Origin of the sequence: Shewanella sp. H8 (assembly GCF_040285065.1) — a bacterium.
GTDB classification, from domain to species: Bacteria; Pseudomonadota; Gammaproteobacteria; order Enterobacterales; family Shewanellaceae; genus Shewanella; species Shewanella polaris.
In genome coordinates this window covers 3,690,970-3,806,312 of the sequence record NZ_CP157213.1, presented here as the reverse complement: position 1 = coordinate 3,806,312, position 115,343 = coordinate 3,690,970, and the positions used below count along the sequence as shown (strand labels likewise).

General features: G+C 41.4%; 122 protein-coding genes, 3 tRNA genes and 1 pseudogene (2 of these 126 only partly in view). 95 read left to right on the top strand and 31 right to left on the bottom strand.

What is annotated here, in order from left to right:
* Positions 1–1,238: the 3' portion of a UDP-N-acetylglucosamine 1-carboxyvinyltransferase gene (gene murA / locus ABIS04_RS16560; RefSeq protein WP_350431774.1), read on the top strand. It extends 22 nt beyond the left edge of the window; the window shows 1,238 of its 1,260 coding nt (coding positions 23–1,260); the start codon falls outside the window, past its left edge; it ends in the stop codon at positions 1,236–1,238.
* 107 nt (positions 1,239–1,345) lie between these two features.
* Here the strand turns inward: murA and degS are convergent, their stop codons facing one another.
* A complete protein-coding gene (gene degS / locus ABIS04_RS16555; RefSeq protein WP_350431773.1) occupies positions 1,346–2,425 on the bottom strand; it encodes an outer membrane-stress sensor serine endopeptidase DegS in 1,080 nt (359 codons plus the stop codon).
* 155 nt (positions 2,426–2,580) lie between these two features.
* Positions 2,581–3,930, bottom strand: a complete 1,350-nt coding sequence (gene degQ, locus ABIS04_RS16550) for a Do family serine endopeptidase DegQ (RefSeq protein WP_140235150.1) — start codon at positions 3,928–3,930, stop codon at positions 2,581–2,583.
* Positions 3,931–4,251: 321 nt separating this feature from the next.
* Between degQ and zapE the strand changes: the two genes are divergently transcribed.
* From zapE to rlmB, 8 genes are all read left to right on the top strand, one after another.
* Positions 4,252–5,364 (top strand): cell division protein ZapE, encoded by a 1,113-nt coding sequence (gene zapE, locus ABIS04_RS16545; protein WP_140235149.1) that lies wholly within the window; start codon positions 4,252–4,254, stop codon positions 5,362–5,364.
* Positions 5,365–5,641: 277 nt separating this feature from the next.
* Positions 5,642–6,070 carry a 50S ribosomal protein L13 gene (rplM, locus tag ABIS04_RS16540; RefSeq protein ID WP_011638797.1) on the top strand — a complete coding sequence of 143 codons (429 nt, stop codon included), beginning with the start codon at positions 5,642–5,644 and terminating at the stop codon, positions 6,068–6,070.
* Positions 6,071–6,087: 17 nt separating this feature from the next.
* A complete protein-coding gene (gene rpsI, locus ABIS04_RS16535; RefSeq protein WP_137225279.1) occupies positions 6,088–6,480 on the top strand; it encodes a 30S ribosomal protein S9 in 393 nt (130 codons plus the stop codon).
* A 272-nt stretch (positions 6,481–6,752) separates the two neighbouring features.
* Positions 6,753–6,941: a DUF2065 domain-containing protein gene (locus ABIS04_RS16530; protein WP_137225281.1), complete on the top strand. Its 189-nt coding sequence runs from the start codon at positions 6,753–6,755 to the stop codon at positions 6,939–6,941.
* Positions 6,942–7,010: 69 nt separating this feature from the next.
* The gene (locus ABIS04_RS16525; protein ID WP_350431772.1) at positions 7,011–8,306 is read left to right on the top strand and encodes an adenylosuccinate synthase; all 1,296 of its coding nucleotides are present in this window, start codon (positions 7,011–7,013) and stop codon (positions 8,304–8,306) included.
* 122 nt (positions 8,307–8,428) lie between these two features.
* Positions 8,429–9,031 carry a tetratricopeptide repeat protein gene (locus ABIS04_RS16520; RefSeq protein WP_137225286.1) on the top strand — a complete coding sequence of 201 codons (603 nt, stop codon included), beginning with the start codon at positions 8,429–8,431 and terminating at the stop codon, positions 9,029–9,031.
* Between the two features lie 50 nt (positions 9,032–9,081).
* Positions 9,082–11,568 carry a ribonuclease R gene (gene rnr / locus ABIS04_RS16515; protein WP_350431771.1) on the top strand — a complete coding sequence of 829 codons (2,487 nt, stop codon included), beginning with the start codon at positions 9,082–9,084 and terminating at the stop codon, positions 11,566–11,568.
* 4 nt (positions 11,569–11,572) lie between these two features.
* Positions 11,573–12,313 (top strand): 23S rRNA (guanosine(2251)-2'-O)-methyltransferase RlmB, encoded by a 741-nt coding sequence (rlmB, locus tag ABIS04_RS16510; protein ID WP_137225290.1) that lies wholly within the window; start codon positions 11,573–11,575, stop codon positions 12,311–12,313.
* Positions 12,314–12,452: 139 nt separating this feature from the next.
* Here the strand turns inward: rlmB and ABIS04_RS16505 are convergent, their stop codons facing one another.
* Positions 12,453–13,889, bottom strand: coding sequence for an MFS transporter (locus tag ABIS04_RS16505; protein WP_137225292.1), 1,437 nt, complete (start codon positions 13,887–13,889; stop codon positions 12,453–12,455).
* Positions 13,890–13,979: 90 nt separating this feature from the next.
* Positions 13,980–14,723, bottom strand: coding sequence for a DUF481 domain-containing protein (locus ABIS04_RS16500; protein ID WP_167496050.1), 744 nt, complete (start codon positions 14,721–14,723; stop codon positions 13,980–13,982).
* Positions 14,724–14,947: 224 nt separating this feature from the next.
* Here ABIS04_RS16500 and rpsF point away from each other — a divergent pair, with 224 nt between their 5' ends.
* Genes rpsF through rplI form a run of 4 tightly spaced genes read left to right on the top strand, consistent with a single transcriptional unit; the run spans position 14,948 to position 16,384 of the window.
* The gene (rpsF, locus tag ABIS04_RS16495; protein ID WP_137225296.1) at positions 14,948–15,340 is read left to right on the top strand and encodes a 30S ribosomal protein S6; all 393 of its coding nucleotides are present in this window, start codon (positions 14,948–14,950) and stop codon (positions 15,338–15,340) included.
* A gap of 6 nt (positions 15,341–15,346) precedes the next feature.
* Positions 15,347–15,649, top strand: a complete 303-nt coding sequence (gene priB, locus ABIS04_RS16490; protein ID WP_137225298.1) for a primosomal replication protein N — start codon at positions 15,347–15,349, stop codon at positions 15,647–15,649.
* A gap of 12 nt (positions 15,650–15,661) precedes the next feature.
* A complete protein-coding gene (gene rpsR / locus ABIS04_RS16485) occupies positions 15,662–15,889 on the top strand; it encodes a 30S ribosomal protein S18 (RefSeq protein WP_137225300.1) in 228 nt (75 codons plus the stop codon).
* Positions 15,890–15,931: 42 nt separating this feature from the next.
* Positions 15,932–16,384 (top strand): 50S ribosomal protein L9, encoded by a 453-nt coding sequence (gene rplI / locus ABIS04_RS16480; protein ID WP_137225302.1) that lies wholly within the window; start codon positions 15,932–15,934, stop codon positions 16,382–16,384.
* A 199-nt stretch (positions 16,385–16,583) separates the two neighbouring features.
* Here the strand turns inward: rplI and ABIS04_RS16475 are convergent, their stop codons facing one another.
* Positions 16,584–18,782 (bottom strand): S46 family peptidase, encoded by a 2,199-nt coding sequence (locus ABIS04_RS16475; protein ID WP_350431770.1) that lies wholly within the window; start codon positions 18,780–18,782, stop codon positions 16,584–16,586.
* A 129-nt stretch (positions 18,783–18,911) separates the two neighbouring features.
* Between ABIS04_RS16475 and dnaB the strand changes: the two genes are divergently transcribed.
* Positions 18,912–20,318, top strand: coding sequence for a replicative DNA helicase (gene dnaB / locus ABIS04_RS16470; protein ID WP_137225306.1), 1,407 nt, complete (start codon positions 18,912–18,914; stop codon positions 20,316–20,318).
* A 134-nt stretch (positions 20,319–20,452) separates the two neighbouring features.
* Entirely contained in the window at positions 20,453–21,571 is a 1,119-nt protein-coding gene (gene alr, locus ABIS04_RS16465; protein ID WP_350431769.1) for an alanine racemase, read from the top strand.
* Positions 21,572–21,621: 50 nt separating this feature from the next.
* Here alr and ABIS04_RS16460 read toward each other — a convergent pair whose 3' ends face one another.
* Together ABIS04_RS16460 and ABIS04_RS16455 are read right to left on the bottom strand one after the other, a co-directional pair.
* Positions 21,622–22,092, bottom strand: coding sequence for a chemotaxis protein CheX (locus tag ABIS04_RS16460; RefSeq protein WP_137225310.1), 471 nt, complete (start codon positions 22,090–22,092; stop codon positions 21,622–21,624).
* A 465-nt stretch (positions 22,093–22,557) separates the two neighbouring features.
* Complete coding sequence (locus ABIS04_RS16455) at positions 22,558–23,481, bottom strand: hypothetical protein (RefSeq protein WP_350431768.1); 924 nt, start codon at positions 23,479–23,481, stop codon at positions 22,558–22,560.
* Positions 23,482–24,851: 1,370 nt separating this feature from the next.
* On the opposite strand from ABIS04_RS16455, the gene ABIS04_RS16450 reads away from it, so the two are divergent.
* Positions 24,852–25,145, top strand: a complete 294-nt coding sequence (locus ABIS04_RS16450) for a hypothetical protein (protein WP_350431767.1) — start codon at positions 24,852–24,854, stop codon at positions 25,143–25,145.
* Between the two features lie 7 nt (positions 25,146–25,152).
* Here ABIS04_RS16450 and ABIS04_RS16445 read toward each other — a convergent pair whose 3' ends face one another.
* The 8 genes from ABIS04_RS16445 to ABIS04_RS16410 form a co-directional block, all read right to left on the bottom strand.
* Positions 25,153–25,449 carry a hypothetical protein gene (locus ABIS04_RS16445; protein ID WP_350431766.1) on the bottom strand — a complete coding sequence of 99 codons (297 nt, stop codon included), beginning with the start codon at positions 25,447–25,449 and terminating at the stop codon, positions 25,153–25,155.
* Between the two features lie 102 nt (positions 25,450–25,551).
* Complete coding sequence (locus ABIS04_RS16440) at positions 25,552–25,812, bottom strand: hypothetical protein (RefSeq protein ID WP_350431765.1); 261 nt, start codon at positions 25,810–25,812, stop codon at positions 25,552–25,554.
* Positions 25,809–26,135 carry a hypothetical protein gene (locus tag ABIS04_RS16435; RefSeq protein WP_350431764.1) on the bottom strand — a complete coding sequence of 109 codons (327 nt, stop codon included), beginning with the start codon at positions 26,133–26,135 and terminating at the stop codon, positions 25,809–25,811. Before ABIS04_RS16435 ends, ABIS04_RS16440 begins: the two co-directional genes overlap by 4 nt.
* 13 nt (positions 26,136–26,148) lie before the next feature.
* Complete coding sequence (locus tag ABIS04_RS16430) at positions 26,149–26,418, bottom strand: hypothetical protein (RefSeq protein WP_350431763.1); 270 nt, start codon at positions 26,416–26,418, stop codon at positions 26,149–26,151.
* Positions 26,419–26,689: 271 nt separating this feature from the next.
* Positions 26,690–27,100: a hypothetical protein gene (locus tag ABIS04_RS16425; protein WP_350431761.1), complete on the bottom strand. Its 411-nt coding sequence runs from the start codon at positions 27,098–27,100 to the stop codon at positions 26,690–26,692.
* Between the two features lie 24 nt (positions 27,101–27,124).
* The gene (locus tag ABIS04_RS16420) at positions 27,125–27,385 is read right to left on the bottom strand and encodes a pyocin activator PrtN family protein (RefSeq protein ID WP_350431760.1); all 261 of its coding nucleotides are present in this window, start codon (positions 27,383–27,385) and stop codon (positions 27,125–27,127) included.
* Entirely contained in the window at positions 27,382–27,549 is a 168-nt protein-coding gene (locus tag ABIS04_RS16415; protein ID WP_350431759.1) for a hypothetical protein, read from the bottom strand. Before ABIS04_RS16415 ends, ABIS04_RS16420 begins: the two co-directional genes overlap by 4 nt.
* Positions 27,546–27,869, bottom strand: a complete 324-nt coding sequence (locus ABIS04_RS16410) for a hypothetical protein (protein WP_350431758.1) — start codon at positions 27,867–27,869, stop codon at positions 27,546–27,548. Before ABIS04_RS16410 ends, ABIS04_RS16415 begins: the two co-directional genes overlap by 4 nt.
* Positions 27,870–28,023: 154 nt before the next feature.
* Between ABIS04_RS16410 and ABIS04_RS16405 the strand changes: the two genes are divergently transcribed.
* Entirely contained in the window at positions 28,024–28,185 is a 162-nt protein-coding gene (locus ABIS04_RS16405) for a zinc ribbon domain-containing protein (protein ID WP_350431757.1), read from the top strand.
* Between the two features lie 61 nt (positions 28,186–28,246).
* On the opposite strand, the gene ABIS04_RS16400 is transcribed toward ABIS04_RS16405, so the two are convergent.
* A complete protein-coding gene (locus ABIS04_RS16400; RefSeq protein WP_350431756.1) occupies positions 28,247–28,939 on the bottom strand; it encodes a helix-turn-helix transcriptional regulator in 693 nt (230 codons plus the stop codon).
* A gap of 117 nt (positions 28,940–29,056) precedes the next feature.
* On the opposite strand from ABIS04_RS16400, the gene ABIS04_RS16395 reads away from it, so the two are divergent.
* From ABIS04_RS16395 to ABIS04_RS16350, 10 genes are all read left to right on the top strand, one after another.
* Positions 29,057–29,242: a Cro/CI family transcriptional regulator gene (locus ABIS04_RS16395; RefSeq protein ID WP_011637116.1), complete on the top strand. Its 186-nt coding sequence runs from the start codon at positions 29,057–29,059 to the stop codon at positions 29,240–29,242.
* Between the two features lie 26 nt (positions 29,243–29,268).
* On the top strand, positions 29,269–29,862 hold the full coding sequence (locus ABIS04_RS16390; protein WP_011637117.1) for a toxin YdaT family protein: 594 nt from the start codon (positions 29,269–29,271) through the stop codon (positions 29,860–29,862).
* A 1-nt stretch (position 29,863) separates the two neighbouring features.
* A complete protein-coding gene (locus ABIS04_RS16385) occupies positions 29,864–30,067 on the top strand; it encodes a hypothetical protein (protein ID WP_350431754.1) in 204 nt (67 codons plus the stop codon).
* 86 nt (positions 30,068–30,153) lie between these two features.
* Entirely contained in the window at positions 30,154–30,354 is a 201-nt protein-coding gene (locus tag ABIS04_RS16380) for a hypothetical protein (protein WP_350431753.1), read from the top strand.
* 60 nt (positions 30,355–30,414) lie between these two features.
* Positions 30,415–31,335, top strand: coding sequence for a replication protein (locus ABIS04_RS16375; protein WP_350431752.1), 921 nt, complete (start codon positions 30,415–30,417; stop codon positions 31,333–31,335).
* Complete coding sequence (locus ABIS04_RS16370) at positions 31,335–32,078, top strand: ATP-binding protein (protein ID WP_350431751.1); 744 nt, start codon at positions 31,335–31,337, stop codon at positions 32,076–32,078. The genes ABIS04_RS16375 and ABIS04_RS16370 overlap by 1 nt, the downstream gene beginning before the upstream one ends.
* Positions 32,068–32,289 (top strand): hypothetical protein, encoded by a 222-nt coding sequence (locus tag ABIS04_RS16365; RefSeq protein WP_350431750.1) that lies wholly within the window; start codon positions 32,068–32,070, stop codon positions 32,287–32,289. The genes ABIS04_RS16370 and ABIS04_RS16365 overlap by 11 nt, the downstream gene beginning before the upstream one ends.
* A 2-nt stretch (positions 32,290–32,291) precedes the next feature.
* Positions 32,292–33,551: a site-specific integrase gene (locus tag ABIS04_RS16360; protein WP_350431749.1), complete on the top strand. Its 1,260-nt coding sequence runs from the start codon at positions 32,292–32,294 to the stop codon at positions 33,549–33,551.
* A gap of 78 nt (positions 33,552–33,629) precedes the next feature.
* The gene (locus ABIS04_RS16355; RefSeq protein ID WP_350431748.1) at positions 33,630–33,824 is read left to right on the top strand and encodes a helix-turn-helix transcriptional regulator; all 195 of its coding nucleotides are present in this window, start codon (positions 33,630–33,632) and stop codon (positions 33,822–33,824) included.
* Positions 33,825–33,861: 37 nt separating this feature from the next.
* Positions 33,862–34,179, top strand: a complete 318-nt coding sequence (locus ABIS04_RS16350; RefSeq protein ID WP_350433464.1) for a hypothetical protein — start codon at positions 33,862–33,864, stop codon at positions 34,177–34,179.
* An 87-nt stretch (positions 34,180–34,266) separates the two neighbouring features.
* On the opposite strand, the gene ABIS04_RS16345 is transcribed toward ABIS04_RS16350, so the two are convergent.
* Positions 34,267–34,917, bottom strand: a complete 651-nt coding sequence (locus tag ABIS04_RS16345; RefSeq protein ID WP_350431747.1) for a DUF6988 family protein — start codon at positions 34,915–34,917, stop codon at positions 34,267–34,269.
* A 472-nt stretch (positions 34,918–35,389) separates the two neighbouring features.
* Between ABIS04_RS16345 and ABIS04_RS16340 the strand changes: the two genes are divergently transcribed.
* The 30 genes from ABIS04_RS16340 to ABIS04_RS16195 all read left to right on the top strand — a co-directional run bounded on the left by ABIS04_RS16340 (position 35,390) and on the right by ABIS04_RS16195 (position 63,201).
* The gene (locus tag ABIS04_RS16340; protein WP_350431745.1) at positions 35,390–35,629 is read left to right on the top strand and encodes a hypothetical protein; all 240 of its coding nucleotides are present in this window, start codon (positions 35,390–35,392) and stop codon (positions 35,627–35,629) included.
* Positions 35,630–36,028: 399 nt separating this feature from the next.
* Positions 36,029–37,054 (top strand): hypothetical protein, encoded by a 1,026-nt coding sequence (locus tag ABIS04_RS16335; protein WP_350431744.1) that lies wholly within the window; start codon positions 36,029–36,031, stop codon positions 37,052–37,054.
* 469 nt (positions 37,055–37,523) lie between these two features.
* A complete protein-coding gene (locus ABIS04_RS16330) occupies positions 37,524–38,123 on the top strand; it encodes a DUF6988 family protein (protein ID WP_350431743.1) in 600 nt (199 codons plus the stop codon).
* A 421-nt stretch (positions 38,124–38,544) separates the two neighbouring features.
* A complete protein-coding gene (locus tag ABIS04_RS16325) occupies positions 38,545–38,772 on the top strand; it encodes a DUF2188 domain-containing protein (protein ID WP_350431742.1) in 228 nt (75 codons plus the stop codon).
* An 11-nt stretch (positions 38,773–38,783) separates the two neighbouring features.
* Complete coding sequence (locus ABIS04_RS16320) at positions 38,784–39,398, top strand: hypothetical protein (protein WP_350431741.1); 615 nt, start codon at positions 38,784–38,786, stop codon at positions 39,396–39,398.
* Positions 39,399–39,632: 234 nt separating this feature from the next.
* The gene (gene tnpA, locus ABIS04_RS16315) at positions 39,633–40,025 is read left to right on the top strand and encodes an IS200/IS605 family transposase (RefSeq protein ID WP_350431740.1); all 393 of its coding nucleotides are present in this window, start codon (positions 39,633–39,635) and stop codon (positions 40,023–40,025) included.
* 368 nt (positions 40,026–40,393) lie between these two features.
* Complete coding sequence (locus ABIS04_RS16310) at positions 40,394–41,137, top strand: toll/interleukin-1 receptor domain-containing protein (protein WP_350431739.1); 744 nt, start codon at positions 40,394–40,396, stop codon at positions 41,135–41,137.
* 302 nt (positions 41,138–41,439) lie between these two features.
* Positions 41,440–41,658 carry a hypothetical protein gene (locus tag ABIS04_RS16305; RefSeq protein WP_350431738.1) on the top strand — a complete coding sequence of 73 codons (219 nt, stop codon included), beginning with the start codon at positions 41,440–41,442 and terminating at the stop codon, positions 41,656–41,658.
* A gap of 393 nt (positions 41,659–42,051) precedes the next feature.
* Entirely contained in the window at positions 42,052–43,047 is a 996-nt protein-coding gene (locus ABIS04_RS16300; protein ID WP_350431737.1) for a DUF4917 family protein, read from the top strand.
* 298 nt (positions 43,048–43,345) lie between these two features.
* On the top strand, positions 43,346–43,813 hold the full coding sequence (locus ABIS04_RS16295) for a lysozyme (RefSeq protein ID WP_350431736.1): 468 nt from the start codon (positions 43,346–43,348) through the stop codon (positions 43,811–43,813).
* Positions 43,813–44,250 carry a hypothetical protein gene (locus ABIS04_RS16290; protein WP_350431735.1) on the top strand — a complete coding sequence of 146 codons (438 nt, stop codon included), beginning with the start codon at positions 43,813–43,815 and terminating at the stop codon, positions 44,248–44,250. The genes ABIS04_RS16295 and ABIS04_RS16290 overlap by 1 nt, the downstream gene beginning before the upstream one ends.
* Entirely contained in the window at positions 44,153–44,404 is a 252-nt protein-coding gene (locus ABIS04_RS16285) for a hypothetical protein (RefSeq protein WP_350431734.1), read from the top strand. Before ABIS04_RS16290 ends, ABIS04_RS16285 begins: the two co-directional genes overlap by 98 nt.
* Positions 44,388–44,672: an HP1 family phage holin gene (locus ABIS04_RS16280; protein WP_350431732.1), complete on the top strand. Its 285-nt coding sequence runs from the start codon at positions 44,388–44,390 to the stop codon at positions 44,670–44,672. Before ABIS04_RS16285 ends, ABIS04_RS16280 begins: the two co-directional genes overlap by 17 nt.
* A 2-nt stretch (positions 44,673–44,674) precedes the next feature.
* Entirely contained in the window at positions 44,675–45,208 is a 534-nt protein-coding gene (locus tag ABIS04_RS16275) for a terminase small subunit (RefSeq protein WP_350431731.1), read from the top strand.
* Positions 45,183–47,192 carry a terminase gpA endonuclease subunit gene (locus ABIS04_RS16270; protein WP_350431730.1) on the top strand — a complete coding sequence of 670 codons (2,010 nt, stop codon included), beginning with the start codon at positions 45,183–45,185 and terminating at the stop codon, positions 47,190–47,192. The genes ABIS04_RS16275 and ABIS04_RS16270 overlap by 26 nt, the downstream gene beginning before the upstream one ends.
* Complete coding sequence (locus ABIS04_RS16265; protein WP_350431729.1) at positions 47,192–47,398, top strand: hypothetical protein; 207 nt, start codon at positions 47,192–47,194, stop codon at positions 47,396–47,398. Before ABIS04_RS16270 ends, ABIS04_RS16265 begins: the two co-directional genes overlap by 1 nt.
* 7 nt (positions 47,399–47,405) lie before the next feature.
* Positions 47,406–48,905: a phage portal protein gene (locus tag ABIS04_RS16260; protein ID WP_350431728.1), complete on the top strand. Its 1,500-nt coding sequence runs from the start codon at positions 47,406–47,408 to the stop codon at positions 48,903–48,905.
* Positions 48,886–50,967 carry a ClpP-like prohead protease/major capsid protein fusion protein gene (locus tag ABIS04_RS16255; RefSeq protein ID WP_350431727.1) on the top strand — a complete coding sequence of 694 codons (2,082 nt, stop codon included), beginning with the start codon at positions 48,886–48,888 and terminating at the stop codon, positions 50,965–50,967. Before ABIS04_RS16260 ends, ABIS04_RS16255 begins: the two co-directional genes overlap by 20 nt.
* A 92-nt stretch (positions 50,968–51,059) precedes the next feature.
* Positions 51,060–51,380, top strand: a complete 321-nt coding sequence (locus ABIS04_RS16250; protein ID WP_350431725.1) for a capsid cement protein — start codon at positions 51,060–51,062, stop codon at positions 51,378–51,380.
* The gene (locus ABIS04_RS16245; protein ID WP_350431724.1) at positions 51,373–51,678 is read left to right on the top strand and encodes a hypothetical protein; all 306 of its coding nucleotides are present in this window, start codon (positions 51,373–51,375) and stop codon (positions 51,676–51,678) included. The genes ABIS04_RS16250 and ABIS04_RS16245 overlap by 8 nt, the downstream gene beginning before the upstream one ends.
* A 9-nt stretch (positions 51,679–51,687) precedes the next feature.
* Positions 51,688–52,239: a hypothetical protein gene (locus ABIS04_RS16240; protein WP_350431723.1), complete on the top strand. Its 552-nt coding sequence runs from the start codon at positions 51,688–51,690 to the stop codon at positions 52,237–52,239.
* Positions 52,240–52,267: 28 nt separating this feature from the next.
* Positions 52,268–52,693, top strand: a complete 426-nt coding sequence (locus ABIS04_RS16235; protein ID WP_350431722.1) for a hypothetical protein — start codon at positions 52,268–52,270, stop codon at positions 52,691–52,693.
* Entirely contained in the window at positions 52,690–53,409 is a 720-nt protein-coding gene (locus ABIS04_RS16230; protein ID WP_350431721.1) for a hypothetical protein, read from the top strand. The genes ABIS04_RS16235 and ABIS04_RS16230 overlap by 4 nt, the downstream gene beginning before the upstream one ends.
* 98 nt (positions 53,410–53,507) lie before the next feature.
* Positions 53,508–56,996 carry a tape measure protein gene (locus tag ABIS04_RS16225; RefSeq protein ID WP_350431720.1) on the top strand — a complete coding sequence of 1,163 codons (3,489 nt, stop codon included), beginning with the start codon at positions 53,508–53,510 and terminating at the stop codon, positions 56,994–56,996.
* A 29-nt stretch (positions 56,997–57,025) separates the two neighbouring features.
* On the top strand, positions 57,026–57,403 hold the full coding sequence (locus tag ABIS04_RS16220) for a hypothetical protein (RefSeq protein WP_350431719.1): 378 nt from the start codon (positions 57,026–57,028) through the stop codon (positions 57,401–57,403).
* Positions 57,404–57,437: 34 nt separating this feature from the next.
* Positions 57,438–59,849 carry a hypothetical protein gene (locus ABIS04_RS16215; protein ID WP_350431718.1) on the top strand — a complete coding sequence of 804 codons (2,412 nt, stop codon included), beginning with the start codon at positions 57,438–57,440 and terminating at the stop codon, positions 59,847–59,849.
* A gap of 30 nt (positions 59,850–59,879) precedes the next feature.
* The gene (locus tag ABIS04_RS16210) at positions 59,880–60,878 is read left to right on the top strand and encodes a hypothetical protein (RefSeq protein ID WP_350431717.1); all 999 of its coding nucleotides are present in this window, start codon (positions 59,880–59,882) and stop codon (positions 60,876–60,878) included.
* The gene (locus ABIS04_RS16205) at positions 60,871–61,155 is read left to right on the top strand and encodes a hypothetical protein (protein ID WP_350431716.1); all 285 of its coding nucleotides are present in this window, start codon (positions 60,871–60,873) and stop codon (positions 61,153–61,155) included. Before ABIS04_RS16210 ends, ABIS04_RS16205 begins: the two co-directional genes overlap by 8 nt.
* A complete protein-coding gene (locus tag ABIS04_RS16200; RefSeq protein WP_350431715.1) occupies positions 61,152–62,933 on the top strand; it encodes a hypothetical protein in 1,782 nt (593 codons plus the stop codon). Before ABIS04_RS16205 ends, ABIS04_RS16200 begins: the two co-directional genes overlap by 4 nt.
* 55 nt (positions 62,934–62,988) lie before the next feature.
* Complete coding sequence (locus tag ABIS04_RS16195; RefSeq protein ID WP_350431714.1) at positions 62,989–63,201, top strand: hypothetical protein; 213 nt, start codon at positions 62,989–62,991, stop codon at positions 63,199–63,201.
* On the opposite strand, the gene ABIS04_RS16190 is transcribed toward ABIS04_RS16195, so the two are convergent.
* Complete coding sequence (locus ABIS04_RS16190) at positions 63,198–64,334, bottom strand: hypothetical protein (RefSeq protein WP_350431713.1); 1,137 nt, start codon at positions 64,332–64,334, stop codon at positions 63,198–63,200. The two genes, ABIS04_RS16195 and ABIS04_RS16190, sit on opposite strands and share 4 nt — an antisense overlap.
* Positions 64,334–65,392, bottom strand: a complete 1,059-nt coding sequence (locus tag ABIS04_RS16185) for a site-specific integrase (protein WP_350431712.1) — start codon at positions 65,390–65,392, stop codon at positions 64,334–64,336. Before ABIS04_RS16185 ends, ABIS04_RS16190 begins: the two co-directional genes overlap by 1 nt.
* Before the next feature lie 98 nt (positions 65,393–65,490).
* Between ABIS04_RS16185 and dusA the strand changes: the two genes are divergently transcribed.
* From dusA to ABIS04_RS16170, 3 genes are all read left to right on the top strand, one after another.
* Positions 65,491–66,525 (top strand): tRNA dihydrouridine(20/20a) synthase DusA, encoded by a 1,035-nt coding sequence (gene dusA / locus ABIS04_RS16180; protein ID WP_350433463.1) that lies wholly within the window; start codon positions 65,491–65,493, stop codon positions 66,523–66,525.
* Between the two features lie 514 nt (positions 66,526–67,039).
* Complete coding sequence (locus ABIS04_RS16175) at positions 67,040–67,345, top strand: hypothetical protein (protein ID WP_140235144.1); 306 nt, start codon at positions 67,040–67,042, stop codon at positions 67,343–67,345.
* Positions 67,346–67,530: 185 nt separating this feature from the next.
* Positions 67,531–67,731: a PspC domain-containing protein gene (locus ABIS04_RS16170; protein WP_350431711.1), complete on the top strand. Its 201-nt coding sequence runs from the start codon at positions 67,531–67,533 to the stop codon at positions 67,729–67,731.
* Between the two features lie 70 nt (positions 67,732–67,801).
* Here ABIS04_RS16170 and ABIS04_RS16165 read toward each other — a convergent pair whose 3' ends face one another.
* Positions 67,802–68,539 carry an enoyl-CoA hydratase-related protein gene (locus ABIS04_RS16165; protein WP_137225421.1) on the bottom strand — a complete coding sequence of 246 codons (738 nt, stop codon included), beginning with the start codon at positions 68,537–68,539 and terminating at the stop codon, positions 67,802–67,804.
* Between the two features lie 35 nt (positions 68,540–68,574).
* Between ABIS04_RS16165 and ABIS04_RS16160 the strand changes: the two genes are divergently transcribed.
* Genes ABIS04_RS16160 through ABIS04_RS16150 form a run of 3 tightly spaced genes read left to right on the top strand, consistent with a single transcriptional unit; the run spans position 68,575 to position 70,784 of the window.
* Positions 68,575–69,063 carry a copper chaperone PCu(A)C gene (locus tag ABIS04_RS16160; protein WP_137225423.1) on the top strand — a complete coding sequence of 163 codons (489 nt, stop codon included), beginning with the start codon at positions 68,575–68,577 and terminating at the stop codon, positions 69,061–69,063.
* Positions 69,064–69,075: 12 nt separating this feature from the next.
* On the top strand, positions 69,076–70,047 hold the full coding sequence (locus ABIS04_RS16155) for a DUF2333 family protein (RefSeq protein WP_137225425.1): 972 nt from the start codon (positions 69,076–69,078) through the stop codon (positions 70,045–70,047).
* 2 nt (positions 70,048–70,049) lie between these two features.
* The gene (locus tag ABIS04_RS16150; protein WP_140235638.1) at positions 70,050–70,784 is read left to right on the top strand and encodes a TIGR04219 family outer membrane beta-barrel protein; all 735 of its coding nucleotides are present in this window, start codon (positions 70,050–70,052) and stop codon (positions 70,782–70,784) included.
* A gap of 61 nt (positions 70,785–70,845) precedes the next feature.
* On the opposite strand, the gene tolC is transcribed toward ABIS04_RS16150, so the two are convergent.
* Positions 70,846–72,150 (bottom strand): outer membrane channel protein TolC, encoded by a 1,305-nt coding sequence (gene tolC / locus ABIS04_RS16145; RefSeq protein WP_350431710.1) that lies wholly within the window; start codon positions 72,148–72,150, stop codon positions 70,846–70,848.
* A gap of 457 nt (positions 72,151–72,607) precedes the next feature.
* Here tolC and nudF point away from each other — a divergent pair, with 457 nt between their 5' ends.
* The 7 genes from nudF to parC all read left to right on the top strand — a co-directional run bounded on the left by nudF (position 72,608) and on the right by parC (position 80,682).
* Positions 72,608–73,234, top strand: a complete 627-nt coding sequence (gene nudF / locus ABIS04_RS16140; RefSeq protein WP_350431709.1) for an ADP-ribose diphosphatase — start codon at positions 72,608–72,610, stop codon at positions 73,232–73,234.
* A gap of 38 nt (positions 73,235–73,272) precedes the next feature.
* Positions 73,273–73,710: a DUF1249 domain-containing protein gene (locus tag ABIS04_RS16135; protein ID WP_350431708.1), complete on the top strand. Its 438-nt coding sequence runs from the start codon at positions 73,273–73,275 to the stop codon at positions 73,708–73,710.
* 35 nt (positions 73,711–73,745) lie between these two features.
* Positions 73,746–74,585, top strand: coding sequence for a 3',5'-cyclic-AMP phosphodiesterase (gene cpdA, locus ABIS04_RS16130; protein WP_137225433.1), 840 nt, complete (start codon positions 73,746–73,748; stop codon positions 74,583–74,585).
* Between the two features lie 63 nt (positions 74,586–74,648).
* Positions 74,649–75,221, top strand: a complete 573-nt coding sequence (locus ABIS04_RS16125; RefSeq protein ID WP_137225435.1) for a YqiA/YcfP family alpha/beta fold hydrolase — start codon at positions 74,649–74,651, stop codon at positions 75,219–75,221.
* A gap of 70 nt (positions 75,222–75,291) precedes the next feature.
* Positions 75,292–77,178: a DNA topoisomerase IV subunit B gene (gene parE, locus ABIS04_RS16120; RefSeq protein WP_137225437.1), complete on the top strand. Its 1,887-nt coding sequence runs from the start codon at positions 75,292–75,294 to the stop codon at positions 77,176–77,178.
* A 106-nt stretch (positions 77,179–77,284) separates the two neighbouring features.
* Complete coding sequence (locus ABIS04_RS16115; RefSeq protein ID WP_254693778.1) at positions 77,285–78,379, top strand: sorbosone dehydrogenase family protein; 1,095 nt, start codon at positions 77,285–77,287, stop codon at positions 78,377–78,379.
* Entirely contained in the window at positions 78,379–80,682 is a 2,304-nt protein-coding gene (gene parC / locus ABIS04_RS16110) for a DNA topoisomerase IV subunit A (RefSeq protein ID WP_140235139.1), read from the top strand. The genes ABIS04_RS16115 and parC overlap by 1 nt, the downstream gene beginning before the upstream one ends.
* A gap of 449 nt (positions 80,683–81,131) precedes the next feature.
* Here the strand turns inward: parC and ABIS04_RS16105 are convergent, their stop codons facing one another.
* The 6 genes and pseudogenes from ABIS04_RS16105 to rsgA all read right to left on the bottom strand — a co-directional run bounded on the left by ABIS04_RS16105 (position 81,132) and on the right by rsgA (position 88,525).
* Complete coding sequence (locus ABIS04_RS16105; protein WP_137225444.1) at positions 81,132–81,323, bottom strand: bacterioferritin-associated ferredoxin; 192 nt, start codon at positions 81,321–81,323, stop codon at positions 81,132–81,134.
* Positions 81,324–81,619: 296 nt separating this feature from the next.
* A complete protein-coding gene (locus ABIS04_RS16100) occupies positions 81,620–82,354 on the bottom strand; it encodes a glycerophosphodiester phosphodiesterase (RefSeq protein WP_137225446.1) in 735 nt (244 codons plus the stop codon).
* A gap of 25 nt (positions 82,355–82,379) precedes the next feature.
* Positions 82,380–85,619 carry a mechanosensitive ion channel domain-containing protein gene (locus ABIS04_RS16095; protein WP_371833608.1) on the bottom strand — a complete coding sequence of 1,080 codons (3,240 nt, stop codon included), beginning with the start codon at positions 85,617–85,619 and terminating at the stop codon, positions 82,380–82,382.
* 18 nt (positions 85,620–85,637) lie between these two features.
* A pseudogene (locus tag ABIS04_RS16090) lies at positions 85,638–86,512 on the bottom strand (DMT family transporter).
* Positions 86,513–86,517: 5 nt separating this feature from the next.
* The gene (asd, locus tag ABIS04_RS16085) at positions 86,518–87,384 is read right to left on the bottom strand and encodes an archaetidylserine decarboxylase (protein ID WP_350431707.1); all 867 of its coding nucleotides are present in this window, start codon (positions 87,382–87,384) and stop codon (positions 86,518–86,520) included.
* A gap of 79 nt (positions 87,385–87,463) precedes the next feature.
* Entirely contained in the window at positions 87,464–88,525 is a 1,062-nt protein-coding gene (rsgA, locus tag ABIS04_RS16080; RefSeq protein ID WP_140235136.1) for a small ribosomal subunit biogenesis GTPase RsgA, read from the bottom strand.
* 112 nt (positions 88,526–88,637) lie between these two features.
* Between rsgA and orn the strand changes: the two genes are divergently transcribed.
* From orn to ABIS04_RS15955, 25 genes are all read left to right on the top strand, one after another.
* Positions 88,638–89,183 carry an oligoribonuclease gene (gene orn / locus ABIS04_RS16075; protein ID WP_140235135.1) on the top strand — a complete coding sequence of 182 codons (546 nt, stop codon included), beginning with the start codon at positions 88,638–88,640 and terminating at the stop codon, positions 89,181–89,183.
* 126 nt (positions 89,184–89,309) lie between these two features.
* A tRNA-Gly gene (locus ABIS04_RS16070) sits at positions 89,310–89,385 on the top strand.
* A 22-nt stretch (positions 89,386–89,407) separates the two neighbouring features.
* Positions 89,408–89,483: transfer RNA gene (locus tag ABIS04_RS16065), tRNA-Gly, on the top strand.
* Positions 89,484–89,505: 22 nt separating this feature from the next.
* Positions 89,506–89,581, top strand: a tRNA-Gly gene (locus tag ABIS04_RS16060).
* 531 nt (positions 89,582–90,112) lie between these two features.
* Positions 90,113–90,568 (top strand): hypothetical protein, encoded by a 456-nt coding sequence (locus ABIS04_RS16055; RefSeq protein WP_137225456.1) that lies wholly within the window; start codon positions 90,113–90,115, stop codon positions 90,566–90,568.
* A 172-nt stretch (positions 90,569–90,740) separates the two neighbouring features.
* A complete protein-coding gene (tsaE, locus tag ABIS04_RS16050) occupies positions 90,741–91,199 on the top strand; it encodes a tRNA (adenosine(37)-N6)-threonylcarbamoyltransferase complex ATPase subunit type 1 TsaE (RefSeq protein WP_137225458.1) in 459 nt (152 codons plus the stop codon).
* A gap of 7 nt (positions 91,200–91,206) precedes the next feature.
* Positions 91,207–92,538 carry an N-acetylmuramoyl-L-alanine amidase gene (locus ABIS04_RS16045; RefSeq protein ID WP_137225460.1) on the top strand — a complete coding sequence of 444 codons (1,332 nt, stop codon included), beginning with the start codon at positions 91,207–91,209 and terminating at the stop codon, positions 92,536–92,538.
* A gap of 1 nt (position 92,539) precedes the next feature.
* Complete coding sequence (mutL, locus tag ABIS04_RS16040; protein ID WP_350431706.1) at positions 92,540–94,387, top strand: DNA mismatch repair endonuclease MutL; 1,848 nt, start codon at positions 92,540–92,542, stop codon at positions 94,385–94,387.
* 1 nt (position 94,388) lies between these two features.
* A complete protein-coding gene (gene miaA, locus ABIS04_RS16035; protein WP_350431704.1) occupies positions 94,389–95,315 on the top strand; it encodes a tRNA (adenosine(37)-N6)-dimethylallyltransferase MiaA in 927 nt (308 codons plus the stop codon).
* A gap of 83 nt (positions 95,316–95,398) precedes the next feature.
* Positions 95,399–95,656 (top strand): RNA chaperone Hfq, encoded by a 258-nt coding sequence (hfq, locus tag ABIS04_RS16030; RefSeq protein ID WP_137225466.1) that lies wholly within the window; start codon positions 95,399–95,401, stop codon positions 95,654–95,656.
* Positions 95,657–95,676: 20 nt separating this feature from the next.
* On the top strand, positions 95,677–96,984 hold the full coding sequence (gene hflX, locus ABIS04_RS16025; protein WP_350431702.1) for a ribosome rescue GTPase HflX: 1,308 nt from the start codon (positions 95,677–95,679) through the stop codon (positions 96,982–96,984).
* A gap of 33 nt (positions 96,985–97,017) precedes the next feature.
* Positions 97,018–98,178: an FtsH protease activity modulator HflK gene (gene hflK, locus ABIS04_RS16020; protein ID WP_137225470.1), complete on the top strand. Its 1,161-nt coding sequence runs from the start codon at positions 97,018–97,020 to the stop codon at positions 98,176–98,178.
* 2 nt (positions 98,179–98,180) lie between these two features.
* Positions 98,181–99,065, top strand: a complete 885-nt coding sequence (gene hflC, locus ABIS04_RS16015; RefSeq protein WP_137225472.1) for a protease modulator HflC — start codon at positions 98,181–98,183, stop codon at positions 99,063–99,065.
* A gap of 411 nt (positions 99,066–99,476) precedes the next feature.
* Complete coding sequence (gene petA, locus ABIS04_RS16010) at positions 99,477–100,067, top strand: ubiquinol-cytochrome c reductase iron-sulfur subunit (RefSeq protein ID WP_137225474.1); 591 nt, start codon at positions 99,477–99,479, stop codon at positions 100,065–100,067.
* Entirely contained in the window at positions 100,067–101,281 is a 1,215-nt protein-coding gene (locus tag ABIS04_RS16005) for a cytochrome bc complex cytochrome b subunit (protein ID WP_137225476.1), read from the top strand. The genes petA and ABIS04_RS16005 overlap by 1 nt, the downstream gene beginning before the upstream one ends.
* Entirely contained in the window at positions 101,281–101,979 is a 699-nt protein-coding gene (locus ABIS04_RS16000) for a cytochrome c1 (RefSeq protein ID WP_140235131.1), read from the top strand. Before ABIS04_RS16005 ends, ABIS04_RS16000 begins: the two co-directional genes overlap by 1 nt.
* Positions 101,980–102,075: 96 nt before the next feature.
* Complete coding sequence (sspA, locus tag ABIS04_RS15995; protein WP_137225480.1) at positions 102,076–102,705, top strand: stringent starvation protein SspA; 630 nt, start codon at positions 102,076–102,078, stop codon at positions 102,703–102,705.
* Positions 102,705–103,175, top strand: a complete 471-nt coding sequence (locus ABIS04_RS15990; RefSeq protein WP_140235130.1) for a ClpXP protease specificity-enhancing factor — start codon at positions 102,705–102,707, stop codon at positions 103,173–103,175. The genes sspA and ABIS04_RS15990 overlap by 1 nt, the downstream gene beginning before the upstream one ends.
* 97 nt (positions 103,176–103,272) lie before the next feature.
* Positions 103,273–103,842: an aminodeoxychorismate/anthranilate synthase component II gene (locus ABIS04_RS15985; RefSeq protein ID WP_137225484.1), complete on the top strand. Its 570-nt coding sequence runs from the start codon at positions 103,273–103,275 to the stop codon at positions 103,840–103,842.
* Between the two features lie 127 nt (positions 103,843–103,969).
* Positions 103,970–106,459: a prolyl oligopeptidase family serine peptidase gene (locus ABIS04_RS15980; protein ID WP_350431700.1), complete on the top strand. Its 2,490-nt coding sequence runs from the start codon at positions 103,970–103,972 to the stop codon at positions 106,457–106,459.
* A gap of 93 nt (positions 106,460–106,552) precedes the next feature.
* Positions 106,553–107,695: an HDOD domain-containing protein gene (locus tag ABIS04_RS15975; RefSeq protein ID WP_350431699.1), complete on the top strand. Its 1,143-nt coding sequence runs from the start codon at positions 106,553–106,555 to the stop codon at positions 107,693–107,695.
* 334 nt (positions 107,696–108,029) lie between these two features.
* Positions 108,030–109,247 (top strand): aspartate aminotransferase family protein, encoded by a 1,218-nt coding sequence (locus ABIS04_RS15970; RefSeq protein WP_350431698.1) that lies wholly within the window; start codon positions 108,030–108,032, stop codon positions 109,245–109,247.
* A 115-nt stretch (positions 109,248–109,362) separates the two neighbouring features.
* Complete coding sequence (gene astA, locus ABIS04_RS15965; protein WP_137225492.1) at positions 109,363–110,382, top strand: arginine N-succinyltransferase; 1,020 nt, start codon at positions 109,363–109,365, stop codon at positions 110,380–110,382.
* Between the two features lie 9 nt (positions 110,383–110,391).
* Positions 110,392–111,852 (top strand): succinylglutamate-semialdehyde dehydrogenase, encoded by a 1,461-nt coding sequence (gene astD / locus ABIS04_RS15960; RefSeq protein ID WP_350431697.1) that lies wholly within the window; start codon positions 110,392–110,394, stop codon positions 111,850–111,852.
* A gap of 68 nt (positions 111,853–111,920) precedes the next feature.
* The gene (locus ABIS04_RS15955; RefSeq protein ID WP_350431696.1) at positions 111,921–112,721 is read left to right on the top strand and encodes a DUF1338 domain-containing protein; all 801 of its coding nucleotides are present in this window, start codon (positions 111,921–111,923) and stop codon (positions 112,719–112,721) included.
* A 70-nt stretch (positions 112,722–112,791) separates the two neighbouring features.
* On the opposite strand, the gene ABIS04_RS15950 is transcribed toward ABIS04_RS15955, so the two are convergent.
* The 4 genes from ABIS04_RS15950 to crp form a co-directional block, all read right to left on the bottom strand.
* Positions 112,792–114,126: an ATP-binding protein gene (locus tag ABIS04_RS15950; RefSeq protein ID WP_137225498.1), complete on the bottom strand. Its 1,335-nt coding sequence runs from the start codon at positions 114,124–114,126 to the stop codon at positions 112,792–112,794.
* On the bottom strand, positions 114,123–114,797 hold the full coding sequence (locus ABIS04_RS15945; protein WP_137225500.1) for a response regulator transcription factor: 675 nt from the start codon (positions 114,795–114,797) through the stop codon (positions 114,123–114,125). The genes ABIS04_RS15950 and ABIS04_RS15945 overlap by 4 nt, the downstream gene beginning before the upstream one ends.
* A complete protein-coding gene (locus tag ABIS04_RS15940; protein WP_350431695.1) occupies positions 114,778–115,134 on the bottom strand; it encodes a hypothetical protein in 357 nt (118 codons plus the stop codon). The genes ABIS04_RS15945 and ABIS04_RS15940 overlap by 20 nt, the downstream gene beginning before the upstream one ends.
* 117 nt (positions 115,135–115,251) lie before the next feature.
* Positions 115,252–115,343: the final stretch of a cAMP-activated global transcriptional regulator CRP gene (gene crp / locus ABIS04_RS15935; protein ID WP_137225504.1), read on the bottom strand. The gene runs 544 nt beyond the window's last position; the window shows 92 of its 636 coding nt (coding positions 545–636); its start codon lies off the right edge, out of view; its stop codon occupies positions 115,252–115,254.

The window sequence follows — 115,343 nt, the reverse complement described above, 5'->3', positions numbered from 1 at the left end:
CCAGTAAGCCTTTAACTGGTGAAGTCGTGATCTCTGGTGCAAAAAACGCAGCATTGCCTATTTTAATGGCTGGCGTACTCGCGGAAACAGATTTTATTGTATCAAATGTACCTAACCTTCGTGACGTGATCACCAGTTGCGAATTACTACGTTGTTTAGGTGCTGAGGTTGAAGATTTAGGTGGGAGCCGTATTCGCATTTCAACCACTAATTTAAATGAATACTGTGCACCTTATGATTTAGTTAAAACAATGCGTGCTTCTATTCTTATTTTAGGGCCTTTGCTTGCTCGTTATGGCACGGCAGATGTTTCATTACCTGGCGGTTGTGCTATTGGTGCACGTCCCGTTAATCTACATTTGCACGGTTTAGAGTTAATGGGCGCTAAGATTGAAGTCAAAGAAGGCTACATTAAAGCCCGTGTTGATGGCCGCCTAAAAGGCGCACATATCTTTATGGATATGGTTAGCGTAGGTGCCACTGAAAACTTGCTTATGGCAGCAGCATTAGCAGACGGCACTACGGTTATTGAAAATGCTGCTCGCGAGCCAGAAGTCACAGATTTAGTCCACTGCCTAATTTCTATGGGGGCAAAAATCACTGGTGTAGGTACAGCAACATTAAAGATTGAAGGTGTAGAGCGTTTAACGGGGTGTGAATATCGTGTGATGCCTGATCGCATCGAAACGGGTTCATTTCTTGTTGCTGCTGCAGTCACTCGTGGCAAAATTCGCTGTGTATCTGCAGATCCAAGTGCATTAGAAGCGGTTTTATCTAAGCTTGAAGATGCCGGCGCGGAGATAACAACGGGTGACGATTGGATTGAACTTGATATGAAAGGTCAACGTCCAAAATCCGTTAACATTAAAACTGCCCCTTACCCAGCATTTCCGACAGATATGCAAGCGCAATTTTGTGTGTTAAATGCACTTGCTGAAGGTACGGGTCGTGTTACTGAAACGATTTTTGAGAATCGTTTTATGCATGTACCTGAGTTAAGCCGTATGGGAGCTAACATAGAACTGGAAGGGAATACTTGCATTATTCATGGGATTGAACGCTTAAATGGCGCACAAGTGATGGCGACAGATTTACGTGCTTCTGCCAGCTTAGTTATTGCTGGCTTAGTAGCGGATGGTATTACAACTGTTGATCGTATTTATCATCTTGATCGTGGTTACGAGCATATAGAAGCTAAGTTCCAAGGCTTGGGTGCTGAAGTCGTTCGAGTCAAATAGTTGTATTAAATTGTTCGAGTGAAATAATCATCACTATTGATTATGACTAAAAAAAGCCATTCAAATGAATGGCTTTTTTGCTTTTTTTGCTATTTTTGAGGAGGCATCTACTCTGGCGTAGTGACTTTTTCAGTAATAATCACTGGCAGTGTTTGTTGTTTACCTTCACGTATAATGGTCATATTCACCTTGGTGCCAGGTGTTGTTTCTGCAATTCTGTCCATTAACATTTCAACACCAGGAACATCTTCATCATTATATTGAGTTATAACATCTCTAGGCATCAAACGTGCGCGAGCAGCCGGTCCGTCAGGATCAATACCTGTTACTAATACCCCTTTCAAATCCGGAAGGTTGAGTATCTGCGCCATTACAGGATTTAATGGCTCGCCTGAAATACCTAACGCACCACGGATAACCCGGCCATGCTTAATCAATTTATCCATAATACTGTGGGCTAGCTTTATTGGGATCGCAAAGCTAATTCCATTACCGCCGTTATCTCCACCTACCTGAAATGCCGCAGTGTTGATACCAATTAATTCACCACCGGTATCGATTAATGCACCACCTGAATTGCCTGCATTAATGGCAGCATCTGTCTGTAAGAAGTCTAAATAGCCTGAACTTAAGCCGCTACGTCCTGTTGCACTGATAATTCCTTGGGTAATAGTTTGGCCAATATTATACGGATTACCAATTGCTAATACGACATCACCTACTTGAGCTGGTTTATCTAGGTTAACGGGTACGATAGGTAAATTGTCACCTTCAATTTTTAATACGGCTAAATCAGTTTCAGGATCGGAACCAACGACTTCAGCAGTAAATTTACGTCCATCTTGCAGCGCAATAACAATTTCATCGGCTTTTTTGATCACATGGTAATTCGTCAGCACATAGCCTTCTTTACTCATAAGTACTCCAGAGCCTAGACCTTGGAGTGAACTGGTATTAAGTGGGTTACGCTGATCAATACTAAGGCTATAAATGTTTGCTACAGCTGGGGCTGCGCGGCGAACCGCCTTTGCAAAAGATAATTCTGAGCCACTATTGCCCACATTTGCTAGGTTATGATTGAACGACGAGTTTTGTGTCAGAGTGGTGATGACGAGAAAAACAGCAGCCATGATGAGACCAAATACCACAGCTTTAATTATATAGATGGACGTGTCTTTTAGGTTCATGGCTTGAATAATTGTTAAAAAAAATGGATGCTATATTAACATAGCTCAAATAAATAAGCACCGACCAAAGGTTGATCGATGCTTGATTCTATAACTGATATCACATTCAATAATATGATGATTATCGTAATGCATACCCTAGTAGATTGACAATATTAGCGTAAAACAAGGTAGAGCAAATTGTTGTCACGCAATATCTTAAGTGCTACTGAGTTTTTATTTTCTTTCAGTAATTCTTTTAATGCTTTAAGGCTCGAGACCTTGGTACGGTTTAGTCCCACAATTAAATCACCTTTTTCTAAGCCGCTCATTGCAGCTGGTGAACCTTGAGCAATTTCAGTAATCTCAATCCCTTTTTTGCTGTCTTCTAATGTGGCACCTTGTAACATAGGATGCACGCTACCCGCTTCAGCTTCGACTTTATCAGCTTCCCCTAAGGTCGCTTTAATGGTCTTTTTATCACCGTCACGAATAATACCAAACTCCACTTCTGCTCCAGCACCCATAGTGGCAACTTTGGCACGTAATTCTTGGAAGGTTTTAATATTACGGCCGTTAAGACTGACAATAATATCACCTGCTTTGAGTCCAGCTTTGTCGGCTGCACTTTTCGGCATAACTTCATTTACAAAGCCACCATGTTGAGTATCTAAACCAAAGGCTTTGGCTAGTTCATTATCAAGATCGCGTCCAGATACTCCTAGTACTCCTCGTCTCACTTCACCATGTTCAATAATTTGCTCAACAAGGTTATGCACCATATTGGCTGGGATAGCGAAACCAATACCAACGTTACCACCATTAGGGGCGACAATTGCGGTGTTTATTCCGATTAGCTCACCTTTTAAATTGACTAATGCACCACCTGAGTTGCCGCTATTTATAGCAGCATCTGTTTGGATAAAGTTTTCCAGCATTTCAATGCCTAAGCCGCTGCGGCCTAATGCACTAACAATCCCCGAGGTCACTGTTTGACCAAGTCCAAATGGGTTACCAATGGCTACTGCAAAATCACCAACACGTATTTCATCTGAATCGGTTTGTTTAATAGCGACTAAATTTTTGGCTTCTATTTGCAGTAATGCGATATCAGATTCTTTATCCGTCCCAATCAGCTTAGCTTTTACTTCGCGGCCGTCATGTAAACCAATTTGAATATCGTCGGCACCATTAATGACATGGTTATTCGTAATGATGTAGCCTTTATCTGCATCAATAATAACGCCTGAGCCTAAACCTCTAAAAGGGCGTTCTTGAACTTGTTCTTGCGGTGCATTGGGGCCAAAGAAATAACGAAATACATCAGGTACTCGTTGCTTTGATACTTGAGTGCCTGATACTGCTACAGACACTACCGCTGGTGTTGTCTGTTCTAACATGGGGGCTAAACTCGGAATTGCTTGACCGTCAACTGCTTGAGGGATTGCCGCCAGCGAGATGGTGGGGGTCATGACTAATGATGCCGTTAATAGTGCAGCAGAAAGTAAGCTTAATTTGGTTTTCATCTATGGATAGCTCCTGTATACATTCAAGCGAGTTAACATAAAATATGTGGCTTGATGGCATGATTTCAAAGTTAAATATCGTTAATCAATTTTACGAATGCACTGTCGAGAGTTTTTTAATGTCGTTCTCTATTGGCAAGCAAGTCGATACAAATATAAGTAAATAATAAGCAAGTTAACGTTAACCAATCAGAGTAATGGGGCTTATGTTAGTTCCATTTTTATTAACAAAGGTTAATTTGCTCCTTTGAAGCCATTACTCGTATTAGTTGTTTAATGTTATTATTAACAGCAATTATTTTATGTAAGAGAGTCGTAATCGTGTCGCAGTTAACCCCTTGGCAGCATTATCAGCAAGACCTTACCCGAGATGATTTTTCACATGATGCCGCACAAGAACAGGCTGTTAAGTCACTACAGCGTGTCTATGATGAATTAATTATCGCCGCGAAACCTGTATCAGGTATGAGTAAATTGTTTGCTTCCTTTGGCGTGAAGTCAACATCAGAACCTGTAAAAGGTTTGTATTTATGGGGTGGGGTCGGGCGCGGGAAAACCTACCTGATGGATATTTTTTTTGATGCTCTACCTGGTGATCGTAAGTTACGGGCTCACTTTCACCGTTTTATGCATCAAATTCATCATGACTTAGGTGAGCTTAAAGGCGTGCAAGATCCACTTTTGACGATGGCAAAGAAAATGGCATCACAATATCAAGTGATCTGCTTTGATGAGTTCTTTGTTTCTGACATTACCGATGCCATGTTGTTGGGTACCTTATTCCAAGCATTATTCAAAGAAGGGGTGACACTGGTCGCGACCTCAAACATCATTCCTGATGAATTGTATAAAAATGGCTTACAACGAGTACGTTTTTTACCTGCAATTGCATTAATTAATCAACATTGTGAAATCTTAAATGTCGATTCAGGGATTGATTATCGCCTACGCACCCTAGAGCAGGCTGAAATTTATCATTACCCACTCGATAAACAAGCTGACATCAATTTATTGCATTACTTTGACCAACTCGCGACAGAATCTGAAAGGCTGGTAGCGCCGATAGAGGTCGATGGCCGTGCAATTACCATTCGCCAACAATCACAAGGTATATTGCTAATAAACTTTAGAGACTTGTGTGATGGGCCTCGTTCACAACGAGATTATATGGAGCTGGCCTGTCTTTATCATACTGTACTGGTGAGTGGTTTAGAGCAAATGGGATCACAGCAAACAGGTGATGATATCGCCAGGCGCTTTTTGGCCATGGTCGATGAATTCTATGAAAGAAATGTCAAACTAATTATTTCAGCCCAAGTGGAATTGGAACAAATTTATACCGATGGTCTGCTAAGTTTTGAATTCAGACGCTGTCGTTCAAGGCTAATTGAAATGCAATCGAAAGAATATCTTGCGCTAGAGCATTTAGCATAGACTGTTAGTGGTATTTTTTAACTGTATTTTTTTAAAAAAGTTAGGCAGATTTTGTTAAACAGATAAAGAGTAGTTTATTTCAAATATTATTAAAAATCAGGTGATCTTTGCTGTGGCTTTGCGTATAATCTGCGACCTGCCCGCGTTAATCCGCCAATTTGGGCGGAAGTTGTAAGCCAATATTCGTGTTCGAAGGGGCAAGAATCGGTAATTTTGTGTTGATTGCAACCTGCAGTCAGCATGTGAGACAGAAAATTAACTTTGGGTTTTTGTAATAATGAAGACTTTTACTGCTACACCAGAAACTGTAACTCGTGACTGGTTTGTTGTTGACGCTGAAGGCAAAACTTTAGGTCGTATCGCAACTGAAATCGCAACTCGCTTACGTGGCAAGCATAAGCCAGAATACACTCCACACGTTGACACTGGTGATTATATCATCGTTATCAATGCTGAAAAAGTGACTGTAACTGGTAATAAAGCAGCCGGTAAGATCTACTACTCTCATTCAGGCTTCATTGGTGGCATTAAGCAAATCAGCTTTGAGAAGCTTCAAGCTCATAAGCCTGAAATGATCATCGAGAAAGCAGTTAAGGGTATGTTACCAAAAGGTCCTTTGGGCCGTGCCATGTTCCGTAAACTTAAAGTTTACGCTGGCACAGAACATAACCACGCTGCACAACAACCACAAGTTCTTGATATCTAAACGGGAGGAGTAAGCAAATGTCTGCAACTCAGTACTACGGCACTGGCCGTCGCAAAACATCTACAGCTCGCGTTTTCGCTAAAGCAGGTAGTGGCAATATCGTTGTAAACCAACGTCCTTTGGATGTATATTTTGGTCGTGAAACTGCTCGTATGGTTGTTCGTCAACCATTAGAATTAGTTGAAATGACTGATAAGTTAGACATCTATGTAACTGTTAAGGGCGGTGGTACTACTGGCCAAGCTGGTGCAATTCGTCACGGTATTACCCGTGCATTATTGCAACTAGATGAAGCTTTACGTCCTGCTCTACGTACCGCTGGTTTTGTTACCCGTGATGCACGTAAAGTTGAACGTAAGAAAGTTGGTCTACGTAAAGCACGTCGTAAGCCACAATTCTCTAAGCGTTAATTCGTTTTTTGGATTCAAAAAACCCAGCGTATGCTGGGTTTTTTATTGCCTAAAATTTATGGTTTATACCAATTTCATTAATGATGTGATCAATCCAAGCCACTGAGATTTTTCAGTTTGAGGCGGATTGTTGAAAGAATGGTTGTTCCTTAATACAACAAGGCAATAAAAAATGGACAACATTGTTCTATATCTAGAACTATGGTGTTCTATAAAACAACAGATTGTAGTGAAACATCGGCTTAACGTGACAATTTAAGAGAAGCTAAAACATGAATATACAACTATTAATGACCGCATTTGGCTTGGTTTTAATACTTGAAGGGCTTGGTCCATTACTTTTCCCTAACAAGTGGCAAAAATATTTATTAGAGCTTTCTGCACAAAAGCAAAATGTTCTCAGACGCTTAGGTGGCAGCTTAGTGACTGCTGGAGTGATTTTATTGATAATTTTTCAATAAAAAACTTGCCTATAACCCCCTAAAATCTGTTAAAATTCCATTTTATACCACAAGATGTTGCAGCTAATAATGGGTAAAAATGTAGTCGTACTCGGCACTCAATGGGGTGACGAAGGTAAAGGTAAAATTGTCGACCTTTTAACAGAACAGGCAAAATACGTAGTTCGTTACCAAGGCGGCCATAATGCTGGTCATACTTTGGTCATTGATGGTGACAAAACCGTTCTTCATCTTATTCCGTCAGGCATTTTACGTGATAACGTAAAATGTATTATCGGTAATGGTGTGGTCGTCGCTCCTGACGCGTTGTTGAAAGAAATCAACATGCTTAAAGAACGCGGTGTACCAGTAGAAGAGCGTTTGCTCATTTCTGAAGCATGTCCACTTATCCTTCCGTTCCATTGTGCATTAGATGTTGCTCGCGAGAAAGCTCGCGGTAATCAAGCCATCGGTACAACTGGACGTGGTATTGGTCCTGCATATGAAGACAAAGTCTCTCGTCGCGGTTTACGCATTGGTGATTTGTTTAATGCAGAACTTTTTGCAATTAAGTTAAAAGAAGTCATGAAATATCATAACTTCATGCTAACTGAGTACTACCATGTAGAAGCTGTCGATTATCAACAAACACTTGATGATGCATTAGCCATTGCTGATTATCTGAAGAGCATGTGTACTGATGTCAGCGAATTGCTTGATGTTGCGCGTAAAGCGGGTGAGCCAATTCTATTTGAAGGTGCTCAAGGTACATTATTGGATATCGACCACGGTACATATCCATTTGTAACTTCATCAAATACTACTGCTGGTGGTGTTGCGACGGGTTCAGGTTTTGGGCCTCGTCATCTAGATTATGTCCTAGGCATCATGAAAGCGTACACAACTCGTGTCGGTGCGGGTCCATTCCCAACAGAGCTTGCCAATGAAATTGGTGATTATCTGGGTGAGAAAGGCCAAGAATTTGGTGCTACAACAGGTCGCAAACGTCGTCCTGGTTGGTTAGATGCTGTGGCAATGCGCCGTGCAGTTCAAATCAATAGTGTTAGTGGTTTTTGCTTAACCAAATTAGATGTTTTAGACGGTCTAAAAGAAGTTAAGATTTGTGTTGGCTATCAATCTCCTGATGGATCGGTTTCAAAGGTGACTCCTTTGGCTGCAGAAGGTTATGATTTAGTTACCCCAATTTATGAAACCATGCCTGGTTGGAGTGAAAATACCTTTGGTGCTACAAGCATCGATCAATTGCCTCCCGCCGCAATTAACTATATCAAACGTCTCGAAGCGCTATTAGAAACGCCTATTGATATTATCTCTACCGGTCCGGACCGAAATGAAACCATGATTTTGGTTAATCCGTTCAAGTAAGATTAAAAGGCCGCAATAAGCGGCCTTTTTAATGAGTGTAATTAACTGCTGTAACTGCTTATCCTCAAGAAATACGCTATACTGCCGATGGATAAGTCATCTAAGTGTCATAGAGAATCCTTATGTTGCGTATCAGTTTATTGTTGTTGAGTGTTGTTTCTGCCAATGTGTTTGCTGTTACAGAAGCTGTCGATATTTATAGCGATCAACAATTGATTTCGCTCATCCGCTCAAATCAATATCTACAACGTGTAAAGGCTGACGATTGCCAGTTGGTTCAAGACATTGAGGCCCGCGCTGAAGTATTACAGCAACCCATGTATCAGTTTTTATGGGGAGAAATGCTCAACCATGGCGTGTGTGTTAAAGCGCATCCTTCTCGCGGTATGGCGCTATTGCAAACCTCCGCAGAACAAGGTAGTGCTGCAGCGATGGTAAAATTGGCAGATTATTATTATCGCGGTAAACTAGTGGTTAAAGACCCCAACCGAGCAGTGCAATATATATTGCCTGCGGCAGCTAATGGGGATTTAACTGCACAAATGATGTTGGTTCGTTTATTTGGTGAAGGCTATGGAAGTCCTGCTGATTATGAACTTGGCTATCATTGGTTATATAACAGTATATTTAACGACGACGCCCAACAGAAAAAGGCTTCGTCTTTATTGCAGATGCTTGCTGCAAAAATGCCTGCCAGCATAGTGGCAAGAGCACAGCGGCCGTAACTGTACCCGTTAAAGGCTCCACGATATGGAGCGAATTATTTGGAAATTGAATGATCAACGATCCTCATTTTGATAGAGAACAAGACAAGTACGACAATCCAATCCCTAGTCGTGAGTATATTTTAGAATACTTGCGAGCGCAAAAGTCACCAGTTAGCCGCGATAAAATTGCCGAAGCATTAAAAATTACTGAAGAAGAGCCATTAGAGGCGCTTCGTCGTCGCTTGCGCGCAATGGAGCGAGATGGCCAATTAGTATTCACTCGTGGCCAAAGCTATGGCTTGCCTGAACGCATGGATTTATTGTCTGGCACCGTTATTGGTCATCGTGATGGCTTTGGCTTTTTTAAGCCAGATGAAGGTGGTGACGACTTATTTATTAACAATCGCGACATGTTGATGTATTTCCATGGCGATAAAGTTTTAGCGCAAAAAGCGGGCACCGATCGTCGTGGCCGTCGTGAAGCACGCATCGTGCGATTAGTTCAACAACGCACTGCAGCTTTAGTCGGACGTTACCATGTCGACGGCGGCATGGGTTTTGTGATTGCTGATGATAGGCGTATTACTCAAGAAATATTAATCGCCAGCGAAGATACACTAGGCGCTCGCGCCGGTGATGTTGTCGTGGTTGAATTAACCCGTCGTCCTGGTCGTTTTGTTAAAGCAGCAGCCAAAGTAACTGAAGTTTTGGGTAAGACGATGGCTCCGGGTATGGAAATTGAAATTGCGTTGCGTAATTACGATTTACCGCACACTTGGTCAGCCATTATAGAGAAAAAACTCAAGCGTATTCCTGATGAAGTACCTGAAGAAGATAAGCTAGGTCGTGTTGATTTGCGTCATTTACCGCTGGTAACTATTGACGGCGAAGATGCCCGTGACTTTGATGATGCTGTCTATGCCGAAGCAAAACCAACTGGTGGCTGGCGTTTATGGGTAGCGATTGCTGACGTGAGCCATTATGTTCGCACTGATTCTGCATTAGATACAGAAGCGCGCGCTCGTGGTAACTCGGTATATTTCCCGTCGCAAGTTATTCCAATGTTGCCTGAGAAAATATCTAACGGTTTATGTTCTTTAAAACCGCATGTTGATCGTTTATGCATGGTGGCCGAGATGACCATTTCTGCTGCGGGTAAGCTCTCTGGCACTAAGTTTTATCCTGCGGTAATGCACTCTCATGCCCGTTTTACTTATACCCAAGTAGCCGCGATGCTGGAAGGCGGACCTATAGCTCCTGAGCATGAAGCGTTATTCCCACATTTATTATGTTTGCAGTCGTTATATCTTATCTTAGATGAACGACGTGCAGAGCGTGGTGCGATTGCTTTTGAAACATTAGAAACGCAGTTTATATTTAATGAGCAGCGTAAAATTGACAAAATCGTCCCAAGAGGCCGTAACCAAGCACATAAAATCATCGAAGAATGCATGATTTTAGCTAACGTGGCTTCGGCAAAGTTTGTCAAAAAACACAAAGGCGAAGTGTTATACCGTGTTCATGAAGCACCATCAGAGCAAAAACTGGCTAATTTTAAAGAGTTTCTTGCCGAACGTGGCTTAAGCATGGATGGCGGACTAGAACCGACACCGACTGATTATCAAAATTTGATGTTGAAAATTGCCGACCGTCCAGACTTTGAGCTGATTCAAGTGATGTTATTGCGCTCAATGCGCCAAGCAATCTATAGCCCAGATAACGAAGGCCACTTTGGTTTGGCATTAGAAGCTTATTCGCATTTCACCTCGCCAATTCGTCGTTACCCTGATTTAGTGTTACATCGAGTGATTAAATATTTGCTCGCAAAAGAACAAGGTGATGTTCACGATAAGTGGACTCAAGATGGCGGTTATCTCTATCAAATTGAAGAATTAGATGCATTAGGTGAAGAGTGTTCAACCACCGAGCGTCGCGCAGATGAAGCAACTCGCGATGTGAGTGACTGGCTTAAATGTGAATATATGCAAGATCATGTCGGCGATACATTCGATGCGGTTATTGCCTCCGTCACCAGCTTTGGATTGTTTGTCAGACTAAATGAGTTATTTATTGATGGACTGGTACACATTTCAAGTCTAGCAAGTGATTACTATCAATTTGATCTTATGCGTCAGCGATTAATTGGTGAAAATACTCGCCAAGTATATCAAGTAGGTGATGCAGTGACGGTTAAAGTTGCCGCGGTCAATCTTGATGATCGTCAAATTGACCTGTTGATGGTGGGTGACAACAGTAAAAGTGCGGGTAAACCTGCACGCAAAGGCAGCAAGTCTTCAACGGCTCGTGAACGAGTGAATGCTGAAGGGGCTAAATCGGCTCGAGGTAAATCGTCTGCAAAGTCTGATAAACCTAAATCTGATAAAGCTAAGTCTGACAAACCTAAGTCAGATAAGCCTAAGCCCAGCAAACGTCGTTCAAGTGGGAAAGCTTCATCTCCAGCGGCCAAACCTGCTGCTGTAGCTCAAAAAACTGATGCTGCAAAACCGGATTCTAGCGTTAAGAAAACCCCTGCCAAGCGCAGCAAGAGAAAGTAATTAAATGAAAAAACAAGATACCATTTTTGGCATTCATGCCGTTCAAGCCTTGTTAGATAACAGCCCTGAACGCGTCATTGAACTTTGGCTATTACAAGGCCGTGATGACGAGCGCTTAACGCCACTGATTAATATAGCATCAAGCTTTGGTACAACATTGCAACGTGCAGCTCGTAAAGTGTTAGATGACAAAGCGGGTAGTTCACAACATCAAGGTATTGTCGCGCGTGTGAAGGCGGTTAAACCTTTGATTGAAAGTGATTTAGATGCATTACTTGATAAAACGGCTGTGCCTTTTTTATTGATTCTAGACGGTGTAACAGATCCACATAACCTCGGCGCATGTTTGCGTAATGCTGATGCTGCAGGGGTGCACGGAGTTATTGTACCAAAAGATAATTCTGTCGGACTTACTTCAACAGTCAGTAAAGTCGCTTGTGGCGCAGCAGAAACGATTCCATTATTTCAAGTTACTAACCTTGCTCGTACTATGCGTCACCTGCAAGACAAAGGTGTTTGGATTGTCGGCACGGCTGGTGAAGCTGATGGCAATGTATATCAGGCCGATCTTAAAGGGCCTTTAGCGATTGCCATGGGTGCCGAAGATAAAGGTTTACGCCGATTATCGCGAGAAGGCTGCGATTCATTGGTGTCAATCCCAATGGCCGGAAGTGTGTCGAGTCTTAACGTGTCGGTTGCGACGGGTGTTTGTTTATTTGAAGCGGTCAGACAGCGTTTAAGTTAACCATTTAACTGTCGGCTAATTGCTATCAATATTAATAAAAAACGGCGATATTTATCGCCGTTTTTTTATATTCAATATTGAGGAGGGACGGGTTAGCAATCTACTCTATTCATAGTAGAGCTTATTTAAATAAATAATATTAGCGTCCACCAATTTCGTTATCGACATCCTCATCATCCAATATCTTATGCTCAACCTGCTCATTACTTACCGTGTTAGCATTAGCTGGGCTAGCATCAGCAGTATCATCTGTTTGTGTATTGCTACTATCTAACTCTTCATTGTCTGAATCTGGAGTGATATCAAATGCATCTTCAGCGGGGTGGATCATTTGCTCATTAACCATGTCAACATCAACACGTGGATCGAATGATGCTGCCAACGGCGAACTGACCATATCACCACCTGCCATCACGTAATCTGCAGTAATAGTCTGTTCAGCTTTTTGACGTAGATTTATCCACATGAGCCTCGCCAATAAGGTAAACGAGCAGATAGCCATAAATCCATACAGCATCTGGTCACCCATAACTTGCATTAAGCCAGATGCGACCAAAGGACCAATACTTGCACCGATCCCGAAAGTCACTAATATGGTGGCTGATAATCCCACTCGTTCATGTTGATCAACGCGTGAATTAGCTAATGCGGTTGCTAATGGGTACAAGGTGAACGCTAAAATACCAAATAAACCAGTTAATATTAACGAATACACTGAGTGAAAGGGGACGATAGAAATAATTAACACGATAAAGCCTAATAGCGTGCAGTTAATTCGAATCAATAAGCTACGAGAGATAATATCTGACAATTTACCCATTGGCCATTGGGCCAACAATCCTGCAAAAATGGTACAAGACATATAGAGTGCAACGTGTTCAGGATCAATACCTATGGCTGTAGCGTAAGAGGGCGCCAAACCATAAAAACAACCTACAATCATACTGCCTAATGCGATCGTCGTCAGTGCTTGAGGTGCTCGTTTCCAATAATGACCCATTTGTAATGGTGCTGGCGTTAACGGCTCTGGGTGAATTCTACGAGTGATTGCTATAGGCACAATACATAATGAAAAACAGATGGCAATTAACAGTAATGGTTCTAAACCTAAATCAGGATATAAACTAATTGCACCTTGACCCGCCATTAACCCTAAGTAAGATACAATCATATAACTGGCAAACACGGTACCACGTTGATTTGTCTCAGCTTGTTCATTCAGCCAGCTTTCTAATACCATATACTGGCACATCATGCCCATACCAACCGCAAGACGCAGTACTATCCACACAGTTAAGTTGTCTATAAGCGCATGGCCAAGAGCCGACGCAGTGACAACCCCAGCACAAGCCACAAAGGCTCGAATATGACCCACTTGTGCAATGAGTTTATGACCCACTTTAGAGCCAAATACAAGGCCAATATAGTAGGCTGACATCATGCCGCCAATCCATATTTGCGGGACTTCCATTGTGGTAAGTCTTAAGCCTAAATAGGTTGTTAGTAAACCTGCTGCAAGCACCATTAAAAAAGTTGTACTGTATAATGATGCAAAACTGCGTAGGGGGCTGTCCATAACTGTGCCTTTATTGGTTCAATCAGTATTGGTTCAAGAAAGCCATTTGGCCTTATTGATTAAGTGTTTCGTTTCATTTTAGGTTAATCATTATTGAAACGTGTATAACAAGTTAAATGTAGTAATGGTATCGGTGTTTTGGCTTCCATCAGGAACGACTTCGGTATACTTGACGTTCATCCCGATTTTAAATGCCCAATCTTGAATAAAAGTATTTTTATAACTCATGTCTAGGGTTAGCGTGTTGTTATCTTGACCCGTTTCAGCAGTAATATCGGCATTCAGACTGGTGTATTCTTGTAATTTAACCGTATATTTAGCGGCAGTACGAAGAATGACATCACGGTTTGCTTCAGGATAAGGCTCTAACGTGCTCTCTTCGGCTAGGTCATAACGATAACCCGGGCCAACTTCAAGGCTTAACTTAGTTTTATTGTTTTTTATTAAGTCGAAACCATAACCTGTTGAAACGGTATAAATTCGAGTGTATGAACCAAATTCATCCCAAGTAAATTCACCACGGCCAAACACATAGCCTCGCTCTAGTTTATAGTTCGACTGTAAAAATACTTGATATTTTTCTGCAGTTGATTCAGTACCGTCAGCAGCATAATAAGCTTTTAGTGTGGCTTCTTGTCTGGTTTTAATTGAATCATAAGTCATGTAAGTGCGGCCGTTGAAGTTTTTAGTTTCATTATTACCACTATTAAGTTGCAGTCCTGCTTCAACCTCGGCATTAAAATTATTTGACGGTTCTTGGTAATCTGGTGGAACCAAAGCCCATGCTGGCGAAGATAGAATAAAGAGGAAGCATGTGGAGACTATTTTTTTCATGATTATCATTAGAGTTTTTTATTCTTTGACGGCGTAAACGCGCTATTTTTGACTGCCGCCATCATACCTGTAATCAAGATTGCTGAAAAGAGTGAGTTAGTGCTTGAGTTTATGACGTGCTTTATGTATCATCGCGCGCTCAAATCAGTCACTTTAATTCGTTCCTTGCCTCTAATTGGTCTGACTGAGCCAAAACGAGGCTACCTAACCGTAAGGAGCAATAAATGCGTCATTATGAAATCGTATTTATGGTTCACCCAGATCAAAGTGAACAAGTCCCAGGTATGATTGAGCGTTGCACCGGTGTTATCACTGCTGCTAATGGTACAGTCCACCGTTTAGAAGATTGGGGCCGCCGTCAATTGGCATATCCAATTCAAGACCTACATAAAGCTCACTATGTTCTTATGAACGTAGAAGCAACTGCAGAGTCTATTGAAGCACTAGAAACAGCTTTCCGTTTCAACGACGCTGTTCTGCGTAATATGGTAATGCGCACTAAAGCTGCCGTTACTGAAGCTTCTCCTATGGCAAAAGCAAGAGACGAACGTGAAACACGTCGTCCATCTTCTGATGACCGTACTGTTGAAGCAAGCGCTGAAGAAAACGCTGAATAATTTTTTGTGAATAACCACTTAACGTTGTCAGGAACGATAATTCGTTCAAGACGATTAGATAGCCCAAGCGGTATTGCCCATGTGGTAATAACGGTAGAGCATAAATCGCAACGACAAGAAGTAGAAATGTTGAGAAACGTCTACTGTTTGATTCAAGTGATATTAAGTGGCCCGCGCTTTAATAGCGTTGCAAATAAATTACAAGCAGGTGTGCAAGTTGATGTGGAAGGGTTTCTTTCATTACAACAAGGGCGAAATGGCCAAAACCGTTTAGTCTTGCATGCTGAAAATGTCGAATTGAAAACTTAGGAGACTGTCAAAATGGCACGTTATTTCCGTCGTCGCAAGTTCTGCCGCTTCACCGCTGAAGGTGTTGTAGAGATTGATTACAAAGATATCGTTACTTTAAAAAACTATATCACTGAAAGCGGCAAGATTGTTCCTAGCCGTATCACTGGTACTAGTGCTAAATACCAACGCCAACTAGCTCGCGCTATCAAGCGTGCTCGTTATCTTTCTCTACTGCCATATACTGATTTACATCAGTAATATTGCGGTATTAATTCCTAACCGAATATAGAGGATTTGATAATGAACGTTATTCTGCTAGATAAAGTTGCAAACTTAGGTGGCTTAGGCGACCAAGTTTCTGTTAAAGCTGGTTATGCTCGTAACTTCCTTTTACCTTATGGTAAAGCAGTTGTAGCAAATGCAGCAAACACTGAAGTATTTGAAGCTCGTCGTGCTGAATTAGAAGCTAAATTAGCTGCTGAATTAGCAACTGCGACAGCTCGTGCTGATACATTAACTGCATTAGAAGCTGTTGTTATTGCTTCTAAAGCGGGTGATGAAGGTAAATTATTCGGATCAATTGGCAACCGTGATATCGCTGATGCAGTTACTGCAGCTGGCGTAGCACTTGCTAAATCTGAAGTTCGTTTACCTTTAGGTGCTTTACGCACTACTGGTGACTTCGAAGTTGAAGTACAAGTACACACTGAAGTTAAAGCTATAGTTAAAATTTCTGTTGTTGCAGAAGCTTAGTTATCTTTAGCTCCATAGAAAACACCGCCCTCGGGCGGTGTTTTTTTATGTCTGCTGTTTAGTAAATCATACATGCTTGAGGTAAGAAGCCTTGCCTAGAGTGATGTATCGAACACACTTATATTGTGATGCAACTTGTGGTCAATAGATAAAAAAATACCCAGCCAACAGAGCTAGGTATTATTCATTAAGGTGTTAATTAGTTTCTAACTAAATCTAACTCTTTGATTAAGTTGTCGGCATGATCAACTTGATCCATCATCCACAAAATATAACGAATATCAACATGCACTGCTCGGGTAATAGTTGGGTTAAAGAACCAATCTTTAGTGATGGCTTCGTAAGTAGAGTCGAAGTTAAGACCCACTAACTCGCCTTTGCCATTAAACACAGGTGAACCTGAGTTACCGCCCGTTGTATCCGCACTTGATAGAAAGTTAACGGGTACAGAGTTAAAGTCGGCAGGCTTGTCTAAGCATGACATCAACTTACACACCCAAGTGCTAGGTTGTTGATATACCGTCGCGACTCTGTGCTTTCCGTAATCATTTGCTTTAATTGCGGCTAATAACTTAGCTGGAGCATTGTATGGTTCTTCACCAGTATTTTTAGCTAAAATGCCTTCTAAGCGCGTAAATGGTTGCTTATATAGAGCATCTTTTGATTGATAGCCATCAACCATGCCATAGGTAATACGCAGAGTGCGGTTTGCATCTGGGTATACTGGCCAATTGTTAGACTTGTAATAGTTAATAATGGCTTTCATGTATTCAGGGCGAACTGATGACAACTTGCCTTCGAGTAACTTTTCACTTTTCTCTAGTGTCATGTTGGTGTCATGAATAGCAACAGCTAAACGAATGAATGGGTCTTCACTGGTTTCAAACTCTTGCGCTGTTTTGTTCATCCAGTCAAGGCGTTTTGCTTGATCGGTTAGCTCTGTTAACGCATACAGACCTTCCACCTTCGCTTCTAACTCTTCAAAACTATGTGCGCTACTTAATGCATTATCAAACACTTCTGTTTTAAGTGGCTGGCTAGCATAGGCTTGTAGGTCTTGTAACCAAAGGATTTTATCAACTGCAGGATCAAAACTTCTATCAATACGTTTTAATGCCGATTTAAACATCTTCATGTCGCGTTGCTGAAAACCTGTTTCTCGTTGTTCATCAGGCTTTTGCTTTTCTTTAGCTAAGCGATATAACTTACTGGCAGCTGTTAATAACACGCTCGATTGTGCATTTTTAAAATAATAATTAGTTTGCACTTGAGTGTGCTGCTCTGCTAATAAGGCCTCTAAGTTATTAATTAATTTAAGATTGGCGTTAGGATCTTTTTTTAACCAAGCCAGAAAGTCATTTTCTCGCTGTTGTTTAATCCCAACGATATCAGTTGCTTTAAAACCATCGAGTAAGCCATTGATCTTTTTCATCCGATTAGCCATTGATGCCATAGTACCGGCATACTTAATCGCGATATCTTTATCCATTTCACCCATTAAGGTTATCGTATCAATTTGTAATTGATACCGTTTAGCATAAGTTGGATAAAGCCAATCGTTGGCAAACTGTAGTTCACTGGTTAAGTTATAACGACTGGTTGAACCAGGAAAACCCGCTACAAAAATACCGTCGCCAGCTTTAACGCCATCGGCATTAATTTTTAGATAGCTTTTTGGGGTATAAGGGACGTTGTCTTCAGAATAGGTGGCGGGTTTACCATCTTTACCAACATAAGCGCGTAAAAAAGTAAAATCACCTGAATGACGTGGGTATTCGTAATTATCAATATCACCACCAAATCCACCAACACTTTCAGGTGGTGCGTAAACTAAGCGAACATCACGAATAATGAGCTGTTTAGTGAGGTAATATTCTAAGCCATGATGAAAACTGTTAACCGAACAACGGTAGTTGTCATCGGCTTCGCAGATTTTTATTAATGCTTTGCTGTTGGTTTCAATGCCTTCAAAGCGCGCCAAGGGGTCATTGCTTAAGTTTGCCATAACTTGATTGGTCACATTAGTAACTTTTTCAGTAATGTATAAGCGTTCGTTTGGCCCTGCCGAAGGTTCTTCTGCTTGGGTGTTTGCTAAAAAGCCATTTTCGAGGTAATTATGCTCTTTTTTGCTGTTATATTGTATGCCGCGATAAGCACAATGATGGTTTGTGACAACTAGGCCTTGGGGGGATACAAAACTGGCGGTACAATAGCCCAAACTGACAACGGCATTCATTGGATATTGTCCTAAATCTGCCAGTTGTGATGCCGGAATATCGATACCTCGTTGGGTGAGTTTATCTGCAATAGATGGCATTTGGTACGGTTGCCATTGGCCTTCATCGGCAAAGGCGAAGCTAGAGGTCAGCACAAGTGCTGCAACAAGTGCGATACGCATGTATTTTCCTTAAATTATTATTTTTGTTCCGTTTGACAAATCGTTATCTCTATTTGTTATAACGGTAAATTAAGCTTGACCACGGTGTTATACCATATTTTATAAAGTCGTTGGAAATTGGGAGTGTTAATGTCACAGCAAGGTGCTTTTAAATCAAGAAACAGGCAAAAAGATGTAGAAGTAAATGCATTAAAATTGCCACCTCATTCTATTGAAGCTGAACAATCCGTGTTAGGTGGATTAATGTTAGATGCTGAAGCGTGGGACCGTGTTTCTGAAGCGGTTGTGTCAGAAGACTTTTATTCTCGTTCTCATCGAATGATTTTCGCCGCAATGCAGCGTTTAATGGAATCGGGTCAACCGCTGGATTTAATCACTGTATCTGAACAACTCGAAATTGAAGATCAACTAGACGATGCTGGCGGCTTTGCTTACCTTGGCGAAATTGCTAAAAACACCCCAAGTGCCGGTAATATTTTATCTTACGCAGATATTGTACGTGAACGTGCCGTAGTGCGTGACATGATTGCCGTTGCCCATGAAATCGCCGATGCGGGTTATAACCCTGAAGGGCGAGATTCAAGTTCTTTATTAGATTTAGCCGAAACCAAAGTATTTAAAATTGCAGAAATGCGAACCAATGCCAATGAAGGCCCTGAAAACATTAAAAGCATTCTTGAAAAAACCGTTGATAGGATTGAACAGCTCTATAATAATCCTCATAACGGGGTTACTGGTGTATCAAGTGGTTTTAATGATTTAGATAAAATGACCGCAGGTTTTCAGTCTGGAGACTTAATTATTGTTGCTGCTCGTCCTTCTATGGGTAAAACCACCTTCGCGATGAACTTGTGTGAACAAGCCGCGATGAATGAAGATAAGCCAGTGCTTATTTTTAGCCTCGAGATGCCCTCTGAACAGATCATGATGCGTATGTTGGCGTCGCTGGGTCGGGTTGACCAAACCAGAATTCGTACTGGTCAGCTAGATGATGAAGATTGGGCGCGCGTTTCATCGACCATGGGCATTATGCTTGAACAAGGTAAAATGTATATTGATGATGGCTCAGGTTTAACCCCAACAGACGTACGTAGTCGAGCCAGACGTATTGCCCGCGAGCATGGCGGGTTATCAATGATCATGATCGATTACTTACAATTAATGCAAGTGCCGGCGCTAAAAGACAATCGTACTTTAGAAATTTCAGAAATCTCTCGCTCATTAAAAGCCTTAGCTAAAGAATTAGAAGTGCCAGTTATTGCGTTGTCGCAGCTTAACCGCTCGCTAGAGCAACGAGCGGATAAACGCCCAATTAACTCTGACTTGCGTGAATCTGGTGCGATTGAGCAAGATGCGGATTTGATCATGTTTATTTATCGTGACGAAGTGTATAACGACACCTCAGAAGATAAAGGCACCGCTGAAATCATTATTGGTAAGCAACGTAACGGGCCTATTGGTCGTATTAGGCTAGTATTCCAAGGTCAATTTTCTCGTTTTGATAATTATGCTGGGCCGCAGTTTGAAGAAGATTAATAATTGATTAGGTTGAATTAATTTATTACTGGATTTCATTTACATTAATGATGCCATTCAATTGATGCTGTCGATTTTGTTAAGAAGCACAACTAATTATACGGTTTATCATATTATTTAATTAAGGCCATTCATTGAAACCTTTTCCTCGCGCAGAAATAAGTCGTTCTGCCTTACAAAGTAATTTAGTGCAATTACGTCTTATTGCTCCTAATAGCAAAGTTATGGCGGTTGTTAAAGCTAATGGTTATGGCCATGGGTTATTGAATGTTGCTGAAAGTGTTGGGTTATTAAATGCCTCTGAAACGGTTGGCATGCACAGTGGTAGCGCCGATGGTTTTGGATTAGCACGGCTTGAAGAGGCATTACAACTTAGAGACGGCGGGGTAAAAGGTAAGCTTTTATTATTAGAGGGGTTCTTCCGTCAGTCGGACTTACCGACACTGGTTAGTCATAATATTGATACTGTAGTTCATCATGAGTCACAACTGCAGATGCTTGAAACCATAAAGCTTGAGAAGCCAGTAACCGTATGGATAAAAATCGATACGGGTATGCATCGTATCGGCTTTACCTTGGATCAGTTTGACAGTATTTATCAGCGTTTATTGGTCTGTCCGCAAGTGGCTAAACCGATTCATTTAATGACCCATTTTGCCTGTGCTGACGAACCCGATAATAGCCTTACTCAAACGCAAATGGACGCCTTTGAGCAACGGATTAAAGGCTTAGAAGGGGATCGCACCTTAGCTAATTCTGCCGGGACATTATTTTGGCCATCAAGCCAAGCTGATTGGATAAGACCCGGTATTGCGCTTTATGGTGTATCTCCGGTTGTAGGTGATAGAGGTGTTAATCACCGATTAATTCCAGCAATGGAGTTAGTGTCTAATTTAATTGCTGTACGTGAGCACAAAGCCGGTGATAGTGTCGGCTACGGCGCTTTCTGGACCGCGAAACAAGACACTCGGTTAGGCGTCGTGGCCATTGGTTATGGTGATGGTTATCCACGCAATGCACCAGAAGGCACCCCCGTGTGGATTAACGGTCGCCGTGTGCCAATAGTGGGTCGAATATCGATGGATATGTTAACGGTCGACTTAGGTGCCAATGCAGCAGACAAAGTAGGGGATAATGTTCAGTTATGGGGTAAAGCTCTCGCAGTAGAAGAAGTAGCCGAATATATTGGCACTATTGCTTATGAGTTAGTGACTAAATTAACCCCTCGTGTGGTGGTTGAGCTGCTTGAGTAACCACCCCACTATTTTTAGTGCTTAATGCCTATTGGACATTTTAGTTTTGGCTATTTTATATCCTCAAAGCAAATTTCAATAAAGGCATTGCCGTATTCATGAGTAAACGGCATCATGATTTTCTTACCTTGTGCCTTATGAGAAATAGTATGATTTTTCCCCGACACCACAGCTGGTGTCGCCATATCAAAATCATAACCTTTTTCGCTTAATAAATTTTTAGCGCCGCCAGTGACCATGTTGGTTATTTCCCCAACTAAATCAGTCACTTCATCGTTGATAAATCCAGGTTCTTCACCCAGCATCTTATTCATAATTTCGAGAATCAATTTTTTTTCAAAGGTAATTGAAAGCGATCCGCGGGTTGTTGGGCCAACCATACCAATTAAACCGGATACGTCACCTTTAGCAAGGTCATGGTTTTTCAACTGTGGTTTACCGGGTTTTAAATCCATTGTTGCCATGGTCGAAATAACATTGATTAAAGAAACAAGGAATGGATTAATGAATTCAACTTTCATAGGTTAAGCGATCCTCTTACATTCAAAAAAGTGGCGATAATTCAACTAGAGCATAAGCTTGCCATCATTCTAGCTAATAAGTGTAAATTGCTACTATATCAGCAATGTCAAATAGAGGTTTAAGCTTAGAACACAAAAATGAAATTGAAACTACTAACAAGGATAAAAATGTTTTTATCCAGTGGTTTAGTATAAACAATATAAAATTAGCCGTCAGTTTACTTTAGTCTATTTAAGCTTAAAAACATGAGTATCAGTCGCTTACATTGTAAATTTATGATGCCAAATATTGTCTTGAACCAATGGGTTACACCTTCAAATAAGCACTCGATGTGAGTGGACATCAACATAGTTGAACATAAAGTCGTCAATATTGATTGTCGTTTTCTTATGCAACACATAGCATATTGAATTGTGGCTCGACGGAAAGTTAAGTCCGTGGGGGGGTAGGCTTTAATGGCTGATTTAAAGATACTGACTACACAAGTTTGAAAAGTCATCTCTTGGGTTGAGAAGAAAATCATTGCCCACGATCGTCGTCATGTCTGATTCTGAAATAAACGGGTTATCGATTTTAAAAATGAGTCTTTGATTCAACTTACTTTTTATCAAATAAGTACAGTGATATTGATAAAATAACTGATCAAACTGACCACTCTCGATAATTCTCTGAAGACCAACTTGTATTCTCTGGGCTAACCTAGGCTTGTCCGGTGACACATAATAATATGTCGCCAACGGAATATTGAGCATAAGATGTTCATCAACAACTAACTCGGGATAATGCTGTTTAAATAGTTCAATTTCTTGAAAAACCTCATTAACACCACGTCCAAAGGTGATAAAACGTTCCTTGGATAACATATTAAATAAACTATTATATTCAGTACTTTCTACAACCTTAAATCCCGCTTTTTGCATGGCAACTTTAGTAGACCATTGGCTACCAGAGCCGGTATTAAGAGAGGTTAACTGCGCTAATGTGGTGATATTGGCTAATGTCGCTGCATTTTCCTGTTTAATAATAAAAATCCTAAACCCCTGAATGCCTTTTCGAATGGGGATTTTTATTGGTATAAGCTGTTCATCCCACTCTAACTTTGAGGCTTCAGCGATAACATTGATAGTGTGGCCATCTTTTAATGCCCTGAATGTACGATTGCGGCTCATTATCATACTGGACACTGTTAAAGATGCTTCGCCAAAATCAACTTTTGTTGCTTCAATCACTAATGCTAAAAGGTCATAGGGATATTGATATCGATTATCCAATTCGGATTCTGAGTTATTAATAATAAATTGATCATTTGCGTAAGCGTTGGAGATGCTAGTTAACACTCCAAATAAAAGAAGGTTGAAAAACAAGAAAAAGCGCTTTAAATCATCCATAAATCAGCTCTTTACAATATAAAAATGTATTTGGAGTGCGCTTATTTTAGCCTGAGGATTTCTGACCAATACTAAAAAAACACCTGTGTGAACATATTTACAATAGTTTGGCTTTATATGAGTATCAACCTTTTAATAGAAGTTCTCTGATCAATGTAACAAAAGGCATACTAAAGCTAGACTCACGAATAGATACACTTGAACGCACTTTTTCATTGTGCCGATGCAGGGGGCGTTTAGTTTATTTAAGTTATTGATTTTAAATTAAATGACTGAGATAAGGATTCTAGCTGACAATTTCACTTTTTGGCTGTGGTTTTGGATAACAGTAAATTGAGAGTAATTGAGCTTAATCGCCATTGTTTGATCTTTCCTTAAATCAGTAGACACTTGTTTCTCAATGACGGGTTAATGATATAATTACTCACTATTTAGGACTGTCCAGTCGTATTAAGCTGATTTATGACTTCTTTACTGGCTCCTTGTGCAACAACGATTACCCAAAATGCACCTAATACGGTGAATCAATACCGCAAATGATGAGTATAAATAATTCAGTGAATACAACGCCAAAGCTAGCTACACCAATAGATACGGTAGATCGCACCTTTTCCATAGCGCCCATGTTGGATAGGTTGGATTTTTATATAAGCTATTGATTTTTATGTTTAGTGCATTTGCTTGGATTCCTATTGGGTTCCTCGTTAATATTTTAGTATTTTTGGATACCTGAATAACCCTCGTAAATATTTCCTTTCATGTAACCTGTGTAATCACTTTCTATACCCTCCAACGATATGCAAAAAGTTTTCACTGAAAATAAAAACACCCCTGATAGATTGTTTTTTGAGCTGTTAAACGCATTTTTTAAATTATTTTCAGTGTTGATGCATATTTCCCCACATTTTTCCTTTTTACAGCCATTTTTGTTTAATAACTCTCAATGTAGTTTAGTCATCTAGAAAAAAAATAAGTACGTAATTTTAGCTATTTAATGTTGTAGAAATACATTAAACCCTATTCAAAAATAATTAGTAACACTGAATCAATTTCAGTGTTACTAATTTACTTTTAAGGTACTTGAAAAGTAAGTTTTTCACTTGTTTATCATTGCAAATGTAAAATTTCACTTATTTATCATTATATTATGTGTTTTAGCTTGGTTGCATATATGATTTTAATAAGTTAAATTGTTTTCACTGAAAACATAATTTGATGAGAAAATATCGAATAAATCTTAACTTCTTGCTAATAGCAAGTTTCAAATTGAAGAGGGGAATAAAAGCTGATTTACTTTGAAAAAACTAAGCCATGATTGCGCTAACAATCATGGCTTGGAAAACAACCTATTTTGAGAGAGGGTATTTTCAATGATTAGTTTAGAACAAATGAAGGGTATTAAGCAAATTGAAGGTTTATTGCCGTTTTTAAAGTTTTACGACAAAGGATTTTGTGCTTGGTGTTTATCAGATGCTAATGACTATCGCAGTGCTGAAAATGTGGGACTGGTGATGGGTGAACGTTATGTTGATGTGGTGCGGAAGCATCCTGAATTTGCGGTGCAGTTGAGTGATATTTTACTTGGGATAAATTTAGAAGAGCCAAATAATTTGGGGTATTTCATCGGATTTTCTCGTTCGATTGACAAGCAAATCCGAGGATGAAAACCATTTAAACCCATTGTTGAGGTTTATGCATTATCGATAATGCGAGTGTTGAGGCTCTGCACTCCCTCAACTCTTGTATATCGTATGCGCTCAATGCATTGTTAGCCGCTTTTTGTCTTAATGTGCGCGCGGCTTTTGATGTTGCTTCTTTGCGTGTTCGAGCAAGTCCTTTTTGTGATAGATATTTTTTTACCTGGTATTGGCTTAAACCAAGTTTCGCAGCAACTTGATCACCACTTAGGTGCTCGTTAGTATAATAGTGTTCGATTAGTTCTGCATTTATATCAATAGCCGCACTCATTAGTTACCTTCCTTAACCAGCTTTTCGGCTAGCGTTTTCATGTATTGTTGGCATGAACCCACCTGATCACGCGGCAGGGCATACCATTGGTGCAGTGCTTGTTTAATTATTTCTGACTGTTTCACGCGGCATACCCTGTAAGCGAAGTTTTGAATCGGCGGTGCAGGCAAATAGCTCTGCATCACCTTGGGTGAAGTTGCTAATTTCAATAGCGTTGCACGTTTTGCACATCCCCCAACCGCTGTAATTGTTGCGCTTATAGGTCACTTCTACTTGTTGCTGGTCATGCATTAGCGTGAAAAACGGCGCTGACAAGGTCACTACACCTTGTTTGGTGCTGAATGTTTTTACTGGTTTGCTCATGCTGCACCTCTGATTATGTCTTCTATGTCGATTTGCGTGCCAGGTTCAGAGTTATCTGGACGGGTTTCAATGCTGCCTTTGATTTCCAGTGGATGACACGGCAAGCGCACCTGGTGAAAACGGTAAGAGTGGGTGATGGTTCGCCTTATGCCTTTTGCAAAATTGGTTAACCCATTACCTAATGCCTGCCAGTAAAGGCAATCTAATGCGCCTAGTATAATAGCCACTTTGATTTGGTCGCTCATGTAGACCGCGAATGACAGCCCATATTTTTGGTGGCGATAGTGGCTTAAGATATGTTTAAACGCTGCTTTATTTTTCATTTATGTCTATTCCTTAACAGTTATCGTATGTTCCATGGACAATGCAGATTTGATGCATTTCAGGTATTGCGCGATAGGTCCACACATCACCGCAATCACGATTAAACTGTTTTATATATTGTTGACCAGGAATAATTTTGAAGCCGTTATTTTTGGCTTTAGCGATAGTTCTAAGCTCTGAAAACGTAAAGTTATAATCACCATAATTATTCATTACCCATTCGCTAGCCATGCAATCGTATTGTTTTCTGGCTATTGGCATTGTTTCGCTGACGACTTCCATTTATGCAACCTCGCTAGGTTCAAACTTATAGCCAAACTTTACCCAATCATATTCTTTGAGAATTCGGCGTTGTGGGCCGCTTCTTCAAGCGTGTTGATTGCCCGTGATAAGTTGCTTTCTTTTACGCCATTGCGTATTGCTGATAGCTTTTCTTTGTGCCCTACAACAAAGTAGACGTTAAGTGCTGCGATTATTTGTGGTGAACTGATTTTGGTGAATCGCAATAGCAGTTACAGACGTTCGGCTGATTCTCCGCCTGGGATTAGGTATTTCATGCCAAATCCTCTAAGCTCAAGCCCAGTTCACGGGCCAGTTTCATATCTTCTGTTTTACGGCGTGCAGCTGCTTTCGCTTTGCCTTGATCACTAATGGCTTTATTAATTGTTTTTCGGTCTTTAAATTCATTACCATCATTAATAACGCCATTAAATGTTCCAGGACCTTTTAACTGTCCGTCCCATTCAATATCGGCTTTGGAAAATTGCTTTGGCTGTTCAATTACTTTTGGCGCTGGTGAGACTGGTTGCGGCTTTTTGTTCATTACTTTTTTTGAAACAAAATCAGGCACATTATTACCTACTGATTCGTGGTATTTAGCGCGGCAACGAGCGAGTATGTATTCACGGTTTTCGCGGTAATACGCTCTTGCTGTAATCTGTTTTGGGGTTAGCTGGTTCATCATCGCTACTCGCTTCGATTGTTAGGCTTAAGCTGCTTTTGTGCTGTGAATGTGGTCTTTTTTGGCTTGGTCGCGTAACTGGTCTAGGTATTCAGCTAGGTCGGTTACGTTTATCATCCAAACCGATTTGTTGCTTTTACCTGTTCGAAAAGCAGGTATGGGCAACTTGCCTGCTTTGGCGTAGTTCTTGGCGACACCCTTTGATAGCCCAAAAAACTCATTACAAATGTCTTCTAGTGGGATGACGGCTTTGTTGAACTGGGCCATGAGTAAAAATGCAGTGTTCATTGGTTTTCCTTGGCATCTTGTTCGATGCGGGCTTGTATTTGTTTTTTTGCGCGTTTCCAGCCGTTAATTATGCGATTAAGCGCAAAAGCTTCATTTGGGTATTCATTCAGCATGGCTTGGTAATCTGCTATTTCACGGTCGCAGTATTCGGTTGCGGCGCTCATATACTTGCCCTTAGCTGAAATACTGTGCCGCTTTGGTGCAGTGGCGTGTTGCGCCATAGGGTGATGTGGCCTGTTTTGTAGTTGTAACGCATTGCTAGTTCACTGCCGATTTCACCTGCTCGGTCTTCAAACTGCTTGATGAATAGCAGGCTTGGGTTGCATGCCATGAGTTGGCGTTCTAGCTTTTCGATGCGCTGTTGTACTCGTGGGCATTCCATTGGGTCTGGTTTGGTGGTGAGTAAACAGGCAAAACGAATGCTAACAAGGTGGAAGTGTTCAGCGCGTTCTTTGTCTGTTTTTGGTGTGTTAGTCAGTATCATTTTGCCGTCCTCGGTTAATTAGCTACGAACCGAATATAACCCTGGTTAATTAATTCGTCAATAACTTTGGTTAATTGTTTTTTTGAAAGTAGGCTTTTTAATGATCTGCATTTGGGATGGTGGTATAAATAACCAATTGAACTAAGGAGGGTTTATGGCGTTAGTAAAGTGTGATGAATGTGGTAAAGAAAAAAGCAGTGCAGCCAAGGTCTGCCCACATTGTGGCAAGAGTCGTGATCATATTTCATCTGGGGTGATTTGGTTTGTAGTTTTGGGATTAGTTGTGTTTTTTGGCGTAATGGCCATGAATGGTTAATAAAAAGCCCAGATTGAATTCTGGGCTTAATTTATAATTCATAAAAATCTATTTCAAGTTATCAGAGAAGTACCGAATACCAAAATACTTTCCCTATTACTGTGATGTGTTTTATATCTTCTGTTTCGTATCGTTCATCTGGCCATTCATCTAAATTGAAGCTGCGCAGCCGTAAACCGCCACCTGGTAGTTTGTATAATGTTTTAATGCGTAACATTCCATCGTGGTTGATTGCGTACATTTTGCCGTCGGTCACATCTGTTTGTGATGTGTCTACCCCCACAGTTGAACCGTTGGGCAAAACTGGTTCCATGCTGTTGCCACTCACACGGACGCAAGCTGCGTTGGTTGGGTCTACGTTTGATTTTCGTAAGGTCGATTTTGCAAAGCGTAATTTAGGCCCGTGAAAATGAGGCATTTCTGGTATGCCGAGTCCTGCGGCTAATTCTACATCCATATAAAACGGTATCTCTACTTCATCATCACTTAATGTGGTTTTGTTATCCCATGTTTCCATTGGGCCAGCCCATTCGGCGTTGGCTTCAACTGAAGCTCTTGTCTTTCCTGTAATTAACTCTTCTGCGGTTGTTCCTAACACATTCGCGATAGCCACTAACTTAGAGGACTCTTTTGCTTTGCCTGAAATAAGTTTATGCACCATTACCTGAGAGATGTTGGCGCGTTCGGCTAATTCCTTCTGTGTTAATCCAGAAGCCTTTAGTTTTTCTTGGAGGTTTTGGGCAAGTGTTTTCATAAGTTAATTGTATTACCTAAGTTATAAACTCGATACTAACTAAAGTTATTTTTATTGGTTGCGGTTAATTAACTTTGGTTATATTATGGGTTTTGTTATTAATTCATTGGAGTTCTTATGAAGACAGCTGATGTTATTGCTCACTTTGGAGGTCAGGGTCGTTTAGCTAAGGTTCTTGATGTTTCACAGCCTGCAATTTCAAAGTGGGGGGATACCGTTCCATTACTTAGAGCTTATCAAATTCAAGTGATTACAAACGGGAAACTTAAAGTTGGTAACCCGCAGATCAAGCAAGCAGTTTAATTTTAATAGTAAGCAGGGAGAAAAGCATGAAACAAAGATCACGTTTAGATTTATTGATGAAAGCCATTAATACGTGGCTTGAATTACCCAAGGTTAGTCGGTCGGCGTTGGCCACTGCGGTAGTGCAGGCGGTTGATGATTTAAAGTTGGCGACTGTATTGGCTAAAGAGGGGATTGCGTTTACCTACTCGGATGATATTTACAACGATGCTCGAGTTAATGCGCAAAAGATTTTCCGTTGGCTTGGGCAGTATGCAGACCAAAACGCGGTACCGGAGCGTTTGTTTTATGTTGAGCAGGCAATATTGGCAGCTATGCCAGTTGAATTGCGCATTGGGTATTTAAACGATGTTTACGGCATGGTTGGCGTGACCGTTGTTGTTGACCATGTGAGTGATGCTATGTCGTTAAGTGCAGATGATATGGCGGCAACGTTAACCAAAGAAAACTGCGATGCACAGGTGGCTGTTATTCGTTTAGGCATTAACCCAAGCCGTCATCAAGTTGAAACTGCTTACCGCGAACTACGTGAATCACGCGGGGTAACATCAATGTCTTTGGATGTACTTGAGCGTAAGTTCCCTTATTTAACCAATAAATCACTTAAGTCGGCTGGTTAGCATGGCTGATAACGTTGATGAAGCTAACAAAATAGCTGAACTGCATTTAGCCAGTGAATTAACCAAGGCGAAACGGATTTTACCGCCATTAACGGGGCGTTGTTTTTATTGCGAGTCACCGACGGTAGAACGCTTTTGTGATGCAGATTGTCGTGATGACTATGAACGCTTACAGCGCAGTGTGCAGATGCGTAAACGAGGTTGATATGTGGTCATTTATGTTGGGTTGGTTAGGTTTTGCAGTGATTTTGACTATTGCGTTTTGTTTTATGTTTAAAGGGGCTAAGTGCAATGACTCAGTTAAGTGATAACAATTTAGTGTTAATTGAAACCGAAGAAGAAAAACAAGAATTTGAGCGTATTGAGCGTGATCAGCAGATTAATGCAATTGCTGCAGTGGTAAGAACATGCCCAACGAATAGTTCAACTGGCATTGCGGATTGTTTGTTTAACGCGGGTTGTCGTGTTGAGTTGTTTAACGTTCAGATATAAGAAACCCCGCTTAAGTTTGGCGACCTGAGCACGGGGTTAATACCTACGAAGAGAGGTTTGATGATGTTACGAAAATATACAGATAACGTCAATGATGTTGAAAATAGCAACATCGTGCCGTTTAAGCCTGTTGATGGTGTAGTTGGTGTCAGTAAACAGGGGGTTATTGTGAAAGCTGATTTAGATGATGGTTATTTAAGGCTGTCTAATACATTGGTGGATTCCCTTTGTTTAACCAAGCTTAGTGATAGAGAAAGCCGTGTGTTGTTTTCTGTCATGCGTCGTACTTATGGCTTTGGTAAGCCTGTTGATTGGATATCGTATAGCCAGATTCAGGAAATGACAGCGATTGATTCAAACAATGTTTCTCGCGTTGTTGGTGCGTTAATTAAGCGCAACATTCTGTTAAAAGAAGGCAAGAAAATCGGCATTAATACTGTTATTTCTGGTTGGTTAGATAAGCCGATAAGCAATAAAACTGTCAGTTTAGACAGCAATCAATCAATGTCTAAACAGACAGTAAAACCTGTCAATTTAGACTGTGAGACTGTCAGTTTAGACAACAAACCATGTCAATCTAGACCCCCACAAAAGAAAGACATTAATACAAAAGAAAGACAAAAAGAAATATGTGCTAAATCTTCATTTAATGCTTTTTTTAAGCAATACCCAAGTCACAGAAAAGGCGGTTCGGATTCAGCAGCCTGGGCAGCATGGAAGTCTGAAAAACTGACTGACCAGGATTGTGAAGCTGCAATCGATTGGTTAGCTCTAGCAGCGCAGCGAGACTCCAACTGGGGCATTAGTGCTAACGGCCAGTTTGTATTGGGTGTAACTAAGTTTATCCGCAACAAAACATGGTTAACCCCATTGCCTACCCCAGCGACCAACAACCAGCGTAAAAGTTTACAAATTCCGGTTTATGACGAGAAGGTAAACGAGTATTCCGACTATGCCGACGATTTTAATATGGAGATTTAATGATGTTAACTATGAACTCTGAATTATCAAAACTGCTATCCCGTTTGAATGCTCCAGTTGGTGTGAACCCTGCAACTCGTGAACATATTGCTGAATTAAAAAGAAAGTCAGAAGAGACTGCTTACAAAGACCATATCGCCCGTAAGAACAAGAAACTTATGAATTTAACTGGATTGAATACACATTTTTTGGCTTGTCGATTCGATAATTATTTTTGTGATCGTAAAGACCAGTTTGATGCGGTTGAAAAGGCCCAAAAATATTGCGAAAAGTTTATTGAATATTCTGCAGTTGCTAAGGGTTTTTTATTTAGTGGCACATCGGGAACGGGTAAGAACCATTTGGCTAGCGCGATAGTGAATGATCTTGTATCAAAGAACCATTTTGTGGTTTTGCTTAGCGTGATGGATTTGCTGGCCAAGGTGCGTGAAAGTTATAAGAATCCGTCGATTTCAGAAGATAAATTAATAAATGATTTTCTAAGACCGGATTTATTGATTATTGACGAGCTTGGGTTGCAGCGTGGCAGTGTTGACGAAGTGTTATGGCTAACTCGAATTATTGATAAAAGATTATATGCCAATAAGCCAACTTCGTTTATCACCAACCTTAAGAAATCAGAATTACAAGAATTGCTAGGTGAACGTGCTTACGGGCGTGTTTTAGAGTCTGTTGGTTTAGGTGTTCTTTTTAGTTGGCCAAGTTATCGCGGTAAGCGAGTTGGAGGCTCTAATGACCAATAAACCTTCTACCCAAAAAGAGCGCTTGTGTCGTGTTTTGAAAGGTAATCGCTTTTTAACCCTGTATGAAATTCAGCAGCAGTGTTTTGAGCGCTTTGGTGTCCATGATAGCGAAACCGCGTTAAGTGCCCGTTGGCGCGAGTTGCCAGTGTCGGTTAAGCAAAAGCGCCGTCGTGATAAATGCAGTGCTTGGGAATACAGGTTGGTAGCGTGATTATGGCAAATACGGCGTCTGGTGTTGAAGTTGGCAAGTTAACCAATGCGGCGTTAAAGCGTTGGTTACGTGCTGGGGTGAGTCGTGATTATCGTGATCCGCAGTTTCCTGAAATCCGTTTACGTGCTGCAGCTGGCCGAACGCGGGCAAGTGTTCATTTGGTGTTGAATGAAAACGGTAAGACGGTTTGGCAAAAGGTGGGCACTTGGCCAAGCATGTGTATTAAGACGTTATGTGCTGATTTGCCGGTGATGTTGGCTAAACGCAGTGGCGGCAACATGGTGACAGGCCAGTTTGATACGGTAGGCAGTTTGCTTGAGTGGTACCAGGAGCATATTGCCAATAACACGACGTTGAGTTTGAGTTGGCGCAGTAACGTGAAGTCGATGATCAAGTGTCACCTGATGCCTCGGTTGGCTAATGTTCGTTTGGCTAACGTGAGTTTTATTACTGTTGATAGTGATTTGGTTAAACCCATGTTGGTTGAGGGTTTTTCGCCTCAATACATTCGTGAAGCAGTTAATAAGCTTAAAGCTGTGTTTGCTGCGGCTTCAAAGCTACGTTTGATTAGTGCGAACCCGTTAGCCGGTTATCGAGTGACGTATTCAATTAAGGTGGCTGATGTGGTTGATACTCGCTTGTTTGAGTCTGATTTGGCAGCTTTGTTTGTTCGCTTAGGTGAAGTGGTTATGCCTGTGCAGATGCTGTTTGTGTTGATGATGATGTTTGGTACTCGCATTAATGAGACTCGTTTGGCTCGTTGGGATCACTTTGCAGGTGATTATTGGGTGATACCTGCAAGTAATGCCAAGAACAAGCAAGAGCATCGGGTGCCTATGACTGATTCGGCTAAGGCGTTAATTCAGCATTATCGCAAGTGGCAGCTTAAGCATGTTGGTAAACGCGCTTATTTGTTCCCCGGTAATATTGGCGCTATTTCAATCCGCAGTGCTCATGAGTGGCATACACAAATTCGCTTTAAACACTTCACTAGTCATGATTTGCGTCGTTTGTTCAGGACCATTGTTGCTGACTTGGGTGTAGATACCATGATTGGTGAACGCCTGCTTAATCATTCATTGCCTGTTTTGCTGCGCAAGTACGTTAAATCGACCTTGGATAAGGGCATGAGCCAAGCGTTAGACCAATATCACCAATATTTAATTTATCGTGGGTTTTCTTCTGTTGCGCCCGAGATATTGCCTAGATCGTCCGTTGAAACTGAGAACGGTCAAACCAAGACAGCAAGCGGTTGGTTGTGATGATCACCGCATCATTATTAGAAGAATATGCAATTAGAGGTTTTTGGGGGCGAAATGGCATTACGCGGGTTTGATTTTTTGAAAACAGGCAGGAATATTCGCGGGCTAACCCAGACCGAAGTGGCCGAGATTTATGGGGTAAGTGAACGGACTTATCAGCGTTGGGAACGGGGTGATGTGAGAGTGCCATTTGATGATGTTTCGGCAATATGCGCCCAGGTGTTTCTGTTAGGGATTGATGAAATAAAGGCGGTGATTAGTGACGAAGATTAACGTGCAGCAGCTGGACCATCAACAAGCGGCATTGAATATGAAGGCCTTGCGCCATGGGTTAAAGCGTTGGGGTAATTACTGGGCATATCAAGAACGGGGCAAAGGCTTTGCTAACCGAAGCCAGTGCGACAAGTTAGGTGAGGTGATTGTTTACGGTAGTTCGGCAGTAATTGAGGTAACGCCCCCGCGTGATGTTAGGCAGTTCGACCAGATGATTGAACGGTTAACTCCTCAATGTATACGGGCCATTAGAGCGCATTACATCTGCAAAGGGCAGTGGGCATTGGTGGGGTTCGATAGTAAGAAGTCTTATGTGTATTGGTTGAGACGGGCAGAGGTAGTTTTGCTGGGGTGAGTATGGAGTTATTCAATTAGATTTTGGAAGTTGTTGCAGGGGTAATGATTGGAATCGTTATAGGCAAGAATGTGGTATTTACAGTAATTAGCCATGAATAATGGGCAAGCAATCTTTGAAGTGATGATGCATTTTCCTGACTGGCTCCATTGCATCCTCGTGTCCAGTCAAAATAGATAGCATTTGCATATTTATAGCCGCGAGAGCATTACAGTTTCGAAGTGAATCATAAATTACCTTAGGTTCATAACCCACACCATTGCCAATTAGCGAGATAAGACCGCTATGAGTAAAACTGTTAAACGCTGAATTGTTAATACTCCTAAAGTCATTCAACTGACTAAGAATATGCTCGGGAGCATCCGAACTTCCAAGTGCTTTAAGCATTTCCCCAATCAAGGGCGTTTCCAGCTTCTTTATCTCATTTGGACCAATTTTTTCTGCTGTTAATAGTTTATTAATCCAAACCTCAGTATCAGCGTACATAAGCCAAAATCCACGTATTAGGCTTTCGTACTGGGGTCGCATCAATGCAAAGCCCGATGATGTAAAACCATCAGAGATTAACTTAAGAGAAGATAGGCCATGTTCAAATGACAAAATGCCTGATTGAAATGCCATTTGCCATTTAAGCTTGGGTACCGCTCCAAGATGTTGTAGTTGTTCAACGTGATCCGCCATAAAATCATACATTTCAAAGCAGCACGGTAATAGTGTCTCTAATTTTTTCTCGTACACAGCAGTTCCATTTTTGTCGCAAAGCCCAAATTGAGTGGGAGCGTCAGAGGTCGGCAATCTCGATTTTCGCTAGTCGCTCTTTGCCGTCTATCAGATTACATTTAACTCTGTGAATTACAAGTGTTATATCTAGTCTGAACTAATACAATTAATGGGTCCTTCTGGCTCGGAGCACTGCGGGGGTGGGAAAGCGCAGTGCTTCACTACATATGAGAATTTTAGGGGGTTATGTTGTTGTTTTATCGCTTTGATCTCTGCCAATCAATTACAGCCAAAAAATAAACCTATTAAGTGAATGAATTAATAGTGTTTTACCCTAAATTTGATGATGCACAATTCCACTCACCTTTTGATCATCTTAAACCGCAACTTTTGATCGCCTAAATCTTTGTGCCCATAGCTTTAGTTTGCTGCTACTTTTAATAGACTGGTTACATTGATGTAAATACTAGTTCACTAGTTAAGGATGACTATGAGTAACGCTACAGAATTGTATTGTATTAAATCGACCTCTGACACTTTGATCATTGAAGAGATAATTCAAAATGAGTTGAAAATAGCCGAGGACTTACCCCAAGAGTTAGCGGTAAAAGTTTTTACCAAGGACAGCTGTGTATGTTGGGATTACGATGATTCTATTGCCATTTCTTTCGAGCAAGAAAAAGTATTAGTCAAAATAGTGCATTCGGCATTTGACTCAGTAAAGCGATAGCTTACTAAATATATTAAAAATACAGATTTATGCCTTGCTAACTCATTATCACCCACGGTTATTGGCTACGAACAAAAAATGGCTACTTGATGTAGTCATTTTTATGGGCGTTTCACTGTGGCTTTTTGCAGTCTAAAGGATTATGTTGAGAAAAATAGTGCCACTTTAATATATTGATATTGTTTGGTTTATTTTTTACATTTGATGTGGGCCTGTTAACGCGTAATTTACGTTTTTTATTTGAGTGTAAGAGTCATTAAATTGCTTTACTTCAAAGACATAGAAAGCGTAGGATGATAGAAATAATTAACTTAAATGCGCGACTTTATCTGTTGAGACGTTCAATAAGCCGTTAAATGGCTTTATCTTTTCAAATTAATTTTAAGGTATAATTCTAGAATGAAAAAAGAAGTATTAGACGAACAGGCGGGTTTTCTAGAATTTATCAAAAACTATGAATATATCAATGAACAAGGTCGTTTAGACCTAGAAGCCTTTTGTTTTAATTTATCCATATGTTTTTCTTGCGATGGAATTTTAGATAAATCCCCCCGACCGATTGATATGTATCATTTACTTATAGATCTTCTAAAAAATCATGCAAATAACAATGATATGTCTTTGTGGGTTCAAAACCAAAAGTTAGTTGATTGGTCACCTGAATTTGAACGTATGTATCCTGATAAATATAGAACTTGTATCCATATAGCAGGATTGGTTCATGTTATGAGCTATTGGGTGTATGACATTGGACACTATTTAATGGGGATTCCAGAGCCAAAAAAAATTGAGAAATATTTCAATTGGGTTGATAGTGAATGGATATTCGTTCATACATTTATAAATGGGTTTCATAATTTTTTTACGTCATTTTTAAAAAAAATGGACGAAAAAGGTGTAAAAGAAAGAGGGTATTCTTTGTTCGAGGCTCTGCATAAATCAAAAAGTTCTGATATTGATTATGATAAAGCCATTAATGAATTAAAGATAAGAAGCTCAGCTCAAAATAAAGCGATAAAAAGGATTGATCAAGCCATTAGTGCAGAGTTTTACTTGGAGGCAATTACTCTTGAAGAAAACCTGATTAGCAATTGCTTATTCAATTACCTTAAGTCGAAAAACAAACACTTCAAAAATCCATCATTTCAGAAACTCCTTAAAGAGTGTAAAGAGTTAACCAATGACGCTTCTGAAATGGTAGATAGAGTAAATACTTGGCGAGCGAAAAGAAATACTGCAATACATGGCTTTGTAGAATCTGAAATTAATTCTTTATCCGAGTCTGAAAATGAATTTTTGTCTTTTGCAAAAGAAACCTCTATTGAAGGGCGTGACTTTTGTCAGCTCATCTGTGATTGGTATATCAAACAATCCATTAATTTTATACCAACTGAATTTGAAACTAAGCAAAAAACTTTGAATTAAATAGTCAACCATTTAACAATTCATTACAGCGTGAAAAAAGTTGGCTTGCGCACAACTTTAGCTAAGCGTTTTAGCGGCTCTTAATTAAGCGTTGAGTTTGTAGCATTTTTCCTAAAAGACGTTTTAAAAACCAAAAAATAAACAGCCACGTTTATTGGCACCAAACAAAAAATGGCTACTTGATGTAGCCATTTTTATGGGAGTTTAATTGTGGCTTTTTGCAGTCTAAAGGACTATGTTGAGAAAAATAAGGCTGCTCTAATACATTGATATTGTTTGGTTTATTTTTTTACATTTGATACGGGTACTTTTAACGCGCAATTTACGTTTTTTATTTGAGTGTAAGAGTCATTAAATTGCTTTACTTTAAAGACATAGAAAACATAGGATGATATTAATCAATAACTTAAACGGGTGGCTTTATCAGTCGAGCTGTTCGATAAGCTGTTATAGCTCCTGGAGGCAGTCCGTGGCACCTGATGATAAAATTCTAGATTATTTTAAAGTCATTCATGAAAATTGTAATACTATTGAATTTACATTTGATAAAAAAAATAGCCTTTATATTCCATTGTTTAATACATCTATCGATCATGGTTTATCGATACTTTTATTAAAAAAGCAAAACCTTACAGTTTCATGCTTAGCTTTAGCTCGCCCAATGGTTGAAAGTTATTTAAGAGCAATGTGGGTCAAGTATTGCCTTCATGAAGATAAAATTATTGAGGGTTGTTCTACTATGCACTTTCCCATCAAGTTAGATTTTTTATTGGGTGAAATTGAAAAAAAGCTACCTGAAAACCATTTGTTTAGCGGATTTAAATCATCAATTACACCTCTGTTAGTAAATATCCATGACTATACTCATACGGGAATCCAAAGTATTGTTCGGCAGTATGACTATAATAAAAATCTAACAAATGAAAATTGCTTTGATGAAGTGTCTGAACTCATAAAATTAGTCGTTTTAGTTACATCGTTATCATATGAAGAACTAATTCCAGTTATGGATAACAGCCTTTCACATACTGACATTTATAAATCAGCTATGGAGCTGATCGAGCTATAACAAACGCATCAAGAGGGACAGCCAATGCGTGGCATTTTTATAATGCGTTGGTTTTTGTGATTACGGTGTTATGCGGAAAGTTGGCTACAAACAAAAAATGGCTACTTGATGTAGCCATTTTTATGGGCATTTCACTGTGGATTTTTGCAGTCTAAAGGACTATGTTAAGAAAAATAGGGCTGCTCTAATATATTGATATAGATTGGTTTATTTTTTTCATTTGATGCGGCACGCTTTTAACGTGCAATTTACGTTTTTTATTTGAGTGTAAGAGTCATTAAATTACTTTACTTAACAGACATATAAAATGTAAGGTTATATTCATCAATAACTTAAATGGGTGGCTTTATCGGTCGAGTCGTTCAATAAGCTGTTAGGTTTCAATCTAATATTCATTTATTTTTCAATATCCGGAGATTTTATGAGTAAAAAATCGCAACATGTTGTTAGTAGTGCTAAAGGCGGATGGGATGTTAAAAAAAGTGGTTCTGACAGAGCATCTAAGCACTTTGTAACTCAGGTGGAAGCTATTCAATGGGCAAAAGGAGTCGCTCAAAATCAGAAATCTGAATTATATATTCATGGCAAAGATGGAAAAATAAGAGAAAAAAATAGTTATGGTAATGATGATTATCCGCCAAAAGGCTAAAGGTAAGTTTGATGATGGATAATTTTAATAAGAATGTTTTTGTAAACTGCCCGTTCGATGATGACTATCGGCAATTATTAATTTCGATTATTTTTACTGTTAAATATTTAGGCTATATTCCGCGATTATCTCTTGTAAGATCAGACTCTGCGGAGTCTCGTATTGATAAAATAGTGGGTTTAATTAATGAGTCAAAATTTGGGATTCATGATCTATCAAGAATAATATCTTCTAGTGAAAATGAGCATTTTAGAATGAATATGCCTTTTGAACTTGGTATTGATTATGGTTCAAAAGCGTTTAAAGAAGGAAAGTGGGCTACGAAACAGCTACTAGTTTTAGAAAAAGAGAAATATCGATATCAAAAAGCTCTTTCGGATTTATCTGGCTCAGATATAAAAAATCATGATGATAGTCCTATAAAAGTTGTAAAAGTTGTTCGTGATTGGTTTGTTGCTACTGAAGATATTCGTGCAGATAGCGGGAACAAAATTTGGTCTAAATTTAATGAATTTAATGCTTACTTGTACGACCAAGCTGTAGAAATAGATGGTCATGATGATGTTGATGAGCTTCAAGTCATAGAAGTAATTAGACACATAGAAGACTGGCTTAAAGCAACATAACAAGGCGTTGAAATCGGAATTGTAAAACATAGCCACCCACGATTATTTTTATATTTGACGTTGACACTTTTAACGCACAATTTAAGTTTTTATTTGAGTGTAAGAGTCATTAAATTGCTTTACTTCAAAGACATATAAAATGTAAGGTTATGCTCATCAATAACTTAAACGGTCGGCTTTATCGGTCGAGTCGTCAATAAGCTGTTATACGATTATTCAAATTGGAGATGTATTTTGAGTTTAAAAATTGTAGGGAAATCCCCTGGATTTAACAATAATTATCACTTTCATGCATCACCTAAATATAGGGCAAGTGCATTTTCACCTGAAATAGCAATCAGAACAAAAGAGTTAATAGAATCAAAGTCAACTGAACTGGGTTGGAAAGTTCATGATATTGCTGTTGATGATGACCATATTCATTTTCTTATTCAAGCAGATACCACACCTAGTAATATTGCACACCGTTTGTTTGGTTTCACATCTTTCTCATTAAGAAAAGAATTCCCTAAGTTAAAAGAACTTAATAAAGATCATTTTTGGGGCGGTGAGCAATGTAAATGCATTACAGATGTGGATCACTTTAATAATACAATTGCTTATATTGCAAAACATAAGCAATCATAAATCGTATAACAAGAGACTTTAAGTCGGAATAAAAACAGTTAGTTAAGCAGACGTTGATCTAAGCCGCAGCGCGGAGCCAAAGCTGATTCACTCGAGTATATTAACCTGATAGAATCAGCTAGATTTAAAAAAATGTGATGGAACACCACTATGAAAAAGGAATTGAAATTGAACACATACAAACCAAGCCTCATAATCAATTCAACATTGCTTTGCAGTCTATAGCCTGTATTAAAAAAGCAAATCCCTATAGCATAATATGTACCCATTAACCTGGACTCGGCATCAGCAAAGTCCTACAGCGTTTTGTGCCATGCAAACAGCGCAACGCACAAATACTAAAACGTTATGCAAACTAAGGATAAATAATGAATCCACCAAGAGTATTTATTTCATATTCACATGACTCTGCCGAGCATAAGGGCTGGGTTTTGGACTTTGCTACGACCTTAAGGAATCGAGGTGTAGATGCGGTTTTAGACCAATGGGATCTAAAACCAGGGGACGATCTCCCTCATTTTATGGAAACACAGCTGGAGGCTTCAGACTTTGTGCTAATGGTATGTTCAGAAAAGTACGTAGCGAAAGCTAATGCTGGAGAAGGAGGTGTAGGTTACGAAAAAATGATTATGACTTCATCCTTGCTCAACACAATCGATAGTAGCACAGTAATCCCTATTATTCGTCAGGATGGCTCAGACCATCGACCGACATTTTTAAAGTCAAAATTGTATATAAATTTCTCTAATGATTCTGAAAATGAATACAGCTTTGATGATCTGCTTAGAACGCTTTTGAACTCCCCTTTGTACGAGAAGCCTTCAATTGGGAGTAGCCCATTTAAATCTATGGATAACTCTAGGCCAGACAGAAAGTCAGACGGAATAAAAACACTAATGCTAGCAGTAGCGAAATGTTACGAGAGAAGGACGTATCAGTATATTTGGTTTGAAGATCTGATCATGACAGTATCAATGCATAGGCTAACGTTAAACAAATATATCATAGAAGCTAGTAAGCAAGGGCTAATACGAATGGAAAGTGATGGTGCAATTACAATTACCCCAGATGGAATTAGTTACCTTGAACAACATGAAATTATAGAGAGTTAGATAACTGCATAACAAAGCAAGCCACGGCGACGCTATCGCGTGCGTGCTTTTAGCGATAGCTGTAATTAATTAAAATTAAGTGGATACTAATGATAAGAACACGAAACATAGCCACCCACGATTACGATTACTTTTACATTTGACGTTGAAATTTTTAACGTGCAATTTAAGATTTTTATTTGTGTGTAATAGTCATTAAATTGCTTTACTTCAAAGGCATGCAAAATGTAAGGTTATATTAATCAATAATTTAAATTGTCTGCTTTATAGGACTAACCGTAAAATAGTAAAAGGATTTATACATGAGTGAAGAGCACAAAAAGAAAATAGGTATTTCAGACGCGCATGATCTTATAGAAACAGGCACAAAGTGGGAGCAGCGCAAGGGAAGGGATACCGATTATTATTTCTATGACGAGAAAGATGCTGCTGGTAATGTGGTTGGAAAGTATGAAGTCTCGGAATCGATGTCAATCTATCCCCCCTTTGGCACGACCGTGAACTGGAAGAAGCTATCCTAATTGCATATCAAGGCGGTCAACAGGTCCTCTTTTCCGCGTAAAAGCTAAGCATTGCCACCCACAATTGTTTCTGATTGTAGTGGTTACGCTAGTGCGGTGTTGAACTAAGTCAAAGCTGATTCAATAGAGTATATTAACCTAATAGAATCAGCTAAGTTTAAAAGTGTAATGGAACACAACTATGACAAGGGAATTGTAATTGAACATACAAATCAAGCCTCATAATAAATCAACATTGCTTTGCAGTACTGCGCGCATCATAAAAAGCAAATTCCTATAGCATAAAGCGTACCCATTAACCAGGACTCGGCATCAGCCAAGTCCAATAAGCGGTTTGTGTCTTCAAACGGCGCAACGCACAAATTCTAAAACGTGATAACTCAAGGAGTTTAATTGAAATCATTTGCGCAAGTCATCAAAGAAATAGAAGGTCAAAAGGTGAGTCTGTTGTTGGGTAATGGTTTTTCTCAAGCGTGGGATTACAATATTTTCAATTACAAAAATCTCCTTGCTTCGGCAAATTTTGGTTCTAGAGATCAAGCCATAAAAAGTATTTTTCATAAGTTGGGTACTTACGACTTTGAAGCGGTCATGCAAACAATGATTTCTAGTATCTATGTCAGCCAATCATTTAATGAATATCCAGTTTTTGTAAAAGGTATTCAACTTGACGCTGAAAAACTTAACTCAACACTTGTTACTACTATTGCAAAAACACACCCAAGACTTCCAAGTAATATAACTAATGAAGAATATAAGTTAGCCAGAAAATTCCTAAATTCATTTAATAAAATTTTTACTTTAAATTATGATTTGCTGATGTACTGGGCTAGAAACAAGAGTGAATTGGAACCCGATAACTTTACAACTGATGATGGGTTTCGAGCTCATCTTACGTGGACTGGTGAAGAAGCCAATCAAAATGTATTTTTTCTTCATGGTGGGCTTCATCTTTACGATGAGGGAGGAGTAATTAAAAAGCACGCTTATACTGATAATGGTGAAACCATCATCGATAAAGTGAAAGCTAATTTAGATAGACGTAATTTCCCGATTTTTGTTGCGGAACCAGATTATCAAAAAAAATTAGATAAAATATTGCACAATCCATATTTAAATTATTGCTATACGCAATTAGGTAATATTAGTGATTCACTTGTAATTTATGGGCATTCAATGGATGAAACAGATACACACATCTTTGATAAAGTTGGTAAAAGTGGTGTTAGAGATGTATATATAAGCATATATGGAGACGCTAACTCTACGGAGAATAGGAGAACAAAAGCAAATGCTGCTTCATATTTTGAATCATGTAACGTTCATTTCTATGAGGCAGAGAGTACACCTATATGGAATGACTCTACAACCGTGGTCAATTTAACTTGACCACAGCTGGTGCACTATCTCTATTCGTAGCAAATCACTTAACCGATAACTTTTAACTCAAATCTAAAAATTATCGGTTTTACATATCACATAAATCCAATTCGACCAACGCCATATGTGGCGTAAAACACGCCATATATGGCGTATTTTTACCCCTGAAAACAGCTACAGTTTATATAAGCTTGATACCACTGCGTAACTGGCTTTGCTTCCTCTCTCGCGCTCTCTCTAGTTAGACCCTCGCCGTTGGGCTCCTGTATTGGAGCCCATTTTTTTGCTCATATTGACCAGGTGCGGCATGAATATTAAAACAAGGCTTTTGGCGCTGGGGTTTACTGGTGCCATTCTTACTGGCGGTGTATTGGTTGCTACGGGTGAGGGGGAAGTGTTACGCACCTATGTTGACCCTGCTGGTATTGAAACAGCCTGCTTTGGGCAAACCGGCCACAACATTAAGCTTGGCATGGTGTTCTCAAATGAACAGTGCTTAGACATGCTGGCTAGCAGCCTTAAATCCTTTGACCGTGAATTGGTGAAACTCACGCCGCCATTAAGCGAAGGTGAACACATTGCTTACCTGAGTTTTATTTACAACGTTGGGGCCGAGGCTTTTGGGGCCTCTACGCTGCGCAAAAAGTTGTGGGCTGGTGACCACGTTGGTGCATGTAATGAGTTACCAAGATGGGTTTATGCTAAAAAGAAAAAGTTACCAGGCTTAATAAAACGCCGCTCAAATGAGCGGCGTTATTGTTTGAGGGACTTGTGATGTTTAACGACCTAAAAACCACAGTGCTGTTATGCATTGTCATTATTATGGCCACGGTGATTGGTTTTGGCGCCTTGGGTATGAACTCGCTTAAAGCCAAGAACACATCGTTAACGGATGATTTACTGCAATCACAGGTGAGTGTTGCCGCGCTACTCAGTAGTAATGACAACCAAGCCGAACGCATCAAAATACTTGAGCGTGATTATAGGGTAATGACTGAGCTTAATGCCGCGCATCGAAAACAGCTTGTCGATTTACAAGCAACGCACGAAAGCCGAATCATACAAGCCGATCTCATTAAGGACTCACCCGATGAACCTACAAAAGATTGGGCTAATGCTTTGTTGCCTGCTGATGCTTTGCAGCTGCTCAAGCAAGCCGATTGTAAAAGTGGTGACCCAAACCAAAACGGTTTATGTACTCCCGCCACCTAGCTGGCTTGAATCATGTAATAACCCCGTATTTGTTGGCAGCACCAATATTGATTTACTTAAACACTCACTCACTCAAACCAACGCGCTAGCAACTTGTAATGCAAACATGCAGCGCCTACAAAAATGGCGGCAGCAATATGAGCATAACGACTGACCTAAGCGCAAAGCTCACATCGTTATTGTCTTACATCGCCTCGTTTTTCACCGCAGCTGGCAGTTATGTGAACGATATGGATATTGGTGTTTTAGTCGGAGTCTTGTGTGCTATCGCAACGGCAATGGTTAACTGGTTTTATCAGGCACGTAAGAGCCAGCGTGAAAACCACATACAAACGTTGCAAGCACAATTGCTCACCAAACAATTGCAGCATATTGAAGAAGAACGAACCAGCCATGTGCTAGATGATATCCAAGGGGACTAGCCATGGCGCGTATACCCCAACAACAAATCGAGCCAGTTTTACTCAATAAAACCGACCTGTGCAAAAGTCTCAACATCAGCACCACCGCGTTCGACAAGTGGGACGTACCCGTACACAGCAAAAAGGGCCGTGAGTGTTTATACACCATGGCCGATGTGGTGGGTAATCGTGTTGCCAACGAGCGTAAAAAGCACCTTGGCAAACCCGATGAAGATGAAAGTGACAAGCCGAATATCGACTTTGAACGCTACCGCTTAACCAAAGCACAGGCTGACGGGCAAGAGCTTAAAAACGAAAAAGACCGCAAAGAAGTGGTCGAAGTGGGCTTTTGTACTTTCTTGCTCAGTCGCATCGCGGCGCAAGTGGCCCCAGTGTTAGACCAAATTCACATACGGGTAAAACGTAAATTCCCCGATATTCCCGAACGCACTATTGAGGCCATTAAAGCCGAAGTGATTAAAAGCCAAAACACCACCGCTGAACTGGCTAGCAGCATTGAGGATTTATTAGATGAGTATATCAGCAGCACAGATTAATAATCTGAAAGCCGCTGTATCTGCTGGATTACGCTCATTCTATCGACCACCCGTTTTAACCTGCAGCCAATACGCAGACCAACATTTTTACATGTCGTCGGAATCTTCCTACACCGAAGGTAAATGGGAAAGCCTACCGTTTCAAATCGGTATTCTGAACGCCATGGGCAATGACCAAATCCACACGCTGAACTTAATGAAGTCAGCGCGTGTGGGTTACACCAAAATGCTAATGGCTAACTCAGCTTATAAAGTTGAGCATAAAAAACGTAATGTGCTGATCTACCAGCCCCGTGACGGCCAAGCCAAAACCTTCATGAAAAAGCACGTTGAAACGGCTATTCGTGACATACCCGCATGGAAAAAGCTGGCACCATGGCTAGGGCGTAAAAATAAAGACAGCACCTTAGAAGACAAGATATTCAGCAACGGTAAAACCCTGATGGTTCGCGGTGGTACCGCAGCCGCTAACTACCGTGAAATATCAACAGACGATGTAATTTACGATGAACTTGCAGGTTTTGACGAGTCAATCGAACACGAAGGTAATGCCACCTCACTTGGCGATACCCGTATTGAACTATCGATGTTTCCGAAATCGATACGCGGTTCGACACCTAAAGTATTGGGTACCTGCCAAATTGAAAAAGCCTGTAACGAGTCACCGCATTATTTTCGCTTTAACTTACCTTGCCCACATTGTGGCGAGTTACAGCATTTAAAGTGGGGCGGCGCTACCGAGCCATTCGGCATTAAGTGGGTAGACTCAAACCCCGCAAGCGCTTACTACGTTTGCGAACATTGCGCCTGTTGCATTGAAAGCAATCAACTAGACGATATGGAACTGCACCCCAATGCGATATGGATATGCGAAAACACCGGCATTCGAACCAAAGACTTTCTCGACTTTTATGATGTTGAGGGTAACGACATTATTACCCCACCCAATATATCGATTCATATTTGGTCGGCTTACAACTCACTGAACAGTTGGGCTAAGTTAGTCACCGAGTTTTACAAAGCCAAAGGCGATAAAGAAAAGCTGCAAACCTTTGTTAACACCAAACTGGGTGAACCGTGGGACGACGACAACGGCGAACGGGTTGAATGGGAAGACCTAGCCCGTAGGCGTGAAATGTACCCAAGCGGCAAAGTGCCTGAATGGGTTAATTACATTACCTGTGGTGTTGATACTCAAGATGACCGATATGAAGGCCGTGTTTGGGGCTGGGGTGCAGGTAAAGAAACAGCATTACTGGACCGTTTTATCTTATACGGCGACCCTGCAAGCCAAGTGTTATTAGACAAAGTAGCCGACAGACTACGCCAAAGTTACACCCGCATAGATGGAATAGTGCTCAATATAGGTGTAACCGGCTGGGACTCAGGCGGCCATTACACCGACACAGTTTACTCCATGAGTAAAAAGCTTGGCGTGATGAAAGTGGTACCCGTTAAAGGTGCCAACGTATACGGCAAACCGATTGCTAATTTTCCCCGCAAGCGCAACAGCAAAGGGGTGTACTTAACCGAGGTGGGTACCGACAACGCCAAAGAGTTGATCATGTCGATGCTGCGCATTATGCCCAGTGTTGATACCCGCACACCTGGAGCAATCCATTTACCGCTAAACGATTTAGTGTGTGACGACGTTGAACTGCAACAGCTTACCGCTGAACGCAAAATACCCGTGCGCCGTAATGGCCGCGTGGTGTATCGCTGGGATGCAGGCGGAAGACGTAACGAGGCACTCGATTGCTTAGTGTACGCCATGGCCGCGTTGTATATCGCCATAGAAAAGTTTGGCATTAATTTAAACCAATCCAGCAAGTCCGTTGGCAGCAATGCCACCACCGAAAACGATGAGGGCAATACACCCCCTCAACAATCATCTTCAACCCAATCGTCACCATCACGTCAATCATCCAGCACAAACAGTTGGTTAAACGGTGGCGGTGGGCGCAAATCAGGAGGCTGGCTGTAATGTCAAAGCAACTTGCACTACAAATGGTCGATGCCTACATCGAAGCCGAAAAAGATGTGTTATTAGGCAAGACGGTAACGGTCAATGGCAAGATGATGACCAGTGAAGATTTAGACGCTATTCGTAAAGGCCGTATGGAATGGCAACGCACTTTAAATGCCTATTCTCGCCCACAAGGCATTGCCAGCTTAGCCACATTTAACTGAGGCGCACATGAGTATTATTAACAATGCAATTGCGGTTATCTCGCCTAAGTGGGCATTAAATCGTGAAGCTGCTGCACGCAGTTATCAAAGCCTTAAAGGTTACGATGCCGCTAAACCCAGCCGAACCCACAAAGGCACTAAAGAATCACGCGGTGCTAACCAAGCCGTATTTGCTGCAGGTAAAAACTTGCGAGAACAAGCCCGCTGGTTAGATGAAAACCATGATCTCAGTATTGGCATGCTCGACCGAATGGAAGAGCGAGTGGTGGGCGCCAACGGTATTGTTATCGAGCCGCAACCCCGCAGCTATGATGGTGAAATATTGGATGAACTAGCCAATGACATTCAGCGTCGTTTTGCTACCTGGTCATTAAAACCAGACGTCACCAACCGATACACTCGCCCAGAGCTTGAGCGCTTAGTGTTACGTACTGCATTGCGAGACGGTGAAGTGTTCGGCCAAATGGTGCGCGGTAAAGTACCCAAGTTTGGTCATCCAAACTCACAAGGCACCCAATTTAGTGTCGAGGCATTAGAGCCTGATTACATTCCGTTTGAACTTAACGATGTATCAATCCGCGTTCGCCAAGGGTTAGAGGTAAACACCTGGGGACAAGTAGTTAATTACCATGTATTGCTTGATCACCCCGCAGACCAAATAGGCTTTCGTTACAAAACTAAAACAATACCTGCAAAAAATATGTTGCACCTTGGCATGTTTAAGCGCCTGCACCAGTTGCGCGGCATCAGCATGTTTCACGGCATTTTAACCCGTTTAAGCGACATTAAAGACTACGAAGAATCTGAACGTGTTGCTGCCCGTATTGCTGCGGCACTGGCGTTTTACATTAAACGTGGCGACCCGAGTATGTATATCGGGGGCGATGATGCACCCCGACACCGCGAAGTTAACTTTGCACCAGGCATGAGCTTTGATGATCTGCAACCCGGTGAAGATGTCGGCATGATTGAATCAAATCGGCCCAACACTCACATGGTCGATTTTCGTAACGGCCAGTTAAAAGCCTGTGCCGCCGGTACCCGTGGCAGTTACTCAAGTATTGCCCGCGACTATCAAGGCAGTTACTCAAGCCAGCGCCAAGAACTAGTAGAGCAAGACGAGTCGAACCGCATTATGCAGCAATGGTTTTGTGCCGGTTGGTCACGCCCTGTGTTTCGTAACTGGTTAGAAATGGAAATGCTCAACAAGCAAGACCCACTAACGTTGCCGCCAGACTTAGATATTAGGACTTTATATGATGCGGTTTATTACGGACCCACCATGCCATGGATTGACCCCGCTAAAGAATCTAAAGCATGGCAAATGATGATAGCCGGTAATGCCGCTACCGAGTCTGACTGGTCACGCGCTCGAGGCCGCAACCCTGCCGAAGTGAAACGACAACGCAAACGCGAGGTCGATTACAACCGCAAAAACGACATGGTCACGGGTAATGATCCCGAACCTCAAAACGGAGATAACCCAAGTGAAAAAGTCAAAACTTAGTCTGGCAATGCTAGCCGTAGCAGTATCAAGCACTGCACTGCTGGCACCCCAAGCAAGCAGCCCAACAGCAAACAGAGAAAAGCGCGGCATTTACAGCATGAAAGGTGCTGCTAATGGTGTCGTTGAACTGATTTTATACGGTGATGTTGGTTGGGACTTTACCGCGAAACAGATTGCTGCCGACCTACGCGCCATGGGGCAAGTATCGCAAATTAAAGCTTACATCCAATCGGGTGGTGGCGATGTAATGGATGGCATGGCCATTTATAACATTCTCGCCCGCTGGCCGTGTCAAAAGTCGATTTGTATTGAATCGGTAGCGGCATCAATGGCCAGTGTTATTTGTATGGCGTTCGATACCGTCATTATGCCCTCAAATGCATTTTTGATGATCCACAGTAATTGGGGCGGTGCAGTCGGTACCGCCGATGACTTACGTGAATATGCCGACTTACTCGACAAGTGGCGTTCAAGCATGGGCAAAGCCTATCAAGACAAAGCGAACGGCAAGCTATCAGATGATCAGCTTGCGCTGTTTTTTAAAGAAGATACTTGGTTGTCAGCACAAGAAGCGGTTGGTCTTGGGTTGGCTGATGAAGTGATTGAACCGATGCAAATGGCTGCATCAATTGATTTTAAACGACTTAAGGATTTTAATAATATGCCTAAAGCATTACAACCCCTGCTTGCACAACAGGGAAATATTGGTGCAACACAGCCAGCTGCAACAACCCAGCCAGCAACTCAACAACCAGCCGCGTCGGTACCCACACCCGCTGCACCGTCGCAAGCGGATATTCAAGCCGCTGCAACGGCAATGAATAAAGAACGTATCGACGGTATTAATGCCGCCTTTACTCCGTTCCCGCAGTTTGCCGAGATTAAAAACACCTGCATTGCAGATACCGGTATTAATGCCGACAAAGCCAAAGACATGATCTTAGCTAAGTTAGGCGAAGGTACAACATCATTAGCGGCACAGCCTAACAGTGTGATCATTCATGCGGGTAACGGCAATATCGTAAGCGATTCAATCCGTGCACAGTTAATGGCCCGCGCTGGTCATGAAGCGGCGCAAAAAGACAATGGCTATGGCAGTTACAATTTACGTGAACTCGCCCGTGCATCATTAGCCGATCGCGGTATTGGTTGTGCCGGTATGAACGTGATGCAAATGGTGGGTTTAGCGTTTACCCATACCTCGTCTGATTTCGGTAACATCATGTTAGATGTGGCCAATAAGTCAGTGTTAAAAGGTTGGGCTGAAGCAGCTGAAACCTTTGAGCGTATCGCTAAAAAAGGTCAGTTAAGTGACTTTAAAGTCGCGCACCGTGTTGGCATGGGTGAGTTTAAAAGCTTACCAGAAGTTAAAGACGGCGCTGAATATAAATACATTACGGTTGGCGATCACGCTGAAAAAATTGCCCTAGCTACCTACGGCGGTATTTTCACGCTTACTCGTCAAACCGTTATTAATGATGACATGGACATGTTAATGGGCGTACCGATGAAAATGGGTAAAGCCGCTAAGCGTACCATTGGTGACTTGTTCTGGGCTGTATTAACCAAAAACGCCAAAATGAACGACGGTAAAGCCTTGTTCCATGCTGATCACGGTAACTTAACATCAGGCGCGCCAAGCGTTGAAGCATTCAGCATTGCGGCCGAATTAATGGAATCGCAAATGATTGGTGAATCACCATTAAACATCATGCCTGCATTTGCATTAGTGCCACCAAACCTTAAGCGTGCGGTATTGCAAATCATTCAGTCAACGTCGGTTAAAGGTACTGATGCCAACTCTGGTGTTGCTAACCCAATCCGCGACTTTGTTGAAGTGTTATCAGAGCCACGCCTTAAAGCGAAAAGTGATAAAGAGTGGTACCTATCAGCAGCGCAAGGTGAAGACACGATTGAAGTGGCTTATCTTGATGGTATTGATACGCCTTACATTGAGCAGCAACAAGGTTTCACCGTTGATGGTGTGGCAACCAAAGTGCGTATTGATGCTGGCGTATCTCCGCTTGACCATCGTGGATTGGTTAAGTCTACTGGCGCATAACCAGCTATTTTATACAAATCAAAAAGGCCGCTTAACGTTACTGTTAGCGGCCTTTTTAATGTCTATGTGTTAAATCATTAGGAACAATTCAGATGAAAAATTGTATTGCAGATGGTAATACCATCGACTTTACCGCCACGGCAGATGTAGCCAGTGGTGCGCCAGTGTTATTGGGCAAAGTGGTTGCCGTGTCGTTAGGTGCTGTTGCAACGGACGAGATGGGCGTGGGCGCAACCGAAGGTGTGTTCGAACTGCCTAAAGTTGAAGCTGACGACATTGGCCAAGGTGCGCAAGTTTACCTTAAGGCAGACGGCAATATTACCTCAACAGCATCAGGCAATACCTTAGCGGGTAAAGCATGGGCGGCAGCGGGTAACCCAAGCACTACAGTTTGGGTAAAAGTGAATGCCTAGCATTGAATCGCGCTTTGCCACCAAGCTGGCGCGAGCCTTTAATAAGCTGGCAGTACCTTGCCAGTTTATTCCTGTCAATGGCAACCCAGCTTACAGCCGAAGTGTTCACCTGCCGCCAACCGAAATAGATCGCAGTAATGAATACTTACAGGCACCAATATCACATGCTGAGTTTTTGCAACAAGACGGCTCAGTAATGGTTGATGATATTTTTGAACTTAACGGTAAACAATACCGACTGACTCAGCTACACGAACGTGATGAAATAATCGTGAGCTTTGTATGTTTAGAGCTTTAAGGACAATGCATGGCATTAGCAATCACAGGGTTTGAAGCAGTTGATCGCGAGCTTAAACGCATTCGTGCTGTTCAAGCGCCTGCCATTGCTAGCGCGATAGACGATGCCGCTAAGTTTGGTCAACAATTGGCAGTGGACGCCATTTTTAACAAGTACGGTTTTAAGTCTAAGTCGTATGTTGAACAACATTTCAGTGTCAGCATTAATCCTAAAACGCTCACCGCATCGGTTAGTGCAAGGATGCAAGCCTCAACGCTAACCCGCTTTGCCAGCCCTCGTTACAAAGTGGGTAAGCAGGCGGCAAGGGTGGCCGCAGGGTTTAGCGTTAACGTTATTCGCAATAAGCCGGTGTGGTTTAGTGGCGCGTTTACCGTGCTTGGCCGCAATGGCAATCAACTTATGTTTAGTCGCAAAAAGGGTGATAACTCTTGGCGAGACTTAAAAGGACAAAAAGCGTTATACGGCCCTTCAGTGGCTGGCAGCTTTGGGTATATGCGCGACGATTTAGAGCCGCCCATTATTATCCATCTGCGTGAAAAATATGGCCATTACGCTAAGTAGTCCTTAACTTCACCAAGAGACATTACCCATGATTAACACCATCATAAACCGCTTAAAAATGGTTGAAGGCGCTGTGGTGCGCGAAGGTTTTTATGTCCAAAGCGTAGCAAGGGAAAACACCTTTATTTTCTTGCAGCCCTACACTGATTTGTTCGGCGCAAAAAACGGCGTTAATCAATTCCGTGCCGACTTAACTTTGCAAGTGGTTGCCGGTATTAATGTCAGTAAATCAACCACCGCCACCGCCGAGCTCATTAACCTGGTTCGCGACATTCGCAGCGCATTCTTTAAAGACGAACGTAATACCGAAAAACCGTCATGGCTACCCAAAGCTATTACGTTTAAAGAAACTGAGGCCTGCAAATACATTATGCCCGAAGCCCATGAAAAACATGGATTAGCGGTCATCACTTTAACCTTAATTCATACAGCACCATTTGGAGAAAAACTATGAGCGACACCGTAGTTGAAAGTTACATCGGCTCAGGCATTGTGTATGTCAACGGCCGCGACGTGGGTAACGCCAGCGGCGTAAACATTTCAATCGAGCAAGAAACCAAAGAGAAACCAAACTATCGTGGCGGTGGCGGTAACGCTGCCGAAATCACCGTAGTTAAATCGGTCAGCTTATCAATGACGTTAAACGATTTTAGCAACGCTAACTTAGCCTTAGCGCTGCGCGGTAAAATTGATGCGTTAACAGCCGACTCAGTCACCGACGAGCCAATCACCGCAGCGTTAGACGGCCTAGCCGATACCGCCAAAATGATTGATACCGACATTGCAGTAGTGGTTACCGACAGCACGGGAAGCACCACCTATGTGTTAGATGAAGATTACATTGTCAGTGCCGCAGGTATTCGTGCATTAAGCACCGGTGCCATTACCGCTGGCGAAGCGCTTAAAGTCACGTATACCAGCAAAGCGGGTAACTCGCTGCAAGCTTTAGTTGAGTCAGGCGAAGAAGTGAAGGTAGTTGTTGACGGTATTAACGATGCAACTGGTAAACCCAGTGTGTTGAAGTTTTACCGTTGGAAGCCTACGCCAACATCGGGCCTAGACTTAATTGGCGACGATTTTGGCTCGTTCGACATCGAAGGCGGCGTACTGGCCGACAGCAGCATTGTTGCTTCTGGTAAGTCTAAGTTCTTTGTGCGAAGTGCAGCGTAATTGAACTGTTCGGAATAACCGTATAGTTCAACATTCAAGCCCACAGTTAACCGCTGTGGGCTTTTTTATTTTGTTTTGTAACACTAATTTGGTGATGTATGAGCTTTAAAGACCAAGTCATTAACCTGATTATTCAGGGCAAAGATTTATTTTCCAGTGAAGCCAAGAAGTCTGAAAAGGCAGTGGCCGAGTTAGCGGCACAAAGCGAAATCCTTAATGCCCGCTTAAAAGAGTTAGAAGATTTACAAGCCGCAGCCAACTCAATTGATGATTTAACTGCATCAATTAGCAAAGGTGAAAGCGCCTACAAAGACAATGCCGTTGCCCTTGATAAGTTAGTTAGCCAACAAAAAGCAGCAGCCAAAGAATTAAAGCAACTTGAAGCCGCGCAAACTCAAGCCCAAGGCACTACCAACGAGTTAGAACAAGAGTACAATCAAGCCCAAGCTGCATTGGTTAAGTACGAAACCGAATTACAACAAGCCCGTGTTGAAGTTGAAAAACTCAGCACCGAGCAGCAACAAGGTGCCACAGCCAGCAAAGAGCAAGCCGCTGCCCTCAATAAAGCCACCGTTGATTTACAACAATTAGCTAACGAGCAAACCGCCGCTAAAAACAGTGCCAATGAGTTAGCCACTGCATTAGATGCCCAGCGCCGCGAACTGCTTGAAGCTACTACCGCAACCGATACCGCCAGCCGTGCAAAAGCGGAGTATACCCTCAATGTAAAAACCGCCCGTACTGAGTTAAACCAGCTGGCTAGCGGCATTAACAAAAGCAAAACCGAACTCGACAAAAATACCGCCAGTTTAAAAACAGCGGGCATCAGCATGGACAACCTAGCTGATGGCACTAAAGATTTAAAGCAGCAACAAGCCGCAGCTGAAACCGCATTAAGCGGTGTGAACACTAAGCTTGAAAAGCACAATAAGCTGCTGGTTGAGTCTAAAAAAGATGCGGGTGATTTTGGTGGTAGCATCAAAAGCGCCACGGCATCATTGGTTGCCATGGCTGGTGCCTACATTGGTGTCGATAAACTGTGGGAAAGCATTAAGTCGGTATTAACCGCAGGCGATGAAGCCGCAGCGTTCACCGCGCAAATGACCGCCATGATGGGCAGTATAGCTGGCGGTGAGCAAGCGACCGCATGGATTAAAGACTTTGCTAACAATACTGGTACCCGTTTAGATTCGGTTAAACAAGCCTTTGCATCATTAAAAACATTTGGTATCGACCCGACCAATGGCAGCTTGCAGGCCATGGTCGATTACAACGCTAAGTTAGGTGGTAGCCAAGAAAAGCTCGAAGGTATTATTCTTGGTGTTGGCCAAGCCTGGGCTAAACAAAAACTGCAGGGTGAAGAAATACTGCAGTTGGTTGAACGCGGTATCCCCGTTTGGGACTTACTAGAACAAGTCACCGGTAAAAATGCGGTCCAACTGCAAAAGATGAGTGAAGCGGGGCAACTTGGCCGCGATGTGATGCAGCAGCTGTTTACCGAAATGGGTAATCAAGCCAATGGCCAAGCTTCTAAAAGCCTTGAACGCTTAAGTGGTCAAGTTAACTTGATGTCTAACAAGTGGCTTGAATTTAAAACTATCATTGCCGACTCAGGCGCGTACCAGGTAGCAGTTGATTTTATTCAGTCGTTAAACGCCAAGTTTGACGAACTCAATAAAAGCGGTCAAATCAAACAGGCCGCGCAAGACATTAGCGACTTTTTTACCACCATGATCCGCGATGGTGGCTCAAGCATTACTGCTACCCTTGAAAACATTGCTGCCTTTGCTCGGGCGTTAAATGTGATTAGCGGATCATTGCGCTTGGTGTGGAACGGCATTACCGCAGGGCTATCATCTATTGCCTTGGTGGCTACGGCATCATTTGCCAAAATCATTGATGCTTATGCTTATATGATTGAAGCGCTTGGTGGTGATGAACTTGGCGCCTCTATTCGTCAAGTGTCAGAAGCTGTTAAGGCTATTTCTGACGGCTATAAGCAACAAATTGAGCAAGACAGCAAAGACATTAATGCCGCTTGGCAACAGATGACCGGCGAAGTTGAGCAAGCCGCCGCTACTGCGTACAAAGCTGCGGGTGAAGCTGCAACTAAAAGCGCGAAGGTACAGACTGATGCGGCTAATAAAGTCGCTGATGCCCAGCAAAACCAAGGTGATGCCACCGACGAAAAAACCGCCAAAATCAAAGAGTTTGAATTGGCGATGTCGAAAGCAGGCATTACCACCGTTACTGTGTTGCGCGAACAAGCGGCCGCAGCTAAAGCCACTTACGAAGAAGTAAAGCAAGGTGCCGCCGATGGTGTAGCCTCAACTAACGAGCTTAACCAGGCGTTCTTAAAATACGCCGAGGCATCGATTCAAGCGTCCGTGGCGGGTGATAAGCAAGTTGAGTCGAGTCTTCAGCAACAAGCCGCCAACCTGGGGCTTAGCGAAAACGTTGATGCGTTGGTGACTCAGTACCAAAAGCTGAAACAAGCACAAACGGCCATGGGTGAAAGTGGCCAGCAAGCCGAAAAGCAAGTTGAAAGTTCAAGCACCAATATTGGTATTAGCATTCAAAACACCGTGGGCGTGATTGTTAAAAGCGCTCAAGATGCGGGTACTACGCTGTCGAGTGTGGCTGAGTTTTTCACTGCATACTTGCAAGGCATTACCGCGCAAGTGGCTGAACTCAGTACCGGTGCAGTCGCTTACTTTAAGTCGATACTTTACGGCCAAACCCTGCTAACCGACTCAAGCAGTGAGCTCGAAAAAACCATTCAGATTTATAAAGATCTGCGTGGTGAGATTGGCGAACTACAAACAGTGCAAGCCGCATCGATAGACTTTACTGGCATTAGTAACTTTGCTCGTGAGGCTGAAATTGCAGGTAAGCAAGCGCAAGCGGCATATTACAATCAGCGTATCGAACTGCTAAAAATGGTTGATGCCCTTGATGCTGCAGAAAGTGGCAACGTTGGCTTAATCAATAGCGCCGAAAATGCAGCCAACTCAATGAACTTGATGAATGATCAAGACTTGGGAGTGCTACGCACGGCGATTGATTCGGCTAAATCTAGCATGGACTCGCTACGCGATAGTGCGCAATCAACACTCGATACCCTACAAGATGAACTCGACGGCTACCTTGGTAACCAAGCCGCAATCGAAGAACGTCAGTATCAGCAAGAGTTAACCGAGATTAAAGCTCAGTTAGCTGCCGCTGAAACCACGGGCGACAAGGCGTTAATTGCCCAGTTAAAAGAAGCCGAGGAAACGCTAAAAAAGGTTTACGCTTACCGAACTGCTGAGATTAAAGCCCAGCAAGATGCCAGCGAAAAACAAGCCATTAGCGATGCCGCAGCCCTCAGCAATCAAACTGCCAGCAATGCTGCAACTAATACCGCCAACACTGCGGCAAAAGCCACAACAACCCAAACCACGACCACCACAACCGCAGCAACCAGTAGCGATACGGTGGTATTGCAGCTGCAAGTGGGCAATCGCACGTTTGATGCACAAGCAAAACGCAGCATTGTGAATGAGTTGGTCGCGGAGATTAAGCGCCTGCAATCGGTTGGTGGCTAGTCTGGGCTGAAATCAAATAAAGAGGCGATATGTACAACACCACTATCGACACCATTGTGCTAACCGAGCCGTTGCACTGGCTTAATCGCAATAGTACGCAGCGTGTCGCGGCCAATATGACAAGGGCACTAAACGGTGCTCCGCATATTCAGCAAACCATCATACCCGCAGGGTTTACGTTAGAGCTGGGCAGTAAAGCCGGCTGGATGCTTCGCACTGAGTTTGAGCAGTTACAAGCCCATGCTGCCAGCACCATTACCGAGTTCACTGTTAATCACGATGGCACCGACATTAATGTGATGTGGGATAACACCCAAAGCAGTGTGATCACGGGTGATGACGTTGACGATCAGTTAGGCGGGTATCCGCTGCTGACTAACGTGGTATTACGATTTTTAACGCTGTAACTCTTTCACGCTTTTTTATACACACAGGTGGCCCATGAGCATTACCCGTAATGATTTAAAAATATTCAAGCCAGAACTGCTCGGTACCAGTGACGATGCAGGCGGCCAACGTACCCGCAATGCGGTGCAGTCTGGCACCCTTAACGAGTTGTTTACTGCGATATCTGACATTGACCACGCGCAATCATCACTCGACGTAGTTAAGTGTTACCCAGCATTAGACACCACCGACACGGGCACCTTGCTCGATGCTCATGTGTACATTAGCCAACCGCCCACTGATGCGTTAGTGTCGATGCTGTTAGTCGAGGCCGATGCGTTAGACGATGAAGACCGCATGGTTGAAATGAAAGCCATTTTAGAGTCATCAGTAACCGCGGGCTCATTAATTCGTGACGGCGCACCGGGCTTTTTACCCAATCAAAACAGCTTTAGTAAAGACTATTTACAGTCTACGTATATGTTCGATGGCAAAGAGTATCGCAAAACCACCACGTTACGTGTGGGCCAAGTGATTGCGATTACCGTTGAATACCCAGACGCCGAAGATGTGGAGTGGCCACGTAAAACCCATTACGCCATGGTGACAGATACTAATGCACCAGGTAACAGTAATGGCAATATTGTATTCGACCCACCAATTGATTTTGCTACCCCTGAGTACAACGAAACAATCAACGGCAAAAGTAACTGCACTAAGCTGCGTTTAACCAACGAAGCCAGCCCGTTAACGTTTCACGGTGTAACTAAGTTAACCGCCGCGAGCAGCAGCAAAAATTTAGCGGTGCAAGCAGTACAGCAAAACTTATTGCCCGTGGTGTTAAGCGAACAAATTAAAACAGGTCAATCGATAAGTGATGGCGATGTGGTACGTAAAACCGTATCGCAAACCGCAACAGCGGCACAAAGCTATCAGTTTGCGGCACTTGATGTGCTGCAAGGTACTAACACTGCAGTTGATTACACCCCTGTGGTGAGTTACACATCTGGCGGTATTCAGTACGGCAGTGATGATGCTATTAGTGTGGTCAGTAGTGATTCAATTAGTGTGACGTTATCGCGCAAGCCAGACCTTAACACCCCAGTGACCTTGGGCTATATCTCAACCAATGCATATCAAAACTACAGCAATGCCGATGCGTTCCCTGCAGATCGCGAATTAGTCGCCAACACCTTAACGGGTAAGGTGGTTTATCAAGGCAATAATTCTTCGTTCATTGAGCGTGAAGGTGTGCTTTTCACAACGACGATTACTGAATATCGTGTGGGCATTATCGATTATCAAACGGGTGCCGTTACGCTTGAGTCTGGCATGAGCGGCTTAACCTTTGTCGCTTTAGTCATAGCGCCTGAGTCAACAACCGTTGCAACCTTTGTGCTTAATGCCACCGACCCAGTGTTAAACACCTTTTATGTGCAAGTGATGACGGTGAGTGATGTGTTAATCAGCGCCAGCAGTGATGCCAATGGCACCATTTCTGGCACAGGGATTAGCGGCAGCATAGTAAACAATTTGGTTGAAATGACATTCACCCAAACGGTGAAGTTAAGCACCTTACGTTACGACATTACCGAGCAAGTGCGCAACTTACCGCCAGCTGATATTTACGGCCTTAATCCGCTGCGGGTTCCCAATGCGGGTGTGGTTAATATATTTAGGCAGTGGGGCACTGTGGCGGTATCGCACACTGATTATCAAGCCATTGTGAGCCCAAGTAATGGTGCCACAGTAACCGTGCGTGCCGACACTAATTTTGTTGATATTACCGACGCCAATGGCGCCAGCTTATGGACCGCAACCAGCGACCACTTTACGGTTGATAATGCCACCGGCACTGTCACCCTAAACAGTGACTTTAGCGGCTTTACTGCGCCGTTTATTTTAAGTGACACCATCAGCGAGTTGGCATTAGTCACGGCAGTTAACGAAGGTGTAGTGAGTATTTCAGCGCCGTTAACTCGCGAGTATCCAATGGGCGCCAGTGTGGCCAGTGTGCAGATATTGGGTGATTTACAAGCCCGAGTTGGCAAAGTACGCGACATGACCAGCTGGGCAAACAACTGGGACCTAGACGGTGACTCCGCCCAAGGCACGTTAAATACGGTGGACATCCCCATTGAAGTCACTAACCAGGCGGCGGTTAACGAAGATTGGGCCTTAGTGCTTACCTCAACCACGGCGTTTCGTTGTGTCGGTAAGCGCATTGGCCAAATTGCCACGGGTGATACGTTAAACGACTTTGCCCCAATTAACTCGCTAACGAATCAACCGTATTTTGTGATCCGCTCAGGCGCGTTCGGTGCAGGTTGGAACCCGGGCGAAGCAATCCGCTTTGCCACCGTGGCCAGTGCCAAACCCATCATGCCAATTCGCACAGTGCAAGCCGGTCACAGTCAAATCACCACCGACAAAGCCGTGTTGGCATTCCGTGGTAATGAAGCGTAATAAACTAAATTAAAGTAAGAGGTTAGTTTTATGGGATTACCAGTAACGGTTTATCGTTGGGATGACGCGGGTGCGCCACAATTGACCACACCTAAACCATCAGAAATTATTAATATTTTGCAAAAGTGTTTAGTTGACGGTTATGGGTCTAAGTCGCCACTTGGTTGGACAAAAGAGTTTGAAGATGTTGTATCTCAAAAGGTGGCTTATCGAAACTCACCCACCGAGGGTAGTGGTGGGTATTTTCAAATGTGGAGTCATGACGGTTCAAATAGCGCAAATATATTAATGCGTTTAACGTCGGCCGTGTCCATGAGTGGTTTAGATACGTTCTTTAATAAAAGCTACAACACAGGTATTCACGCTTATAATTCCAATTTTGACCGTTGGGTTGTGATTGGTACAAGTAGAGCATTCTATTTAATCTTATCGACCAATGGGGTTATGGGTGGTAATAATTCACTATATGATAGTGTGGCATACGTTGGTGACTTTGATCCGTTTATACCGAATGATATAAACACGTTTATAACGATTGGTAGCACCAGTGTAAATGGCGACTTCACTGGTACATCACTTACAAGCTGGTCTTCGTGCTTTCATACAGCGTTCAGAATAAGTTCACCACCATCTTCGGCATCTACTATTTTACTAAAACTTGGAGGTACAGATGGTAGCGCCACGATGGACGATTATGGAATTTTGGTTATTAACAATGTTTTTTATACGAACCCAATTCAAGGCGTAAGCGATGTTAATTTGGGAATTTACTACCCTGTATTGATTGCTGCTCATAGTGTATACCCGAACAGTCTCTATACTAGCCCTGACGGTGCTAGCTATAGGCAAAGTCAGAATTACCCGCTTTATCGTGGCAAGTTGGCGGGTATGAATTGTTCAATGTCACCACGTTGCGAAAATTTACCGTGGCCTGTTATACAAACTGACTTTGGGGTTGACCACTGGGTTATGCGTAGCACAGGTTCAGTACAAGGTGTTGTAGTTAATATGGTGACTTGGCATGAGTAATATTTTGTTTCAGTATAGCAAGCTCAGTTTGGTTCCGCTTTATAGAGCCAAATTAGAGCTTGACTTAGACCCACAGGCAGAACGATTTTCAATATTAGACAGAAAGACGATGGCAACGCTTTACACTGGTAAAGCTGACAGGTCGGTTATTCACTTAAATAATAATTTCACTAGTGGTGGTAATTTAGTAGTGATGATTTTTGATGATGACAGGACTTTTAACGCTGCGGTGGTTGATGGTGTTGACGGTCAAATTTTTGATGTTGCCAACACATGATTCAATTACGCTTCAATCAACCTTGGCCTAACGCTACATCACCAATCACAATTCGTTTTGGTGGTGATGTAGTTGTTGAGCCACCAACACCGCCAATTAGCCCGCCATCACTAGGGATTAACTTAGGTGTTACCTGGCAACCGCCTGTGCGTGTTGATCATCAATTGCAATTAGTCAGTTATTGCGAATCAAGGCAGAGTGAAACAACCGCAGCGTGGTTTACTCATTTAGCAATTGATAGCGTTACTAATCTCAATTGGCAATACAAACCACTAACGCAACAAGCTTATTCAGTTGAATACGCTGTAAACCCGTTATTAACCGTAACGAATGCGTGGCAATGGTTTGTGGCTGACAGCGTTGAACAGCAGTATGAATTAACCTGGTTGGTACCAAATCAACAGCAAAACCAATGGCTCATGAACTGGCAAACAGCGCCTAGCTTACTGGCTATTGAGTCGGCAATTGATTGGGCAGATGGTACCGAGTGCAGCAATTTAATAAACGTGACGTATTACTATGGCCACGTTCGTGTTGCTCAACCCGCTATTGCATGGGGGCCGCATACGGCGAGTTGGATTTGCTCAACTCGTTATCGAACACCTACGGGCAAAGTCACGATTCGCTTTAGTGAGCCTTGGGCCAGTTCAACCAGCCCTTTGCAGTTGCGTTTTACTGCATCGCCAAACTATTGTTATTTTGACGATGGCGGCGGGCTAATCGATGCCAACCCAAGCTTACCCAGCCTTGATTTTGAAACCCCCATTGAACCACAACTGCGCAGGTATTATTTAATGCAGCCAACCATTACGTGTGTGCGTGTATCTGATGACGTACCGATTGTGATCAGTAATATTAATATCAGCCGCAGCCGTGGCCAGTGGGCCAGTTCGGTGAGTATTGATTTTTCAAGCCGCATCGATGCCAGCCGCGCTGAAAACCAATTACTCAAAATCGGCATTAACGGTTATGAGTTTTATTGCCTGGTTGAACAGCTAAGTGTCAGCAAAGTGTTTGGCAGCGAAACCCACAGTGGTTCGGGTCGCAGCCGCAGCGCTGAATTAGCCAGCCCATACTTACTGAATATCAGTTATACCAACTCGGTATCGCGCAGCTTTAACGGTTTACTTACCGACATGCTGCAATTTACCGATTGGACAATTCAGTTAAACGGCATCACTGATTTTAACGTACCAGCAGGGGCGTTCAGTGTTGGTAATAAATCACCGATTGAAGCCGTAAGCGAGGCAGTGGCTCAAGTGGGTTGTATGTTATTAAGCAATGACGATACCCGCACGTTAACTGTGGTACCACGTTGGCCAACGGTACCGTGGCAAATGGATTCGGCAACGCCAGACTTAACCGTGCACGATGCAGTGATCACCCAATACAGCCAAACCAAATCACTCAACACCGAGTGCAATGTGGTGTGGCTACGCGGTGAACAACAAGGTATTAGCGCCAAAGTGAAACGTACTGGCAGTGCAGGTAACATTGCCACCGATGACATCAGCGCTCAGTTAATTGTTGATAATCAGGCGGCAAGAATAGCCGGTACCAACGCACTGGCCGACACGGGCAACACGTTAAACATCACCATGGGCCTACCGATTATGAGCGACTTACCGCCAGTAACACCTGGTATGTTGATTGGTATTCGTGAGGGTGTTGAGGTGTTTAAAGGAATATGCGACAGCGCATCAATATCAGCATCGATTAGCGATAAAGGTGAAATTGATATCAACCAATCAATCACCGTGATCCGCCATGTAGCGTAAGTGAATTGAAATCAGTGAATTAATAATCAGTGAATTGATAATCTAAGGATCGACAATGTTAAAGCAGTTACAACAATCATTAGCCCAACCAAGGCTGATCATGACCATCAACACCGTAAACACCGACGGAACCGTCACCGCCACCACTGCCAGCAACCATACTCAACGAGTCATTGGCAGCGGCAGCGTTGGCGATCACATCTACGTTCAAGACGGCAGGGTGCTAGGGATAGCACCAGCTTTGGTATTTGTGGCGATAGAGGTTTAATTGTTGTATTCACTAGCAAAATTATTCAAATGGGAATTTAATTTAGAAAGTAAATCAGAATTAGTACAATAAGTATCAATATGTATTCTTGCTTTTTTAATGAATTCTAAAGTGAATCTATTATTATAAAAATCATCTATGCCATACATTTGATGCTCTATAGAAAGTAAATTTCTATATGGTGGACCTAATGATGAGTTAGTCATCTCGAAAATAAATAAAACCAGATGAATATAGCCATTAAGATTACTTTCTATTCTTATATGTTGGTAGTGTTTACTTTTATCAATTATGCTAATAATTTCGTGTAGTTTTAGGTTTTTCGGTATATTAATGTTTGGGATATCTAGTCTAAATTTAAATCGTCGTGATATTTCGTATATCAATGAGTTCAATCTATTTATAGATACCTCGACGGTATGAATGTTAAACCCTATAGGGCAACGAAAAACGGATACGTCGCCAAGTTTTGGTTTTGAAATATATTCTATGTTTAATGTCTCTCTTAAGGCTTTATAAAAGTAATGGATAGCATTTATGTCATATTCTTTTTTCATGTTAAATGTATTAATTATTTCAAATAGCTCTCCCGATAAGATTTCCTTTTTTTCATCATTTTTTAAAAAGTTTTCGAAAGTATTGATTTTGTCGGAAAACTTATAGTCAACGCAAATTTTCTCTATTGAATCTAAAGTATCCAAGAACTCACTAATTTTAATTTTCTTTATTTGAAGAGATAATAAATCTTTCTGTTTTTTAATAAATTCTAATTGTATTATTTCCCTGTCTTTATTTTCTTTATCTATGATTTCCTGTCGTTTATTTTGATGTTTAATTTGGGATTGCTGCACTTTGAATTGTTTCATGCTGATTAATAGCACTCCCAAAGTGCCAAGGCCAGCTATCATCGAGAATGAGCCTGACAGCAAAGAGCTAAAAGTGCTCCAGTCATCGTTCAGTGTGGATATTTTACAAGTCAACTTGTTTGGATTAAATCCGATGAATGCAAAGCACCCCATCTGATACCCGTAGGTTGCTATGATAAGAAATGCAGCTATAACCCCGATAAGGCACAAAGCTGCTAATGCGGTTAACCATTTACCCAAGTTATCACTACTGCCCGATACGTTCATTAAACATCCTTATCATGTAGACGCTTTGGGTATAACTCAGTGTATACCTGCCAAAGCGTATTAATATTCCTATGGCCTGTTACCTGGGCAACTTCATCAATAGTGTACCCTTTTTCAAATAGCCGGCTAGCACCTTCACGTCGCAAATCATGATAGCGTAAATCCTCAATACCTAATGCGTTACGCACCCGCTGAAAACCTGCAGCAACAGACCTTTCATTAAACGGGAATACCCGTGCATCATTACGGGGTTGTTTTTGTAATATCTCCCACGCCCCACCTAACAACGGCACTAGCATGTGATTACCTGCTTTTTTACGTGGGTCTTTACGGTCACGCACAATCACCGCTTTTTGTGCTTCATCCACATCAGCCCATAATATTCGGCAAACTTCACCAACCCGCATACAACTTAAAATAGAGAAGTCGAGCAAATCAATATACGGAATATGCGCAGCTTGTTTATTGGCACGTTCTTCTAACCCTACCTTTAACTTTTCAATTTCAACTGCAGTTGGCCTACGCGAACGCCGCGCAGATTTGCCAATTAAGTTTTGGCTGTGCAAAAGCTCATACGCTTCAATAACAGGAAGCTCAGTAACTGGATATCCAAAGCTAGGCTTAGCCATTTTTAAACACCAGCGCAAATAGCTCACGTCATGCGCTACAGTCGATGGCCCAGCACCCGCATCTATTCTATTTTTACAATGGTCAACAATATGATGAGAGCGAATATCGACAATATTGATTTTGCCTATTTCACTATCAGCTAAAAGCTTAAGCACATAAAGTTTGGTTCGTCCTAAAGATATGTGGGGATCGTCAATATATTTGGCAATCACCTCACTCAATGGGAGCTCACCCGAACTAGGGTTTGGTATGCCATCTGATTCCAATTTCCCCACTTCTTGTTTAGCCCATGATTCGGCAGGTGCTAACTTTGAAAATGTTCTATGATCACTGTAAACTATCTTGCCTTTTTTCTTGACCCTTACAGTACATTTATAACGTATTGTGCCATCGGCGCGGGTTCTTGGATCGATAACGTAATAGGCCATCTTGGGTACCCAGTCCTATATTTTTGGATACCTCAGAGGATACCTGACAACCTTAAAATGTGCAAAAACGTTTAAAAACAACCCAAAATGTGAGAATGATGAGTTTACTAAATACTGATATAAAGCCTGATACACCAAGGGTTACGTTAGATAGAACGTTTAGCATAGCGCCTATGCTGGATTGGACCGACCGTCATTATCGTTACTTTGCTCGCTTAATGTCGAGTAAGGCATTGCTGTATACCGAGATGGTGACAACGGGCGCCATATTGCAAGGTAAGGGTGACTATTTAGCTTATAACGAACAAGAGCATCCAGTGGCGTTACAGTTGGGAGGCTCTAATGTTGTTGATTTAGCGGCGTGTGCCAAGTTGGCTGCTGAACGTGGTTATGATGAAGTGAACCTCAATGTCGGATGTCCATCTGATAGAGTGCAAAATGGTCGTTTTGGTGCATGTTTAATGGCTGAGCCTGCGCTTGTGGCGCAATGTGTTGATGCGATGAAACAGGTAACTGATATTCCCATTACAGTTAAAACCCGTATTGGAATTGACGAGCAAGACAGTTATCTATTTTTAACTGATTTTATTGAAACCGTGAGCGCTCAAGGTTGTAGTGCATTTACTATTCATGCGCGTAAAGCTTGGTTACAAGGGTTAAGTCCGAAAGAGAATCGTGAAATTCCGCCGCTAGATTATGATCGAGTTTATCAGTTAAAGCGTGATTATCTGCACTTGAATATTAGCATTAACGGTGGCATTAAAACCCTTGAAGAATCTAAGTTGCATTTAGCCCAGCTAGATGGGGTGATGGTGGGGCGTGAAGCTTACCAAAACCCATATATGTTGGCACAAGTTGATCAACAGTTGTGTGGACTCGATACAGTGGTGATCACTCGTCAGCAAGTGATTGAACAAATGTTGCCATATATTGAAGCTCATTTAGCCCAAGGTGGTCGTTTAAATCACATTACCCGCCATATGATTGGTTTATTCCAAGGATTACCGGGTTCGCGTGGTTGGCGTCGTCATTTAAGTGAAAATGCCCATAAACCCAATGCTGATATTAGGGTTGTACTAAAAGCCGCTGAGTTTGTCGATGCAGAAGCACAGGCCAATGATGAATGCCATTAAGTCGCTATCTTAATATATCTCGATAGCGGCAGATCTACAGTTAAGCCTCGCTGTGTTGAACACTCAGATACCATATAAAAGCACTTAATAATAAGTGCTTTTTATTTGGCGTTTTTTGAGTTTATGCCCTGCATTACTCTCTTTGAAAATACTTAACGGGTTAAATAGTCGCTATTTAAGTATTCGCTTATGTAATGAGTGAATATGATATTCATTCAATCATCCTCCCCAAGCTCGGTGATATTTCACTGTATATTTCTATTTTTTGTCATTTCTATCATAGATAACAAAAACGGCTGGTCATTTTCACCAATGATATGGTGAATTTTACTATCTGTTGGTTTTTTGCTCGACTAATAAGTTCAATTATATAAACTAAAATTAATAAATTTATCATGTTAATTATATGGTTATAGTTGATTGTTAAAGTTGGCACGTAGCTTGTAATACCTATTGTGTAATCAACTAGACGGGTGTTTAGTTGCCAATAACCAACACAAGAAAGGATGCCATTATGTCTACATTAACTTCAACCAACGTGATTCGCCGTAGTGTTCAATTATCAATTGCAGCTGCATTATTGGTTACCGCCAGTGTTTCGGCACAAGCAGATGAAATTTCAATCTCTAATACGGTCGCTGCACTAGAGCAGAATATGACGCAAGCGAGCCAAGAGATGATTTCAAATGTGAAGCAAGAGTTAATGCTGTCGTTGCAAACCCAAATAGCTGAACAAGTTTTTGAAATTAATTCGGCACTAGAGTTTGCTAGCTTTGAACAACCACAAATAAGTACCACAGTAGCTGCTGAAAATAAGTAATGGATTGGGCGATGAATATAGGCTTGGTGCTGCCATTAATGTCGTTATTGTTATTGCCAGTTATCAGTTTTGGATTGTGTGCGATGTTAGTCAGCTGGCTGTTATGGCCAAGCATTAATGGCCAAGCTTAATCTTAAATCATTGCTTTTTTTTAGAATAATTTTTATTAAATATTAGAGGGTAATATGAACTGTTTAATCAATAGATTACAAGATGAAACTCGAATCGTGTGTGGCGTATCGGCTAAATTAGCGAAACAATACGATTGGTCATTACTTTGGACTCGTGTGGTAACGGTTGGGCTAGTGCTAACCAATCCAAGTATTAGTTTACTTGCATACTTTGTGATTGCCGTGGTGATGAGCCAAAAAACATCTCGATTTTAAGACTTGCCCAGTAATGGATAAGCGGGGGTACATTGATTACCCCGTAGACAGGTTACATTGATGTATGTCACTATTTTTTTAAGAAAGCTTGGAAGCGTTGTTTTGCTTCATCACTTTGTAAGCGTTTAGAAAATTCAACTATTTCTAATTTCATCTGAGCTTTAACTTCTGCTAGGTTATGACGTAAAAGCCGTTTTGATGCTTGCATAGATAACGGTGGTAGAGCTGCCAATTTTTTTGCTTGCGCTAGACTGAAGCTAATGAGCTCGTCTTGGGCAACCACGCGGTTAATAATGGTTAATTTTTCAGCCATCTCTGCATCAAAGGCTTCGCCAAGTAAAATAAGTTCAGCCGCTTTTTGTTGACCCACGATTAATGGTAACAATATGCTTGAAGCGGCTTCTGGTACCAGAGCTAAATTCACAAAAGGCATTTGGAATTTTGCCCTATTGTCGGCGTATACTAAGTCACAGTGCAACAGCAATGTTGTCCCTATTCCCACCGCGGCTCCGGTTACTGCAGCCACTACAGGCTTTTTAAGATCTAATAAACAAAACAAGAATTTAACGGTTGGATGATTATCATCTAACGCACCACTTTGTAGAAAATCGACGATATCATTGCCAGAGCTAAAGCAGTTTTCGGTACCGTGAAACATAAAGGCACGAATATCATTGTCGGCTTCACCTTGGATCAGGTATTCTGTGAATTGCTGATACATTTCTAGATTAAAGGCATTGCGCTTTTCTGGACGATTAAAACTGATGATACGCACGCCTTGATCATCTCTTACCTGAATATAACTCATTCGTAGCTTCCTTAAGTGAATGCGAGTGACATTACATGGAGTTTAAGACATTGAAAGCAATATTCAAACATCTGTTTAACTTTTTAGTGTTATCATCAATATCATTCGCGGCCAGTGCTAATGTTGTTTTGGTTGATGGACATGTTAGAGCTATGCCTGCGAGTGTGCCTAATACTGCCGCTTATTTTACGTTAGAAAATCATAACAACAGCGATGTTAAGTTAGTTGAAGTGAAGACCAGTGCGGCAAAAGTAGCACAGTTACATACCATTGTTGAAGAAGATGGCATGGTTAAAATGCGTCAAGTTGAAGGGTTTATAATACCGTCTCACGGTTCGTTAACGCTTCAACCTACGGGCAATCATGTGATGTTATTGTCGTTAACCGCACCATTGGCTGTTAATGATAAAGTCCCTTTAGAATTAATTTTTGAAGATGGTCAGCATCTTATGATTGAGCTTATGGTGCTTAAACAAGCCGGTACTGATCATGATGAACATGCAGAGCATCATCACCATCATTAAGGAGCAATATTGATGCAAATAACAAGGAATAAAATTTTAAGCGTGGTTGGGGTGCTTTTTTTAGTACTTTACTTTGTGAGTGTGTGGTGGAGTATTGAACCCGATCCCATTAAACCGGTATCGTCGCAAGCCGATAACGGTAACGTCATTGTGGGTTATGCGACCACAACGTCACTTATTACCACCATGGAAACCTTGCTGGATAAACCAGGTGGTTGGCTATCAAATGATATTATGCCTCCGTCGGTAATGATGGATAATATGCCTGCATTTGAGTTTGGGGCACTAGAGCAAGTACGTGATTTAGCATTAACGATGCGTAAAGAGTTTAGCCGTTCACAGTCGCAGTCGACTGCTGATGCTGATTTACTCGCTGCACATTCTAAACTAAACATTGGTCATACTAGTTGGTTGGTGCCAAGTGCTGAAGGTGAGTATCGCGATGCGATTAAATTATTGAAACTTTATCGTGCTAAAATCAGTGATGCTAACAACAATAATGCTCAGTTTTATGCTCGTGCAGATAATCTGAATGAATGGTTGAAAGAAGTTCAGAAACGCTTAGGCAGTATGTCGCAACATTTATCTGCCAGTGTGGGCCAAGAACGATTAAATACTGATTTAGCAGGTGATAACTCTGCGCGTCAATCTACACCTGGTTTATCAAGTAATGAAATTAAAACTGGCTGGTGGAAAATAGACGATGTATTTTATGAAAGCCGTGGTTCTGCTTGGGCATTATTGAATTTTATGCGAGCAATTGAAATTGATTTTGCCGACGTTTTAGAAAAGAAAAACGCTGAGGTCAGTTTACGTCAAATTATTCGTGAACTTGAAGCTACTCAGCAAACAGTTTGGAGCCCTTTGGTTCTTAATGGAAATGGTTTTGGTTTAGTCGCTAATCACTCGTTGGTGATGGCTAATTATATTTCGCGTGCAAATGCCGCGGTAATTGATTTAACTAATTTACTCTCACAGGGATAATGATGAAAAAGACTCTTCTTGCCACAGCTGTCGTGGGCCTTTTAAGTATGTCATCGGCTCATGCGGCAACTGTATTAGGTTTTAAAGTCGGCGCTGATTATTGGCAGGCCGACACTACAAATTCATTTAATGATGATAGCGGTGTTGCTCACAGTTTTGATGATGATTCAGCACAAGGCAGTATATGGTTTGCTATTGAGCATCCACTTCCGTTTGTACCGAATGTTAAAATTCGTCAGAATTCGCTCGAATCGAGTTCGGACATTAGTAACGCTGACTTTACCTTTAATGGTAACTATTTTTCTGGCGATGTATCAGTTACCAATGACTTAAATAATACAGACTTTATGTTGTACTACGAAATTCTTGATAATGATTTAGTGTCAGTTGATTTAGGCGCTGCATACAAGTTAATGAGTGGCTCATTACGTGTTAATGATGCTGGTCATCCTGAAGAAGTGGATATCGACAGCGGCGTTGTGATGGGTTATGCCAGTGCACAAGTTGGCATGGTTGGTTTAGGTTTGTTTGGTTTTGCTGATGTGTTGTTAGGCATAGATGAATCTAACGTATATGACTATGGTGCTGGTTTAGGGTGGCAGTTTGATGGATTAGCTGTTGATACTTCTATCCGTGTTGGTTACCGTGAGTTTAACTTTGATGTGAGCAACTTTTCTGATGTATCACAAAATACAAGTTTTAAAGGTGCATTTGCTGGCGTTGAATTAGTTTTCTAACACCGCATAATGTGAATGAAAAAACCGCCAAATGGCGGTTTTTTTTGTGGGCGAAGAATCATTACTGTTGAGTAATTAATCCATTGTTAATTGAGATGATATCATCTTCGTTTAACGTACCTGCCGCCTGTTTCAGCGCTAAAATAGAATTGATATAGCCATAGCGGGCTTCAGATAGTTGACGCTTTGAATCGTATAAATCACGAGTACGGTTTAATACGTCAACAATAGTACGAGTACCGACTTCAAATCCAGCTTGAGTCGCTTTTAACGCACTTTCAGATGAAATAACTGACTGCTCATAGGCTTTGATTGAGCTGATAGACGCATTAACATTGTTAAAGTTGTTACGTATATTTTTGGTCACACTACGATGAGTTTGTTCTAGCTTCTCGCTTGCTTCAACATACGCAAATTGTGCCTGCTTAACCTGTGATGTCACAGAAAAACCTTCAAAAATAGGGATACTTAACGTCACACCTACAGACGTTGTATTATAATCAGAACCAGGGTTAAGTACTGAGGTATTATCATAACCAGCGCTAAGGCTTAATGATGGCATGTGGCCAGCTTTGTATAAGCTAATGGTTTCGTTGGCGATATCTTTTCCGATACGTTGAGTCATTAAATCAATGCTACTGTTTTCAGCCATTTTCAACCAATCAGATGATAAGGCCGGTGAAGGCTTTCCTGCCGAAAAACGGTCAGTATCAAGAATATTAATCGACTTATGATCTATTCCGGTAATTTCGCGTAACGCTTCATAGCTATTGTCTAAGGTATTCAGTGCTAGAATTTCTACTGCAGAGGCTAAGTCATATTGAGCTTGTGCTTCATGAACATCAGTAATAGCAGTTAAGCCTACAGCAAACCGTTGTTTAGTTTGTTCAAGCTGGCGTTCAATTGCTGCTTTTTCAGCACCTTGGAATTCATAGTTATCTTTGGCCGTTAATACATTAAAATACGCGGTAGTGACACGAGTAATAAGTGACTGTAATGTTGATGCATAAACAGAATCTGCTTGCGATGCCGCCATTTCAGCTAATGTTAAACCAACCCACGCGCTATGATTGTAAATGACTTGGCTTAGGCTAACACCACTGATAACTGTTTCACTGTTACTTGAGTTGCTTGGGTCATACCAAGATTTAGCATAGCCAACACTGGCACTGACCGTTGGCAGTAACGGTGCGCGGTTTTCTTCAATACTTTCATATAATGCATCACGTTGTGCTTTAGCTTGTAAAACAATAGGGTCGCTAGTGAGTGCTTGTTGATAAATTTGAAGTAAATCATCAGCTTGCGCCGCTGGTGCTGCAATAGCAAATGCTAGTGCTGCGTATAATGAACCAATTTTGAATTTCATTTGCTGCCCTTTTAGACAATTCCTCGGTAAAATGAGGTGTTGATTAACTAATAAATTTTTTCATGCCCTGCGCTAAATTAATGATTTATCATATTTACAATATCAACGCGGCAATCAGTGTTAACTTGCTTGTTTAATGAGTATGCCCAGTTTTTTACAGATATATAGTCATTCAATATCGATGACTAACAGCTTACTGCATCATTACTACTGATGATTAATTACTAACCACTAAAGTGTTTACTGCATTTGTTACACTACTGACTTATTACATTACTTATAACTTTACTTAATAGTAGTGATTTTTTCATTTTCAAGTCAAATTTGAAGTGTAACAGATTTTATTTTTTTTCAGCTGACTTTTGCATCTGTAGTGTCAAATGCTTAGTTATTAATTATGCTAATTTGAACTGTTAAAATGAATATACTGCTTACGTTTTAATCGACAAGGATAAATATGTCTGAGCAATCTACTATAACTACCTTTGATGCTGACTCTGGTTTCAGTTTGATATCCAAGAAATTGTTGTACAAAGGTTTTTTCCAGTTGGAAGAATACACCTTTAAACATAAATTATTTAAAGGTGGCTGGAGCGGCGAAGTCACTCGCGAAGTTTTTGAAAGAGGCAATGCCGTGGTGGTGGTGCCTTATGATCCGGTTCGTGATGAGGTCGTGTTAATCGAACAAATTAGGGTTCCTGCATTAGTAACTACTAAATCAATCTGGCTTCTTGAATTGGTGGCAGGTATGATAGCGCCCGGCGAATTACCTGAACAAGTCGCTGAACGTGAATTAGCCGAAGAGACTGGATTAAGTTTATTGGATTTAACCTATATAAACAGTTACTTGTCTAGTCCTGGTGGCACAACTGAGCGTTTTTACTTGTTTTTGGGGCATGTTGATACAACCAATGCCGGCGGAATACATGGTCTTGAACATGAAAATGAAGATATTCGTGTACATGTAGTGAGCAGGCAACAAGCTTATGAATGGATTAATAATGGTCGTATCGATAATGCCGCGACGGTATTAGGCATCCAATGGTTGATGCTAAATTACCAAAAAATTCGTGACACACTTTAGTTATTGAACGTGATAATGAGTAAGGTAGGAATGATTGAGTGGCAAAGTTTATCCTAAATAAAAAGCAAAAATACCAACCTAATGTCAGTGATTTTTTAGCTGTCTGTGGTCGAAATTATGCGCATATTTTAAAATGGTTACCCGAGCAAATCAATGTTAACGAACCTTGGCAAATTAATGGCAAATTCGGAATGTTGTCAATTAATCTAATTGAAAATACTAAGTATACTCAGTTAGTTGAAATATCACGTCCAATCCCAAATGGACATTTTTTTAAATCTCCCAAAGTAATTGTCCGTGTCTATCATGATGCACAATTAGCAGAAGTGTTAACTAGCCAACAGATTTATCGTTTAAAGCCCGTGTATGATTACCCGAATATACATATGCATCATAGCGATGAAAAATTTCAGGTGAATGCATTCCTTGAAGAGCTGTTGAAGATTGGGTCTCTGAGTGTGACTTACCAATCATAGCTTTTTTATTATTTATACCAGGTTAGGAATTTTTAGTGCTTAAAGAAGCAGTCCATTATTCTATTGCTGAAAATGAACCCGTGCGATTAGTCCAAGTGACCGATCCGCATCTTTTTGCCGATCCTGAAGGTCAATTACTGGGTGTGAATACGGCACAAAGTCTCCAAGCTGTTCTGAATACGTTCATCGCAACCCAATATCCCGCTAATATTTTGTTGGCAACTGGCGATATTAGTCAAGATTACTCCCCTGAGTCCTATCAACACTTTGTTGAAAAAATTGAGATGTTAAATCTGCCTTGCCACTATCTACCCGGTAATCATGATGACCCAAGGTTGATGAGCTTGCGTATGCAAGGTGAGCAGATCTTTGGCCAACAAAGAGTCATTATTGGTAATTGGTTGATACTCATGCTTGATTCTACTGTTCGAGGTAAACCTGGCGGCTATATGGGCGAACAACAGTTTGCCTTGATAGATGCTGCAATTAAGGATGAACCGAATAAGCATGTGTTGTTAGTGATGCATCATAATCCTATATTAATGCAGTGTGCTTGGTTAGATCAGCATTGCATGATGAATGGTGAAGACTTTTTGCAACGAACAAGTCGCTATCCGCAAGTGAAAGGAGTTCTTTGGGGGCATGTACATCAACAAGTGGATAATGTTCATTTTGGAGCGCATGGTCCTATTCCATTAATGGCGACGCCATCAACCTGCATTCAGTTCAAACCGGCTTCATCGTATTTTGCATTAGATAATCTTCAACCCGGTTATCGTTTGCTGGAGTTGGCATGCGATGGTAGCATTCGTACTAACGTGTACCGTGTGCCAGGAAATCGATTTGCACCTGATAATGAGGCCAGCGGATACTAGTTTAGCGCGTCATCTTATTTTGTAAGGGACGTTTAGTGCTACTTAATCGTCTCGCGAGGGAATATGCTGCTTTATATACATGGTTTTAATAGCTCTCCGCGGTCAGACAAGGCCGTTCAAACCGCACACTATATTCAGCAACATTATCCACAAGTCGATTTTTACCAACCACAATTACCTTCTTCACCCATCGCAGCAATGACATTATTGTGCAACATTACTGAACAAGCTAAACAGCAAGGGCAGGTATTACGCTTTATCGGTTCATCATTAGGCGGTTATTTTGCGAGTTATTTAGCTGAAATGTATGGTGGAAAAGCCGTTTTGGTGAATCCTGCGGTAAAACCGTTCGAATTATTTGAACAGTTTATCGGACCCCAATATAATCCTTATACTAACGAACATTATCAGGTGTTGCCGATACATCAAAATGATGTCGCTACGTTTAATACTCATGTGATCCGACATCCAGATCGTTTTCTTGTGCTGTTGCAAACTGGTGACGAAGTGTTAGATTATCGACAAGCGCTACATAAATACCATAGCTGTGAATTACATTTAGAGCCGAAAGGCGACCACAGTTTTGTCGGTTATGAACAACAATTAGACAAAATATGTAAATTTATTCAGTTGTAACCTTATACCGTTACAAACAACGATCAATTTGGGCTAACTTTGGCTCTATTTAACTCCAAATGTGTGGATTATGACCAACCAATATACTTCTGATGCTATTGAGGTCCTCAATGGACTTGACCCGGTAAAACGCCGTCCAGGCATGTATACCGATACTTCTAGACCTAACCATCTTGGGCAAGAAGTCATTGATAATAGTGTTGATGAAGCATTGGCGGGGCACGCGACTAAAATTGACGTTGTACTTCATGCTGACAACTCCCTAGAAGTGACCGACGATGGCCGTGGTATGCCTGTGGATATTCATCCAGAAGAAGGCATTCCTGGAGTTGAACTTATTCTAACTAAACTGCATGCAGGTGGTAAGTTTTCCAATGAAAACTACCAGTTTTCAGGTGGTTTACATGGCGTAGGTATTTCAGTTGTTAACGCCTTATCCACCCGAGTAGAAATTACGGTTCGCCGAGATGCTCAAGTGTATGACATGGCATTTGAAAACGGCTTCAAAGTTGAAGAGTTGGTTGTTACGGGTACATGTGGACGTCGTAATACCGGGACTCGAGTGCATTTTTGGCCCGATACCAGTTATTTTGATTCACCCAATTTTTCTGTCAGTAAGTTAATTTATATCCTACGGGCGAAAGCGGTATTATGTCCTGGTTTGCGGATCAAATTTACCAATAAGCAAAATGGTGAAGTACATGAGTGGTTCTATGAAAGTGGCTTAACCGATTACCTTAAAGAAGCCATAAAAGACTCGGTTTTATTACCAGAAGAGCCGTTTGTTGGCAGTTTTAAAGGCAAGTTAGAAGCCGCTGAATGGGCGATTACTTGGTTACCTGAAGGTGGTGACAGTTTAAGTGAAAGCTACGTCAACTTAATACCAACTCCATTAGGTGGTACTCATGTCAATGGCTTTAGACAAGGTTTACTTGAGTCTATGCGTGAGTTTTGTGAATTCCGTAATCTTGTTCCTCGAGGAATTAAATTATCGCCCGATGACATTTGGGATCGTGCAGCGTTTATCTTATCGATAAAAATGCAAGACCCACAATTTTCTGGGCAAACCAAAGAAAAACTCTCTAGTCGTCAAAGTTCTGCATTTGTGGCAGGCATTGCACGAGATGCATTTTCTTTATGGTTAAATTCCAATACAGAATTAGCCGAGCAGTTGGCAGAACTGTGTATTGGTAATGCACTGCGTCGCTTAAAAGCAGCCAAGAAAGTCGCGCGTAAAAAAGTCACCTCAGGCCCTGCACTACCAGGCAAGTTAACGGATTGTAGTGGCCAAGACCCTATGCGTGGTGAATTATTTTTAGTGGAAGGTGACTCTGCTGGTGGTAGTGCCAAACAAGCTCGAGACCGAGAATTTCAAGCGATTATGCCATTAAGAGGCAAAATTTTAAATACGTGGGAAGTAGATGCCTCACAAGTGTTAGGTTCGCAAGAGGTGCATAATATTTCGATTGCGATTGGTTGCGATCCTGACAGTGAAGATATTTCAGAATTACGTTATGGTAAAATTTGTATTTTAGCCGATGCGGATTCTGATGGACTACATATTGCGACACTATTGTGTGCGTTGTTTTTAAAGCATTATCGCGTATTGGTGAATCATGGGCATATCTATATTGCTATGCCGCCACTATTTCGTATTGATGTCGGTAAAGAAGTTTTTTATGCTTTGGATGAGGCCGAAAAATCCGGAATTTTAGATCGTATAGCAGCAGAAAATAAGAAAGGTAAAGTGCAAGTGACTCGCTTTAAAGGTCTGGGTGAAATGAACCCCTTGCAATTGCGTGAAACCACCATGGATCCGAATACACGACGCTTAGTACAATTAACCATTGATGATGCAGATGAGACTGTGGCATTAATGGATATGTTACTAGCCAAAAAGCGTGCTCCGGATCGTAAGAGCTGGTTAGAAAGCAAAGGTGACTTAGCGTTACTTTAGTTGAGTTTTAATGCCAATAAAAATAAATAACATAAGGCAAAGAATAATTAGCATGCAGTATATTAGATTGCGATCCTACGTTAACCATAACGGTAAATTAGCCTTTATGGGAATACTCTTTTTAGGCTTGTTTCCGATTTTTGCTTCAGCAGCACAATCTGTGATAATTACGGTAACAAAAGGCTTTGGTTTAAGCTTATATGCTTCTGATTTAGGTGATATTAAGCAAATGACCGTGGGCGATAACGGTACTTTATTTGTTGGTTCACAAAAAAGTGGCACCGTGTATGCGCTAATCGATAGTGATCAAAATGGACAAGTCGATAAGCGTTACCTTATCGCCAAAGGCCTTGATTATCCTGAGGCTGTCGCTTTCCACAACGGCTCGCTATACGTTACCGAGGATGATCGCATTATTCGTTTTGATGAGATTGAATCTCGATTACGTAGACCTGGTCGAGCGCGTGAAGTCTATTCTAATTTACCCAGTTTAGATAAAAAATACACTCGTTCTATGCGCTTTGGCCCTGACGGACGTCTGTATGTTGCTATTGGCTCACCATGTAATGTCTGTGAATCCCCGATGCCATTTGGCAATATTTTGGCTATAAATGTCGATACCGGTGCCAGTGAACAAATTGCTTTTGGGTTGAGAAGCGTTACCGGTTTTGATTGGTCACCTGTAACTAACAAATTATGGTTTGCTGATTTAGGCCGTAATTGGATGGGTGATAATATTCCTGCAGATGAGATTAATCGTGTAGACATTAAAGGTAGCCATTTTGGTTTTCCTTATTTGCATGGCACCGATGTGGTTGAACCTGCATATGATAAACCCGAAAACTTAAATATTACGGTTCCCGAATTTGAACTACCAGCACATGTTGCGCCAACGGGATTAAGTTTTTATCGGGGTGAGCAATTTCCTCAACGCTATCATCAACAGCTTTTTGTGGCCGAAAATGGCTCGTGGAACCGCTCAAGTAAAGTCGGCTATCAAATTGTGATGCTTGATATTAAAGATGAAAAGGTTATTAAACGTGAAACCGTGGTGAGCTTTTTAGATGGAGAGTTTCCGGTTGCACGTCCGTTTGATGTTATTAATGCGCCAGATGGTGCTATGTACATTTCAGATGACCTAAAAGGTAATATTTACCGTCTGTTTTATAACGCACCTGAACAATCACAGGAAATGAAATAATGAGTGATGCGATTGAATTAAGTCTTGATGGGGTAGAGCAAATGCCGCTAAGGCGCTTTACCGAAGAGGCTTATTTAAATTATTCCATGTACGTGATTATGGATCGTGCCTTACCGCATATTGGCGATGGCTTAAAACCCGTCCAACGCCGTATTATTTATGCCATGAGCGAATTAGGCTTATCTGCACAATCTAAACATAAAAAATCTGCCCGTACTGTCGGTGACGTTTTAGGTAAGTATCATCCACATGGTGATAGCGCATGTTATGAAGCCATGGTGTTAATGGCGCAGCCATTTTCTTATCGATATCCACTCGTCGATGGTCAAGGTAACTGGGGGGCGCCAGATGATCCTAAGTCATTTGCGGCAATGCGTTATACCGAAGCCAGATTATCAAAATTCTCTGAAGTGTTACTGTCGGAATTAGGTCAAGGTACCGTCGACTGGAGCCCTAACTTTGATGGCACCATGAAGGAACCTAAAACCTTACCAGCACGATTACCGCATATTTTGCTTAATGGTATTACCGGTATAGCTGTGGGTATGGCAACAGACATTCCACCACATAACGTTCGTGAGTTAGTGTCAGCCTGTGTTGAGCTTATTGATAACCCTAAAACAGATTTAGCGCGATTAATGGAGTTAGTGCCTGGTCCTGATTATCCAACAGAAGCCGAAATTATTACCCCAAAAGCAGATATTGAGCGGATTTATGATACTGGGCGTGGTTCAATTAAAATGCGTGCTGTTTATCGTGAAGAGCAGGGCGAGATCCTTATCACGTCATTACCGCATCAAGCCAGTAGCGGTAAAATTTTAGAGCAAATCGCCAATCAAATGCAGGCAAAAAAATTGCCGATGGTGTCTGATTTACGTGATGAGTCTGATCATGAAAATCCCGTTCGGTTAGTGATTGTGCCTCGGTCAAATCGTATTGATTGTGATCAATTAATGACCCATTTATTTGCCACGACAGATCTTGAAAAAAGCTTCCGAGTGAATCTAAACGTATTGGGGCTCGATGGCCGTCCACAAGTTAAAGGTTTAAAAACGCTGCTAACTGAATGGTTAGAGTTCCGTATGACAACCGTTACACGTCGCTTGCAGTATAGGCTTGATAAAGTGTTAGCTCGTTTACACATTTTAGAAGCCCTAATGGTAGCTTTTTTAAATATTGACGAAGTGATCGAAATTATTCGTTTTAACGATGAACCGAAAGCCGAATTGATGTCACGGTTTAACTTGTCTGATAAACAAGCTGAATCCATTTTAGAATTAAAATTACGTCATCTAGCTAAGCTTGAAGAATTTAAGATCAAAGCCGAGCAAGACGAGTTAGCCGCAGAACGTGACAAATTAGAATTGTTATTAAGCTCAGACCGTCGTTTAAAAACCTTGGTAAAGAAAGAATTGATCCAAGATGGCGATAATTATGGTGATAATCGTCGTTCACCTATTATTGAACGTATTGATGCCAAAGCACTGACTGAGCAAGAATTAACCCCAACAGAGTCTGTCACTGTAGTGTTGTCAGATAAAGGCTGGGTACGTTGTGCTAAAGGTCATGATGTTGATGTTGAGGGCTTGTCGTACAAGTCGGGAGACAGTTACTTATGCAGCGCCATTGGTAAGAGTAATCAAGCCGCGGTATTTATTGACTCCACTGGTCGCGCATTTGCGACAGACAGCCACACATTACCGTCGGCACGAAGCCAAGGTGAACCAATTACCACACGCTTTAATATGGCGCCAGGCGCGACTATGCAACATGTATTAATGGGTGCCGATGAGCAATTTTTCTTGTTGGCAACCGATGCAGGTTATGGGTTTATTTGTGCTTATCCTGATTTGATCAGCCGTAATAAAGCGGGTAAGGCGCTGCTAAACTTGCCAACAAATGCACTTGTGTTGTCACCCAAATTAATTAACAAAGCCGCAGATCAATCTTTATTAGCAATCACCTCAGAGGGGCGCATGTTAATGTTTAATCTTGATGCTTTACCGCAGTTATCAAAAGGTAAAGGCAATAAAATCATTGGTATTCCGACAGATCGGGCTAAAAATCGTGAGGAAATATTATTGCACCTAAGTGTGGTACCTCAAGATGCATCTGTTACTTTATGGGCGGGTAAACGTAAATTAACCTTGAAACCAAGCGATCTAGAGCATTATAGAGGTGAACGCGGGCGTCGGGGAGCTAAACTGCCAAGAGGCTTGCAACGGGTTGATAGTGTTGATGTCGATGGTGTTTACGACGACAGCGAGTCAGCTGTAGATGGTTCTACTGATACGTTAGATTAATTGTTTATCTAGGGTGTGATTGTGATTCTATGCGATTGCACCAATATTATTTTTAACGTTAATATTGTGTGAATATCTTTACGATGTGCTTACTTGTCCAGATGGTGTTGGACTGGTAAGCCGATAAAAAATGAGCAAAAAAGCTGCTCACATGAGCAGCTTTTTTTATTAACAAGAGGCTAGGGTCTGTTGATCTTTGCAGGTTAAATTTTGTTCGAGATAAAAACGTTTTAATCGAGGCGAGCGGATTGCTGCCTAGCAATCTAAGCTAAATTCGCTCAACAAAGAGTAAAACGTTTTTAGCCGAACCCTTCGGGCAGCGTTTGTTGGTCATTTTTACTACGTTATCGACTTTTTATGTAGAATAACTACATCACAAAGTCTCTGCCTTGTACAAATGACCAACAATTCGCTGCAAAAACAACCTTGAAAGATCAACAGGCCCTAGGTTAAGCCACTTCATAGAAATTAGGTTCGTACTCTAGCTGAGTCTGAATGATGTTAGTTGCCATTCGCGCACATTTACCACATTGATCAGCAACACCCAAACGCTTTTTCACGTCAGCAAGTGAGCAATCACCTTGGCTTACGGCAGCTTTAATTTGAGTATCAGTGATGGCATGACAAAGACAAACGTACATTATAGAAAGCCTCTTCATTCAAAAATAGGTTGAGCTAAGAAAGTAATCTTATTCTAAATGAAAACCGTTATCATTAGCAATAACTTTTTATCGATTATGGCGATCATTTTTATTACAGTTTGATCTATCTCATTTTTTGATGAAGAAAAAAGGGGGCTGTCATCTTAATTTTAGCGACCAAATAGCCGAATTGAGATAATTCTGAAAGTATTGGCAGCTAGGCAGCACTTCAATCATTATGACTATGCAATAACAATGTAAGTTGTGCAGGCCCTAAGCTTCAATATTTAAATTATTTACCCAAACCATCCATTATAATCCGTTGTTATCGGCATCATTGTTGCCTCCATGGCTTTGTCTGGATAATTACTGAATATACCATCTACACCCATCGTTTTTAATGCCTTAATATCATCAGCATTATCAACGGTAAATACAAATACTTTACCACCTCGTTGGTGGGCATCATCAACAATCGCTTGATTAACAAAACTCACATCAAGATTAATTGAATAAGCATTCAGTGTCGTCACGATTTGAGCTAGATCTAACGGTACACCCGATATTAACGGGGAGATAACCGCTCGTGGCAAAGCTCGTTTTATTTGAGCTAAATCAGGATGGTTAAATGACGATATTAATAGCTGTTCAGGAGTAAAGTGAAGCAGTTTGAGAGCTTGAGGGTATAAACTAATAAAGGACTGTACGCAGCCAATCCCTTTTAATTCAATATTAACGGTGCACAAGCCTTTGCTTTTAGTACTTACCCGTTCGAGTACTTGCCACAGCGTAGGAATCGCTTGTCCACCAATGGTACATTGAGCCAGTTTTGCTTTGGTGGTTAAGTGTATTAGCCCTGTACCAGTAGATTTACCTTCTAAGCGGCGATCGTGAAACACCACTAATTCATCCTCTACGCAATGCACATCCAGTTCAATAGCATTCACACCCAAGTCGAGGGCTTTATCCATAGCGACTAAGGTGTTTTCTGGTTCATAACCGCTAGCGCCGCGGTGAGCAAAAACGAGCATTAGGAGTCCTTAATTAATATTCCTATTAACCTTTATATAAGCCAGTATCTTCTTTAGATGACTGATTAATGTGAATTTCCATTTGTGGATAAGCAAGTTCGACATTATTTTCTTTAAGCTTTTTAGTAATAAGTTTATGTAAGTTGTGACGTAAAGGCCAACGAGCGGACATGTCTTTGGCATACGAACGAATTTCATAATCTTGTGTATGTTGACCAAAGCCTGCAAACCATACTTCAGGTTCTGGGATAGCTAATGATAAGTCACATTCTCGCACGGCTTGATGAAGTAACATTTCAACTTTAGCAGGGTCAGCATCACGAGATACCGATACATTCACGATCACACGAGTGATCTGATCGGACAACGACCAGTTAACCAATTGTTCAGTAATAAAAGCTTTGTTAGGCACAATAATTTCTTTGCGATCCCAGTCGACAATCGTAGTGGCTCTGATTTGGATTTTACTGACCGTTCCTGAGAGATCGCGGATAGTGACGGTATCGCCAATACGAATGGGTTTTTCAAATAAAATGATTAAACCAGAAATAAAGTTAGCAAAAATTTCTTGTAAGCCAAAGCCCAAACCCACAGAGAGCGCCGCAACGAGCCACTGTAATTTTGACCATTCCATGCCAAGGGTCGAAAACCCAAGCAGTATGCCAAAAAACACCACTAAATAACTGCTAACGGTAGTGATGGCAAAACCGGTTCCTGGCGATAAATCTAATCTCTGCAACAAGGTAAGTTCTAGCAAGCCAGGGAGGTTTTTAGCAATTACTAACGTGAAACCAACTAACATGAACCCAAATAAAATTGACTTTAATGTAATGGGTACTTGTTGCTCAATGCCATTTATATTGCTATTGGTGGTCCATAAGGTAATACCGTCTAAAAACGTGAATACCGCAGTATGCGTTTGCGCCAATATGCCTAATAAACTGGCGAAAAAGGCTAGAATCAAAATTGATCTGACCAAGCCCAGTGATTGGCTAGAAATCGTTTCTAAATCAACAATGGGTTCTTCGTAGGTTTCTATCGGTTCATTGTTGTGTAATTCGCCTTTTTCACGTTGTGCTAAACGTTCCGCACGCTTGGCTTTGGCGCGGTCAAACGCGATTAAGCGGCGCTCAATCAGCATCCAACGTTTAATTAACTGATAGGTAAGTAAGAAGCCCAAACCTAATAATACCGATATCTGTAGCTGTAATAGAAGTTGAAAAGCCGTGAAGTAGTAGCCGATACCCGCTAAAATAGCACTAAAAATAGGGGTGACGATCAGGATTAACCATACTGCTTGTTGAATAATCGCCATGTTAGTGGCACTAGGCTTATTTTTACGATATTGGCCAATAAGTAACATGATATCTTTATACAGTCGGCACAACAAAATACAGAAAATGATAAATGCACCACGGCCAATACTGTTGCGTACTAATGAAGTATCTAAAGCCTCGGTAAAGCCCATTAAGCCAATTAACGGTGCTGATACCAGTACAAATGAAGCCATAGTCTGTTGTGCTTGTTTGACAATTTTTTTCGGTCGTCTGAAATGACTAATTAAAATCCCTTTATCTAAGGTTAATAAGAAAAAGAATTGGTAAATCAGAAAACACACACCAATGGCTAAAATGCCGACGCCCACAGCATGAACCATATTTTGCTCTGAACTTGAGAAAATAATCCCTGCGACTATTAACGGTAAGGGTTTTATCAAGGCATACACTAAACTGATTATGAGCGTTTTGATGGTGTACTTAAATTTATCTTGCGTCACATTGCCCACAAACACAGCATAACGATTAAGCGCTTTATTGAACTTAGGTGTCAGCATGTCTTGTGCCATTAAACAGCACAACAATAAAATGCCCCACCAGGCCCAATAATTACTTTGTTCTGACCAAGCTTGTTGTAATGACTGCCACTGATTTGATTGCAGTAACCAAACACTACTGTGGCTTAAATCAATTAACCATAATGCGCCAATACTAGGAGCGTTAGGTACCCAAAATAAATGTTCGTTAAGGGTATTTTTTAATGTGTCATGTAATTGATTTAATTGTTCATAGCCAATACGTAATTTAGCAAATTCAGCTAAATATTGATCATAACTCTGCAGCAATTGCTCTATCAGTATCTGTTGTGATTGCAGTAACTTGTTTTGCGTTTCTGAAAAAGTTTCGCTGTCATCGAGCTGTTGACTATTTAATGCTTGTTGCTGTTCTAATTGATAGCGTTCTAGTCGCGCATCCGCTAATTCTGTTTGCAATTTATCAAGATTGGGTGGCTTAGGTAATGATTGCAGCATTTGCAAGAAACGGTCACCGAATGCTGAATTGGTTTTAACCCAAGTGATTTGTTCAAGAACATTTGAAAGTTGTGCATTTTGTGATTGATAGCGCTTTTCAATTCGTTGTTGTTTCTCTATTGCTGCTTTGATTTTGCTTGTCAGTGTTTGTAATTGTGTTGCATAGCGCTGATTTAATTTACTTAATTCTAGCGACCACGGGTCGGCTAGCTCTTGGGTATCAATTAAATTGTTGGCTATGGTATCTGCGGTTTGTTGCTGACGAGACGCAATATTGTATTTGTTAATCAGCTCAATAAAGTCTTCTTGTTGTTCTAAAGATAATCTATTGAGTTGTTGTTGAAGCTGAGTAATTTCTAATTGCTTAGGGTTAGCTAAGCGTTCAGCTTGTAAGGTCTCAATTTGTTGTGTTAGCAGTGCAGACTGAAGATTATTACGTTTACCCAATGGAGTATCAATTGGCACTTGTTGGGTTTTATTATGCTGAGTTAAGGCATTTTCGGCTTGAGTAATTAACTGCGGTAATTGTGTTTGGCGTTGTGAAATTACACGTAACTGCTGATTTAGGCTCGACTCAGTTTCTTTTAACTCCGATAGACGAAAATAAGCCATTGAAGCTTGCTGATCAAGCGCGATATCCGCATCAAGATTCAATGCTACCTGAGCTTCACGAAGTTGCCCTGCAAGCGATAGCTTGATTTGGTTGTTAGAGCGTTCAATTTTGCTATAGGTTTGCTGTTCTATTTGCAGCTTTTCAATGCTGCTTTCAAGTTCTGCAATTTGAGATTGTATATCAAGCGGTTGATTTTCGGGTTGGCTATTAAGCCCCAAACGTTTATCTAAGGTCAGAGGGGTATTGGCCAATACAGGAATCGACAGTGTATTAACGATAAGGAAACACAGGCATAAACACGCTAAACGAAACATAATATTTGGCTCAAGTTGGAGTTCGGCCATGTTAGCAAATTTACGTGATTATGCTCGCTTTTTTTGATGACTTTGTTGAGTTTCAAATAAAGCCGTAGCCACAATAATTGTGCCACCAATAATGGTTCGGATTGTGAGTTGTTCATCTAAGACTAATAGCGCGAGCACTGCACCGTAAAATGGCTGTAAACATGACACTAAACCCACTGTTTTGGCGCTTAAATAAGGCAGTGCGGTAGTAAATAATGTGTGGGGTAAAGCTGTGAATACTACGCCCAGTAACAGTATCAATCCCCAAGTCGTTTGGCTAATATCTTGGGGGGAGACACATCTTGCCAAGGGCTTAACAGTAAAAAGTGATTAAGGTTTGATAAAACATCGCATGGGGTCCACTGTAATGCGAAAACACCCGTTTATGGAGTAAGTTTCTGGCAGTAAATAATGCTGTTGAAATGATACCCACTATAATACCTAAGGTAATGTCATTATCTAAGTTGGCTTCAGGGATCAACAGTATCACCCCTATTAATACCGTCATACCGGATATCACATCAAGTAGCTTTATTTGAGTTTTATTGATCAAGGGTTCGATTAACACTGTCATGACGGGATATGTAAAAAAAGCAATCATGCCAATGGCGACAGAAGATAACTGCATGGCAGCAAAGTAGGTTACCCAATGTAGGCAAACTAACGTCCCTAACGCTAAGGCCTCCCAATAATCTTGGCTGACGTTGTAATCTAAGTGGGCGTTTGGTGGTTTTAATGATTATGGCGAGCACGATGGCGGCGATAATACAGCGTAAAAAGGTAATGTTAAGAGCGCTAAGAGGAATAAGTTTAGAAAATAAAGCCGTACCACCAAAAAGTAGTACGGCTAAATGTAATTCAACTAACCCAGAGTGGGGTTTAGTTACCGTCATATTAATTACTGTTGGGAGAGTTTCGCGAAAGGTTGACCCATGCGCGAAGTTTCACCTGGTTCGACGCCATCAGCAAATGTATCAATGGCATCTTGGGCAAATAACATCACTACCGTGCTTCCTAACTTAAAGCGACCCATTTCGACGCCTTTTTCTAGGGTTAATGCTTCTGGCCCTGTTGTTGGATAATCCCAGCTAAAGACTTGCTTACCGCCTGGTGGGGTAACTGTACCAGACCATATAGTTTCAATGCTGGCAACAATGGTTGCACCAACTAGTACCATCGCAAGCGGGCCTGCTTGGGTTTCAAATATTGCGACGACACGTTCATTACGGGCAAACAGTCCTGGCACATTTTGCGCGGTGAGTGGATTCACTGAGAACAAATCACCTGGCACGTATGTCATTTTTGATAATGTGCCGGTAATTGGCATATGGATGCGGTGGTAATCTTTGGGCGCCAAGTAAATGGTTGCAAAGTCGCCACTATCAAAGCGTGCCGCATCAGCCTTATTACCACCTAATAATGCTTCAGAGGTATAACTGTGACCTTTGGCTTGGAAAATATTGCCAGCTTCAATTGGGCCGCATTGACTTACAGCGCCATCAACAGGGTGCACCATAATATTGGTGTCTTGGCACAATGGTCTGAGTTCAGGTTTTAACGCTCGAGTAAAAAATGCATTGAATGTTTTATAAGCTTCTGGCTCAGACTGCAATGCTTCTGACATATCAATTTTGTATTTTTTGATAAACCACTTAATCCCCGCCGTGGTGATCGCGCCTGCTTCAGCTTCAGCAAACTTACCGACTAAGCGTGATAGAAAGTGTTTTGGCAGCATGTATTGCAAAGCAATTTTAATTGAGTCCAATGTATTTCCCCTTTCTCTAATCTGGTTGAACTATAAACTTAATGCTATAGATTCTACAGGCTTCTATCTGTAATGAATATTATTCATCAATTGCACGGAAATGCCGAGCATGACGTTGCTCATCTAAACTGGCAATAATACGCTGATAATTACTAAAGCGATCTTGAGTAATTTTTCCATCAGCTAATGCTTGTTGTAAAGCACAACCTGGGTCATCGCCATGCTTACAATCGCGAAACTTACATGTTCCTAAAAACTCTCTAAATTCAATAAAACACCAACCAACCCTGATGGCGTCTAAGTGCCATAAAGCAAATTCACGTATACCCGGTGAATCAATTAAATCACCGCCGCTGACAAAATGCAGTAACTTGGCTGTGGTTGTTGTATGTTGGCCCAAACCTGAGTTATCGGATACATCGCCAATTAACAATTCTGCTTCTGGCATTAAGGCATTAATTAAGGACGATTTCCCCACGCCAGACTGACCAGCAAAAACACTGACTTTGTTATTGAGCAACTCTTTTATATTTTCAACACCTTCGCCCGTATGGCTACTGACTCTATAAACGGGATAACCAATATCTTGGTAACGTGTTAGAGCTCGTTCGATTTCATCACGATTAGTATCATCTAATAAATCAATTTTATTGAGAATGATGATCGGTGGAATATCGGTATCTTCAGATGCCACTAAATATCGGTCAATTATTTGGGTGGTAAAGCTGGGTAACACCGATGACACAATTAAGATTTGATCGATGTTGGCAGCAATAATTTTTACGCCGTCGTATAAATCTGGTCGAGTTAACGAAGATGTTCGGGGATGAACGGCGATAACAATGCCACCGATACTGGAGCCAGATTGGACTTCTGTCGCTAATCTGACCACCACTTTATCACCAGTGACTAAACTAGTCACTGCGCGGCGAATATTACACCGTGAGACAATTCCGTCTGCAGTTTCGATGTCGGCATGCTGGCCAAAGCGAGAAATAACCACTCCAGCTTGCTCAGGGCCTAAGAGGTTATCCTGTAATTCAGCATGTTGAGTGTCATCGTCACCACGCTTTAATCGCTTGGTTTGATTCGCTCGCATTCGGCGTAATTGGCCTTGGCTTAGGGGTTTCTTTTTACTCACTGGCTTATCTTCATTAAATAGGTGTTTTTTTGTGTGTCAAAAAAACAGTATGATACACACTCTTTTATAAAAATGCCTGAATTTAGGCGACAGATAACATAAGGCGGCATAAATGGCTGTTGATGCGAATAACCTCATTTGGGTTGATTTAGAAATGACAGGCTTAGAACCAGCAGTTGATCGAGTCATTGAAATTGCAACCTTGGTGACAGACCAAGAACTTAATATCATTGCCCAGGGCCCTGTTCTAGCCATTTATCAAACCGATGATGTACTAGCTGGGATGGATGATTGGAACCAAAAGCATCATGGAGAGTCTGGCTTAGTGGACCGAGTTCGTGCGAGTAAATGTTCTGAACAAGATGCAATTGAACAAACGATTACCTTTTTAGCTCAGTATGTACCTAAAGGCGCATCGCCAATGTGCGGTAATAGTATTGGTCAAGATCGTCGATTTTTGAATAAATACATGTTGGAACTTGAAGAATATTTTCATTATCGTAATATTGATGTTAGTACCATCAAGGAATTGGTTCGTCGTTGGAGCCCTGAAACCATGAATGGCTTTAGTAAGAAAAATACCCACCAAGCTTTAGAAGATATTAAAGAGTCTATTGCTGAAATGCAGTTTTATCGCAAAGAAGTATTTAAAATTTAACCAATTGAACAATTTTCTTTAAAAAGGGGGTTGCAGCATAGTAAAATTTATCTATAATGCGGCCTCAACTTTCTACAGAGCGCCAAACTCTGAGTCATAGAAAGTTGTAATGAAATTTGAAAGTACGCGACATTAGCTCAGTTGGTAGAGCGATACCTTGCCAAGGTATAGGTCATCAGTTCGAACCTGATATGTCGCTCCAAATTTCAGCATGATTTTGTAATGCGACATTAGCTCAGTTGGTAGAGCGATACCTTGCCAAGGTATAGGTCATCAGTTCGAACCTGATATGTCGCTCCAATTTTCTACATGATTTTGATACGCGACATTAGCTCAGTTGGTAGAGCGATACCTTGCCAAGGTATAGGTCATCAGTTCGAACCTGATATGTCGCTCCAAATCACTTCCCTAGTTTGAAATACGATACTTTTTTGCTTGCCAAGTTCAAGCTAGAGGTCATAAAGCGGTCATCAGTTCGAACCACTTTTTATTTATAAAGAAACGTCGCTCCAAATCATTTCCTCTTGTTAAATCCTCCATTAATTACCTTTGTGTCACTAAGCTCAGCTACGTTTTTAGGAAATACAATACCTATCTTTTTCAATCTAGACGTCGTATATGATCATCCGTTCGAACCATTATTGAGAAACGTATAGCTCGATCTACATTTTTTAATGGCCATCAATCCGAGTCTAATTCAGCCTGAACCTTATTATTGTAATAAATTTGCACCATTTGTGTTTGAGCAAATCGTTTTGCAATCAACAAATAAGTGATCTAGTACTCACTTCTTCATGGATCTCTAAAGTAAGAGCATATTGGTGAAGTAAAACATGATCTGGTTCAAATCATTTACTGCTGTAATCTTTGATAATCACCTTAAGAAATATTTTCCTAAGATGTTTGGGCATTAAACGAGGTTGAGTGTTATGCGGTTCCAACAGCTAAGTGAGCTACTTGATTATGTTGCTAATTGTCATCTTGATATGGAAAAGTTATATAAGCGTTTAGATAATAATGCAGACTCTTCTAGAGTGAAAATGATGTTGGATTATTTTCAACAACATCAACGGCATACATATGAAACGTTAGAGCGCTATATTGAAGGTGCACCATTAAGAATATTAAATACTTGGTATAAGGACATTACTTTCGAAGACTTCAGCAAGCGCTGCGCGGAGACAATGTTACCTGCCAATATGGATGAAGAGGCTGTGCTCGAATTACATCTTGATCTAGAAAACCGTCTTATTGCGTTAGTTGAAAAAACCGCAATGAGCAGTCCAACAGAAGAAATTAAAAATACATTAATGGATTTAGTACGAGTGACAAAAACTCAACAACACCGTTTAGTTCTTAGCACACTTCGTATGGATGACATTTAAACGGCACATTGAAATTCTGATTTATCTTCCTGAAGTGTAAGTTTGCCAGCTATCCCCAGTAGCTGGTTTTTTTATTAACAAAAAATAACCACTAGAACAGTGGGAGTTCCTCGGTAACTTCTGGTATATTTAGCTTTCTTGTAACTCTTTTTTATGGAAGCTGACTTTTCACATGACATTGCTGCTCAAAACCCTTGAAAATGAACAAGCTACTGTAGCTCTAGGGCAACAAATTGCGCAGTGGATTGTGCCGCCACTAACTATTTACCTTACCGGTGATTTGGGGGCAGGCAAAACAACGTTAAGCAGGGGGATTATTCAAAGTTTAGGGCACCAAGGGACAGTAAAGAGCCCAACTTATACTTTGGTTGAACCTTATGAGTTTAGTGATATGGATGTCTTTCATTTTGATCTATATCGATTAGCTGATCCCGAGGAACTAGAGTTTATGGGGATCCGAGATTACTTTACAGACAGAAGTGTCTGTCTGGTTGAATGGCCTGATAATGGCCATGGGTTACTCCCTAAGGCTGACATACATTTGCATTTGCGTTATAAAGAATCTCAAAGACAAATTGAATTACAAGCCTTATCCCCTGCAGGGCAGGCAATTATAAATAATATAAAATAAAATAATAATGACTTTAAAAAATACGTTTTTCACCCCTGTGCTTTTCATACTATTGTTTTTGTTGCCTAATATTGTTTGGGCGGCTAATCAACTTGATAGTGTGCGAATTTGGGCTGCCCCAGAATCGACTCGAGTGGTATTTGATTTAACTCAATCTCCTAAATATGACAGTTTTAGCCTCACTGGACCTCATCGTTTGGTGGTGGATATTCAAGATACTGGCGCAAAAATCAATTTAGATAAAATTGCTAATAACAGTAAAATCATTAAAAAGATACGTTTTAGCTCTCCTCCTAAAAAAGGCGTTTTGCGTCTGGTGATGGATTTAACTAAACCAGTAAAATCGAGTTTATTTACTTTGCCACCGACTGCACCGTATGGAAACCGCCTTGTGGTTGACTTAGAAGACTCCGCTGGTGGTTCATCTGCCGTGCAGCAATCTGTTCGTCGCTCTGCAAATCAGTCATCCCGGGATATCGTTGTAGCCATTGATGCAGGGCATGGTGGTGAAGATCCTGGTTCTATAGGGCCGTCAGGCATACATGAAAAGCGTGTCGTGCTTGAAATTGCTAAGCGCTTGGCCCGTAAAATTAATTCGATTTCAGGCATGCGTGCTGTTATGACTCGCAGTGGTGATTATTTCGTTAATTTGAATAAACGCTCTGAGCTCGCCCGAAACAGTAAAGCTGATTTACTGATATCTATCCATGCTGATGCCTTTACTTCTCCACAACCTAATGGTGCTTCTGTTTGGGTGCTGTCAATGCGACGAGCCAACAGTGAGATTGGTCGTTGGTTAGAGCAAAAAGAGAAACACTCAGAATTGTTAGGTGGCGCTGGTGAGATTATTCAAAATACCGACAGTGAACAATACCTTGCAATGACATTGCTCGATATGTCGATGAACAGTTCTATGGCCATTAGCCATTCAATTGCGGGCGACATTTTACGCGATTTAAGAACCATTACTCACTTGCATAAAAGAAATCCTGAATCTGCAAGCTTTGCTGTGCTCAAATCGCCAGATATTCCGTCTATTTTGGTTGAAACCGGTTTTATCTCAAACCCAAACGAAGAACGGCTGTTATCTAATGGCAATCATCAAGAAAAGCTTGCCAATGCAATTTATAAAGGCGTATTACGCTATTTTGAAAGTAATCCGCCTGCTGATTCTTTGATGGCCAAACAATCTAACATTAAACACAGTGTAAAACGTGGTGAGTCACTATCGGTTATTGCGCAACGCTATAGCGTATCGGTAAGCAGTATTAAACGTGCTAACAATTTAAAGAATGATGTTGTGCGTGTTGGTCAAAAACTTGTGATACCAAGGGCTTAATATGGCGATAGAACTGTTACCTCCACAACTTGCTAACCAAATCGCAGCAGGCGAGGTGGTAGAGCGGCCTGCATCTGTGGTTAAAGAGCTAGTAGAGAACAGTCTTGATGCCGGTGCAACGCGAGTCGATATTGATATCGATAAAGGCGGTAGCAAACTTATTCGTATCCGTGATAACGGTGCGGGTATTGCTAAAGGTGAGTTAGCGCTGGCTTTATCGCGCCATGCTACTTCAAAAGTTCATACCCTAGACGACCTAGAAGCTATTTTAAGCTTTGGGTTTCGAGGTGAAGCTCTAGCCAGTATCAGCTCAGTGTCGCGACTCACATTAACCTCAAAAACGGCTGAACAATCTGAAGCCTGGCAGGCCTATGCTGAAGGCTCGCAAATGGACGTAAAAGTGACTCCAGCTGCGCACCCACAAGGCTCGAGTATTGAAGTGGTGGATTTATTTTTTAATACACCCGCCAGACGCCGTTTCTTAAAAAGCGACAAAACCGAATTTACCCATATTGATGAGTGGTTAAAACGGATTGCCATGGTGCGCAGCGATATTCATTTTACTCTGACACACAATGGTAAATTAGTGCGCCAGTATCGGCCTGCAAATACCGATATTCAAACTCAACAACGCTTGGCGCAAATTTGTGGTCGAGCTTTTGCTGAACAAGCGTTGAGCATTACTTGCGAACATGATGATTTATTATTAACGGGTTATCTGCAGTCACCACAGGACTCAGTCATCACGGATACCAACTTTTTTTATGTCAATGGGCGTTTAATTAGAGACCGATTGGTTAACCATGCAGTGAAACAAGCTTTTGCCGAATATGGCATTGAACACCAGCCGGGCTATGTGCTGATGTTATCACTTGATCCACATCAAGTTGATGTCAATGTACATCCAGCCAAGCATGAAGTACGTTTTCATCAATCTCGTTATGTGCATGACTTTATTCTACAAGCGGTACAGTCTGCATTAGTAGAAATGCCTGTTTTGCCGTTATCTGAAGCGTTACAGCCTCAGCAAAATTCTGCGCCAATGCACACAGAGTCAAGTTTGCTGCATGATACGAATATCATCGACACCGCAGAAGCTGTTTTCACACTTAATCAAGAACCGAGTAAGGCTATTAACAGCGTTAGCCCTTATGGTTCGATGCATGTACCTGGAAAGAATAATGGCTTATCTGGAGGTTATTCAGCTGCAATTAAGCCAAGTTATGATAAAAAGCCTTCTTCAGGCGAGACGAAAACCGCCATTGCCAATTATGGACAGTTATTGCATACCCCAAATACTGCAGTGTCATATGTCAGTGAAGAGGTAACTCAGCTTGCCATGCCAGCGTTATTAGCAGGTGAGTATTGGGTAATGTGTAAAGATGAGAAGTTATCATTACTGCCGATAAAAACAGTTTTGTTCACGGTCAAAAAAGTAGAAATACAAACAAAATTAGCTAATGGTTTAGTGTCGCAACCCTTACTTATGCCCGTTTCGATTGCTGCTGATTTGGATTGGAAAGACACCTTAACCTTACGTGAGCAACTACTGCGTCAAATGGGTATTGAGTTAACAATTCGCTTCCAGCAGTTGATTATTAAAAAAGTGCCCCCATATTTGAGGGAAAGCCAACTTGCAATTGTTGTTCCGGAACTATTGGAATGGATACAATTAGAGCAACCTGCAGAAAGTGCTATTGTAGAGTGGCTTGCACAACAAAGTTTATCGAAATTTGAGCCTGTACAATCTTTATGGCAGCAATTTTATTTGCTGGATGATGAAATAAAACAAACTTGTTATGACCAAGAGCACGCATTGCCTTGGCAAAAATGGATGAAAGATAATTAACGTGAACAGTGTCGATAAGCCGAAAGTGATTTTTTTAATGGGGCCTACTGCCTCAGGCAAAACGGCACTAGCCATTGAAATGGCGACCAAACATAATTGCGAAATTATCTCGGTAGATTCAGCATTAATCTACCGTGATATGGATATAGGGTCTGCTAAACCCAGTGCTGAAGAGCTAGAAATGGCTCCGCATAAATTGATTAATATTCTTGATCCCAGCGAAAGTTATTCAGCAGCAGATTTTCGCTTAGATGCACTATTAGCTATTGAAGATATCATTAGTCGTGGTAAGACCCCTTTATTAGTGGGTGGCACCATGATGTATTTTAAGGCATTGTTAGAGGGATTATCACCTTTACCCAGTGCAGATGAAGGTATTAGACAGCAAATATTAGCTCAAGCAGAAATAGACGGTTGGGACGTACTACATCAAGAATTGTGTAACATTGACCCTGTTGCTGGGGCTAGAATTCATCCGAATGATCCACAACGATTGTCACGGGCATTAGAGGTTTATCGGATCAGTGGCAAAACAATGACTGAATTGACACAAACTAAGTCTGTTGCTTTGCCGTATGATGTGATGCAATTTGCAATTGCACCAAACGATCGAAAAGTATTACATGAATTAATCGGTAAACGTTTTAATATCATGTTAGAACAAGGTCTTATCGAAGAAGTTGCGCGTTTAAAAGCCCGTGATGATTTGCATTTAGAGCTACCATCTATGCGTTGTGTTGGTTACAGACAGTGTTGGCAGTACCTAGATAATGAATTTGATCATAATACTATGGTCGAAAAAGCTACCGCAGCCACTAGGCAATTGGCCAAACGTCAATTAACATGGTTGAGGAGTTGGCCAGATTTACAATGGCTTGAAAGTGGTGTAGAAGGGAATTTAGTTACACTTATGCGACAAAGCCGCTAGCTTATTAGCCGTTGCTGTATAATACTAAAACTAAACAATAAAACTTAATTCAACATATTTTAAAATAAAAAAGGAAATTGAAAATGGCTAAGGGGCAATCTTTACAAGACCCATTTTTGAACGCTTTGCGTCGAGAGCGTGTACCAGTCTCTATTTATTTAGTGAATGGTATTAAATTACAAGGCCAGGTTGAATCATTTGATCAATTTGTTATCTTGTTGAAAAATACTGTAAGCCAAATGGTTTATAAGCATGCTATTTCAACAGTAGTACCAGCACGCCCATTTAATGTTACTAATCATCAGGGCACTGCTCATGATGAAGAAAGTGACACTGAATAATTTGAAAAGGAATATACTTTTTGTTTGATCGTTATGAAGCAGGTGAAACAGCTGTATTAGTTCATATAGACTTTTCTGACGAAGATCGTCGAGAAGATCTTACTGAATTACAGTTGTTAGTTGAATCCGCTGGTGCTCGCTCTGTAGGGGTGATTACTGGTAGTCGACGCTCACCGGATCGTAAGTTTTTTATTGGTACAGGCAAAGCAGAAGAACTTGCTGCCATGGTTGCCGCTACTGAAGCCAATGTGGTGATTTTTAATCATGCATTAAGTCCTGCTCAAGAGCGTAACCTTGAAGTAATATGTCAGTGTCGAGTGTTAGATCGAACTACGTTGATCCTTGATATTTTTGCTCAACGAGCGAGAACACATGAAGGTAAGTTGCAAGTGGAGCTAGCGCAATTGCGCCACATGTCGACACGCCTAATTCGTGGTTGGACTCATTTAGAGCGACAAAAGGGTGGTATCGGGATGCGCGGGCCGGGTGAAACTCAGCTTGAAACAGACCGACGTTTATTACGAGGCCGGATTAAGAACATTAACCGCCGCCTTGATAAAGTTGATAAGCAACGTGAACAAAGTCGCCGAGCTCGTAAGCGCAGTGATTTATCGACTGTGTCTTTAGTGGGTTATACTAATGCGGGCAAATCGACATTATTTAATTCGCTAACGTCATCGGACGTTTATGCTGCCGATCAGTTGTTCGCAACACTAGACCCAACACTGCGTAAATTATCGTTACCAGATGGTGCGGTAATTTTAGCTGATACAGTGGGGTTTATTCGTCATTTACCTCATGACTTAGTCGCGGCCTTTAAAGCCACATTACAAGAAACTCGACAAGCTGAGATTCTTTTACATGTTGTTGATTGTGCAGATGAAAATATGACAGAAAATTTTGACCAAGTACAACTTGTACTTAAAGAAATTGATGCAGATGAAATCCCACAATTAGTAGTATGTAATAAAATTGATTTACTTGAAGATTTCGCGCCCCGTATCGATTACGGTGAAGACGGTAAACCTGAGAGGGTTTGGGTCTCTGCGCAAAAACGCATTGGATTTGATTTGCTGCTTAATGCTATAACCGAATTAATCGGTGAAGTGATTCGCGAGCTTACATTGAAAATACCTGCATCAGCAGGACATTATCTTGGCCAGTTTTATCGACTGGATGCAATACAGCAGAAAGAGTATGACGATCTGGGGAACTGTATTTTGTCTGTTCGTTTATCGGATGCCAATTGGCGCCGATTAGCTAAACAGAGTCAGGGGGAATTAGAGGCATTTATTTTTGAACCTTCAGAAGTAGACGTCACTTGTTAATCTCATTTATTTCATCCAATTATGGAGTGCTAAATGGCTTGGAATGAGCCCGGTAACAAGGGAAACAAAGACCCTTGGGGAAATAAAGGTGGTAATGATAAAGGGCCACCAGATCTCGACGAAGTATTTCGTAACCTATCAAAACGTTTTGGTGGCAAGGGGGGCAGTGGCGCCTCAGGTCAACCATTTAATTCATCATTATTGATTGTGATTGCCGTTATTGCCCTAATTATTTGGGCATTGTCTGGTTTATACACGGTCAAAGAAGCTGAGCGTGGAGTGTTACTCCGTTTTGGTCAACATATTGGTGAAGTGAGTTCCGGTTTACATTGGAAAGCCACTTTTATTGATGAAGTGACTACTGTTGACGTGGAAACGTTCCGTTCAGTTCCTGCTTCAGGCAGTATGCTGACCTCTGATGAAAACGTCGTCAAAGTTGAACTCGTGGTTCAATATAGTGTATCTGACGCGTATTCGTACTTATTCAGCTCGGTAGATGCCAACTCAAGTTTGCGTGAAGCAACCGACAGTGCATTGCGTTATGTGATTGGTCACAATCGCATGGATGACATTTTAACCACCGGGCGTGACGCTATTCGCCGTGATACTTGGACTGAGTTAGAGCGTATTATTGAGCCGTATAAAATAGGCTTACAAATTCGCGATGTTAACTTTTTACCCGCTCGCCCTCCTGAAGAAGTCAAAGATGCATTTGATGATGCAATCTCTGCTCAGGAAGATGAACAGCGCTTTATTCGTGAAGCGGAAGCTTATGCTCGCGAAATCGAACCCAAAGCGCGTGGTACAGTTGAACGAATGTCACAACAAGCTAGTGCTTATAAACAGCGTGAGGTTCTTGAAGCGAAAGGTAAAGTTTCTCGATTTGAGAAATTATTACCTGAGTATAAAGCCGCACCTGATGTGACCCGTAATCGTTTGTATATTGATGCGATGCAGTCAGTGTTGGCTGATACCAATAAAGTACTCATTGATACCAAGAATAGCGGTAATTTGATGTATTTACCTTTGGATAAGTTGATAGATTCTTCTAAGAGTTTACGTAATCAAGCCACACCAGAGGTCGATCCACACGTCAATTCAGTATCAACTATTGGTGTTAACACTCCAATAACTAGCATGTCGACTGATGGTCGTCTCAGCCGCGAAGATCGTCTTCGTCAAGGGAGGAACTAATTATGGGTAGATTTGCTCTGATCATTTTGGTGGTCATATTAGGAATTGGTTTTTCATCTTTAATGGTGGTAAACGAAGGCGAGCGTGCAATTGTAGCCCGTTTCGGTAAGGTTCTTAAACAAGACGATGGTGTCAAAACAAGAGTATTCGCGCCTGGTTTACACTTCAAATTGCCTGTTGTTGATAAAGTTCGATATTTGGATGCTCGTATCCAAACATTGGATGGTGCTGCGGATCGTTTTGTGACTTCTGAAAAGAAAGACTTAATGGTCGACTCATATGTAAAATGGCGTATTAGAGATTTTGAAAAGTACTATCTTTCTACTAATGGCGGTATTAAAGCCAATGCAGAAAGCTTGTTGCAAGCCAAAATCAATAACGATTTACGTACTGAGTTTGGTCGTCGTACTATCAAGGAAATTGTTTCTGGTAAACGCGATGAATTGCAAACGGACGCATTAGAAAATGCATCTGAAAGTGCTGAGAACCTCGGTATTGAAGTGGTTGATGTTCGCGTTAAGCAAATTAATTTACCTGCTAACGTCAGTAACAGTATTTATCAACGTATGCGTGCTGAACGTCAAGCTGTGGCGAAAGAGCATCGTGCGCAAGGTAAAGAACAAGCTGAAATTATCCGTGCGACCATTGATGCCAATGTGACGGTTAAGATTGCTGAAGCTGAACGTAAAGCCCTTACCGTTCGAGGTGAAGGTGATGCACTTGCGGCAAAGATTTATGCTGATACTTACAGTAAAGATCCTGAGTTTTATAGTTTTTTACGTAGTTTAGAAGCCTATAAAGAAAGTTTTGCCGGCAAAAGTGACATTATGGTGTTAGAGCCTGAAGGTGATTTCTTTAAATATATGAAATCATCTAGCGGTAAATAACGCTAATATTTGTTTTGTCTAAAAAAGCTCGGTATTTGCCGAGCTTTTTTGTGCCTGTAATTCAATTCAACGAGTATGAATTCAGTTTTCTAAAAAACAGTTGATCAATAACAACTGTAATTATTTGAACTGTTTTTCATTATTAATATTTAATAATATATTGTTCTAAATGGATTTATAGTATTTTTTTTGCTAATTAAGTGGCCACTAATTGTTAAAAGGTGGTTGATTATTATGCAGTTTTGAAAAAAATGTTAATATCCTCAACATAGATGTGTGTTTTCACTATGATCTAGTTCTAATTTTTCGCTATAATGAGCACCGCCTCAAACTATGAATTTAGCGTTTTACCATTTTGGTCGCTAAAGTATTGAAATATAAAAATTCCAACACCCTCTGGGAGATAAGTGGATGAGCAATGCGCCAGTCGATACCGGACGTCGCAGATTCCTGACAGCCGCAACCGCCGTAGTAGGTGGTGCTGGTGCCGTCGCTGTAGCGGTTCCTTTCATCAAGTCATGGAATCCGAGCGCCAAGGCGAAAGCTGCAGGTGCGCCGGTCGAAGTAAATATTAGTAAAGTAGAACCAGGTCAGTTAATTCGTGTCGAATGGCGCGGAAAACCGGTTTGGGTAGTGCGTCGTACAGAAGCTGTACTCAATAATCTTAAAACATTAGACAGCCAATTGCGCGATCCTGCTTCAGAAGAGATGCAGCAACCAGAATATGCAACTAATCCTGCGCGTTCTATTAAGCCTGAATTCTTCATTGCTGTGGGTATTTGTACGCACTTAGGTTGTTCTCCAACCTATCTGCCTGATTCATTCGGTGAACAGGTTGAAGGTGTAACATCTGGTTTCTTCTGTCCTTGTCATGGTTCTAAATTTGACATGGCTGGTCGTGTATTCCAGGGTGTTCCAGCACCTCTAAACTTAGTGATCCCACCGCACAAATATATCGATGATGTTAATGTAATCATCGGTGATGATACAGGAGCGGCGTAATGGTTAAGAATATTATTGATTGGATTGATGCACGCATCCCAATGACGGTTACGTATAATCGTCACGTGGGTCAGTATGCAACACCAAAGAACTTTAACTTTTGGTATTTCTTTGGTTCATTAGCGCTTTTAGTATTAGTTAACCAATTACTGACAGGTATTTGGTTAACCATGAATTACGTACCTACAGCAGAAGGCGCCTTTGCCTCTGTTGAGTACATCATGCGTGATGTTGATTACGGTTGGTTACTACGTTATATGCACTCTACCGGTGCATCGGCGTTTTTCTTTGTGATCTATATGCACATGTTCCGTGGACTAATTTACGGTTCTTATCAAAAACCAAGAGAGCTATTATGGCTATTTGGTATGTTGATATTCCTTGTGCTGATGGCTGAAGCATTCATGGGTTACTTACTGCCTTGGGGACAAATGTCTTACTGGGGCGCACAGGTAATTATTTCTTTGTTTGGTGCCATTCCCGTTATTGGTGATGACCTAACATTGTGGATCCGTGGTGATTACGTTATTTCTGGCGCAACGCTAAACCGCTTCTTCGCATTACATGTTATTGCGCTACCGCTTGTATTGGTTGTGTTGGTGTTCTTGCACCTTATTGCCTTGCATGAAGTTGGTTCGAATAACCCAGATGGTGTTGAGATTAAAAAGAACAAAGATGAGAACGGATGGCCTATTGATGGTATTCCATTCCACCCTTATTACACCGTAAAAGATATTATGGGTGTAGCAGGTTTCTTAATCGTGTTCTGTTATGTGTTGTTCTTTATGCCTGAAGGCGGCGGTTACTTCCTTGAAAAGCCAAATTTTGAAGCGGCTAACTCAATGAAGACCCCTGAACACATTGCGCCGGTTTGGTACTTCACACCTTTTTATGCCATTTTACGTGCTATCCCAGATAAGTTAGTGGGTGTTATTGGTATGGGTCTTTCTATTGCAGTGTTGTTTGTTCTGCCTTGGCTCGACCGTTGTAAAGTGAAGTCTATTCGCTACCGCAGCATGATCCACAAGATCAACATTGCACAATTCACTGTGTCGTTCATTATTTTAGGTTATTTAGGTGTGGTTCCTGCAACGCCTGAGTTAACTATTTTGGCACGTATTTGTACTTTCACTTATTTTGCTTTCTTTGTAGCCTTATGGTTCTACAGTAAAAATGAGAAAACAAAAGAAGTACCAACGAGGGTGACACACTAATGAAAAAGTTATTAATTGCATTAGTTACATTGCTGCCATCTCTCGCAATGGCAGCGAGTGGACATAATGTTCACTTAGAAAGTGCTAACGTTGACTTGCATGATAATGCGTCATTAGAGCGTGGTGTTGATTTGTTTCAACATTATTGCTCTGGTTGTCACAGCACTCAATACCAACGCTATGAGCGTGTTGCAACTGATTTAGGCATCTCTACAGATGATATGCGTAATAAGTACATGTTCACCGATGCTAAAATCGGTGATTTGATGGAAAACGCTATTCCTACTCCAGATGCGGCTAAATGGTTTGGCGCTGCGCCTCCTGATTTAACGTTGGTTGCTCGTGTGCGTGGCGCTGATTGGGTATTTTCTTACCTAAAAGGTTTCTATGCAGACGAGACTCGTCCATTTGGTGTCAATAACCATGTATTCCCTTCAGTGGGTATGCCGCATGTTTTACAAGACTTACAAGGTCTTGCAGTAGAACAAGCAGATGGAAGTTATGTCACTACTGGCGGGACTATGAATGCAGAAGAATATGACCAAGCGGTTCGTGATCTCACGGGGTTCTTAGTTTATTCGGCTGAACCAGTTCAATTAGAACGTGAAGCTTTAGGTTGGTGGGTACTTGGATTCTTGTTTATTTTCTTCATCATTGCTTATTTATTGAAGAAAGAATACTGGAAAGATGTACACTAGCTATCAATAACGGTTATTATACATTATCCGCATATTGTAAACGGGGGGCTTAGCCCCTCGTTTGTTTTGTTTTTTTTAAGATTCTGGAGGGTATCAATGGCTGTTGCTGCCAACAAGCGCTCTATCATGACACTTTTTTCTGGTGCCGATGATTTATATAGTCACCAAGTACGTATCGTATTGGCTGAAAAAGGGGTTACCGTTGATGTTTTACAGGTTGACCCAAGTGAAATGCCTGAAGATTTACTTGAAGTAAATCCATACAATTCAGTACCGACTTTGGTCGATCGTGAACTAGTATTATACGAATCACGTATTATTATGGAATATTTGGATGAACGTTTTCCACATCCTCCACTAATGCCTGTATACCCAGTATCACGTGGCCAAAGCCGTTTAATGATGCACAGAATTGACACCGATTGGTATTCGCTTGTTGAGCGTATCCGTAAAGGTGAAAAAGCTGATGCAGCGCGTAAAGAATTAACTGAAAGTTTAATTGCTTTAGCACCAGTATTTGCTGAAATGCCGTACTTCATGAGCGAAGAATTTGGTTTATCTGATTGCTATTTAGGCCCATTATTATGGCGTCTACCGGTTTTAGGTATTCACTTGGATCCTCGTACAACTAAAGATATCAGTGCTTACATGACACGTATTTTTGAACGTGAATCATTTAAGGCATCGTTAACTGAGGCTGAGCGCGAAATGCGCATGGGCATGTAATGAAACCAATAACACCTAATCGTCCATATTTGTTGCGCGCTTACTATGAGTGGTTGATGGATAACCATTTGACGCCACACGTAGTAGTGGATGCATTTGTTAATGGTACGCAAGTTCCACAGCAATTTGTTAAAGACGGTCAAATCGTCTTGAATATTGCTACTGGAGCTGTGGCTAATCTTCATATGACTAATGATTCTGTCGAATTTAATGCACGTTTTGGTGGTGTACCACAAAATGTGTATTTACCAATGTCATCTATCGTGGCGATATATGCTCGTGAAAACGGTGCTGGTACGGTATTTGATATGGAAGATGCGTATATGATTGAAAGTGAACAAGATGAGTTATCATCTGTCCCACCGTCAATGAAGTCTGTTGATGATACATCAACAGTACCGTCATCGCCTAAATCAACCAATCCTGATGATAAAGCTAAGCGTAAAAACCATTTAACTGTGGTGAAATAGCGGTTAGTGGTCATTACATAAAACCAGTCGCAAGGCTGGTTTTTTTTAATCTAAAATTGATCTATTACAAACGTTTATAGCGGAAATGGAAACCATAATGTTGTTGATGATTGATAATTATGATTCTTTTACGTTTAACTTAGTCCAGTATTTTCAGACTCTTGGACAAGAAGTTTTGGTAAAACGTAATGATGAAATCACCATTGAACAAATTGAAAAGCTCGCTCCCACGCATTTAATAATTTCTCCAGGCCCATGTACACCAAATGAAGCCGGTATTTCGCTTGCTGCCATTAAGTATTTTGCGGGTAAAATTCCCATTTTGGGTGTGTGTTTGGGCCATCAAGCGATAGCCCAAGTTTATGGTGTTGAGGTTGTGCGTGCCAAACGGGTTATGCATGGTAAAACCAGTTTGATTGAACATAATCAACAGGGATTGTTTACGCAATTGGCTTTACCTCTGCAAGTCACTCGCTACCATTCTTTGTTGGTTCACCAGGTGCCAAATGAGTTTACACTTGATGCTTGGTTTGATGATCCTATTCACGGTCGTGAAATTATGGCAATGAGTCATAATAAGTTACGTATATTCAGCGTTCAGTTTCATCCTGAATCTATTTTGACCCAACAAGGTCATGAACTACTGGATAACTTCTTGCATTTATAACCTATAGAAAGAGTACTTATTCAAGTTCATTATTATTTATTCTGTTACAACTTCTGCAACTAATCTGGCTAAATTCTCGCGTCTATTTGTGCTATAAATAACGCTTAAAATAATAAAAGGGATAACCATGACAAGCTTTATGCGAAACTTTGCGGTGAGCGCACTTTCTTTGGCAATGATAAGTGGCTGTGCTGCCACGGCCAAACATGACGATACAATGGTTATCGCAACGCCGAGTGCAACAACATTGACCGCGACATTAGCACAACCTCCAAAAGCGCAACAGCCGTTGACACTTAATCAAATTATGGCCAATCCAGATTGGATGGGAATATTTGCTCAAGGCGCCTATTGGAGTGATGACAGTCAGTCAGTTTATTTTAGCCGCCAAGCACATCAATCTCCGGTCCGTGATTTTTATCAGCAAGCCATCAGTCAGCCTGCAGCAAACAAACTTGCGCTCAATCAGTTGCACCTCGCCGATCAGCGCAATGGTGTATTCAATCAGGCAAAGACTCAAAAAGCCTATATTTATCAAGGCAACGTATTTGTAAAAGACTTATCAAGCGGTGAGATAAAGCAAATTACCCGACAAAATGATCCGATTAATGGCGTAAGTTTCCTAAACGATGGAGACCTTGCTTTTTGGCAAGGTAATAATATTTTCCGTCTACACAATTCTAGTGGGTTAATAGAACAAATTGCTGCTATTCAAATGGCCAACGAACCCAAAGGTATTGCTGATCCAAGTAGTTTTATTGCCAAGCAACAACAGAGACTCACTCAATATGTTGCCATGCAACATGAGAACAGCCTTGCTCGAGATGAGTATCGAGATTCGTTGGCTAAAGAAGACCCCACTTTTTCAGCTAGACCTTGGTATTTAGGCGATGCCGAAGTTGTTTCTGAAATGAGTTTGTCGCCAGATGGACGCTACGTAGTATTAGCGTTAACCGATAAGAATTATGATTGGCGCTCAGAACACGACATTATGCCTAACTATTTAGGCCAAGATGGTTATGTCGAGCCTGTACCGGCGCGTTCTCGTGTTGCTGAAGATGTATTCCCTGGTCAACGATTAGTATTACTTGACCTTGTAGAACACAGTAAAAAAGACATTACTATTGAAGGATTAACCGGTTTTGATCAAGATGTGTTAGCGAGTGTTAAAGCTGAAAATGCTAAAGCGGAAGGCAAAACATATAAAAGTGAAAAATCGCCGCGTTTAATCCAATTAATACAGGATTGGGAATGGAACCAAAGTGCTATCCAGTGGAATAGTACCGACGACAAACTATTGATAATGCTTGAAGCTGTTGATAATAAAGATCGTTGGATTGCGAGTGTTGATTTAAAAAAAGGTAAACTGATAACCGAACACCGTCTACATGACGACGCCTGGGTTAACTATAATTATAACCAATTTGGTTGGATAGCGGGTACAGATAGCATGTACTACTTATCTGAAGAGTCTGGTTTTTCACAGTTATATACCAAAACTGCCGCCGGTGAAGTAACCGCTTTAACTAATGGTCAATATGTGGTTGATAGTGTGACCTTATCCCCAGATGCTAAATACCTTTATTATCGTGCCAATAAGGACCATCCCGGTAGTTACAATGTTTACCGTGTTGAGATTGCTAATGGTAAAACAGAGCAATTGACTCAGTGGTTAGGCACATTGGATTACAGTTTAAGTCCTGATGGACAATCACTGCTGTTGACTGCCTCATCGACCCTACACCCAGATGAGTTATATGTTCAGCCTATTGGCGGGGAAATAACCCAGTTAACTAACTACACAAGTCCAGAGTTTACACAATACCCTTGGCAAGCTCCGCAGATAGTCACGATTCCGTCAAGCCATGGCGCGGGAAAAATCTATGCTCGAGTTTATTTGCCGCAAGGGTACGATGCTAAGCAAGCTGATAAATATCCTGCTGTAGTGTTTAATCATGGTGCGGGTTATTTACAAAATGCCCATTATGGATTTTCGGGTTATTTCCGAGAGTTTATGTTTAATAACCTACTTACCCAACAAGGTTATGTGGTGATGGACATGGATTATCGAGGTTCAAAAGGCTATGGGCGTGATTGGCGTACATCCATTTATCGTAATATGGGTCATCCCGAAGTTGAAGATTTAAAAGATGGTGTGGCTTGGATGGCTAAAAATGCTAATGTTAATAACAAACGTGTTGGTACCTATGGTGGTTCATATGGTGGATTCCTCACCTTTATGGCGCTATTTAATGAGCCTGAGTTATTCCAAGCAGGAGCCGCATTACGCCCAGTAGCAGATTGGGCACATTATAATGCCCCATATACCTCTAATATTTTAAATACGCCTGACGTTGATCCTATTGCCTATGAGCGTAGCTCACCAATAGAACATGCTCAAGGGTTACAAAAACCATTGCTGATCATGAGTGGTGTGTTAGATGACAATGTATTTTTCCAAGATAGTGTTCGTATGGTGCAGCGCCTGATAGAGTTAGAAAAACCGATGTTTGAAACGGCTATCTACCCAGTTGAGCCACATGGATTTAAGCAACCTTCAAGTTGGTTAGATCAATACCGTCGGATTTATAAGTTGTTTGAACAAGAACTGAAATAGTCAGCGTTAGGTTCAAAAAATAGGTATTAAGGCTTCCTTTGAGAAGCCTTAATTTTTATTATTAAGTGATTGAAACAGCAAAAGGCAACATGAGTGGCAATATCAATAGCGGGTGGAGTTAGACCAGGTAAAGTTATCGAGATTGAACGCCGTCTCTATAACCAACTGATTGTCGGTAAGCACAAAGCTTGTGCTATGCCTGATGAATTGAACCTGGAGCTAGAAGATAACGCTAATAAGCTTGATATTGAGCGTAAAGCATTAAAGCGGCGCATTGAGAAGCAAACTAACGAAAATAGTGTGTATCTCGATGTATCGGCTCAATTAACGAATACGGTTAACTGTACAATTGAAAATACCTTAACTTATCCACAAATGATTTTAGATACATCGGGAAGCAGTGAAAGCCAAATTTTACTGCTTGATCTGTTATTAGAGCCGGATGTTAATATCAACCGCTTACGACCGATTATAGAAAGTATTAGCTGGCTATCACGAGATTTAATAAATTTAATCAATAATCCAACGTCTGTTCACCTTCGTCCTAACCATGCCGACGTTCAAGTCACTGATATTAAGTTGGGTTTAAACTATATTGGTATTGAAAATTTGCGCTTACTGATCCCCTATTTTTGTCTACGTCACTGGCTACCTTCAGATAATGCAAACTTATTTTGGGTCACCCGTAAGTTATGGCGGTATAGCATGATAAGTGCCATCGCAGCGCAAGCCTTAGCTAAGTTACAAAATAAAGACCCGAACTTGGTGTATATCTGTGCCTTAATGTACCAATTTGCTTCCTCTATTATACTCAGCCAAAGTGGCCATATTTTTGATAAAATCAAGGGGACTTGGCTAAGTGAAGCCAGTCACGGTCGAGATAAACAAGTGTACGATGCTATTCTGGCTACGGACTTTCCTGCTCAAGCGGTATTAGAGCAAGTAATGCAGCATAGCCATTGTTTAAATTGGCAACTGTTAAGTTTACTTAAATTTGATGATTCACCGATTACTCAGGTGTTAAAAGAATTAGATCAAAACTACCTTTTTACAGAGTTGTCTGTGGATGCTGCCATGGTGGCTAAGGCAAGTTGTTATGCCAAAGTGCTTCTACTAGAAGAGCAACAACAAATCGATCCACAAGAAAAACGAATCATGTTTGATTATTATCAATTTTCAGAGCAAGAATTAATACGGCTAAAAGGGCAAAACTTTCGTAAATTAGATTTACTTTAAGTACGATTTTTATCGTAATGACAAATGTTAAAAACGTGTATTTATTCACTTTTAGTGAATAGTTACACAAATGGCGGTGGGATAACTTTTTTTATGACTATTTATGTTCAATACCCCCCTGATAAACGCTTGTTTTAGTCATATTTTTCAATCTTTATGCATAATGCCAATCAAGCCTGCAGAAGTTAATTTTACTGAACTGGTATTTTGATCACATTTTCGCTAATAATGTCGCATAAATTATACAAACTTCCGCTAACGCACTTACAGAATATAAAGCAAACAGCGGAAACAGCGGCTTCTAAGCCGTTTACAACCTGAAGGATAAAATGCAATGAGTGTAGAAATGAATTTAACCCGTGGTCAATTTGATAAAGTTATGGTGCCTAATTATGCGCCCGCTGCAGTTATTCCTGTTCGTGGTGCTGGTAGCCGAGTGTGGGATCAAGAAGGTAAAGAATTCATCGATTTTGCAGGTGGCATTGCAGTAAATTGTTTAGGTCATTGTCATCCAGCTTTAGTGTCTGCATTAAAAGAGCAGGGCGAAAAGTTATGGCATCTATCAAACGTCATGACCAACGAGCCAGCACTCGAATTAGCCACAAAATTAGTTAATGCCACATTTGCTGAACGTGTCTATTTTGCCAACTCAGGGGCTGAAGCGAACGAAGCTGCATTAAAATTGGCTCGCCGTTATGCACTTGATAACCATGGTGCAGATAAAGATCAAATCATCGCATTTGATAAAGCTTTCCATGGTCGTACATTCTTTACTGTAACGGTTGGCGGACAAGCTGCTTATTCTGACGGTTTTGGCCCTAAGCCACAAAGTATTACGCATGTGCCATTTAATGATATAGCTGCACTTGAAGCGGTAATTTCAGACAAAACTTGCGCCATTATGCTTGAACCTCTTCAAGGTGAAGGCGGAATTATCAATGGTGATCCTGAGTTCTTAAAAGCGGTACGTCGTTTAGCCGATAAGCACGACGCACTAGTGATTTTTGACGAAGTACAAACAGGTGTAGGCCGTACTGGTGAGCTATTTGCTTACATGGGTACTGATATTGTGCCAGATATTTTAACTAGCGCTAAAGCGTTAGGTGGTGGCTTCCCTATTGCAGCAATGTTAACAACGGCAAAAATTGCTGCTCATTTAAAAATTGGTACTCATGGTTCAACTTATGGCGGTAACCCACTAGCTTGTGCTGTAGCGAATGCGGTAATGGACGTGGTAAACACCAAAGAAGTATTAGACGGTGTTAAGCATCGTGAACAGCTATTCCGTGATGGTTTAGCGGCAATTAATGCCAAATATCATGTGTTTAGTGAGGTGCGCGGTAAAGGATTATTAATTGGCGCGGTATTAAATGAACAATATGAAGGTCGTAGTCGTGAGTTTTTGGTTGCTTCTATCGCAGAAGGCTTAATGAGTTTGATGGCCGGCGCAAACGTAGTGCGTTTTGCTCCTTCATTGGTTATCCCAGAAGCTGATATCGCTGAAGGCTTACTGCGTTTTGAACGTGCAGTTGCAAAAGTGGTAGCGGGTTAATTAACAAATAAGTGCTAGCCAAGCTTGCACTTATTTGTTTGGGTTCGCCAACAAAGTGAATATGCGCGGAAAGATTTCCAGCGCAGTTCTTTTGTGGCGCAATGAGGAGATTAAGATGTTAATCATACGTCCTATCCGTGCAAGTGATTACGATGCACTTTATGTTATCGCAGTTGAGTCAGGCCACGGTTTTACATCTTTACCAGTTAACGAAGAGTTACTGCGTTCAAAGATTGCTAGGGCAGAAGCATCTTTCACTAAGCATGTAGATAAACCTTTCGATGAAGGGTATTTGATGGTGCTTGAAGATATGAAAACCGGTGAAGTTGTCGGTACTTGTGGTATTGAAGCTGCTGTCGGTATGAACGATGCTTTTTATCATTATCGATTAGGTACAGAAGTCTATCATTCTCAACAAATCTCTGTCCGCAATGAAGTTGAAACCCTGACATTATGCCATGACTACACAGGTGCAGCAGAAGTGTGCACTCTGTTTTTAAAAGACGGTTATCGTAAAGGTAATAATGGTCGCATGCTGTCGCGATCGCGTTTTTTATTATTGGCTCAACATCCTGAACGCTTCGGGAAAACTGTGATTGCGGAGATGCGTGGTGTGAGTGATGAACATGGTGACTCACCTTTTTATGAATGGTTACAACATCATTTTTTAGGCATCGATTTTGTTGAAGCCGATTACTTATCCGGTTTAGGTAAGAAATCTTTTATGGCAGAAATGATGCCACGTAACCCTGTTTACGTGTGTATGTTGCCTAAAAAAGCTCAAAAAGTGATTGGTGAAGTCCATAAGAATACTAAGCCAGCATTACGTTTACTGGAGGCGGAAGGGTTTAAATTCCGCAACTATGTCGATATTTTTGATGGTGGTCCAACGGTTGAATGTTCAATCGGTGATATTCGCTCAGTAAAAAAGAGTCGTTTGCTCACGGTCAGTATTGGCAAAATGCCACATGGCGATCACCACTTTATTATTTCCAACACCTCGCTTGCTGATTATCGTGCATCGGCGGCTAAATTGTTGGTCTCTGATGAACACGATAATGTTGTGCTTAGCCCTGAAATCGCGACCGCTCTTATGGTTGCTGAAGGTGAGCAAATTCGTGTTTTAGCAATGTAGGAGCAAGAAATGACACAATATATTCAAGGTCAGTGGTTAGCTGGCGAAGGTCATGAAATTAACTCAAAAAACCCTGCCAATGGTGACGTAATTTGGCAAGGTAACACCGCGACCGCGATTCAAGTGAATGCGGCGGTTGATGCCGCTCGTGCGGCGCAGTTTGATTGGTTTATGTTGGGATATGAAGCCCGCTTAGCCATTGTTGAAGCTTATCGCGCACAACTAGAAGCTAATAAAGCCGAGATAGCAGAAACCATCGCTCAAGAAACTGGTAAGCCACAGTGGGAAACGGCCACTGAAGTGGGCGCTATGATTGGCAAGATAGCATTGTCAGCAAAAGCTCACGACAAACGTACCGGTACTGAAACGAATGATTTACCTGCAGGACGCGCTGTGCTGCGCCATAAACCTCATGGTGTAGTTGCGGTATTTGGCCCATATAACTTTCCAGGACACTTACCCAATGGACACATAGTGCCAGCATTACTTGCTGGTAACACCGTGGTATTTAAGCCATCAGAGTTAACGCCTAAAGTGGCTGAGTTAATGCTGAAGTGTTGGGACAAAGCTGGTTTACCACAAGGTGTGGTTAACTTAGTGCAAGGTGAAGTCGAAACAGGTAAAGCGTTAGCATCACACCCACAAATTGACGGCTTGTTCTTTACTGGTAGTTCACGTACTGGGCATATTTTACATCAACAATATGCGGGGCATCCGGGTAAAATTTTGGCCTTAGAAATGGGCGGCAATAATCCGCTTATCGTTAAAGGCGTTACCGATACTAAAGCTGCGGTACATGACATTATTCAGTCTGCTTATATCTCGTCTGGACAGCGTTGTACTTGTGCCCGTCGTTTATATATTGAAGAAGGCGTTCAAGGCGATGCGTTAATTGCAGAGTTGGTTCGTGCGGTTAAACAAATCAAAGTAGGTGCTTGGAACGCGCAACCACAGCCATTTATGGGCTCGATGATTTCTGAAACTGCAGCGCGTGGAATGGTTGCGGCACAAGCGACGCTTCAGTCATTAGGTGGCGTTTCTTTAGTTGAGTTAGTGCAAGTTGAAGCTGGTACGGGTTTAGTGTCTCCAGGCTTAATTGATGTCACCAAAGTCGCTGAATTACCAGATGAAGAATATTTTGGTCCATTATTGCAGTTAGTTCGTTACCGCGATTTTGATCAGGCCATTCATTTAGCTAATGCGACTCGTTATGGTTTATCTGCTGGTTTATTAGCGGATAGTCGTGAAGATTACGATTACTTCTTAGCGCGCATTCGTGCTGGTATTGTTAATTGGAATAAGCAAATCACTGGCGCGTCAGGTGCGGCACCATTTGGTGGTGTTGGTGCATCGGGTAATCATCGTGCAAGTGCATTTTATGCTGCTGATTACTGCGCTTATCCAGTTGCTTCAATGGAAGCCGACTCTGTGAGTTTGCCTGCTACTTTAAGCCCTGGTTTATCAATTTAACCGATAAGTTTATCGGGTGATCATGTTGGTGACAGAAGTTGCCAACATTATTTTAGAAGGATTTAACCATGCATACTAACGTTAATACTTTATTTGCCGCCTTATGGAAAGACTACATTCAGATGACGCCTTCAGCAGCGAAAATTCATCAACTATTAGGTCATGGCGCGCCAATCATCAATGACCATATCGCCTTGCGTACCTTTAATATCGCTAAGGTGAATTTAAGCGTATTGGCTAAGCATTTCACTTCTATCGGTTATGTCGATAGTGGCGATTATAAGTTTGAACAGAAAAAACTGATAGCCAAGCACTTTGAGCATCCGGATCCAAAGCAGCCGAAGGTGTTTATCTCTGAGTTGTTAGTAGAAGAATTTAGCCCTGAGTTGCAAAAGAGCATTCATGGTTTAATTGAACAAGTGGATGTTGCGGCAACCACGGCAGATAATTTTATTTATTCTGGGCGTCATTGGGATTTAGATAAAGCGACCTACCAATCATTGCTTGCCGAGAGTGAGTACGCAGCATGGGTTGCAGCATTAGGATATCGTGCTAATCACTTTACCGTTTCTATTAATGATCTGCCTCAGTTTGAACGCATTGAAGACGTTAACCAAGCTTTGAAAGATGCTGGTTTTGTCTTAAATGCTTCAGGTGGTGAAATTAAAGGCTCGCCAGAAGTATTGCTAGAGCAGTCTTCTACCATGGCTGATAAAGTGATGGTAAAGTTTACTGATGGTGATGCTGAAATTCCTAGTTGTTTCTACGAATTCGCCCGTCGTTATCCAATGGATAATGGTCAGCTTTATACTGGCTTTGTTGCGGCATCAGCCGACAAGATTTTTGAAAGCACCAATGCAATGATGTAACAAAATAGTATTGGCTGAGTAGTCGACTATTGGCGAAATGGAGTGCGATTAGCTGAATAGAATACCAAGGTCAGGGGTTTATCAAAATGCTGACATTAAGCCCTTGTAATGACTTGCTACGACTAAATTGCAATACGAAGCCATATTGGTCGCATATCTCCTTAACAATCGATAAGCCCAATCCGTGGCCCATTGTCGCTTCATCTAATCGGGTGCCTCGGGAGGTGAGTAATGCAATTTGTTGTTGTTCTACACCTTTACCATCATCTTCAATCTGTACAAGAATACCACCAGAAGGTAAATAATCTATGCTGACATTAACCTGTGTTAGTGCCCATTTGAAAGCGTTATCGAGTAGGTTACCAAATAATTCCATGCCATCTTCGCGATGAATCGGAATACGGCTAATCTGTTGTGGATTAATGATGCTGCAATTAATAACCCGTTGGTGATGCACTTTATGAAGGGTTTGGATTAATCCATCGAAATCCTTGGGTACTGCAAGTTGCGCCGCGGGTAACATGTCTCCGGTGATCCGTGCCGCGGCCAATTTACGTTCAATCATTTTATGAACTAAATCTAATTGCTGTTGCATTGCGCTTGCAGCATCAGGATGGCTGAGTCCGAGCGCTTCCACTTGCTGCTGCATCACCGCTAATGGGGTTTTTAAGCCATGACTTAAATTGCCTAGGTTATTGCGACTGCGTTCAATTTGTTTGGCTGTGTAGTCTAATAGCTCGTTATAGGTTTCTGCTAGCGGGCGGATTTCTGCTGGAATTTGTGAGATTGTTAACGAGGCTATTTCACCTTCGCGCAATTTAGCCAGCGTACCTTGGATTTGATTAACAGGTTTAAATGATTGACGTAAGATGATAAAAATACCGGTAATCATGGCCAATAACATGCCAATATTGATTGCTAGTTTAGTACCAAATACTTCGCTAAACACTCGTCGGCCAATGCTTAAATCCTGGGCAACGGTGAGTGTGGCTGTGTTGTGACTATTTGGTGCTCCAATGCCAATGGATAACAGCTGCATATCATTATTTCTAGGCCCTTTTGCTTGCCAAGCTCGCTTCTGTTGCGCTTGTAATGGCTCAATTTGTAATTCTGCATCCCATAATGAGCGAGAGCGAATAGTACGGTCAGGTAAATTTAATTGAAAGTATCGTCCTGAATAGGCGGGTCGGTAGAAACTGGATAATTGGCTTTGGTCGATAACCAACTCACCCTCATCAAGTCGGGTGGCGATAATAATGTGTTCTAAATCTTCTTCTAGGCGGTTAATAATCGAGTCGTGAAACGCATCTCGCAACATTGACTCAAACAAAAATAAGCCTATGAGGGTGGCAATGATGACTAATCCACTGAGCCATAAGCTCAATTTAAAACGAATCGAGATCATTCAATAATGCCATGAAAAATATAACCCTGGCCACGACGGGTTTCGATAGCCGTTTTACCGAGTTTTTTTCGTAAATGGGTTACGTAAACTTCAACAACATTACTTTCCTTTTCATCATCAAATTGATAAAGCTTCTCTGTAAGTTGCTGTTTAGATAGCAGCTTTTTCGGCGACATTAAGAAAATTTTCAGTAATCGAAACTCCATGGATGTTAATTCATATACGTGTTCATTGACGGTCACTTTTTGCTCGTTTTCGTCTAAATTAACCCCGGCATAGCATAATTGTTTGGAGGAAGAATTAATTCGCCCATGAGCTCGGTGAATAAGGGCTTGAATTCGCGCTAGTAGCTCTTGAGTGTGAAAGGGTTTACCTAAGTAATCATCAGCACCAGCATTAAAGCCTTCAACCTTTTGGTGCCACTGGCTTCGGGCCGTCAACATGATTACCGGGGTTGTGATGCCGCGGTCTCGCCATTGAGTGAGCAGTGACAAGCCATTGCCGTCTGGTAAACCTATATCTAAAATGACACAGTCATAATCGGTTTCTTTGATCAAATAATCTGCTTCAATAGCTTTGTCTGTGACATCTGTAATATAACCAGCTTGCTTGAGTTGTTTTTCAAGCTCGGCAACGAGTAATGGATTATCTTCAACGAGTAACAGTTTCATGTTTAGTACATTCGCTCGGTAATTGATTCAATGAATCCTGTATGCCATTGGCTGCATCTAATTGCAGATTAATAACATGCCCATGTGTTAGTTTAAATTGCAGATCATAGCGCCATTTGTCTTTATCTTTATCTTGATATAGCTGCGCATCGATTAAGTGACCATCACAATATTGTGACACCCACGCTAAATAATCATCTAATGAAGGTATATTACCAGAAGATACTAATTTTTGGACGTTGTCATGATCTAGAGGGAATTCTTTTACAGGAATCTCTTGTTGATTAATGGTGATGGCCATTAAGCTGCTTATGGCCATAGAAAACAAGCTATTCATGGTCGCTCCAAAATAAAAAAAGTGGCGTTCAGAGTATGAACACCACTTTAAGTATCTTGGCTTAAATCAAGCTGAAGCTTTTATGATCAAGGTTTGAACATTTAGCCTTAGTCGTATTTAGCGTGTGCCGTAAACCACTATTGTTTTACCGTGTGCTTGGATCAAATTCTGTTCTTCAAGCATTTTCAAAATACGGCCAACAGTTTCAC

Excerpts from the sequence above, each read along its gene's own strand:
- degS (WP_350431773.1), bottom strand. The coding sequence starts at position 2,425 with ATGAACCTAAAAGACACGTCCATCTATATAATTAAAGCTGTGGTATTT.
- degQ (WP_140235150.1), bottom strand. The coding sequence starts at position 3,930 with ATGAAAACCAAATTAAGCTTACTTTCTGCTGCACTATTAACGGCATCA.
- rplM (WP_011638797.1), top strand. The coding sequence starts at position 5,642 with ATGAAGACTTTTACTGCTACACCAGAAACTGTAACTCGTGACTGGTTT.
- rpsI (WP_137225279.1), top strand. The coding sequence starts at position 6,088 with ATGTCTGCAACTCAGTACTACGGCACTGGCCGTCGCAAAACATCTACA.
- ABIS04_RS16530 (WP_137225281.1), top strand. The coding sequence starts at position 6,753 with ATGAATATACAACTATTAATGACCGCATTTGGCTTGGTTTTAATACTT.
- ABIS04_RS16525 (WP_350431772.1), top strand. The coding sequence starts at position 7,011 with ATGGGTAAAAATGTAGTCGTACTCGGCACTCAATGGGGTGACGAAGGT.
- ABIS04_RS16520 (WP_137225286.1), top strand. The coding sequence starts at position 8,429 with ATGTTGCGTATCAGTTTATTGTTGTTGAGTGTTGTTTCTGCCAATGTG.
- rnr (WP_350431771.1), top strand. The coding sequence starts at position 9,082 with ATGATCAACGATCCTCATTTTGATAGAGAACAAGACAAGTACGACAAT.
- rlmB (WP_137225290.1), top strand. The coding sequence starts at position 11,573 with ATGAAAAAACAAGATACCATTTTTGGCATTCATGCCGTTCAAGCCTTG.
- ABIS04_RS16505 (WP_137225292.1), bottom strand. The coding sequence starts at position 13,889 with ATGGACAGCCCCCTACGCAGTTTTGCATCATTATACAGTACAACTTTT.
- ABIS04_RS16500 (WP_167496050.1), bottom strand. The coding sequence starts at position 14,723 with ATGAAAAAAATAGTCTCCACATGCTTCCTCTTTATTCTATCTTCGCCA.
- rpsF (WP_137225296.1), top strand. The coding sequence starts at position 14,948 with ATGCGTCATTATGAAATCGTATTTATGGTTCACCCAGATCAAAGTGAA.
- rpsR (WP_137225300.1), top strand. The coding sequence starts at position 15,662 with ATGGCACGTTATTTCCGTCGTCGCAAGTTCTGCCGCTTCACCGCTGAA.
- rplI (WP_137225302.1), top strand. The coding sequence starts at position 15,932 with ATGAACGTTATTCTGCTAGATAAAGTTGCAAACTTAGGTGGCTTAGGC.
- ABIS04_RS16475 (WP_350431770.1), bottom strand. The coding sequence starts at position 18,782 with ATGCGTATCGCACTTGTTGCAGCACTTGTGCTGACCTCTAGCTTCGCC.
- dnaB (WP_137225306.1), top strand. The coding sequence starts at position 18,912 with ATGTCACAGCAAGGTGCTTTTAAATCAAGAAACAGGCAAAAAGATGTA.
- ABIS04_RS16460 (WP_137225310.1), bottom strand. The coding sequence starts at position 22,092 with ATGAAAGTTGAATTCATTAATCCATTCCTTGTTTCTTTAATCAATGTT.
- ABIS04_RS16455 (WP_350431768.1), bottom strand. The coding sequence starts at position 23,481 with ATGGATGATTTAAAGCGCTTTTTCTTGTTTTTCAACCTTCTTTTATTT.
- ABIS04_RS16450 (WP_350431767.1), top strand. The coding sequence starts at position 24,852 with ATGATTAGTTTAGAACAAATGAAGGGTATTAAGCAAATTGAAGGTTTA.
- ABIS04_RS16445 (WP_350431766.1), bottom strand. The coding sequence starts at position 25,449 with ATGAGTGCGGCTATTGATATAAATGCAGAACTAATCGAACACTATTAT.
- ABIS04_RS16440 (WP_350431765.1), bottom strand. The coding sequence starts at position 25,812 with ATGAGCAAACCAGTAAAAACATTCAGCACCAAACAAGGTGTAGTGACC.
- ABIS04_RS16435 (WP_350431764.1), bottom strand. The coding sequence starts at position 26,135 with ATGAAAAATAAAGCAGCGTTTAAACATATCTTAAGCCACTATCGCCAC.
- ABIS04_RS16430 (WP_350431763.1), bottom strand. The coding sequence starts at position 26,418 with ATGGAAGTCGTCAGCGAAACAATGCCAATAGCCAGAAAACAATACGAT.
- ABIS04_RS16425 (WP_350431761.1), bottom strand. The coding sequence starts at position 27,100 with ATGATGAACCAGCTAACCCCAAAACAGATTACAGCAAGAGCGTATTAC.
- ABIS04_RS16420 (WP_350431760.1), bottom strand. The coding sequence starts at position 27,385 with ATGAACACTGCATTTTTACTCATGGCCCAGTTCAACAAAGCCGTCATC.
- ABIS04_RS16415 (WP_350431759.1), bottom strand. The coding sequence starts at position 27,549 with ATGAGCGCCGCAACCGAATACTGCGACCGTGAAATAGCAGATTACCAA.
- ABIS04_RS16410 (WP_350431758.1), bottom strand. The coding sequence starts at position 27,869 with ATGATACTGACTAACACACCAAAAACAGACAAAGAACGCGCTGAACAC.
- ABIS04_RS16405 (WP_350431757.1), top strand. The coding sequence starts at position 28,024 with ATGGCGTTAGTAAAGTGTGATGAATGTGGTAAAGAAAAAAGCAGTGCA.
- ABIS04_RS16400 (WP_350431756.1), bottom strand. The coding sequence starts at position 28,939 with ATGAAAACACTTGCCCAAAACCTCCAAGAAAAACTAAAGGCTTCTGGA.
- ABIS04_RS16395 (WP_011637116.1), top strand. The coding sequence starts at position 29,057 with ATGAAGACAGCTGATGTTATTGCTCACTTTGGAGGTCAGGGTCGTTTA.
- ABIS04_RS16390 (WP_011637117.1), top strand. The coding sequence starts at position 29,269 with ATGAAACAAAGATCACGTTTAGATTTATTGATGAAAGCCATTAATACG.
- ABIS04_RS16385 (WP_350431754.1), top strand. The coding sequence starts at position 29,864 with ATGGCTGATAACGTTGATGAAGCTAACAAAATAGCTGAACTGCATTTA.
- ABIS04_RS16380 (WP_350431753.1), top strand. The coding sequence starts at position 30,154 with ATGACTCAGTTAAGTGATAACAATTTAGTGTTAATTGAAACCGAAGAA.
- ABIS04_RS16375 (WP_350431752.1), top strand. The coding sequence starts at position 30,415 with ATGATGTTACGAAAATATACAGATAACGTCAATGATGTTGAAAATAGC.
- ABIS04_RS16370 (WP_350431751.1), top strand. The coding sequence starts at position 31,335 with ATGATGTTAACTATGAACTCTGAATTATCAAAACTGCTATCCCGTTTG.
- ABIS04_RS16365 (WP_350431750.1), top strand. The coding sequence starts at position 32,068 with ATGACCAATAAACCTTCTACCCAAAAAGAGCGCTTGTGTCGTGTTTTG.
- ABIS04_RS16360 (WP_350431749.1), top strand. The coding sequence starts at position 32,292 with ATGGCAAATACGGCGTCTGGTGTTGAAGTTGGCAAGTTAACCAATGCG.
- ABIS04_RS16350 (WP_350433464.1), top strand. The coding sequence starts at position 33,862 with ATGAAGGCCTTGCGCCATGGGTTAAAGCGTTGGGGTAATTACTGGGCA.
- ABIS04_RS16340 (WP_350431745.1), top strand. The coding sequence starts at position 35,390 with ATGAGTAACGCTACAGAATTGTATTGTATTAAATCGACCTCTGACACT.
- ABIS04_RS16335 (WP_350431744.1), top strand. The coding sequence starts at position 36,029 with ATGAAAAAAGAAGTATTAGACGAACAGGCGGGTTTTCTAGAATTTATC.
- ABIS04_RS16325 (WP_350431742.1), top strand. The coding sequence starts at position 38,545 with ATGAGTAAAAAATCGCAACATGTTGTTAGTAGTGCTAAAGGCGGATGG.
- ABIS04_RS16320 (WP_350431741.1), top strand. The coding sequence starts at position 38,784 with ATGATGGATAATTTTAATAAGAATGTTTTTGTAAACTGCCCGTTCGAT.
- ABIS04_RS16310 (WP_350431739.1), top strand. The coding sequence starts at position 40,394 with ATGAATCCACCAAGAGTATTTATTTCATATTCACATGACTCTGCCGAG.
- ABIS04_RS16305 (WP_350431738.1), top strand. The coding sequence starts at position 41,440 with ATGAGTGAAGAGCACAAAAAGAAAATAGGTATTTCAGACGCGCATGAT.
- ABIS04_RS16295 (WP_350431736.1), top strand. The coding sequence starts at position 43,346 with ATGAATATTAAAACAAGGCTTTTGGCGCTGGGGTTTACTGGTGCCATT.
- ABIS04_RS16290 (WP_350431735.1), top strand. The coding sequence starts at position 43,813 with ATGTTTAACGACCTAAAAACCACAGTGCTGTTATGCATTGTCATTATT.
- ABIS04_RS16285 (WP_350431734.1), top strand. The coding sequence starts at position 44,153 with ATGCTTTGTTGCCTGCTGATGCTTTGCAGCTGCTCAAGCAAGCCGATT.
- ABIS04_RS16280 (WP_350431732.1), top strand. The coding sequence starts at position 44,388 with ATGAGCATAACGACTGACCTAAGCGCAAAGCTCACATCGTTATTGTCT.
- ABIS04_RS16275 (WP_350431731.1), top strand. The coding sequence starts at position 44,675 with ATGGCGCGTATACCCCAACAACAAATCGAGCCAGTTTTACTCAATAAA.
- ABIS04_RS16270 (WP_350431730.1), top strand. The coding sequence starts at position 45,183 with ATGAGTATATCAGCAGCACAGATTAATAATCTGAAAGCCGCTGTATCT.
- ABIS04_RS16265 (WP_350431729.1), top strand. The coding sequence starts at position 47,192 with ATGTCAAAGCAACTTGCACTACAAATGGTCGATGCCTACATCGAAGCC.
- ABIS04_RS16260 (WP_350431728.1), top strand. The coding sequence starts at position 47,406 with ATGAGTATTATTAACAATGCAATTGCGGTTATCTCGCCTAAGTGGGCA.
- ABIS04_RS16250 (WP_350431725.1), top strand. The coding sequence starts at position 51,060 with ATGAAAAATTGTATTGCAGATGGTAATACCATCGACTTTACCGCCACG.
- ABIS04_RS16245 (WP_350431724.1), top strand. The coding sequence starts at position 51,373 with ATGCCTAGCATTGAATCGCGCTTTGCCACCAAGCTGGCGCGAGCCTTT.
- ABIS04_RS16240 (WP_350431723.1), top strand. The coding sequence starts at position 51,688 with ATGGCATTAGCAATCACAGGGTTTGAAGCAGTTGATCGCGAGCTTAAA.
- ABIS04_RS16235 (WP_350431722.1), top strand. The coding sequence starts at position 52,268 with ATGATTAACACCATCATAAACCGCTTAAAAATGGTTGAAGGCGCTGTG.
- ABIS04_RS16230 (WP_350431721.1), top strand. The coding sequence starts at position 52,690 with ATGAGCGACACCGTAGTTGAAAGTTACATCGGCTCAGGCATTGTGTAT.
- ABIS04_RS16225 (WP_350431720.1), top strand. The coding sequence starts at position 53,508 with ATGAGCTTTAAAGACCAAGTCATTAACCTGATTATTCAGGGCAAAGAT.
- ABIS04_RS16220 (WP_350431719.1), top strand. The coding sequence starts at position 57,026 with ATGTACAACACCACTATCGACACCATTGTGCTAACCGAGCCGTTGCAC.
- ABIS04_RS16215 (WP_350431718.1), top strand. The coding sequence starts at position 57,438 with ATGAGCATTACCCGTAATGATTTAAAAATATTCAAGCCAGAACTGCTC.
- ABIS04_RS16210 (WP_350431717.1), top strand. The coding sequence starts at position 59,880 with ATGGGATTACCAGTAACGGTTTATCGTTGGGATGACGCGGGTGCGCCA.
- ABIS04_RS16205 (WP_350431716.1), top strand. The coding sequence starts at position 60,871 with ATGAGTAATATTTTGTTTCAGTATAGCAAGCTCAGTTTGGTTCCGCTT.
- ABIS04_RS16200 (WP_350431715.1), top strand. The coding sequence starts at position 61,152 with ATGATTCAATTACGCTTCAATCAACCTTGGCCTAACGCTACATCACCA.
- ABIS04_RS16195 (WP_350431714.1), top strand. The coding sequence starts at position 62,989 with ATGTTAAAGCAGTTACAACAATCATTAGCCCAACCAAGGCTGATCATG.
- ABIS04_RS16190 (WP_350431713.1), bottom strand. The coding sequence starts at position 64,334 with ATGAACGTATCGGGCAGTAGTGATAACTTGGGTAAATGGTTAACCGCA.
- ABIS04_RS16185 (WP_350431712.1), bottom strand. The coding sequence starts at position 65,392 with ATGGCCTATTACGTTATCGATCCAAGAACCCGCGCCGATGGCACAATA.
- dusA (WP_350433463.1), top strand. The coding sequence starts at position 65,491 with ATGAGTTTACTAAATACTGATATAAAGCCTGATACACCAAGGGTTACG.
- ABIS04_RS16175 (WP_140235144.1), top strand. The coding sequence starts at position 67,040 with ATGTCTACATTAACTTCAACCAACGTGATTCGCCGTAGTGTTCAATTA.
- ABIS04_RS16170 (WP_350431711.1), top strand. The coding sequence starts at position 67,531 with ATGAACTGTTTAATCAATAGATTACAAGATGAAACTCGAATCGTGTGT.
- ABIS04_RS16165 (WP_137225421.1), bottom strand. The coding sequence starts at position 68,539 with ATGAGTTATATTCAGGTAAGAGATGATCAAGGCGTGCGTATCATCAGT.
- ABIS04_RS16160 (WP_137225423.1), top strand. The coding sequence starts at position 68,575 with ATGGAGTTTAAGACATTGAAAGCAATATTCAAACATCTGTTTAACTTT.
- ABIS04_RS16155 (WP_137225425.1), top strand. The coding sequence starts at position 69,076 with ATGCAAATAACAAGGAATAAAATTTTAAGCGTGGTTGGGGTGCTTTTT.
- ABIS04_RS16150 (WP_140235638.1), top strand. The coding sequence starts at position 70,050 with ATGAAAAAGACTCTTCTTGCCACAGCTGTCGTGGGCCTTTTAAGTATG.
- tolC (WP_350431710.1), bottom strand. The coding sequence starts at position 72,150 with ATGAAATTCAAAATTGGTTCATTATACGCAGCACTAGCATTTGCTATT.
- nudF (WP_350431709.1), top strand. The coding sequence starts at position 72,608 with ATGTCTGAGCAATCTACTATAACTACCTTTGATGCTGACTCTGGTTTC.
- ABIS04_RS16125 (WP_137225435.1), top strand. The coding sequence starts at position 74,649 with ATGCTGCTTTATATACATGGTTTTAATAGCTCTCCGCGGTCAGACAAG.
- parE (WP_137225437.1), top strand. The coding sequence starts at position 75,292 with ATGACCAACCAATATACTTCTGATGCTATTGAGGTCCTCAATGGACTT.
- ABIS04_RS16115 (WP_254693778.1), top strand. The coding sequence starts at position 77,285 with ATGGGAATACTCTTTTTAGGCTTGTTTCCGATTTTTGCTTCAGCAGCA.
- parC (WP_140235139.1), top strand. The coding sequence starts at position 78,379 with ATGAGTGATGCGATTGAATTAAGTCTTGATGGGGTAGAGCAAATGCCG.
- ABIS04_RS16105 (WP_137225444.1), bottom strand. The coding sequence starts at position 81,323 with ATGTACGTTTGTCTTTGTCATGCCATCACTGATACTCAAATTAAAGCT.
- ABIS04_RS16100 (WP_137225446.1), bottom strand. The coding sequence starts at position 82,354 with ATGCTCGTTTTTGCTCACCGCGGCGCTAGCGGTTATGAACCAGAAAAC.
- ABIS04_RS16095 (WP_371833608.1), bottom strand. The coding sequence starts at position 85,619 with ATGGCCGAACTCCAACTTGAGCCAAATATTATGTTTCGTTTAGCGTGT.
- orn (WP_140235135.1), top strand. The coding sequence starts at position 88,638 with ATGGCTGTTGATGCGAATAACCTCATTTGGGTTGATTTAGAAATGACA.
- ABIS04_RS16055 (WP_137225456.1), top strand. The coding sequence starts at position 90,113 with ATGCGGTTCCAACAGCTAAGTGAGCTACTTGATTATGTTGCTAATTGT.
- tsaE (WP_137225458.1), top strand. The coding sequence starts at position 90,741 with ATGACATTGCTGCTCAAAACCCTTGAAAATGAACAAGCTACTGTAGCT.
- ABIS04_RS16045 (WP_137225460.1), top strand. The coding sequence starts at position 91,207 with ATGACTTTAAAAAATACGTTTTTCACCCCTGTGCTTTTCATACTATTG.
- mutL (WP_350431706.1), top strand. The coding sequence starts at position 92,540 with ATGGCGATAGAACTGTTACCTCCACAACTTGCTAACCAAATCGCAGCA.
- hfq (WP_137225466.1), top strand. The coding sequence starts at position 95,399 with ATGGCTAAGGGGCAATCTTTACAAGACCCATTTTTGAACGCTTTGCGT.
- hflK (WP_137225470.1), top strand. The coding sequence starts at position 97,018 with ATGGCTTGGAATGAGCCCGGTAACAAGGGAAACAAAGACCCTTGGGGA.
- hflC (WP_137225472.1), top strand. The coding sequence starts at position 98,181 with ATGGGTAGATTTGCTCTGATCATTTTGGTGGTCATATTAGGAATTGGT.
- petA (WP_137225474.1), top strand. The coding sequence starts at position 99,477 with ATGAGCAATGCGCCAGTCGATACCGGACGTCGCAGATTCCTGACAGCC.
- ABIS04_RS16005 (WP_137225476.1), top strand. The coding sequence starts at position 100,067 with ATGGTTAAGAATATTATTGATTGGATTGATGCACGCATCCCAATGACG.
- ABIS04_RS16000 (WP_140235131.1), top strand. The coding sequence starts at position 101,281 with ATGAAAAAGTTATTAATTGCATTAGTTACATTGCTGCCATCTCTCGCA.
- sspA (WP_137225480.1), top strand. The coding sequence starts at position 102,076 with ATGGCTGTTGCTGCCAACAAGCGCTCTATCATGACACTTTTTTCTGGT.
- ABIS04_RS15990 (WP_140235130.1), top strand. The coding sequence starts at position 102,705 with ATGAAACCAATAACACCTAATCGTCCATATTTGTTGCGCGCTTACTAT.
- ABIS04_RS15985 (WP_137225484.1), top strand. The coding sequence starts at position 103,273 with ATGTTGTTGATGATTGATAATTATGATTCTTTTACGTTTAACTTAGTC.
- ABIS04_RS15980 (WP_350431700.1), top strand. The coding sequence starts at position 103,970 with ATGACAAGCTTTATGCGAAACTTTGCGGTGAGCGCACTTTCTTTGGCA.
- ABIS04_RS15970 (WP_350431698.1), top strand. The coding sequence starts at position 108,030 with ATGAGTGTAGAAATGAATTTAACCCGTGGTCAATTTGATAAAGTTATG.
- astA (WP_137225492.1), top strand. The coding sequence starts at position 109,363 with ATGTTAATCATACGTCCTATCCGTGCAAGTGATTACGATGCACTTTAT.
- astD (WP_350431697.1), top strand. The coding sequence starts at position 110,392 with ATGACACAATATATTCAAGGTCAGTGGTTAGCTGGCGAAGGTCATGAA.
- ABIS04_RS15955 (WP_350431696.1), top strand. The coding sequence starts at position 111,921 with ATGCATACTAACGTTAATACTTTATTTGCCGCCTTATGGAAAGACTAC.
- ABIS04_RS15950 (WP_137225498.1), bottom strand. The coding sequence starts at position 114,126 with ATGATCTCGATTCGTTTTAAATTGAGCTTATGGCTCAGTGGATTAGTC.
- ABIS04_RS15945 (WP_137225500.1), bottom strand. The coding sequence starts at position 114,797 with ATGAAACTGTTACTCGTTGAAGATAATCCATTACTCGTTGCCGAGCTT.
- ABIS04_RS15940 (WP_350431695.1), bottom strand. The coding sequence starts at position 115,134 with ATGAATAGCTTGTTTTCTATGGCCATAAGCAGCTTAATGGCCATCACC.